The organism is Embleya sp. NPDC001921 (genome assembly GCF_053594475.1).
Map to the genome: position 1 here is coordinate 1 of NZ_JBSFEO010000004.1, position 114,457 is coordinate 114,457.

General features: G+C 70.7%; 106 protein-coding genes, 2 tRNA genes, 1 rRNA gene, 1 other RNA gene and 1 pseudogene (1 of these 111 cut by a window edge). 31 read left to right on the forward strand and 80 right to left on the reverse strand.

Going from position 1 to position 114,457, the window contains the following annotated elements; all coding sequences use genetic code 11:
• Window positions 1-93, forward strand: a 5S ribosomal RNA gene (rrf, locus tag ACWCPW_RS05155); the annotation flags it as partial.
• A gap of 72 nt (window positions 94-165) precedes the next feature.
• Window positions 166-348 (forward strand): hypothetical protein, encoded by a 183-nt coding sequence (locus ACWCPW_RS05160; RefSeq protein WP_395866537.1) that lies wholly within the window; start codon window positions 166-168, stop codon window positions 346-348.
• A 122-nt stretch (window positions 349-470) separates the two neighbouring features.
• Here the strand turns inward: ACWCPW_RS05160 and ACWCPW_RS05165 are convergent, their stop codons facing one another.
• Complete coding sequence (locus tag ACWCPW_RS05165; RefSeq protein WP_449760223.1) at window positions 471-2,276, reverse strand: protein phosphatase 2C domain-containing protein; 1,806 nt, start codon at window positions 2,274-2,276, stop codon at window positions 471-473.
• A gap of 538 nt (window positions 2,277-2,814) precedes the next feature.
• Here ACWCPW_RS05165 and ACWCPW_RS05170 point away from each other — a divergent pair.
• Window positions 2,815-3,975 carry a tyrosine-protein phosphatase gene (locus tag ACWCPW_RS05170; RefSeq protein WP_449760224.1) on the forward strand — a complete coding sequence of 387 codons (1,161 nt, stop codon included), beginning with the start codon at window positions 2,815-2,817 and terminating at the stop codon, window positions 3,973-3,975.
• Window positions 3,976-4,131: 156 nt separating this feature from the next.
• On the opposite strand, the gene ACWCPW_RS05175 is transcribed toward ACWCPW_RS05170, so the two are convergent.
• From ACWCPW_RS05175 to upp, 4 genes are all read right to left on the reverse strand, one after another.
• Window positions 4,132-5,013, reverse strand: coding sequence for a SigB/SigF/SigG family RNA polymerase sigma factor (locus tag ACWCPW_RS05175; RefSeq protein ID WP_161362103.1), 882 nt, complete (start codon window positions 5,011-5,013; stop codon window positions 4,132-4,134).
• A 248-nt stretch (window positions 5,014-5,261) separates the two neighbouring features.
• Window positions 5,262-5,786: a PH domain-containing protein gene (locus ACWCPW_RS05180; protein ID WP_449760225.1), complete on the reverse strand. Its 525-nt coding sequence runs from the start codon at window positions 5,784-5,786 to the stop codon at window positions 5,262-5,264.
• A gap of 17 nt (window positions 5,787-5,803) precedes the next feature.
• Window positions 5,804-5,971, reverse strand: a complete 168-nt coding sequence (locus ACWCPW_RS05185; protein WP_406297491.1) for a hypothetical protein — start codon at window positions 5,969-5,971, stop codon at window positions 5,804-5,806.
• Window positions 5,972-6,287: 316 nt separating this feature from the next.
• On the reverse strand, window positions 6,288-6,929 hold the full coding sequence (gene upp, locus ACWCPW_RS05190; RefSeq protein WP_449760226.1) for a uracil phosphoribosyltransferase: 642 nt from the start codon (window positions 6,927-6,929) through the stop codon (window positions 6,288-6,290).
• 254 nt (window positions 6,930-7,183) lie between these two features.
• On the opposite strand from upp, the gene ACWCPW_RS05195 reads away from it, so the two are divergent.
• The 4 genes from ACWCPW_RS05195 (at window position 7,184) to ACWCPW_RS05210 (ending at window position 8,597) form a co-directional block, all read left to right on the forward strand.
• Window positions 7,184-7,372: a hypothetical protein gene (locus tag ACWCPW_RS05195; protein ID WP_395866549.1), complete on the forward strand. Its 189-nt coding sequence runs from the start codon at window positions 7,184-7,186 to the stop codon at window positions 7,370-7,372.
• Window positions 7,373-7,496: 124 nt separating this feature from the next.
• Complete coding sequence (locus tag ACWCPW_RS05200) at window positions 7,497-7,964, forward strand: tRNA adenosine deaminase-associated protein (protein WP_355534957.1); 468 nt, start codon at window positions 7,497-7,499, stop codon at window positions 7,962-7,964.
• A gap of 5 nt (window positions 7,965-7,969) precedes the next feature.
• Window positions 7,970-8,500 carry a tRNA adenosine(34) deaminase TadA gene (gene tadA / locus ACWCPW_RS05205; protein WP_449760227.1) on the forward strand — a complete coding sequence of 177 codons (531 nt, stop codon included), beginning with the start codon at window positions 7,970-7,972 and terminating at the stop codon, window positions 8,498-8,500.
• Window positions 8,501-8,510: 10 nt separating this feature from the next.
• A tRNA-Ser gene (locus ACWCPW_RS05210) sits at window positions 8,511-8,597 on the forward strand.
• Between the two features lie 99 nt (window positions 8,598-8,696).
• Here ACWCPW_RS05210 and ACWCPW_RS05215 read toward each other — a convergent pair.
• Window positions 8,697-9,104: a MerR family transcriptional regulator gene (locus tag ACWCPW_RS05215; protein WP_449760228.1), complete on the reverse strand. Its 408-nt coding sequence runs from the start codon at window positions 9,102-9,104 to the stop codon at window positions 8,697-8,699.
• A gap of 49 nt (window positions 9,105-9,153) precedes the next feature.
• Here ACWCPW_RS05215 and ACWCPW_RS05220 point away from each other — a divergent pair, with 49 nt between their 5' ends.
• Complete coding sequence (locus ACWCPW_RS05220; protein ID WP_449760229.1) at window positions 9,154-10,038, forward strand: NAD(P)-dependent oxidoreductase; 885 nt, start codon at window positions 9,154-9,156, stop codon at window positions 10,036-10,038.
• A 94-nt stretch (window positions 10,039-10,132) separates the two neighbouring features.
• On the opposite strand, the gene ACWCPW_RS05225 is transcribed toward ACWCPW_RS05220, so the two are convergent.
• Together ACWCPW_RS05225 and ACWCPW_RS05230 are read right to left on the reverse strand one after the other, a co-directional pair.
• On the reverse strand, window positions 10,133-10,648 hold the full coding sequence (locus ACWCPW_RS05225; RefSeq protein ID WP_449760230.1) for a LytR C-terminal domain-containing protein: 516 nt from the start codon (window positions 10,646-10,648) through the stop codon (window positions 10,133-10,135).
• 232 nt (window positions 10,649-10,880) lie between these two features.
• Window positions 10,881-11,177: a type II toxin-antitoxin system VapB family antitoxin gene (locus ACWCPW_RS05230; RefSeq protein ID WP_395866557.1), complete on the reverse strand. Its 297-nt coding sequence runs from the start codon at window positions 11,175-11,177 to the stop codon at window positions 10,881-10,883.
• Window positions 11,178-11,345: 168 nt separating this feature from the next.
• Here ACWCPW_RS05230 and ACWCPW_RS05235 point away from each other — a divergent pair, with 168 nt between their 5' ends.
• Window positions 11,346-12,908 carry a helicase HerA-like domain-containing protein gene (locus ACWCPW_RS05235; RefSeq protein WP_449760231.1) on the forward strand — a complete coding sequence of 521 codons (1,563 nt, stop codon included), beginning with the start codon at window positions 11,346-11,348 and terminating at the stop codon, window positions 12,906-12,908.
• A 109-nt stretch (window positions 12,909-13,017) separates the two neighbouring features.
• Here the strand turns inward: ACWCPW_RS05235 and ACWCPW_RS05240 are convergent, their stop codons facing one another.
• From ACWCPW_RS05240 to ACWCPW_RS05255, 4 genes are all read right to left on the reverse strand, one after another.
• Complete coding sequence (locus ACWCPW_RS05240; protein WP_449760232.1) at window positions 13,018-14,889, reverse strand: AAA family ATPase; 1,872 nt, start codon at window positions 14,887-14,889, stop codon at window positions 13,018-13,020.
• Between the two features lie 77 nt (window positions 14,890-14,966).
• Window positions 14,967-16,415 (reverse strand): DUF2201 family putative metallopeptidase, encoded by a 1,449-nt coding sequence (locus ACWCPW_RS05245; protein WP_449760533.1) that lies wholly within the window; start codon window positions 16,413-16,415, stop codon window positions 14,967-14,969.
• Window positions 16,416-16,420: 5 nt separating this feature from the next.
• Window positions 16,421-18,988 carry a hypothetical protein gene (locus ACWCPW_RS05250; RefSeq protein ID WP_449760233.1) on the reverse strand — a complete coding sequence of 856 codons (2,568 nt, stop codon included), beginning with the start codon at window positions 18,986-18,988 and terminating at the stop codon, window positions 16,421-16,423.
• A 309-nt stretch (window positions 18,989-19,297) separates the two neighbouring features.
• Window positions 19,298-20,092, reverse strand: a complete 795-nt coding sequence (locus ACWCPW_RS05255; RefSeq protein WP_449760234.1) for an alpha/beta fold hydrolase — start codon at window positions 20,090-20,092, stop codon at window positions 19,298-19,300.
• 189 nt (window positions 20,093-20,281) lie between these two features.
• Here ACWCPW_RS05255 and ACWCPW_RS05260 point away from each other — a divergent pair, with 189 nt between their 5' ends.
• Window positions 20,282-21,142, forward strand: a complete 861-nt coding sequence (locus ACWCPW_RS05260; protein ID WP_449760235.1) for a helix-turn-helix transcriptional regulator — start codon at window positions 20,282-20,284, stop codon at window positions 21,140-21,142.
• Between the two features lie 151 nt (window positions 21,143-21,293).
• On the opposite strand, the gene ACWCPW_RS05265 is transcribed toward ACWCPW_RS05260, so the two are convergent.
• Window positions 21,294-22,127 (reverse strand): isocitrate lyase/PEP mutase family protein, encoded by an 834-nt coding sequence (locus ACWCPW_RS05265; protein WP_449760236.1) that lies wholly within the window; start codon window positions 22,125-22,127, stop codon window positions 21,294-21,296.
• 260 nt (window positions 22,128-22,387) lie between these two features.
• Here ACWCPW_RS05265 and ACWCPW_RS05270 point away from each other — a divergent pair, with 260 nt between their 5' ends.
• From ACWCPW_RS05270 to ACWCPW_RS05285, 4 genes are all read left to right on the forward strand, one after another.
• Window positions 22,388-23,767, forward strand: a complete 1,380-nt coding sequence (locus ACWCPW_RS05270; RefSeq protein WP_449760237.1) for an FAD-binding oxidoreductase — start codon at window positions 22,388-22,390, stop codon at window positions 23,765-23,767.
• Between the two features lie 172 nt (window positions 23,768-23,939).
• On the forward strand, window positions 23,940-25,286 hold the full coding sequence (locus tag ACWCPW_RS05275) for a sensor histidine kinase (RefSeq protein ID WP_449760238.1): 1,347 nt from the start codon (window positions 23,940-23,942) through the stop codon (window positions 25,284-25,286).
• A gap of 204 nt (window positions 25,287-25,490) precedes the next feature.
• Complete coding sequence (locus tag ACWCPW_RS05280; RefSeq protein ID WP_449760239.1) at window positions 25,491-26,141, forward strand: response regulator transcription factor; 651 nt, start codon at window positions 25,491-25,493, stop codon at window positions 26,139-26,141.
• A 161-nt stretch (window positions 26,142-26,302) separates the two neighbouring features.
• A complete protein-coding gene (locus ACWCPW_RS05285; RefSeq protein WP_449760240.1) occupies window positions 26,303-28,438 on the forward strand; it encodes a protein kinase domain-containing protein in 2,136 nt (711 codons plus the stop codon).
• 85 nt (window positions 28,439-28,523) lie between these two features.
• On the opposite strand, the gene ACWCPW_RS05290 is transcribed toward ACWCPW_RS05285, so the two are convergent.
• The gene (locus ACWCPW_RS05290) at window positions 28,524-29,300 is read right to left on the reverse strand and encodes an ABC transporter ATP-binding protein (RefSeq protein ID WP_449760241.1); all 777 of its coding nucleotides are present in this window, start codon (window positions 29,298-29,300) and stop codon (window positions 28,524-28,526) included.
• A complete protein-coding gene (locus tag ACWCPW_RS05295; protein ID WP_449760242.1) occupies window positions 29,297-29,617 on the reverse strand; it encodes an iron chelate uptake ABC transporter family permease subunit in 321 nt (106 codons plus the stop codon). The genes ACWCPW_RS05290 and ACWCPW_RS05295 overlap by 4 nt, the downstream gene beginning before the upstream one ends.
• A gap of 30 nt (window positions 29,618-29,647) precedes the next feature.
• Here ACWCPW_RS05295 and ACWCPW_RS05300 point away from each other — a divergent pair, with 30 nt between their 5' ends.
• Window positions 29,648-29,920 carry a helix-turn-helix domain-containing protein gene (locus ACWCPW_RS05300; RefSeq protein ID WP_449760243.1) on the forward strand — a complete coding sequence of 91 codons (273 nt, stop codon included), beginning with the start codon at window positions 29,648-29,650 and terminating at the stop codon, window positions 29,918-29,920.
• A gap of 259 nt (window positions 29,921-30,179) precedes the next feature.
• On the opposite strand, the gene ACWCPW_RS05305 is transcribed toward ACWCPW_RS05300, so the two are convergent.
• The 6 genes from ACWCPW_RS05305 to ffs all read right to left on the reverse strand — a co-directional run bounded on the left by ACWCPW_RS05305 (window position 30,180) and on the right by ffs (window position 35,865).
• Complete coding sequence (locus tag ACWCPW_RS05305; RefSeq protein ID WP_449760244.1) at window positions 30,180-31,229, reverse strand: porin PorA family protein; 1,050 nt, start codon at window positions 31,227-31,229, stop codon at window positions 30,180-30,182.
• A gap of 880 nt (window positions 31,230-32,109) precedes the next feature.
• Window positions 32,110-33,522 (reverse strand): DUF4365 domain-containing protein, encoded by a 1,413-nt coding sequence (locus tag ACWCPW_RS05310; protein WP_449760245.1) that lies wholly within the window; start codon window positions 33,520-33,522, stop codon window positions 32,110-32,112.
• A 225-nt stretch (window positions 33,523-33,747) separates the two neighbouring features.
• A complete protein-coding gene (locus tag ACWCPW_RS05315; RefSeq protein ID WP_449760246.1) occupies window positions 33,748-34,104 on the reverse strand; it encodes a hypothetical protein in 357 nt (118 codons plus the stop codon).
• Window positions 34,101-34,562, reverse strand: a complete 462-nt coding sequence (locus ACWCPW_RS05320; RefSeq protein WP_449760247.1) for a prevent-host-death family protein — start codon at window positions 34,560-34,562, stop codon at window positions 34,101-34,103. Before ACWCPW_RS05320 ends, ACWCPW_RS05315 begins: the two co-directional genes overlap by 4 nt.
• 1,032 nt (window positions 34,563-35,594) lie before the next feature.
• Window positions 35,595-35,682: transfer RNA gene (locus ACWCPW_RS05325), tRNA-Ser, on the reverse strand.
• An 84-nt stretch (window positions 35,683-35,766) separates the two neighbouring features.
• Window positions 35,767-35,865: signal recognition particle sRNA small type (ffs, locus tag ACWCPW_RS05330), an RNA gene on the reverse strand.
• Window positions 35,866-35,954: 89 nt separating this feature from the next.
• Between ffs and ACWCPW_RS05335 the strand changes: the two genes are divergently transcribed.
• The 9 genes from ACWCPW_RS05335 (at window position 35,955) to ACWCPW_RS05375 (ending at window position 45,264) form a co-directional block, all read left to right on the forward strand.
• Complete coding sequence (locus ACWCPW_RS05335) at window positions 35,955-38,129, forward strand: DNA polymerase III subunit gamma and tau (RefSeq protein ID WP_449760248.1); 2,175 nt, start codon at window positions 35,955-35,957, stop codon at window positions 38,127-38,129.
• 144 nt (window positions 38,130-38,273) lie between these two features.
• Window positions 38,274-38,618 (forward strand): YbaB/EbfC family nucleoid-associated protein, encoded by a 345-nt coding sequence (locus ACWCPW_RS05340; RefSeq protein ID WP_395866596.1) that lies wholly within the window; start codon window positions 38,274-38,276, stop codon window positions 38,616-38,618.
• A 230-nt stretch (window positions 38,619-38,848) separates the two neighbouring features.
• The gene (gene recR, locus ACWCPW_RS05345; protein ID WP_449760249.1) at window positions 38,849-39,448 is read left to right on the forward strand and encodes a recombination mediator RecR; all 600 of its coding nucleotides are present in this window, start codon (window positions 38,849-38,851) and stop codon (window positions 39,446-39,448) included.
• Window positions 39,441-40,061 (forward strand): DUF5063 domain-containing protein, encoded by a 621-nt coding sequence (locus ACWCPW_RS05350; protein ID WP_395866598.1) that lies wholly within the window; start codon window positions 39,441-39,443, stop codon window positions 40,059-40,061. The genes recR and ACWCPW_RS05350 overlap by 8 nt, the downstream gene beginning before the upstream one ends.
• A gap of 208 nt (window positions 40,062-40,269) precedes the next feature.
• Window positions 40,270-41,538 carry an aspartate kinase gene (locus ACWCPW_RS05355; RefSeq protein WP_355530902.1) on the forward strand — a complete coding sequence of 423 codons (1,269 nt, stop codon included), beginning with the start codon at window positions 40,270-40,272 and terminating at the stop codon, window positions 41,536-41,538.
• On the forward strand, window positions 41,535-42,602 hold the full coding sequence (locus tag ACWCPW_RS05360) for an aspartate-semialdehyde dehydrogenase (protein WP_449760250.1): 1,068 nt from the start codon (window positions 41,535-41,537) through the stop codon (window positions 42,600-42,602). Before ACWCPW_RS05355 ends, ACWCPW_RS05360 begins: the two co-directional genes overlap by 4 nt.
• A gap of 253 nt (window positions 42,603-42,855) precedes the next feature.
• Window positions 42,856-43,443 (forward strand): SigE family RNA polymerase sigma factor, encoded by a 588-nt coding sequence (locus ACWCPW_RS05365; RefSeq protein ID WP_449760251.1) that lies wholly within the window; start codon window positions 42,856-42,858, stop codon window positions 43,441-43,443.
• Window positions 43,440-44,429: a DUF4232 domain-containing protein gene (locus tag ACWCPW_RS05370; protein ID WP_449760252.1), complete on the forward strand. Its 990-nt coding sequence runs from the start codon at window positions 43,440-43,442 to the stop codon at window positions 44,427-44,429. Before ACWCPW_RS05365 ends, ACWCPW_RS05370 begins: the two co-directional genes overlap by 4 nt.
• Window positions 44,430-44,472: 43 nt before the next feature.
• Window positions 44,473-45,264, forward strand: coding sequence for an SURF1 family protein (locus tag ACWCPW_RS05375; RefSeq protein ID WP_449760253.1), 792 nt, complete (start codon window positions 44,473-44,475; stop codon window positions 45,262-45,264).
• 102 nt (window positions 45,265-45,366) lie between these two features.
• Here ACWCPW_RS05375 and ACWCPW_RS05380 read toward each other — a convergent pair whose 3' ends face one another.
• From ACWCPW_RS05380 to ACWCPW_RS05395, 4 genes are all read right to left on the reverse strand, one after another.
• A complete protein-coding gene (locus tag ACWCPW_RS05380) occupies window positions 45,367-47,274 on the reverse strand; it encodes a prolyl oligopeptidase family serine peptidase (RefSeq protein WP_449760254.1) in 1,908 nt (635 codons plus the stop codon).
• Window positions 47,275-47,286: 12 nt separating this feature from the next.
• A complete protein-coding gene (locus ACWCPW_RS05385; RefSeq protein ID WP_449760255.1) occupies window positions 47,287-47,817 on the reverse strand; it encodes a cell wall hydrolase in 531 nt (176 codons plus the stop codon).
• Window positions 47,801-49,096, reverse strand: a complete 1,296-nt coding sequence (locus tag ACWCPW_RS05390) for an MFS transporter (RefSeq protein WP_449760256.1) — start codon at window positions 49,094-49,096, stop codon at window positions 47,801-47,803. The genes ACWCPW_RS05385 and ACWCPW_RS05390 overlap by 17 nt, the downstream gene beginning before the upstream one ends.
• Before the next feature lie 247 nt (window positions 49,097-49,343).
• Window positions 49,344-51,494: an IS1096 element passenger TnpR family protein gene (locus tag ACWCPW_RS05395; RefSeq protein WP_449760257.1), complete on the reverse strand. Its 2,151-nt coding sequence runs from the start codon at window positions 51,492-51,494 to the stop codon at window positions 49,344-49,346.
• A gap of 1,061 nt (window positions 51,495-52,555) precedes the next feature.
• On the opposite strand from ACWCPW_RS05395, the pseudogene ACWCPW_RS05400 reads away from it, so the two are divergent.
• Window positions 52,556-52,750, forward strand: a pseudogene (locus tag ACWCPW_RS05400) (ABC transporter ATP-binding protein); the annotation flags it as partial.
• 102 nt (window positions 52,751-52,852) lie between these two features.
• On the opposite strand, the gene ACWCPW_RS05405 reads toward ACWCPW_RS05400, so the two are convergent.
• Window positions 52,853-53,473: a TetR/AcrR family transcriptional regulator gene (locus tag ACWCPW_RS05405; protein ID WP_449760258.1), complete on the reverse strand. Its 621-nt coding sequence runs from the start codon at window positions 53,471-53,473 to the stop codon at window positions 52,853-52,855.
• A gap of 87 nt (window positions 53,474-53,560) precedes the next feature.
• Between ACWCPW_RS05405 and ACWCPW_RS05410 the strand changes: the two genes are divergently transcribed.
• The 3 genes from ACWCPW_RS05410 (at window position 53,561) to ACWCPW_RS05420 (ending at window position 57,460) form a co-directional block, all read left to right on the forward strand.
• A complete protein-coding gene (locus tag ACWCPW_RS05410; RefSeq protein WP_449760259.1) occupies window positions 53,561-53,977 on the forward strand; it encodes a DUF4345 domain-containing protein in 417 nt (138 codons plus the stop codon).
• A gap of 156 nt (window positions 53,978-54,133) precedes the next feature.
• The gene (locus ACWCPW_RS05415; protein WP_449760260.1) at window positions 54,134-54,913 is read left to right on the forward strand and encodes an ABC transporter ATP-binding protein; all 780 of its coding nucleotides are present in this window, start codon (window positions 54,134-54,136) and stop codon (window positions 54,911-54,913) included.
• A 6-nt stretch (window positions 54,914-54,919) separates the two neighbouring features.
• Window positions 54,920-57,460, forward strand: a complete 2,541-nt coding sequence (locus tag ACWCPW_RS05420; protein ID WP_449760261.1) for an FtsX-like permease family protein — start codon at window positions 54,920-54,922, stop codon at window positions 57,458-57,460.
• An 837-nt stretch (window positions 57,461-58,297) separates the two neighbouring features.
• On the opposite strand, the gene ACWCPW_RS05425 is transcribed toward ACWCPW_RS05420, so the two are convergent.
• The 9 genes from ACWCPW_RS05425 to ACWCPW_RS05465 form a co-directional block, all read right to left on the reverse strand.
• Window positions 58,298-58,876, reverse strand: coding sequence for a hypothetical protein (locus ACWCPW_RS05425; RefSeq protein WP_449760262.1), 579 nt, complete (start codon window positions 58,874-58,876; stop codon window positions 58,298-58,300).
• 10 nt (window positions 58,877-58,886) lie between these two features.
• On the reverse strand, window positions 58,887-59,297 hold the full coding sequence (locus ACWCPW_RS05430) for a hypothetical protein (protein ID WP_449760263.1): 411 nt from the start codon (window positions 59,295-59,297) through the stop codon (window positions 58,887-58,889).
• A complete protein-coding gene (locus ACWCPW_RS05435) occupies window positions 59,294-59,596 on the reverse strand; it encodes a hypothetical protein (RefSeq protein ID WP_449760264.1) in 303 nt (100 codons plus the stop codon). Before ACWCPW_RS05435 ends, ACWCPW_RS05430 begins: the two co-directional genes overlap by 4 nt.
• A gap of 187 nt (window positions 59,597-59,783) precedes the next feature.
• Window positions 59,784-59,996: a hypothetical protein gene (locus ACWCPW_RS05440; RefSeq protein WP_449760265.1), complete on the reverse strand. Its 213-nt coding sequence runs from the start codon at window positions 59,994-59,996 to the stop codon at window positions 59,784-59,786.
• Window positions 59,993-60,466: a hypothetical protein gene (locus ACWCPW_RS05445; protein WP_449760266.1), complete on the reverse strand. Its 474-nt coding sequence runs from the start codon at window positions 60,464-60,466 to the stop codon at window positions 59,993-59,995. The genes ACWCPW_RS05440 and ACWCPW_RS05445 overlap by 4 nt, the downstream gene beginning before the upstream one ends.
• A gap of 77 nt (window positions 60,467-60,543) precedes the next feature.
• Window positions 60,544-61,737: a helix-turn-helix domain-containing protein gene (locus tag ACWCPW_RS05450; RefSeq protein ID WP_449760267.1), complete on the reverse strand. Its 1,194-nt coding sequence runs from the start codon at window positions 61,735-61,737 to the stop codon at window positions 60,544-60,546.
• Between the two features lie 384 nt (window positions 61,738-62,121).
• Complete coding sequence (locus ACWCPW_RS05455; protein ID WP_449760268.1) at window positions 62,122-62,409, reverse strand: hypothetical protein; 288 nt, start codon at window positions 62,407-62,409, stop codon at window positions 62,122-62,124.
• Between the two features lie 322 nt (window positions 62,410-62,731).
• Entirely contained in the window at window positions 62,732-63,199 is a 468-nt protein-coding gene (locus ACWCPW_RS05460; RefSeq protein ID WP_449760269.1) for an ATP-binding protein, read from the reverse strand.
• Window positions 63,192-63,656 carry a hypothetical protein gene (locus tag ACWCPW_RS05465; protein WP_449760270.1) on the reverse strand — a complete coding sequence of 155 codons (465 nt, stop codon included), beginning with the start codon at window positions 63,654-63,656 and terminating at the stop codon, window positions 63,192-63,194. The genes ACWCPW_RS05460 and ACWCPW_RS05465 overlap by 8 nt, the downstream gene beginning before the upstream one ends.
• Window positions 63,657-63,877: 221 nt before the next feature.
• Between ACWCPW_RS05465 and ACWCPW_RS05470 the strand changes: the two genes are divergently transcribed.
• Both ACWCPW_RS05470 and ACWCPW_RS05475 read left to right on the forward strand, forming a co-directional pair.
• Window positions 63,878-65,284 carry a hypothetical protein gene (locus ACWCPW_RS05470; RefSeq protein WP_449760271.1) on the forward strand — a complete coding sequence of 469 codons (1,407 nt, stop codon included), beginning with the start codon at window positions 63,878-63,880 and terminating at the stop codon, window positions 65,282-65,284.
• A 65-nt stretch (window positions 65,285-65,349) separates the two neighbouring features.
• Window positions 65,350-65,754: a hypothetical protein gene (locus ACWCPW_RS05475; RefSeq protein ID WP_449760272.1), complete on the forward strand. Its 405-nt coding sequence runs from the start codon at window positions 65,350-65,352 to the stop codon at window positions 65,752-65,754.
• A gap of 541 nt (window positions 65,755-66,295) precedes the next feature.
• Here ACWCPW_RS05475 and ACWCPW_RS05480 read toward each other — a convergent pair.
• From ACWCPW_RS05480 to ACWCPW_RS05625, 30 genes are all read right to left on the reverse strand, one after another.
• On the reverse strand, window positions 66,296-66,670 hold the full coding sequence (locus tag ACWCPW_RS05480; RefSeq protein WP_449760273.1) for a hypothetical protein: 375 nt from the start codon (window positions 66,668-66,670) through the stop codon (window positions 66,296-66,298).
• A gap of 6 nt (window positions 66,671-66,676) precedes the next feature.
• Complete coding sequence (locus tag ACWCPW_RS05485) at window positions 66,677-67,603, reverse strand: N-acetylmuramoyl-L-alanine amidase (protein ID WP_449760274.1); 927 nt, start codon at window positions 67,601-67,603, stop codon at window positions 66,677-66,679.
• A gap of 621 nt (window positions 67,604-68,224) precedes the next feature.
• On the reverse strand, window positions 68,225-69,382 hold the full coding sequence (locus tag ACWCPW_RS05490; RefSeq protein ID WP_449760275.1) for a hypothetical protein: 1,158 nt from the start codon (window positions 69,380-69,382) through the stop codon (window positions 68,225-68,227).
• Between the two features lie 6 nt (window positions 69,383-69,388).
• A complete protein-coding gene (locus ACWCPW_RS05495; RefSeq protein ID WP_449760276.1) occupies window positions 69,389-70,630 on the reverse strand; it encodes a hypothetical protein in 1,242 nt (413 codons plus the stop codon).
• 4 nt (window positions 70,631-70,634) lie between these two features.
• Window positions 70,635-73,859, reverse strand: a complete 3,225-nt coding sequence (locus ACWCPW_RS05500; RefSeq protein ID WP_449760277.1) for a hypothetical protein — start codon at window positions 73,857-73,859, stop codon at window positions 70,635-70,637.
• Window positions 73,860-73,916: 57 nt separating this feature from the next.
• Window positions 73,917-74,144, reverse strand: coding sequence for a hypothetical protein (locus tag ACWCPW_RS05505; RefSeq protein ID WP_449760278.1), 228 nt, complete (start codon window positions 74,142-74,144; stop codon window positions 73,917-73,919).
• A gap of 5 nt (window positions 74,145-74,149) precedes the next feature.
• Window positions 74,150-74,692 carry a hypothetical protein gene (locus tag ACWCPW_RS05510; protein ID WP_449760279.1) on the reverse strand — a complete coding sequence of 181 codons (543 nt, stop codon included), beginning with the start codon at window positions 74,690-74,692 and terminating at the stop codon, window positions 74,150-74,152.
• Window positions 74,693-74,797: 105 nt separating this feature from the next.
• The gene (locus tag ACWCPW_RS05515) at window positions 74,798-75,175 is read right to left on the reverse strand and encodes a hypothetical protein (protein ID WP_449760280.1); all 378 of its coding nucleotides are present in this window, start codon (window positions 75,173-75,175) and stop codon (window positions 74,798-74,800) included.
• The gene (locus tag ACWCPW_RS05520; protein WP_449760281.1) at window positions 75,172-75,774 is read right to left on the reverse strand and encodes a hypothetical protein; all 603 of its coding nucleotides are present in this window, start codon (window positions 75,772-75,774) and stop codon (window positions 75,172-75,174) included. The genes ACWCPW_RS05515 and ACWCPW_RS05520 overlap by 4 nt, the downstream gene beginning before the upstream one ends.
• Entirely contained in the window at window positions 75,765-76,565 is an 801-nt protein-coding gene (locus ACWCPW_RS05525; RefSeq protein ID WP_449760282.1) for a hypothetical protein, read from the reverse strand. The genes ACWCPW_RS05520 and ACWCPW_RS05525 overlap by 10 nt, the downstream gene beginning before the upstream one ends.
• A 94-nt stretch (window positions 76,566-76,659) precedes the next feature.
• Window positions 76,660-77,319, reverse strand: a complete 660-nt coding sequence (locus ACWCPW_RS05530; RefSeq protein WP_449760283.1) for a hypothetical protein — start codon at window positions 77,317-77,319, stop codon at window positions 76,660-76,662.
• Between the two features lie 148 nt (window positions 77,320-77,467).
• Window positions 77,468-77,662 carry a hypothetical protein gene (locus ACWCPW_RS05535; RefSeq protein WP_449760284.1) on the reverse strand — a complete coding sequence of 65 codons (195 nt, stop codon included), beginning with the start codon at window positions 77,660-77,662 and terminating at the stop codon, window positions 77,468-77,470.
• An 11-nt stretch (window positions 77,663-77,673) separates the two neighbouring features.
• Entirely contained in the window at window positions 77,674-79,989 is a 2,316-nt protein-coding gene (locus tag ACWCPW_RS05540; RefSeq protein WP_449760285.1) for a hypothetical protein, read from the reverse strand.
• 126 nt (window positions 79,990-80,115) lie between these two features.
• Window positions 80,116-80,667: a hypothetical protein gene (locus ACWCPW_RS05545; protein WP_449760286.1), complete on the reverse strand. Its 552-nt coding sequence runs from the start codon at window positions 80,665-80,667 to the stop codon at window positions 80,116-80,118.
• Between the two features lie 2 nt (window positions 80,668-80,669).
• A complete protein-coding gene (locus ACWCPW_RS05550; RefSeq protein WP_449760287.1) occupies window positions 80,670-82,247 on the reverse strand; it encodes a hypothetical protein in 1,578 nt (525 codons plus the stop codon).
• Window positions 82,248-82,257: 10 nt separating this feature from the next.
• On the reverse strand, window positions 82,258-82,809 hold the full coding sequence (locus ACWCPW_RS05555; protein WP_449760288.1) for a hypothetical protein: 552 nt from the start codon (window positions 82,807-82,809) through the stop codon (window positions 82,258-82,260).
• A 79-nt stretch (window positions 82,810-82,888) separates the two neighbouring features.
• Entirely contained in the window at window positions 82,889-83,464 is a 576-nt protein-coding gene (locus ACWCPW_RS05560) for a hypothetical protein (protein ID WP_449760289.1), read from the reverse strand.
• A gap of 2 nt (window positions 83,465-83,466) precedes the next feature.
• Entirely contained in the window at window positions 83,467-87,654 is a 4,188-nt protein-coding gene (locus ACWCPW_RS05565) for a hypothetical protein (RefSeq protein WP_449760290.1), read from the reverse strand.
• On the reverse strand, window positions 87,654-88,178 hold the full coding sequence (locus ACWCPW_RS05570) for a C2H2-type zinc finger protein (protein WP_449760291.1): 525 nt from the start codon (window positions 88,176-88,178) through the stop codon (window positions 87,654-87,656). The genes ACWCPW_RS05565 and ACWCPW_RS05570 overlap by 1 nt, the downstream gene beginning before the upstream one ends.
• Before the next feature lie 28 nt (window positions 88,179-88,206).
• Window positions 88,207-89,046 (reverse strand): cupin, encoded by an 840-nt coding sequence (locus ACWCPW_RS05575; RefSeq protein ID WP_449760292.1) that lies wholly within the window; start codon window positions 89,044-89,046, stop codon window positions 88,207-88,209.
• Window positions 89,047-89,131: 85 nt separating this feature from the next.
• Window positions 89,132-90,760 carry a major capsid protein gene (locus tag ACWCPW_RS05580; RefSeq protein WP_449760293.1) on the reverse strand — a complete coding sequence of 543 codons (1,629 nt, stop codon included), beginning with the start codon at window positions 90,758-90,760 and terminating at the stop codon, window positions 89,132-89,134.
• A gap of 324 nt (window positions 90,761-91,084) precedes the next feature.
• The gene (locus tag ACWCPW_RS05585; protein ID WP_449760294.1) at window positions 91,085-94,507 is read right to left on the reverse strand and encodes a phage minor head protein; all 3,423 of its coding nucleotides are present in this window, start codon (window positions 94,505-94,507) and stop codon (window positions 91,085-91,087) included.
• A complete protein-coding gene (locus ACWCPW_RS05590; RefSeq protein ID WP_449760295.1) occupies window positions 94,497-94,724 on the reverse strand; it encodes a hypothetical protein in 228 nt (75 codons plus the stop codon). The genes ACWCPW_RS05585 and ACWCPW_RS05590 overlap by 11 nt, the downstream gene beginning before the upstream one ends.
• Complete coding sequence (locus tag ACWCPW_RS05595) at window positions 94,714-94,890, reverse strand: hypothetical protein (RefSeq protein WP_449760296.1); 177 nt, start codon at window positions 94,888-94,890, stop codon at window positions 94,714-94,716. The genes ACWCPW_RS05590 and ACWCPW_RS05595 overlap by 11 nt, the downstream gene beginning before the upstream one ends.
• Before the next feature lie 50 nt (window positions 94,891-94,940).
• Window positions 94,941-96,677 carry a hypothetical protein gene (locus ACWCPW_RS05600; RefSeq protein WP_449760297.1) on the reverse strand — a complete coding sequence of 579 codons (1,737 nt, stop codon included), beginning with the start codon at window positions 96,675-96,677 and terminating at the stop codon, window positions 94,941-94,943.
• Window positions 96,674-97,009 (reverse strand): DUF1360 domain-containing protein, encoded by a 336-nt coding sequence (locus tag ACWCPW_RS05605; RefSeq protein ID WP_449760298.1) that lies wholly within the window; start codon window positions 97,007-97,009, stop codon window positions 96,674-96,676. The genes ACWCPW_RS05600 and ACWCPW_RS05605 overlap by 4 nt, the downstream gene beginning before the upstream one ends.
• A 107-nt stretch (window positions 97,010-97,116) precedes the next feature.
• Window positions 97,117-98,694: a terminase large subunit domain-containing protein gene (locus ACWCPW_RS05610; protein ID WP_449760299.1), complete on the reverse strand. Its 1,578-nt coding sequence runs from the start codon at window positions 98,692-98,694 to the stop codon at window positions 97,117-97,119.
• Complete coding sequence (locus tag ACWCPW_RS05615; RefSeq protein WP_449760300.1) at window positions 98,691-99,314, reverse strand: hypothetical protein; 624 nt, start codon at window positions 99,312-99,314, stop codon at window positions 98,691-98,693. Before ACWCPW_RS05615 ends, ACWCPW_RS05610 begins: the two co-directional genes overlap by 4 nt.
• Window positions 99,311-100,255: a ParB N-terminal domain-containing protein gene (locus ACWCPW_RS05620; protein ID WP_449760301.1), complete on the reverse strand. Its 945-nt coding sequence runs from the start codon at window positions 100,253-100,255 to the stop codon at window positions 99,311-99,313. Before ACWCPW_RS05620 ends, ACWCPW_RS05615 begins: the two co-directional genes overlap by 4 nt.
• Window positions 100,252-101,601 (reverse strand): putative antirestriction adenine methyltransferase, encoded by a 1,350-nt coding sequence (locus ACWCPW_RS05625; protein WP_449760302.1) that lies wholly within the window; start codon window positions 101,599-101,601, stop codon window positions 100,252-100,254. Before ACWCPW_RS05625 ends, ACWCPW_RS05620 begins: the two co-directional genes overlap by 4 nt.
• A gap of 111 nt (window positions 101,602-101,712) precedes the next feature.
• Here ACWCPW_RS05625 and ACWCPW_RS05630 point away from each other — a divergent pair, with 111 nt between their 5' ends.
• Entirely contained in the window at window positions 101,713-102,567 is an 855-nt protein-coding gene (locus tag ACWCPW_RS05630; RefSeq protein ID WP_449760303.1) for a hypothetical protein, read from the forward strand.
• Here the strand turns inward: ACWCPW_RS05630 and ACWCPW_RS05635 are convergent.
• From ACWCPW_RS05635 to ACWCPW_RS05705, 15 genes are all read right to left on the reverse strand, one after another.
• Window positions 102,552-103,343, reverse strand: a complete 792-nt coding sequence (locus ACWCPW_RS05635) for an aldo/keto reductase (protein WP_449760304.1) — start codon at window positions 103,341-103,343, stop codon at window positions 102,552-102,554. The two genes, ACWCPW_RS05630 and ACWCPW_RS05635, sit on opposite strands and share 16 nt — an antisense overlap.
• Window positions 103,344-103,354: 11 nt before the next feature.
• Window positions 103,355-104,560, reverse strand: a complete 1,206-nt coding sequence (locus tag ACWCPW_RS05640) for a JmjC domain-containing protein (RefSeq protein WP_449760305.1) — start codon at window positions 104,558-104,560, stop codon at window positions 103,355-103,357.
• Window positions 104,561-104,646: 86 nt separating this feature from the next.
• On the reverse strand, window positions 104,647-104,820 hold the full coding sequence (locus ACWCPW_RS05645; protein WP_449760306.1) for a hypothetical protein: 174 nt from the start codon (window positions 104,818-104,820) through the stop codon (window positions 104,647-104,649).
• 525 nt (window positions 104,821-105,345) lie between these two features.
• Complete coding sequence (locus ACWCPW_RS05650) at window positions 105,346-106,338, reverse strand: phosphoadenosine phosphosulfate reductase domain-containing protein (protein WP_449760307.1); 993 nt, start codon at window positions 106,336-106,338, stop codon at window positions 105,346-105,348.
• Window positions 106,339-106,427: 89 nt separating this feature from the next.
• Entirely contained in the window at window positions 106,428-107,267 is an 840-nt protein-coding gene (locus ACWCPW_RS05655; RefSeq protein WP_449760308.1) for a magnesium chelatase domain-containing protein, read from the reverse strand.
• 79 nt (window positions 107,268-107,346) lie between these two features.
• The gene (locus ACWCPW_RS05660; protein ID WP_449760309.1) at window positions 107,347-107,841 is read right to left on the reverse strand and encodes a hypothetical protein; all 495 of its coding nucleotides are present in this window, start codon (window positions 107,839-107,841) and stop codon (window positions 107,347-107,349) included.
• Between the two features lie 81 nt (window positions 107,842-107,922).
• Window positions 107,923-108,369 carry a hypothetical protein gene (locus tag ACWCPW_RS05665; RefSeq protein WP_449760310.1) on the reverse strand — a complete coding sequence of 149 codons (447 nt, stop codon included), beginning with the start codon at window positions 108,367-108,369 and terminating at the stop codon, window positions 107,923-107,925.
• A 61-nt stretch (window positions 108,370-108,430) separates the two neighbouring features.
• The gene (locus tag ACWCPW_RS05670) at window positions 108,431-108,676 is read right to left on the reverse strand and encodes a hypothetical protein (protein WP_449760311.1); all 246 of its coding nucleotides are present in this window, start codon (window positions 108,674-108,676) and stop codon (window positions 108,431-108,433) included.
• Window positions 108,677-108,798: 122 nt separating this feature from the next.
• Window positions 108,799-109,626 carry a methyltransferase gene (locus ACWCPW_RS05675; RefSeq protein ID WP_449760312.1) on the reverse strand — a complete coding sequence of 276 codons (828 nt, stop codon included), beginning with the start codon at window positions 109,624-109,626 and terminating at the stop codon, window positions 108,799-108,801.
• A gap of 79 nt (window positions 109,627-109,705) precedes the next feature.
• A complete protein-coding gene (locus tag ACWCPW_RS05680; protein WP_449760313.1) occupies window positions 109,706-110,953 on the reverse strand; it encodes a ParB/RepB/Spo0J family partition protein in 1,248 nt (415 codons plus the stop codon).
• Between the two features lie 169 nt (window positions 110,954-111,122).
• On the reverse strand, window positions 111,123-111,485 hold the full coding sequence (locus ACWCPW_RS05685) for a hypothetical protein (protein ID WP_449760314.1): 363 nt from the start codon (window positions 111,483-111,485) through the stop codon (window positions 111,123-111,125).
• A 148-nt stretch (window positions 111,486-111,633) separates the two neighbouring features.
• Complete coding sequence (locus tag ACWCPW_RS05690; protein ID WP_449760315.1) at window positions 111,634-112,170, reverse strand: hypothetical protein; 537 nt, start codon at window positions 112,168-112,170, stop codon at window positions 111,634-111,636.
• Window positions 112,171-112,279: 109 nt separating this feature from the next.
• Entirely contained in the window at window positions 112,280-113,284 is a 1,005-nt protein-coding gene (locus ACWCPW_RS05695; protein WP_449760316.1) for a DUF3560 domain-containing protein, read from the reverse strand.
• An 81-nt stretch (window positions 113,285-113,365) separates the two neighbouring features.
• The gene (locus tag ACWCPW_RS05700) at window positions 113,366-114,046 is read right to left on the reverse strand and encodes a hypothetical protein (RefSeq protein ID WP_449760317.1); all 681 of its coding nucleotides are present in this window, start codon (window positions 114,044-114,046) and stop codon (window positions 113,366-113,368) included.
• 88 nt (window positions 114,047-114,134) lie between these two features.
• On the reverse strand, window positions 114,135-114,457 hold the 3' portion of the coding sequence (locus ACWCPW_RS05705) for a hypothetical protein (RefSeq protein ID WP_449760318.1). Its footprint extends 31 nt past the window's final position; 323 of the gene's 354 nt are visible here — the last part of the coding sequence; its start codon lies beyond the right edge, outside the window — the gene reads right to left on this strand; its stop codon occupies window positions 114,135-114,137.

Below are 114,457 nucleotides of genomic sequence, written 5' to 3' on the forward strand. Positions count from 1 at the left end.
ACGCCCGGTCTCATTCCGAACCCGGAAGCTAAGCTCTCCAGCGCCGATGGTACTGCACTCGAAGGGGTGTGGGAGAGTAGGACGCCGCCGGAATCTACGTGTGAAAGGCCCATCCCGAACAGGGATGGGCCTTTTGCGTTTTTCGAGTGCGGTATGGTCGTGCGCATGCCTGACAACGAGATGGATCCCGCAGCCAGCACTCAGATGTTCCGGGCTTTCGTCAACGAGGACCGCCCCGCGGCCCCCGGCGAACCGGCCCGACGCAGCACCCCGCCGGTGTTGTTGATCGCCGGTGTCGTGGTCGCGATCATCGTGGTCGCGATTGCCGTACTCATTGCCGTGAGCTGACATACCGACGGGCGGGCCCCAATTGTTCGGGGTCCCGCCCGAGGTACGCGGTATGCCGGCGTATCTACATTCGCCGCATTGATATTCAACGCCCGAAACGGCGCGTCGTTCGCGTCAAGGGGTCACACCGAGGGCCACAGTGCGACGACGCAGCCGTCGTCCTCGCGTAGGCGAAGGCCCTCGTCCACGTCGCGCAGGTAGTCGAAGAGCGATGGCGGAGTACGCCAATCCTCGGCGAGGCGTGGGGCGAGCCCGGCCGTCGGTTGGCCGAGCGCTTCGGCGAAGCCGCCGGTCATCATGACCAGGACGTCGCTCGGGCGCCACGTGGTCCGGCAGATGCGGAGCTGGTCGTCGCCGGCCTGGTCGGGGATGGCGGCCGGGGCGGTCTCCGCGGTCGTGTCCCGGATTCCCAGCGGCGCGCGCCAGCCGCCCTGGGCCAGGCGGAGCACGGTGCTGTCGCCGAGCACGGCCATGTCGACCCGGTCGTCCTCCAGGGGATCCGCGGCGGTGACCAATATCGCCAGGCGCGTCGCGGGTTCGGAGCGGCCGAGTTCGTGCGCCCGGTCGGCGGTGCCGGCGAGTCGGGTGCGCAGGTCCTCCTCGACCTCGGCCTGTACGCCGGCCCAGTCCCAGTTCTCGTGTCGCTCGCGGGCGACCATCCGGGCGACCGTGCGGTAGGCGCTGCGGACCGCGATCTGGGCGGCGAGTTCGGACGCGTGCGCGTTGTCGACCCCGTCGCAGACGATCGCGATGGTCCAGCGTGTGCTCGGGTCCGGGCCGACCGCGAAGCAGTTCTGCCGCGGCAGGCCCTGTTGCTGGTGCAGTTCGCCGCGGACGCCGGCGGCGCGGACGTTCAACCGGCCGAGCCGGCCGCCGTCGACGACCATGCCGCCGCCGTCGGCGAGGGCGGGTGGGGGCAACATGCGCAGCATCCTTCGCGGTACTTCGTCCCCGGCGCTCTCGGCCGCGGGCCCGGGGCGGTAGGGGACGCGGGGGGCATTGGGCACCGGGACGAACGATGTTCCCGGCTCGGCGTCGTCGTCCGAATCCGGTGCGGTCGCGGAGTCGAGCTGTCGACGATCCTCGGCGTCACCGCGGGGCGGCACCTTGTCGAGGGTGGTCGGTCGGTCGGATTCGACCGCCGGAGCCGGCCTGTGCTTGGGGATCGGCGGGTAGGCCGGGCGGCGTTCGGACGACGGGCTCGGTCCCGGGTCGAGCGGATCGACCGGATCCATCGGGTCCGCGGGTGCGATGTCGTCGTCGGCGTCGGGCTGCCACCGGGGCGTCGGGTCCTCGCGGCGTCCCGGGCGAGTGCTTCCGCGGGACGGCGGGAGCACGCCCTGCGGCCCGCGGTGCAGTCGGTCCGGCGGCATCGTGTCGCCGGGGATGCTGTCCGACATCGGCGTGCCCGGTGACGGCGACGAGCCGAGCATGACGTCTTCCCAGTGCGAGGATCCGGTCCGCCGCCGTGTGCGCCCCGACGTCGGGGGCGGCGCCGAGTCGTAGTCGGCGTCGTAGTCCGGGCCCTGGTCGTACCCGGCATCGGCCTCGTACGGATCGCGCCGTCCGAAGCCGGGCCGGCGGTCGTACGGATCCGGCTCGTCCTCCTCGGCCGGCGCGCCGAAGCCGAACCAGTTCGCGACCCGCCGCGCGCGGCCGGATCGGCGTCCGGGCTGATCCGGCGCCGAGTCCGGGTAGCCCATCGGGCCTTCGGGCGCGGCCCCGTTGCGGTCGTACTCCGCGTCGGGGCGACGGTCGTACTCCGGGTCGGTCCGACGGTCGTAGTCCGGATCCGGTCGGCGGTCGTAGTCGGGATCGGGACGTTCGCGACCGACCGGTGCGGGACGTCGTGGACCCTGTGCTCGCGGGATGGGCTCGGCCGGCGAACCATCGCCGGGGGTGTGGCGCTTGCTGGTACCGTCCGGCACGGCTTCCTCCTTCGCCTCGGGCCGGCCGGCGAGCCGGTCCCGTCGTGTCGCCGGTGGGCGTGCGTCCTCCCACCCGTGCGACAGGTATCAACAGGTATAGCGTGCACGGCCCGTGCCCGTGTGCGCACGCGCGCGCATTGGTCCCCACTTTGCCCCAGGGCCGCCCCGACCACCGTGCGGACGGCGGGCTCCTACCCGGAATCCCGGTGCTCGGTACCTATTTGACGGCGTATCAGGGAAACTCCCGAGCACCGTGCCGGCGTTCCCCGTCGTGGCCGCGGATGTCCCGGATGCGGAGGTCGCGCCGACCGCGTCGCCAAGTGGCCGGGAAATGCGGTCGGTTGGTGATCGGGTGCTCGCCGACCGCGACGAGCCGGGCGGCGCCGGCGATGATGCGTTCGTCTCTCCATACGGCACCGTCTGGAGCGGGCGACCCGTCCTCACTACAGTGGTGCCCGGCGCACGGTAGCAACGACCGGTTGTTTTCCAGGTGGTTCCCGCGCGCTCACGAACACTTCCTCTTCGGGAGCACAACCGCATGCGCATACGCACCATCCGCCTCGCGACCATCGCCGTCACGGCGGCGCTCACGCTCGGCGGCTCCGTCGCGGTCACCTCGGCCCAGGCCTCGGCCGGCGCGGGCGACAGCGACGCCAACGTCTCGGCCCGAGGCGGCCTCGGCATCGTCACGAGCGCGTCGGCCACGGCCAACGCGGACGGTACGTACACGGTCACCTGGACCGACCGGTGGCCCGGCCCGATGCACGTGTACGCGTCCACCGACGTGGACCGCTTCACCTCGCTCGTCGGGACCACCAACGGCAACTCGTTGACCGTGTCCGGCCTGGACCCGGCCAAGCGCTGGTACTTCGACATCACCCCGACCGGCCCGTTCGTCGGCATGGTCACCGCGCCGCGCTCGCTCGGCCTGCAGAGCGCGCCGAACGCCCGCGACATCGGCGGCTATCGCACCAGCCGGGGCCTGACCGTCAAGTACGGCCAGGTCTTCCGCACCGACGCGCTCGGCAAGGCGACCGACGCGGACGTGGCCCGCCTGGCGAGCATGGGCCTGGACGTGTCCGCGGACTTCCGTACGGACACCGAGATCGCCGCCAACGGCGTGAACAAGCTGCCCACCGGCACCGTGGTCGAGAACCTGCCGATCGCCGACGGCAACCTGACCAACATCACCAACGCCGCGGTGGGCAGCCGGGATCCGATCAAGCAGCAGGAACTGCTGGGCAACGGCAAGGCCGCGGCCGCGCTGGAGAACATCTACCGGGGCTTCGTCGACGACCCGGCCCAGCGCGCGCAGTTCGCCACCGTGCTCCGCGACATCGCGGACGGCAAGTCGGTGATCTACAACTGCACGGCGGGCAAGGACCGCACCGGCTGGATGACCGCGGTCGTCCTGAAGGCGCTGGGTGTCGACGACGCCACCGTCTACGGCGACTACCTGGCCAGCAACGACTACCTCCGGGCCCGCAACGAGGGCACGAAGGCAGGGCTGAAGGCCGCCGGTCTGATGCAGGACCCGACCCTGATGGACCCGCTCCTGTACGTGCAGAAGTCGTACCTGGACACCGCGTTCGGCCAGGTGCAGAAGAAGTACGGCTCGTTCGACGACTACCTGCGCAAGGGTCTGGACATCGACCCGATCACGGAGCTCAAGCTCCGGGCCCGGCTGCTCGCCTTCTGAGCGAAGCGTCACCGGGCGGGTCCGGGCCCGCCCCCGCCCCTGTCCCCGGGTTCCGGGCCCGGGTTCCGGGCCCGAGCCGGCGCCCGGCAAGGCCGCTGACGATCCGTCAGCGGCCTTGCCGGGCAGCGGTCGAGGCGGCGTCGAGGTCGGGACCGCTCAGGCGGACAGGTCGGCGCGCAGGCGTGCCAGCGCGCGGGCCAGCAGGCGGGAGACGTGCATCTGCGAGATGCCGAGCCGCTCGCCGATCTGCGACTGCGTCATGTTGCCGAAGAAGCGCAGCATGATGATCTGCCGATCGCGCGGACTCATCCGGGCGAGCAGCGGTCGCAGCGCCTCGCGGTACTCGACGCCGTCGAGCGCCTCGTCCTCCTGGCCGAGCCGGGCGATCAGCGCGTTGTCGCGGTCGTCGTCGAGGTCGTGTGCGTCCAGCGACGCGGGGGAGTAGGCGTTGGCCGCCTCCATGCCCTCGAGGATCTCCTCGACCGTCAGATTCAGGTGCTTGGCCAGCTCGACGACCGTCGGGGCGCGGTCGTACTTGTGGTTGAACTGCTCGGTGGCCTCGGCCAGGGCCAGTCGCAGCTCCTGGAGTCGGCGGGGCACCCGCACGCTCCACGAGGTGTCCCGGAAGAAGCGCTTGATCTCGCCGATGATGGTCGGCACGGCGTAGGTGGGGAACTCGACGCCGCGATGCGGGTCGAAGCGGTCTATCGCCTTGATCAGCCCGATGGTGCCCACCTGGAGCACGTCCTCGTACTGGTCCGTGCGACTGCGGAAGCGGTTGGCCGCGAAGCGCACCAGGGGCAGGTTCAGCTCGACCAGGGTGCTGCGCACGTAAGCGTGCTCGGCCGATCCCTCGACGACATCGGTGAGGCGGAGCAGGAGGGTTCGGGACAGCGTGCGCGTGTCCTGGGGAGTGTCGGTGCCGGAACCCCTGACCGCGCGGGCGCGGGGGATGCCGGTACGGGGAAGGCGCGCGGGCGCGGCGCGGTCGGCGGTCGAGCCGGCCGTGCCCTCGTGGGAAGCATCTCGCAGCAGCACTGGAGAGCCCACCTCCTCGTCGGTCCTGGAGCGGAACCTGGCCGCTGCCGGCCATGGTGGAACGGCAGCCGTCGTTCGGTAGCCCCTTACCGGCGAGGGGAACCGCCCCAAACCCCTTGCGACATCCCCGATTTGTCAGGTGATGCGGGTGTATCTAGCGGCATGTCGACAGTACGAAAGCCGCGAATCACCGCAAAGAAAATTCGAGGTTTTACCAGCCGTTTCGCGTTACTCGCCGGTTCTGCCGATTAGTCGACACCAGGACCGAACAGTTGATCGCACACTTTGAGGTAGACCGCGTCGGGTCGGGGGACGAACCCGACCTCCTTGAGAGGTTGATCCTGCCCGGCCGACTCCATCACGAACGTCCCGTGCCCGAGTATTCGACCGCCCGGTGTGCGCCGGTAGCTCATGTCGGTCACCTTGGTCAGCGGCATCATGTTGACCTTCTTGGCGATCAGTCCGGTGGTCAGGATGATTCGCTTGTCGGTCACGATGAAGTAGTCGTTGCGCCAGGTGAGCACGTGGACCGAGCACCACAGCAGGAGCCCGGCCCCGATCGGCCACACGCCGTAGTGCACGGCCAGGTTCTCGGCCGGGAAGTACACCAGCAGCGCGATGAGCAGGATCAGTCCGAGCGCGGTGGTCGCCAGCGGGCGCAGGATGATCGCCCAGTGCCGGCGCACGGCTATCGCGCAGATCTCGGTAGGCAGCAGGTAGCGACGTATCGCGTACGGGTCGATGGTGGAGCCGGTGACCGGCCCCGCCCCCACCTCTCGACGTGCGCGCCTCAGCTCGCCCAGCCGCTGATCGTGTCGCCACACCACTTGGCGGCGGACGACATCGCCTGGAACCACTGCGCGACGAGGTCGGAGGCCTTGTCCGGCGTGGCGATGATCGTGTAGATGACGAAAACGATCAGGAGCAGCGTCAGGATCCTCTTGGTCTGCGCCTGCATGTCCTCGCCTCCCCGATTGAGGTATCGGGGAGAAACAATAGGGGAGAGGGAGCGGCCGCGGGGGGACCGGCCACTCTCTCTCCCCTGTGGGACCCCCGCCGGAGCAAAGGTGGGTCGTACCTTCGCAGCGTCGGCAAACAGTCCCGGGGTGCCTGCGGGGCTCCTGCCCAGCCCCGGGCACACCTCCAGCATGCGCCGAGGCGTGCCGCCGCGCATCCGGCGTTCGGCCTGACGGGGAAGGGCCTCGGTCCCGTGCGGGAACCGCGTGCGGGATCGACCTCGGACGGCGGTACGCCGGGCCGGGTGCCGTCCCCGGCTAGCCCGCGGTGCCGTACAGCCGGTCGCCGGCGTCGCCGAGGCCCGGCACGATGTAGCCGTGCTCGTTGAGGCGTTCGTCGATCGAGGCGGTCACGACGGTGACGTTGGCCTGCGTGTCCTGGAACGCCTCCTGCATCACCTTGACGCCCTCGGGGGCGGCGAGCAGGCAGATCGCGGTCACGTCGTGCGCGCCGCGCTCCAGGAGCAGCTTGGTGGCCGCGATCAGCGTGCCGCCGGTGGCCAGCATCGGGTCCAGTACGTACGCCTGCCGGCCGCTGAGGTCGTCGGGCATCCGGGTGGCGTAGGTCGACGGTTCGAGGGTGTCCTCATTGCGGATCATGCCGAGGAAGCCGACCTCGGCGGTGGGCAGCAGCCGCACCATGCCGTCGAGCATGCCCAGGCCGGCCCGCAGGATCGGCACCACCAGGGGCCGCGGGTAGGAGAGCTTGACGCCGGTGGTCTCGCTGACCGGCGTGCTGATCGCCACCGGCTCGACGCGCACCCCGCGAGTCGCCTCATAGGCGAGCAGCGTGACCAGTTCGTCGGCGAGCCTCCGGAAGGTCGGCGAGTCGGTGCGCCGGTCGCGCAGGGTGGAGAGCTTGTGGGCCACCAGAGGATGGTCGACGACGTGAATCCGCATGCTGTGACATTAGTCGTTTGGCCTGTCCGGCGGCCCTGCGGGGTTGTCGGATTCGCGGTGTGTTCGGCGGCATTCGTCGGTCGTGCGGGCGGTCCGACTCGGGTGCATGCGGGAATGTCGGGCAAATTGTGATCGTTGCACCCATTTGTGAGCGCCCTTCCGGTGTGGTCTGCCGGAGGGATGACTGAGCCGGCGTGTCCCGGGAACTACAGCCACGTCGGTTTCGGCGGCCTTTCGAGTCCTGGGGCGTGGTGATGGAGAGTCGGGAACCTCGAACGACGGCGGCCCAGCGTCGCGAGGAGGAGGCGGCGCGTCGACGCCGGCGCACCCTCTTCCTGCGCGAACTGGCCGAGGCGCGCGAGTTGCGAGCCCGCATCCAGCCGCGACGCGCGCGCAACGAGCGACTACGGCAGATGATGCGGATGCGTACGTTCCGTTACTGAATGCGACGCTCCTCGATCGTCTCGGCGACCTTGTTCGTCAACGTGCGCCAATTCCCGTCGTCGTGGTCCGGTATCTGCCACGATGCGAGGGACAACGCCGAAGCGAACGATCTTGGAGAGTCCCGTGGCGTACTTCGCCGCAGTGCTCGTACGTACAGACGAGCAGTGGGAGGCCCGTGAAGCCGACCTCGACGATGTCGAGGACTCGGCGGGGATGACCGCGCTGGCACGGTCGGCGGCGGTGGACGACGAACCGGTGCTGCTGTTCGTCGAACAGGAGGACACCTGGTTCGCGGTCGTCCGAGTGGACGGTGAGGAGGATCCGCGCATCTACGTCTCCGACGTGGCCGCGGTTTCCCGCAGCGCCTACGCGGACGCGTTGCTGACGGCCGACGTGCTGGACGGCCTGGAGGAGGACGACGAGGCCGTGCTGCCGCCCGGCCCCGCAGGCGACGAGACGGTGCTCGTGGACCTGGGGGTGTCGGCCCAGTTGTTGGCCGACCTCGCGGGCGAGGCGGGTCTGCCGGCGGACGCGATCGCGGTGATAGCGGAACGTCTGGGCTGCGCGGACGAGTTGGAGACGGTCCGCTGAGCACGATGCCCCCGCCGGTGCCCGAGCCCCCGTTCGACCCCGCGCTTCGTCGCTACGAGCCCGCCATGCGGCTGGCCCTGGCCGAGGCGGCCCTGGCGGTCGACACCGGGGATGTGCCGGTGGGGTGCGTGGTGCTCGGCCCGGACGGCGCGGTGCTCGGCCGCGGCCGCAACGAACGCGAGGCGCACGGCGACCCGACCGCCCACGCGGAGATCCTCGCCCTGCGCGAGGCCGCCAAGGCCGTCGGGGAATGGCGGCTGTCCGGCTGCACCCTGGTGGTCACCCTGGAGCCCTGCACGATGTGCGCGGGCGCGATCGTGCTGGCCCGGGTGGACCGGGTGGTCTTCGGCGCGTGGGACCCCAAGGCCGGCGCCGCGGGCTCGCTGTGGGACGTGCTGCGCGACCGGGGCCTGAACCACCGCCCCGAGGTGGTCGGCGGCGTCGCCGCGGCGGACTGCACCGCCGTCCTGCGCGACTTCTTCACCCACACCCGCTCCCCGGAATCCGGTTACGAAGCACAGCCCGGCATCCGGTAAGCTCTCTCTCGGTAGCGTGTCCGAGTGGCCTAAGGAGCACGCCTCGAAAGCGTGTGATGGTGCAAGCTATCCGTGGGTTCAAATCCCACCGCTACCGCTCTCGAGCAGGACATACGAAGGACCCGACCGCGTGCGGTCGGGTCCTTCGTCGTTCGTGGTCCCGGGTTGGGCTCGGTTCGTGCCTTCGGGCCTGGGCTCAGGCGGGGATGGACTCCAGGTCGACGTCGTCGAAGGGTGGGTAGCTCTCGTCGCCCGTGCGCTCGGCCGCGTCGATGTAGGCGGCGAGCGCGTCGCGGGACTGGGCGAGTCGGTCCATCTGATCCTCCAGGCGCCGCAGCCGGGACCGCATCGCGGTCAGCAGTTCCAGACACCCGGGCAGCTCCGGGGCCTCGCCGACCGCGCAGGGCAGCAGGTACGCGATGTCCTCGGAGGACAGGCCGGCGCCGAGCAGGTGTCGGATCTGCTTCACCCGCAGCAGGGCGTTCTCGTCGTACTCGCGGTAGCCGTTCGCGCGGCGGTCCGCCTCCAGCAGGCCCTGGGCCTCGTAGTAGCGCAACTGATGGGCGTTGACGCCCGTGCGACGACTCAGTTCCCCGATCCGCATCAAAACCTCACTTGACCTTCACACCGGTATCAACGTTGACGATGCTGTCATGAACAACGAAACCGCTACCCCCGTGACCGTCATCGGACTCGGCCTGATGGGCCGGGCACTCGCCGGCGCGTTCCTGAAGGCCGGCCATCCCACCACCGTGTGGAACCGTACGACAGCCAGGGCCGACACGTTGGTGGCCGAGGGTGCCCGCCTGGCGCCGACGGTGGGCGACGCGCTCGGGGCGAGCCCCCTGACGATCGTCTGCGTCACCGACTACCAGGCCATGTACGAGCTGCTCGGCGCGAACGAGGCCGCGTTGCGCGGCACGATGTTGATCAACCTCACCTCGGGCGACTCGGCCCAGGCCCGGGAGGCCGCCCGGTGGGCCGAGTCGCGTGGTGCCCGATACCTGGACGGCGCCATCATGGCCATCCCGCCGGGGATCGGGACCGCCGAGGCGATGATTTTGCACAGCGGGCCGCGGGCGGACTTCGAGGCGCACGAGTCGACGCTCGGCGCGCTCGGCACGGTCACCCACCTGGGTGCGGACCACGGGCTGGCGTCCCTGTACGACGTGGCCGGCCTGGCCATGATGTGGAGCGTCCTGAACGCCTGGCTCCAGGGCACCGCGATGCTCAGGACGGCCGGTGTCGACGCCGCGACGTTCGCGCCGTTCGCGCGGCAGATGGCCGCCGGGGTGGCCGAATGGCTGCCCGGGTACGCCGAGCAGATCGACCGCGGCTCCTTCCCGGCCGAGGTGTCGGCCCTGGAGACCGACGCGCGGGCGATGACCCACCTGATCGAGGAGAGCGAGGCGCTGGGCGTCAACGCCGAGCTGCCGAGGTTGTTCAAGGCGATGGCCGACCGCGCGATCGCCGCCGGACACGGCGGGGAGCAGTACCCCGTGCTGATCGAGGAGTTCGGCAAGCCCGGCAACGGCTGACCGACGCCGGCCCGACACGCCGCTGCCGCCCCGTCGGGTGCGGGGCGGCAGCGGGTGAGGCCCTCGGACGGGGCCTTCGGGTGTCCTTCGGTGGTCAGCAGCCCGGCGGGGCGCTCGCGGGCGGCGGGGGCGGCGGGGCCAGGATCGCGGCGGCCTGTTCCGGGGTGGCCAGGTCGGTCCACCCGTCACCGATCACCAGGTCGACCGAGCCGTCGGTGCGCTGGTCCTCCTTGTCGGTGCTCGCCGCCACCTGGGCCGCGACCACCTTCGCCGGGGTGGCGCCGGGGAAGCCGTGGCGGATCTCGGCGGTCGCGGCGATCGGCAGGTTCAGCGGGTCGTTGGTGACCTTGCCGATGGTGAAGCCGCGTACCTTGAGCGCGTCGGAGACGGTCTTGGCCAGGCCGGTGCGCTTGGTGGCGTTGTAGACGTTCACCGTGATCGTCTTGGGCTCGGGCAGCGCCGCGGGCGGGGTGGTCGGCGGGGCCGAGGCCGTCGGGGACGGGCACGCGGCGGCCTTGGTGTCCTTGTCGTCGGACGTGAAGTGGTACACGCCCCAGCCGGCCGTGGCCAGTACGACCAGACCGACCACGATCGCGATGACGACGGGCATGCGTCGCCTGCGCCGCGTCATGCGCGGATACAGCTTGCCAGTGATCCTGTACTGGCCTCCCATGCCGCGGGGAGTGAGCATGCTCATCGATGTGCCCCCGTCCTCCTCCTGCACGGCATGGCCGTGATCCCGGTCGCCATGGAGTCGAGGTTAGCGCCGACCTGGCGCCTTGCGTATCGGGGCAGGGCCGTACGCGCGACGACCACCTGATCGGGCCGCCGAGGTTGCGCGCTCAGCCGAGTTCGAGCACGCGCGCGTGCAGCACCTGGCGCTGTTGTAGGGCGGCCCGGACCGCGCGATGGAGTCCGTCCTCCAGGTACAGGTCGCCCTCCCATTTCACGACGTGCGCGAAGAGGTCGCCGTAGAAGGTCGAGTCCTCGGCGAGCAGCGTGTCGAGGTCGAGTTGCCGCTTCGTCGTGATGAGTTGGTCCAGACGCACGGGCCGCGGGGCGATGTCGGCCCATTGCCGGGCACCCGACCTCCCGTGGTCCGGGTACGGTTTGCCGTCACCGATCCGCTTGAAGATCACAGGCTCAGCCTACCGGGATCGAGGTCCCCGAACCCCCACCCGGCACCGATGAGAGGGAGCGGGGGTGCGGATCGGGCCGGCTCGGATGGTCGATCCGCCGGGGCAATCGGGATATTTCTTGTCCTATCGGTGTATTCGTCTTCCGCATCTCGGCGAGCGGAGGAGCGCATGAGCGGGCAGGACGACACGATCGCGACCATCGCGGCCGGGTACACCTTCACCGGACCCGCGCTGGAACTGGGCGCGGCCGTGGTCGAGGGCGTCGCGCACGCGCGGGTGCCGGTGCGCGTCCCGCTCGCGGTGCTCAATCGACACGGCCTGGTCGCGGGCGCGACCGGCACCGGCAAGACCAAGACGCTGCAACTGATCGCGGAGCAACTGTCCGCACAGGGCGTGCCGGTCTTCCTCGCCGACATCAAGGGCGACCTCTCCGGCATCTCCGCGCCGGGCGCGCCGGGCGAGCGGACCGCCGCGCGCGCGGCCGAGGTCGGCCAGGACTGGCAACCCGCCGGATGCCCGGCGGAGTTCTACGCGCTCGGCGGGATCGGACCGGGAGTGCCGATCCGGGCCACCGTCACCGACTTCGGGCCGACCCTGCTGGCCAAGGTGCTGGACCTGAACGAGACGCAGGAGTCCTCGCTCGGCCTGATCTTCCACTTCGCCGATCAGCGGGGGCTGGAACTGGTCGACCTCAAGGACCTGCGCGCGGTGATCCAGTACCTGACGGACGATCAGGGCAAGGCCGAGCTCAAGGCGATCGGCGGGCTGTCCGCCGCCACCGCCGGGGTGATCCTGCGCGCGCTGATCACGTTGGAGAACAACGGCGGCGGGGCGTTCTTCGGCGAACCGGACTTCGACACGGCCGATCTGCTGCGCACCACCCCCGACGGGCACGGCCTGGTCTCGGTGCTCGAACTCGCCGCGGTGCAGGACAAGCCGCAGTTGTTCTCCACGTTTTTGATGTGGCTGCTCGCCGACCTGTTCCACGATCTGCCGGAGGTCGGCGACCCGGATCGGCCGCGCCTGGTGTTCTTCTTCGACGAGGCGCACCTGCTGTTCACCGGCGCCTCGAAGGCGTTCCTGACCGCGATCACCCAGACCGTACGGCTGATCCGGTCCAAGGGGGTGGGCATCTTCCTCGTCACCCAGACCCCCAAGGACGTGCCCGGCGACGTGTTGTCCCAGTTGGGCAACCGGGTACAACACGCGCTGCGCGCGTTCACCCCCGAGGACGCCAAGGCGCTCAAGGCCACGGTGTCCACGTTCCCGCGCTCGGGCTACGACCTGGACGCGGTGTTGACCCAGGCGGGCACCGGCGAGGCCGTGGTCACCGTGCTCGGCGAGAACGGCGCGCCGACGCCGGTGGCCTGGACCCGGCTGCGGGCCCCGGAGTCGTTGATGGCGCCGATCCCGGCGGAGGCCCTGCGGGCGGCCGTCGACGGATCGCCGCTGTTCGCCAAGTACGGCACGGCGGTCGACCGGGAGTCGGCGTACGAGAAGCTGACGGCAGCTCAGGCGCCGCTGGCCGGACCGGAGTCGGCGGCGGCGCCGGAACGGGCGGCCGAGTCGGAGCCGGAGAGCCGGCGCGGGCGCGCGGAGAAGCCCAAGTCCGGGATGGTCGACCAGGTGATGGGCAACGCGGCGGTGAAGTCCATGCTGCGCTCGGTGGGCACCCAGATCGGCCGGGAGATCACCCGCAGCCTGTTCGGCACCGCCCGCCGCAAGCGCTGACGGGCGGGCCGGGGCTCGGCCGTCCCGTCTCTCCGGGACGGCCTTTCCGGGACGGCCTTTCCGGGACGGCGTTTGCGGGACCATGTGTCCGGGACCGCGTCTTCCGGGTCTACTTCCTCGGCATCTTCGCGAACGCCTCGATCCAGAACCGCTGCTTGTCCACGGACTGGCCGACCAGGTAGCTCGAACGCAGCTTGGGCGGCAGGCCGGCCAGCAACTGCGCCACGGTGTCCAGGTGTTCGCGGAGCTGGCTCAACTCGGCGTTGGCCAGCACCTGGTGCACGATGTCGGTGTCGTCGGTGCCTTCGCCCGACTCCTCGTTGGCCGCCTCCAGCCGGCGCACCCACTCGGCCAGATTGGCCGAGATGTCACCCAGGCCGGTGGCCGGGTTCTCCGCGAAGCGGGCCTCCAGCGCGTTCAGCGGCACCGGCGCGTACTCGCCGTCGCCGAGGTAGACCTTGGCCATCTCCAGCGGCAGATCGCGCTTGTGCAGCTTGATCAACCGCTCCAGGGTGCGCTTGGTGATCCAGTCCCGGCCCTCGTCGTCGATGTCGTTCTTCCACCACTCCAGGACCGTCTCGGCGACCGGGCCGTAGGTGCTGATCAACCACTCGTTGGCCGGGATGTCCTCGGGACGGATGGTCAGCGACGCGGTGAACCGGGTCGCCTGCGCGATGTTGTTGCGCGAGACGAGCATCTTGCGGCCGAGGTGGTACGGCGGGTTCTGCAACGCGATCTGGGCGCGCAGGCCGGGGATCGGGCGGCCCGCGATGGACCATTCCTGGGTGACCTCCATCAGCTTGGCGAAGGTCGACTTGTCCTTGGGCCGGTTGTACTCGTCCCAGACGATCACCTTGGCGCCGGGATCGGTGAACTTGGCCGCGAGCAGGTTCTCCAGCGAGCCGTCCGGGGTGGGCACCGGCGCGCACAGGTCCTCGACGTTGGTCACCGGCAGGGAGAAGTAGAGCGGGTCGTGGCCGAGTTCGGCGCGCACCACCTCGCGCACCACCTCGGTCTTGCCGCACCCGGGCGGGCCCTGGATCAGCACCGACCAGCGGCGGTGGATCGCCTCGCGGACGATCCGGCGCACCGCGTCCGGCGTCTGGTCGGGGTTGCGCACGTTCAGGCCGGCGGCGATCCGGTCCAGCACCTCGTCGGTGCGGTCCGGGCCGGGCGAGCCGTCCTTCTTGGTCTCGGTCAGCGCGAGCCGGTCGCCGTTGACCAACGGCAGCCCCCACACCAGCGGGAAGCCGGCCAGCGCGCAGTCGATCACATGTTCCAGGGTGCGCGGGGACACCAGTTGGCGCAGTGCCGGGGACAGGCTCGTCCAGACCTGGAACACCGGGGTCAGGTCGGTGCCGGCGAAGCGCTCGGCGAGCTTGAACCGCCACGCGGTGTCGGTCGCGGTGATCTTGACCGTGACCATCCGGTCCAGGATGGCCAGGTCGGTGCGCCGGGTCGCGGTCTCGGCCAGCGACTCGTTGTCGGTGAGGAAGACACCCACGCAGCCCAGTTCGCGCAGGTCGTGTTCGCCGAGCGTCCAGTTGCAGGCTATTTGCATGAGTTGCGACTGGATCGTCTCGCCCGCCTGCAACGCGTCGTCGATCAGCAGCACGAACCGCTTCCCGGGCCGCAGTTGACGCATGATCAACTGACGCAGCACCAGTTCGCCGGTGCGCTCGTCCCGGACGGGCGCGTTGATCAGCAGATCGTCGGGGGTCAGGTTGGCGGCGGGTACGAAGACCAGGACCGTGTCGTCGTGCCGTTCGGGGATGTGGCTGAAGAACGTCGCCGTCTTGCCGATTCCGTGCTCGCCGAAGATCTGGCCGGTCTGGCCGAGGTCGATCATCGCGTCGATGAACTCCTCCAGCTTGGACACGCCCTTCCAGCCCTTGGGGCGTTCGGGGTAGGTGGCGGTGGCCTTCCACTTGGGCTCGGCCGCGGGGCGTCCGGCGCGCGTGGTGTCGGCGGTGATCGTCATGGTTCCTTCCGGGTGCTGCGCACGGCGTGCTGCGGAGGGCTCTTCGGCGAGGCGCGTCGGCATCGACGGGCCCCGGATCAGTGGTCGCCGGTGACGACGCGATGACAGTCCATGGGCGGGTGGTGCCGCTCGGGCCAGTCGTCCCCGCCCTCGGTGATCAACCAGATCCATTTGTCCGGGTCGGCGGGGGTGATCGGCGGCGCGTAGCCGTCGGTGAGCATCACCACCGCGTCGACCGATTCCTCGAAGCGGCCCGATCCCTCGATCGCCAGTCGGCCCTCGACGTAGTCGGCCACGTTCTGGAAGTTGGTGCCGCCGCCGCCCAGCACCCGCTCGCCCGGCTTGAACGGCATCACGGTGCCGTCGAAGCTGAGCCAGTGCGTCTCGACGCCTTCGGCCTTGCCGACCAGCTCGGTCAGCCAGCTCACCACCTGGTCGGGCATCGAACCCGAGGTGTCGTAGGCGATCACCACGACCTTGGTGCGCTCCAGGCCGCGCCGGGCGAGCATCGGGTCGTGGCCGAGGGCGGCGAGCAGCGCGCCGCGCTTCTTCGGATAGACCAGGCGCTCGCCCTCGCGCAGCTTGGAGGCCAGGACGTCCACCAGCCACTGCTGCCACCACTCGACCCGGCGGGTGCGCTGGGTCTCGCCGCGCAGGAAGCCCGCGCCCAGGTCGCCCCACAGCTTGGAGGCCCGGTCGGTGGCGCCGTCGGTGCGCGCGAGCAGGTCGAGCAGCTCCTGCCGGGCCAGCCGCTCGCCTCGACGGGCGGCGAGCAGGACGCTGCGCAGCACCTCCGAGGCCACCCGGCCGACCGTCTCGCCGTCCATGCCGTCGTTGTTTCCGGTGCCCTCGCCCAGGATCACGTGCACGCACAGCGGGGGCGGCACCGGCGGGTGCTTCATGCGCTTGAGCTCGGCGTAGACCGTCGCGTCGGTGTCCACGAAGTCGTCGTAGGACAACGCCTCCAGGCCCTGGCCGGTGAGGTCTTCGACGTACGAGCGGTGGACCTTGCGCGGGTCGATGCCGGTGGGGTCCTCGATCGAGGCGCCGGTGTCCGGGTCGGTCCGGCGCAGGATGGGCAGCGTGCTGCGGCCCAGCCGGGTCATCGCGACGTGGTTGATGGTCACCTCGGCCGCGAGCGTGAACACCGGGTCGGCACGCAGCTCGGACTCGGCGAACAGGTGTCGCTGGATCAGGTGCCGGGCCTCGTGGAAGAGCACGAACTTCACGCCGTCCAGGCCCAGATCGCAGAAGAACTGCGGGTTGTACAGGAGCAGGCAGGTGCCGTCGCCGGAGGCCATCACGGCCGCCGTGTCGATCGCGGTGGTCGGGATGTGGTGGTGGCACTTGGTGTACAACCACGAGGCGATGACCGACAGTTCCATGCCGAAGTCGAGCAGCGCCTCTTCCTTGAGCTTGCGGGCCCGCGCGATCACCTCGTCGTCGGCCGGTCGCCAGGCCTCCAGCGCCCGGCGGTCGGTCAGGCTCACGATCGGCGCCTGCGGGGCGCGTTCGCCGTACGCCACGTTCGTCACCTCCCCTCGGTGTCGTTCGATGATCCCAGTGCCGACCGACAGCCGCTCGGCCGGTCCGGGGCGCCGCCGGCGGCCGCCGACGAGGTCGCGGCCAGTTCGATCAGGGTCAGTTCCACGTCGCCTCGGGCCAAGTGTGCGGCGACCACCCACGCCCGGGTGTCGGTGCCCAGGTGTTCGCGCAGGTGCCTGGCCACCACCCGGGCCAGTCGTGGCCAACGGGGCGCCGCGTCGAGCACCTCGACGGCGGGTGTCTCGGCGAGGTGGCGTTCGACGGTCAGCGCGCCGCTGTCGAACAGGCCGATCACGTGCGGCCGGTACGGGTGGGTCCGGCCGGGCGTGCCGGTGGGCACGTCGTGGTGTGGCGAGAGATGGCGACCCGTCGGGTCCCGCTTGGCCACGGCCCGGGCGAACGGCTCGCTCACGTCGGGGCGTCGGCCGAGCGCGCCGCGGATCCACGCGCACAACCGGCCGGCCCGCACGGCTTCGGTCAGGGCCGGCCAGTCCGGGGCCGGATCGATCAGGGCGGCGGTGAGCTCCCCCTTGGGCACCGGACTGCGCTGTTCCCACTCGCGGACCGACTCCAACGCGCGCAGGTTCGTCTCGGCCGACTCGGCGAGCGCGGCGCGCAGCGGGTCCGTGCGTCCGGTGCGCAACGCGGCGGTGGTCTCCGGATCCTCGGGCAGCGTCGCGAGCGCCGGTACGCCCGAGGTCTCGGCCAGGCGCAGCGCGGCGTGCAGGCGCAGCGCCCGGCCGGCGAGCCTGCGGGCGTCTTGGGTGCGGATGCTTGTGCGGTCGAGGGGCGGGTCGTCGCGCAGCGCGAGCGCGCGCAGCAACTCCGGATCGCGGGCCGCGAGCAGGGTGCGCAGCAGGACCGGATCGTCGGTGGACAGCAGGTCCTGACGCAGTGTCGGGTCCAATTGCGGTGCGGCGAGCACGAGTCGGCGCTGTGCGTCGGTCGCGCGGGAGTTGTGGTACACGGCGGCCGTGATCGCCGGGTCGGCGTGGCGGGCGAGTCGGTCCAGGATGGCGCGCGGGGTGTGCGGGTTGCCCGCGAGCACGCGCAGGGTGATCGGGCCGCCGATGCCGGCGAGCCGCTCGGCGAGGAACGCGGGCAGCGTCTCGGTGCCGGCGAGCGGGGCCAGGTGGACGTCGTCGAGGAAGGCGGTGGCGTCGTCGGCGGTGCCGGCCAGGTCGATCAGGACGGTGTAGGCCCAGGCGGCTTGGCGTCCGGGGCGGGGGCGGGGGGCGGGGGTGGGTGCGGCCGCCGTTTCTGTTCCTGCTTCTGCTTCTGCTTCCGTTTTCGTTTTCGTTTCTTTTGTCGCTGTCGCTGTCGCTGTCGCCGTGGCTTCGGCTTCGGCGAACAGGTCGTGGACCGGCGCGTTCAGGGTGGGCAGCGCGGTGTACAGGGCCGGCCACAGCGCCGGTCCGGTGCGGTCCAGGTGCGCGCGCAGCGTCCGGCCGAGCTCGTACGCGAGTTCGGCCTGGGCCGCGACGGCCGACACCGGGCCCTGGTCGAGCGCGGTGAGCAACAGCCGGGCCGGGCGTACCGCGAGCAGTTCGCCGAGGTCGGCGGTGCTCGTCGCGAGCCGGCGCAGCAGCACGCTCTTGGTCCGGCTGTCGTCGCCCTCGGCGACGCACGCGGCCAGCAGTTCGGCTGGCGGCACCGGGATCACCTCGATCGTCTGCGGGTACTTCCCGGTGAACTCCATGAGCAGTTCCGGGGGGCAGCGCGGGTGCTCGGCGAACGCGGCCACGGCGTGCCACGGCAGCGGTTCGGCCCGATGCGCGGCGGCGACCGCGGACCAGTCCGGGACCGGCACGCCGGCCACCACGCTCCGGGCCCGACCGACGGTGGTCGTGCCGCGTGCCCGGCGTACCAGCGTTTCGGGGGAGAGTTCCTTCGCCAGGTACTTCGGGAGGTCCCGGAGCATGTGCGCGCCGCCGAGTTCGCGCCGCAGCGCGGGAGACAGGTCTGCCGGCAGCGGGTGTCGGGTCAGGCGGGACACGGTGCGCAGCCGGGCGGTCTGTCCGGCCTTCAGGAGGGTGATCCTGGCCGCGAGCGCGGCGAGCGGTTCGGGGTTCGGGTGGGCGAGCAGGGCCCACAGGGCGAGGTCGGGGTCGCGCGCCCACAGGGCGGGTTCGAGGTGGGCGTAGTGGGTCGTGGTGGTCAGCTCGGTACGCAGCGAGGGGTCCAGCGGGACCAGTGCGTCGGCGGGGGCGCCGGGGCGGTGCGCCCGTTGGCTCAGGATCGCGCGGCGCAGGCCGGCCCACTCGCTCTCCCGGTACAGGGTCGCGTTGAGCTCGGGATCGTCGCGTTCGAGCAGCCGCAGCAGCAGTTCGGGGTTGCCGGGCGTGCCGGGTCGGCGGCCCTTCCCGTGTCGTCCGACCAGGCCGGCCGCGACGCCGTGGCGCAGTCGGTAGGCGATCAGCGGCGGAGGTGTCGCACGGCCGGCCCGAGGCCCGGTGTCGGGTGATTCGGGCGCCGGGGCGCCGAGTCGGTCGATCAGCTCGGCGCCGACCTCGGGGCCGGTATGCCACAGCAGATCGTGCACCGTGTCGCCCATGTCGCCCCCCTCGCCCGGTCGGTCCGGGTTTCACATTGTGGGTCGCGGCGGGCCGTGGGGTCAGCGGGATTTCCCGCGATCGGCCCGGCGGCGAGGCGTGTGAGAGCGGATCGGGCCGGCGTTCGGCCGCGCGGGTGGCCCCGACCGGGTGGTCGACCGGGGTGGACCACCCGGCTCGGCGGGAGCGGACTCGGATACCTCGCGGAGCGGGCTCGGAGACCTCACCGGGCGGGCTCGGACGCTTCGCGGAGCGGGTTCGGACGCTTCGCGGGGCGGCCTCGGAGACCTCACCGGGCGGGCTCGGACACCTCACGCGGCGGAGACGAAGTCGCGCACGTGCGCGACGAACTCCTCCTGCTTCTCGAACATCACCACGTGCCCCGAGTCGATCTCGACGTAGGCGCTGTGCGCGATCGCGGCGTGCAGCGCGCGGCTGTGCTCGATCGGCACGGTGGCGTCCCGAAGGCAGCCGACGACCAGCGTGCGGGCCTGGATCCGGGGCAGCAGCGGACGGATGTCGGCGGTGAGGTCGTAGTCCACGTGCCGCAGGGTGCCCGGAGTGGGCGGCATGTTCGGCAACATCGCCTCCACGGCGTCGCGACCGATCGTGTTCAGGAAGCCTCGGCTGAAGCCGGTCATCGTCACGGTCCGGGAGAACGCCTCGACGTCGCTGCGACCCAGCCGCTTCCATACGGTGAACAGGTTGCGCAGGTATTCGTCGCTGTCGACGTGCGCCCATCCGGCGACCAGGATCAGTCGGCGGACCAGGTCCGGGCGCAGCGCGGCGACGGCCGCGGCCACGGTCGATCCCATCGAGAAGCCGAGCAGGTCCACCGGACCGAGGCCGGCGTCCTCGATCACCGCGATCACCTGGCCGGCCAGGATCTCGACGGTGAGCGCGCCGCCTTCGTCGGTGGTGGCGTCGGTCCCGGACAGGTCGGGCGTGATCACCACCCGCTCGTCGTCGAGCAGCGGAACGGTCGAACCCCAGTTCACCGGGGCGCCCACGGATCCCGTGCCGTGCACGAGCAGCAGCGCGGGGCCGGAACCGCTGCCGGAGGTGGTGTAGTGGACCTTGGCGTCGGCGACCTGGACGACGGGCATGGTGTGCTCCCTGTGGACCGACCCGAACCACCCGGCCCGCGAATCCGCGGGCTCTGGCACTTCGAGTGACGTTGCGCCGGGGCGTTTCCCCCGACACGGGAACTCTGTCGCCGCCCGCACCGGCCCGGGAGAGCCTCGCCGACCCTGGGATCGAGGGTCCCAGGTTGGGAGGCGGGCGGGTGCGCGACCATGATTCGTATGACGATCGCTCGCGGTGAACTCGCCGACTTCCTGCGCCGCTCCCGGGAGCGGGTCTCTCCCGAGGACGTGGGCCTGCCCGCCGGCCCTCGGCGCCGTACTCCGGGGCTGCGCCGGGAGGAGGTGGCCCGGCTCACGGGCATGTCGGCGGACTACTACATCCGCCTGGAGCAGGCCCGCGGGCCGCAGCCGTCGACCCAGATGCTCGGCGCGCTGGCCCGGGCGTTGCGGCTGAGCGACGACGAGCGCGATCACCTGTACCTGCTGGCCGGCCATCGCCCGCCCGCGGCGCGTCCGGTCGGTGACGAGGTCGCGCCGACGTTGCTGCACCTGCTCGACCAGTTGCGGGCCACGCCGGCCCAGGTGCTCAACGACATCGGCGACGTGCTGGCGCAGAACGCGATGGCGCAGGCGCTGCTGGGCGGGGTGTGCACGGTCTCCGAGCACGGTCGCAACGTGGTCTGGCGCTGGTTCGGCGACACCGCCCAGCGCGCCGCGTACCCGGTCGAGGAACACGACTACTACAGCCGCCTGCACGTCGCCGATCTGCGCGCCGCCGCGGCGCATCGGCCGGACGACCCCGCCGTGGACCACCTGGTGGCGCGGCTGCGCGCGGCCGGCGCGGAGTTCGCCGAATTGTGGGACCGGCACGAGGTCGCGGTGCGTCGGCACAGTCGGATGCGGGTCCTGCACGGTGTGCTGGGGCTGGTGGAGGTGGATTGCCAGGTGCTGATCACCCCGGAGGACAACCGGCGGGTGGTGTTGTACGTCCCGCCGCCGGGCAGCGATCTGGCCGACCGGTTGGCCCTGCTCCGCCGGCCGGCGGGTACCGACACGCTGGCCTTCGTCTAGGCGACGCGGGTCCGCGCGGCGGGCCCGGGGCCCGGAAGGCTCGGGTGGGTGGCCGGCTCGCTGTGGGCGCGCTCGGGCGGCCGGCGGATCCGGGAGGCGCACCGCCGGCGTACGGCCCCGATGAGGCGGTACGCCGGCGGTCGGGGTGTGATCAGCGGGCCAGGAGGGCGTTCAGGTCGCCGTAGGGGATCGTGTCGGTGAGCGAGCTGTACGTGCCGGTCTCGAACAGTTCGCGGGCCGAGCGCCGGACCACGGCGTAGGCGGCCTCCGCGATGGCCGAGCCGAGGCTGACCCGGGCCACGCCGAGCTTGCCGAGTTCGGCGACGGAGGGCGCGCCGGGGCCGACCAGCACGTTCAGCGGGGCGGGCAGGGCCTCGGCGAGGGTGGCCACGGTGCTCGGGTCGGTGACGCCGGGGACGAAGATGCCGTCGGCGCCGGCCGCGAGATAGGCGGTCGCCCGGTCGAGCGTCTCGCGCAGTCGCTCGGCCGGACCGTCGCCGACGCCGCGGAGGTAGGTGTCCAGCCGGGCATTGATGAACAGCGGTACACCCGCCGCGTCCGCGGCGGCCCGCGCGGCGGCGATCCGCTCGGCCTGGTCCACCGGCGTCCGCAGCGGTACGGAACCGGTGTGCAGGGCGTCCTCCAGGTTGATTCCGACGGCGCCGGCGGCCAGCACCCCGCGAACGGTCTCGGCGACGCCTTCCAGGTCCTCGCCGAAGCCGCTCTCGATGTCGGCGGTGACCGGGACGTCGACCGCGGCCACCACGCGCGCGATCAGTTCGAGGGCACGTTCGCGGCCGAGCCGATCGCCGTCGGCCGCGCCCAGGCCCCAGGCGACCCCGGCGCTGGTGGTGGCGACCGCGCTCGCTCCGGCGTCGGCCACGAGCCGGGCGCCGGCCGCGTCCCAGACGTTGGCGAGGGCGAGGGGTGTGGCACTGGTGTGCAGTGCGCGGAAGGTCAGGGCGGTGTCACGCAGACTCGTCATGGCCCCACTCCATCACCCGCCCACCGATCAGGCCGGCGGTTTTGCGCCGGCATCACCGGCGGATCGGCGACGACCCCGGCGCGGTGCGGAATTGCGCCGCCGTGTGCTCGGCGAGAGGCTGGATGGGTAAGCCCTGCGGCGTTCGGTCACCCTGCAGGCCACGGCGACGCCGGGGTACTGGCGCACGATTGCTTACCGAGGGTCGGCCACGGGCAAGGCCGGGCGGGTTTGCGGTCCGCGTCCCGCTCAGGGAGATGCTCATGGACGGCAACACCCTCGAAGACATGCGCGGCGCGCTGCGCGGCCCGGTCATCGATCCACAGGATCCCGACTACGACCCGGCACGCCGGATCTACAACGCGATGATCGATCGGCGCCCGGCCGCCATCGTGCGGTGCACGGACGCGGGCGATGTGATGGCCGCGGTCGACTTCGTCCGCGAGCACGACCTCGACCTCGCGGTCCGCGGCGGCGGGCACAGCGGTGCGGGCCTGTGCGTGGTCGACGACGCGGTGACCCTGGACCTGACGCCGATGCGCTGGGTACGCGTGGACCCGGTGGCGCGGACGGCCCGGGTCGGCGGCGGCAGTCTGCTCGCCGACCTCGACCACGCCGCGCACGCCTTCGGTTTGGGCGTACCCGCCGGAATCATGTCCACGACCGGCGTCGGGGGCCTCACCCTCGGCGGCGGACACGGCCACCTCACCCGCAAGTACGGCCTGACGGTGGACAGTCTGGTGGCCGCGGACGTGGTGCTGGCGGACGGCAGCTTCCTGACCGCGAGCGAGTCCGAGCACCCGGACCTGTTCTGGGCCCTGCGCGGCGGCGGCGGCAACTTCGGCGTCGTCACCTCGTTCCGTTTCCGCCTGCACCCGGTGGACACCGTGGTCGTCGGGGTCACCCTGTGGCCGGTCGAGCGCACAGGCGAAGTGCTGCGCTGGTACCGCGAGTTCCTGCCGCAGGCGGCCGATGACCTGAACGGGTTCTTCGCGGCGCTCACGGTCCCGCCGGGTCCGCCGTTCCCGGAGGAGATCCACGGCCGCAAGATGTGCGGCGTCGTGTGGTGCTGGACCGGGGATCCGGAGGCCGCCGAGGAGGCTCTCGCGCCGGTCCGCGAACCGGGCCCGCCCGCCTTCCACTTCACCGCGCCGATGCCCTACCCCGCGTTGCAGTCCATGTTCGACGAACTGATGCCCACCGGTCTGCAGTGGTACTGGCGCGGCGACTTCTTCGACGCGATCTCGGACGACGCGATCGACGTCCACGCCAAGTACGCGGAGAACCTGCCCACCGCGCTGTCCACGATGCACCTCTACCCGGTCGACGGGGCCGCCCATCGGGTCGACGCCGAGGACACCGCGTGGGGTTACCGGGACGCCCGGTGGTCCGGCGTGATCGCCGGCATCGATCCGGACCCGGCCAACGCCGAGATCGTCCGGCAGTGGTGCGTCGACTACTGGCAGGACCTGCACCCGCACTCGATGGGCGGTGCGTACGTCAACTTCATCGGCGCCGACGAGAGCCGTGACCGGGTGGAGGCGACGTATCGCGACCACTACGAGCGACTGGGCGGGATCAAGCACAGGTACGACCCGCACAACCTGTTCCACGCCAACCAGAACATCAAGCCGGCGGGCTGAGGCAACGAGCCGACCGGCCGAGGTATCGAGCCGGCTCGTCGCGCCACACCGTTCGGTGGCCGGTCCCGCGCCTCGTGCGTCGGCGTGGCCGGTCGGGTGTGGGGGTGTGCCCTACCCCGGGTGTCGGGAATACCGGGTGGGCGCGGTCGTGCGGGGTGGGGAGGATGGGCTCATGACCGAGTCGACCGCATCCTTCGAACCGGCGGCCACTCCGGCGGTGGCCGGCCCGGTGACGCCCGCTCCGACGGCGGCCGGCCGCGGTGCCGGGCGGTTCGGCCGGCAACTGCGCTTTGTGTTCTCCGGGTTGCCGATTGGGTTGGCGGCGTTCGTCGTGGTGCTGGCCGGATTCGCGGTGGGAGTGGCGAGCTTCGCGGTACTGCTCGGCGTACCGATCCTGGTCGCGACGCTCGCGGCGGCACGGTATTTCGCCGGGATGGAGCGCCGGCGGGTGGCGGCGGTCACCGGCCGGGCGCTGCCGCCGCACGCGTACCGGGAGGCGACGGGCGAGGGGTTCAAGGCCGGGCTGCGCGCGCTGCGCGAACCGCAGTCCTGGCGGGACCTGGCACACGCACTGGTGTCGTTCCCGCTGCGCGTGGTGAGTTTCTGCCTCGCGGTGACCTGGACGGTGGGCGGCCTCGGCGAGCTGCTCTATCCGGTGTGGTCGTGGTCGATTCCGCGCGACCCGGACAACACGGGACTGCTGGACCTGATGTTCGGCGTCTCCTCACGAGCGGCCGACATCGCCTTCAACACCGGGATCGGTGTGGTGTTGCTCGCCTCGGCGGTCCCGCTGGTGCGCGCGCTCGTGGCGGTCCAGGCCGGGCTCGCGCGCGGGCTGCTGACCGACGAGACGGCCGCGTTGCAGGTTCGGACCGAACAACTCGCGCTCGGACGCCGCAGCGCGGTCGCGGCCGAGGCGCAGACGCTGCGCCGGCTGGAACGGGACCTGCACGACGGCCCGCAGCAGCGCCTGGTGCGGCTCACCATGGACCTGGAGACGGTGGCGCGTCGGCTGGACGACGATCCGGATCGGGCCAGGCCGTTGGTGGCCGAGATGATCTCGCAGAGCCACGAGGCGTTGTCCGAACTGCGCGCCCTCTCCCGCGGGATCGCGCCGCCGATCCTGGCCGACCGGGGCCTGGCCCCGGCGCTGACCGCGGCGGCGGCGCGTTGTCCGGTCCCGGTCGAGCTGACCACCGACGACCTGCCCCGGGGGCGACGGTTCGCCGCGGCGGTGGAGAACACGGCGTACTTCGTGGTAACCGAGGCCCTGACCAACGTCGCCAAGCACGCCCGGGCCACCCGCTGCGAGGTGACGGTGACGGTGGACGACCGGACCCTGTTCGTACGCGTCCGCGACGACGGGTGCGGCGGGGCGCACCCCGGCAAGGGCCACGGCCTGGCCGGCCTGATCGACCGGCTGGCCGCGGTCGAGGGCCGGCTGGACGTACACAGCCCGACGGGCGGGCCGACCACGCTCTTTGCCGAGGTCCCCCTGAGCGGGGTCGGGGAACACTGACCGGGGACCATCGACACGAGTGGTCGCGACCGGGGGGCGGGCGGTCGGGCCGGTTGATCCTCGGCACGGCCGGGTCCTGTCGAGTGGAGTCCGGGAACGTCGATCGGGGAGCATCGACACGAGTGGTCGCGACCGATGATCGGGTGATCGGGCGGGTCGTCCCGGCACGGCCGGGGTCTTGGCGAGCGGAGCGGGGGAGCATTGATGCGGGTGGTGTTGGCCGAGGACTCGATGTTGCTGCGGGAGGGCCTGGTCCGGCTGCTCGAGGAGATCGGCTGCGAGGTGGTCGCCGCGGTCGGCGACGGTCCCGCGCTGGTCGAGGCGGTCACCGCGCACCGCCCGGACGTCGCCGTGGTCGACGTGCGGATGCCGCCGACCTTCACCGACGAGGGCCTGCGCGCGGCCCTGCGGATCCGCCGCGATGTGCCCGGCACCGCCATCCTGGTCCTGTCCCAATACGTGGAGGAGTCCTACGCCGAGGACCTGCTCGCCGACGGCGGCGGCGTCGGCTATCTGCTCAAGGACCGCGTCTCCCGCCTGGACGACCTCTCCGACGCCCTGACCCGCGTCGCGGCCGGCGGCACCGTCCTCGACTCCGAGGTCGTCTCCGCCCTCTTCACCCGCCGCCACCGCCGCGACCCGCTGGCCGCCCTCACCCCCCGCGAACGCGAAGTCCTCGCCCTCATGGCCGAAGGCCACCGCAACAGCGCCATCGGCCGAGCCCTTTCCCTCACCCCCGGCACCGTCGAGAAGCACATCACCGCGATCTTCGACAAACTCTCCCTCCCCCCATCCCCCACCAACCACCGCCGAGTCCTGGCAGTCCTGACCTGGCTGCGCACGACGAACACGTGAGCCACGCACGCGGGGTACGACGGACCGAGTGAGAGGATCCCGGCGGACCGTGGGGGTGCGGTGCGATGAAATGATCGCCTGACGGGGGTGCTTCGGTTTCCTTTGAGCCCTGGATCCCCTGGCAGACTGCGCGTCGCCGGCGGGCGGGAACGCTGGAGCCTATGGGGGAACGAGGCATGTGGGGTTCGGGCACGGTGTTGGGCGGCCGGTACGCACTCGCCGAGTTGCTGGGTGGCGGGGCCATGGGCGAGGTGTGGCGGGCCGAGGACCGCGTGCTCGAACGGTCGGTCGCGGTGAAGATCCTGCTGCCCGCGCTGTTGGCCGATGCCAGGTTCGCCGAGCGGTTTCGGCGTGAGGCGAAGGTTTTGGCCGCGCTGGACCATCCCGGCATCGTCGACGTGCACGACTATGGGGAGAGCGGGTCGGATCCGCGCGTCGCGTACATCGTCATGGAGCTCGTCGGTGGTCGGCCGCTGGATGTGGTCCTGGCCGACAGCGATGCCGAGGAGATGCCCGTCGATCGGGTGCTCGGCATGGTTGCCCAAGCCTTGGAGGCACTGTACGCGGCGCATCTGCGCGGCATCGTGCACCGGGACGTCAAGCCGTCGAACCTGATGATCGGCGCCGACGACCGGGTGACCGTCACCGACTTCGGCATCGCGCACTCCACGGCCGAGACCAAGCTCACCGCGTCGCACGCGGTGCTCGGCACGGCTCGGTACATAGCCCCCGAGCAGGCTCGGGGGAGTGGCGCGGTGCCGGCGTCGGATCAATACGCGATCGGCGTCGTCTGCTACGAACTCCTCGCCAGGGAAGCGCTGTTCACCGGCGCGGTGTTCGAGGTGGTGCTCAAGCACATCAGGGATCCGGCACCGGAGTTGTCGGATGAGTTCCCCGAGGCGGTCCGCGTCCTGGTCGCGAAGGCGCTGGCCAAGGAGCCGGAGAATCGATACGCCGACGCGGCGGCGATGGCGGTGGCGGCGCGCGCGGCGATGACGGGTGGGTCGGCGGCGGCTGCGGCGAGGGCGGTCGGTGCCGTGGCCGCGAGTGGGGCGGCTGGGAGTGGGGCGGCTGGGAGCGGGGCGGCTGGGAGCGGGGCGGTCGGGAGCGGGGCGGTAGGCGGTGGAAGTGCCGGTGCCGCGAGCAAGGCTCCCGAGGTCGAACCGACTTCGAGTGGCGAGGTGGCCGGTGAGGGCGATGAGGGCGATGAGGGTGATGCGGAAGGCAGTTCGGAGGCGCAGGCCGCGCCGGTGACACAGGTCCCGCCCACGGCCGAGCCCTCGACACCCGCTGCCGTTCCCGTGATCGCTCTCGACGCCATTCCCGGCGTGGTTCCCGATGCGATTCCCGACGCCGTTCCCGACGCCGTTCCCATCGACGAGAAGGCTGCGACACCCCCGACATCGGCCACCGACACCCCCGGCGCGGCAGCGACCCCCGCGAACGCCGGGTCCTGGAAGCGGCACGGCATAACCGCCGCGCTTCTGGTCCTGGGTGTCATAGCCGGCGTCGTCGCCACCGTCCTGTACGTCAAGCCCTTCGCCGGCGGGTCCGACCCGACCCACACCACCCCGAACGCGAAACCGGGCGCATCCGGAATCCAGGTGCCTGCCGGTGCGCAGGGCGATCCGGGCGCAACGTCGGTGCCACCCACGGGAGCCGCCACCGGCACCCCGAGTACGAACGCCACCGGCAGCCAGGCGCCGGGCACCGCCCAGGGCGGGACCGGCGCACCCCAGGGCAGCGGCAGCACGAGCGGCGCCGTACCGCCCGCCGGGCCCGGCACCGGCGGCGCGAACGGCGGCGCGAACGGCTCCGCGTCCGGCGGCGGCAACAGCGGCGGCAACCAACCGAAGCCGCCCGCGTCCACTCCACCCCCGGCCCAGACCGTCCCCCAGGGCTGTGGTGGCGACCGCTGGGGCGCCATCACCAACGTCGCCGACGGCGGACGGATCGGCCTGGTCGCCGACGGCCCGGGCGGCGGCAAGGAGGTGGTCATGGGGGGCCACACGCAATACGGCTGGGTGCACACGGTCTCCACCTGGGACACCTTCAGCACCTGCAGCCTCAGCGGCCCCGCCCTCGGCCAGCCGTACGGCAACGCCGCACGTCCCGAACTCGCCGTCGGCTTCGGCCACTCCACCAACTGGCGCCTCGCCGAGGCCCCCACCGCGGGCGCGGTCTACATCAAGGACTACATGGGCCAGAACTGCCTGACCAACAACGGCGCGGGCAAGGCCCTCTCGGTCGTCGCCTGCACCCCCGGCAACAAATACCAACAGTGGCGAATCCCGTAACGACCCCGGCCCACCGCGCGATACGTCGAGGCGTACGTCAATCCGTAGGTCGATCCGTACGCCGAGCCGTTCGCCGAGCCGTACGTCAACCCGTCGGCACCACCAGAGGCGTCCCCGTCACGGGATCCGGCACGACCAGGCTGGGCAGGCCGAACACGTCCTCCATCAGGGCGGCGTCCACGATGTAGTCGGGGGACCCCTCGGCGCGGACCCGGCCGTCCTTCATCGCCACGATGTGATCCGCGAACCGGCAGGCCTGGTTGATGTCGTGGAGCACCGCGACGATGGTTCGGCCGTCGTCGCGGAGCGCGGCCAGCAGGCGGAGCAACTGGTACTGGTGGGCCGGATCGAGGAAGGTCGTCGGCTCGTCCAGGAGTACGTAGGGCGTCTGTTGCGCGAGCACCATGGCGACCCGGACCCGTTGGCGCTGTCCACCGGAGAGCCGGGCGACCTGCCGGTCCGCGAGGTCGCCCACGCCGGCGGCGGCCATCGCCTCGTCGACCGCACGTGTGTCGACCGCGGTGCGCACCGAGAGCAGCGAGCGCTGCGGGAAGCGTCTGCGGTCCACGAGTTGACGCACCATGATGTTTTCCGGCGCGGCCAGATCCTGCGGCAGAAAAGCGATTTCCCGCGCGATGTCCTTGGGGCGGTAGTCGTGGACGTCGCGTCCGTCGAGCAGGACCGTCCCGGCGGACGGCCGCAACAGGCGGACGAACGCCCGCAGTAGCGTCGACTTCCCCGAGGCGTTGGCGCCGATGATCGCGGTGAAGGCACCGTCGGGTATGTCGAGGCTGAGGCCTGCGGAGACCGTGCGGTCGCCGTACGTGAGGGTGATGTCCTGCGCGGTGAGGCGTGCGGTCACGGTCGCTCGACTTCCTTGAGGAGCAACAGCAGGAGATACGCGCCGCCGATGGCCGTGGTCACCACGCCGACCGGCAGCGTCACCGGCGCGAGCAGGCTCTGGGCGACCAGGTCGGCGCTCAGGAGCAGTACGGAGCCGGTGAGCGCGGCGGGGACGAAGTGGATGCCCGGGGATCGGGTGGCCGCACGGCCCAGGTGCGGAGCGGCGAGCGCGACGAACGCGATCGGTCCGGTGACCGCGGTGACCGTGGCCGTACAGCCGGCTCCGGCCACGACGGCCGGCAGGCGGTGTTGCCGCAGGCGTACGCCCGACGTCACAAGGGCTTCGCCCGGGCCGTCGCCCGCGCGATGTCCCACGACCCCGCGGACCCGACGCGCCTCGACGAGTGGGCGGCACGCCTGCACATCAGCCCCAAGACCCTCCAGCGGGACTTCGTACGCGAGTTCGGCATGTCCTTCACCCGACGCGGCACGCTGCTCCGCCTCGGCGTCGAACCGGTCTCCGTGGTGGCCCGCCGAGTCGGCTACTCCAGCGTCTCCGCCTTCGTCCTCGCCTTCGCCAAGGAATACGGCAGCCCACCCGGCCGATACGCCCGCACCCGGTTGGCCACACTCGCCTGACCGACCCCGTCATGTTCCGGGCGAACGCGGCCGTACCGTGATGCGAGCCACGCGCGGCCGCGCGATTGTGGCGGGGCACCTCGCCGGAGGGGGAGCCCGCCCCGCCGTCGAGCGAGACCGCGACCCGATCGGCGAGGCTCCGGCGGTCGCCGATCGTGTGTCGCCGGTCGTGTGTCGGCGGTCGTGTGTCGGCGGTCGGCGGTCGGCCTGCCGGACGACACACGATCGGCCTGGTGCCGGCCCACCGCCCGGGCGCGTGTCAGGCGCCCGGATCGGGTGCGGGGGTGCGGCGGGGGCGACGACGTCGGATGAGCAGAGCCGCGGCCACCAGTAGCGCTCCGACCACGCCCACCACGATGGGCAGGATGGTACCGACGAGCATGATGGCGTCGTGGCCGTCATCGGCGTCGTCCGCGGCGTCCTTCACGGACTCGGGGGTTTGCTGGTAGAAGACGTCGGAGACCGGCAGCAGCGGGAGGAAGGCGCCGTTGCTCGGGGCGATGACCCCGGCCACGCGCTGCTGGGACCGCCGCGTATCGATCACAATGCCGGTCTCGGGTTCGATCCAGAACGTGTCGGCGCTCGCCAGCGTGTAGGAGAGCGGCACCGGGTCGCTCAACGTTGGCAGCACTGCGGCGAGTTGCTCCTTGGCCGGGGCCGAGAGAGTACCGAGTTGGGCGACCAGCGCCAGGGTCGTCCGCGGGACGGCCGGCGGCAGACCGGCGAGCACCTGGGAGTCGGTGATCCGGGTGGGCGGCAGGTTCGCTTCGTACACGTATGTACTCAGGCTCGACCTGTTCTCCGTACGTGCGTACGTCAGCGGCGTCGTGGTCCCGGTCTCCGGCCGCCAGCCGGTGTACGTCTTCTTCTTCGCGCCGAGCGGCCAACTGACCGTCAGGCCCTGGGCGTCGACCACCGTCCAGCCCGACGGATGGCTGCCGGACGGCTCGAGTGTCTTGCGGTTGACGGCGTACTTCCAGTCCGTCTTTTCGACCGGGTTGCCCGCGGCGGTCGTCGTCCGGCTGTCGCTGACCAGGGCCGTGTCGCCCGAGGTCTCCTCGACCTTCACGGTCCGTTCGACGGCGAGGGGGACGTTCCGCTTGACGGCCGTCGCAAGGTTGCCCTTCGCCACCTCCTGGGCGTCGAGCAGGGTCCTGAAGGCACCGGTATAGGAGCGCTTGGCATCGGTGTCGTCGGGCAGCCGGACCACATAGTTCGGCGTGATGACGTACGCGAGCACGAACGCGCAGGCGATCAGGACCAGACCCACCACGACGCCTACGCTGCGGAGCACCACGTTCGTCCGCATGATCCGCTCTCCCACTGAACTAGACCCGAGATCACGCCCCATCTGAGCCAAGTGTTCCCGAGACACCCCGCCGCCGCGCCCGCCGACGACCATCCGTGTGACGACACCCCGGACAGCGTTCGAACAACCGGGCCCCGCCGGCACGTCCCACGCCGCCGCACTCCGGGTTTACCGTCGGCGCCCACAGGCCACCATCGAGTCTCGGCCGACACCTGGACACGGATCGGGTCTCGGGCCCGCCCGGACCGCCCCGGACAGACCAGGGGGTCCGCGCAATCCGGGGCCGTGACGGGTCGCCCGACTCCGGAAGGCCGGCCGGAGGACGCATATCGAACGAGTCGCGCGGCGCCGGGCGGAACGACGAAGGCCCCGACCGCAGTGCGATCGGGGCCTCACATGTGCCCTTACCGGCAGGTGCGGAGGATACGAGATTCGAACTCGTGAGGGGGTGAACCCAACACGCTTTCCAATCTCCCGAGCCCCGTCCGCCGGCGTTCACGCCCGTCCTGACCTGCGGTGGAGCGAATTCTTGGACGACGACCGAACCCGGCCGAACGAGGGTGAACGAGACCAGGATTGAGACCAGCTCCGGTGCCGTCCAGTACGGGAGACCGGCACCGAAGGCGTCCGGCCGTCCGCGCAGGACTTTCTCCATTTCCCGGTTCTGGGCCGAACCCGCGAGGACCTCGCGCTTGGTGCCCAGCCGTTCTGCCGAGTCGAGCGCTTCGGCAAGACCGACAAGTTGGCCGGCCGGTGCGCGGGGTCCCACTGGTCGGTGCCCAGTCAGTGCAGGAGCGTCGTCCGGATTCGGGATCCACAGGAGTGGCATGCTTGTCGGCTCCTGGTGAGCCGGGAAGGGTGCGTCACGGCGTAGGGCCCATCACCTGAGCGAGGAGATACCCGTTGTGGGGCCTGGGGACGGATGTGTTCTCCGTGGAGCCGGCCGTCGACCCGCGGCGAGGGCTTCCGGCCCGGGCTCGGGAATGCGCCAGTCGATTCGGACCTGTCGGTCGAGGGGCAGCGAGGGGCCGCCGACGTAGATGCGGTGGATCAGGTAGAGCACCGCCAGCCGGAACGCCTCCGGTTCGAGGCCTCCCACGGTGGCGCGGCTCAGCTTCATCACCTGCCGGACGATATGTGGATCGGCTTCGAGGGGACCGAGTTCCGCCACGATCTCCGGGTCGATCCGGCCGTTCTCGCGCATGGCCGATATGGAGCGGCGAAGGAGGTCCGGCTCGGCTTCGATCCGGGCGAGGACACGGTCGATGATGTACTCGTGGAGTACGTCCGCCGCGATCTTCCCGTGCTCGACGGGCTCCTCGCCCGTGCACTCCGGGCACCCGTCGCATTCGTCCAAGTCGTAGAGATCCTTTTCGTCCGCCTGCCGGGTGGACATGAAACAGGAGGCCACCCACATGATCTCCGGCTGACTCAGCTCCAGATCCTCGGCAGTCGACAGCTCGGGGTCGTGCCAGAGACGATCCACGGTCTCGTCGTCCGTCCCGAGGTTTGGAGGCGGCATCTCGGAGCGCATCAGGGATACCAGACTGACGAGATACGGCTCCCAGCCGAGCGCGCTGTGCAGCAGGGTGGCGACATCGGCGCCGGGGTGCCTCCAGAAGATGAGGTCCTCGTCGTCACCGTTGACGAAGTGCAGGACGTGGTCCGTCGAGTCGAATTCGACCCCGGACATCTCTCCCAGGTGAGTGAGAACGGCCTGCCTGCCCCGGTAGCGCCCGACGTAGCGACGGGCTTGAGCGACAAACGACTCCATCGTCGAGTCGGTCAGCACCGCGTTGGGGCTGACCCCGATGACCTTCGGGTGGTTGAACGGGCCGGACCGCCGGAGCTGCTGTGTTGCGTTCGCCCAGAAAAGTTGCTTGCCGTCCGGGTCGTACACCACGCAGTAGACGGGGATGTTCCCGTCCGCCCAGGTACTGCCGTGGTGGCCGATGGGTACCGCGTAGCCGTTGGCCCGGCGCCACTTCTCCCCACCCTTGACCTGCACCCTGATCACGTCGCTCGTCACGTGCTCGTCCTCGACGAAGGTGACGTAGAGGTCCTCGCCGAAGTCGTTCTGCCCGGAGATCTCCTGGACGACGTGATCGTGCTCCTCAAGGAGCGCGCGCACCGCGTTCACGGCGGCCTGGCCCACGCGCCGGCCCTTTGGGATCTTCGGCATGCTGTCTCCCCGGATGTTCCCCCGTCCGCCTCGTCCGGGCTCGGGACGGTTGTTGCCCTCGTGATTCTGCCCCGTGCCTCTGACACGGCGCCCGCAGCCGGGAACGACCAAGGCCCGGTCCGCTCGATGCGGTCCGGACCTTGGATCAAGTGCGGAGGATACGAGATTCGAACTCGTGAGGGGGTGAACCCAACACGCTTTCCAAGTCGCCGCCCGAGGGTTCGGGGCGACTGGTCAGCGTCCTGACCTGCCGCGAATCTCCGGCTCTCTCGGCGCCCGGACTCCGGTGAACGAAGGTGAATGAGACCAGAACTGAGACCGGCCGACGCACAGGTGTCAGGTGTCAGTGTCCTTCGGATGCCGGGTGGAGGCGTACACGAGGTGGACGGTACGTCCGACCTCATCCACGAGATAGCGCACACGGCCACCGGCGGTCACTTCGAATTCCCACTGGGGTAGCTCCCGGCCGCCCAGGACCCGGGCGGCGAGACGACCGCGCAGGCGGTGCTGTCGGTCCGGGTCGCGGGTGGACAGTGGGTCGGTGCGGAGGGACTCGAAGCAGCGACGGGCATTGGCCGCAGCCTCGGCGCAGAGATCACCCCAGCCCTTGGCGGCCTCGGTGGTGGCGAAGCGCAGTCTCCACTCGTCACCGAGGGGTGGCGGCGGGACATCGTCACCGCGTTTCGGACTCAAGGCGCGAGTACCTCACCGTGATCCTTATCCTGCAACGGCTCGGCGAGCAGGGCGGCCAACTCAGGATCGGCCAGGATCCTGGCGGTCGCGCGCCACTCGACGATGACGCGATGCAGGGTCGAGTGCACATCCAGTTCCGCGACGTCGCGCGTGGCGTCCACGAGGTCCACGACGAACTCGCGGACCTCATCCGCGGACAGGTGTCGAATCCACGGGAAAACCGTCGGCAGGGCGAGGAGTACTGCTCGGGCACCCTCATCGCTACCGATCAGCGCGGCAAACAGTCGGGAGGTGACATCCGCGGTTTCTTCCCGTTGGCGATCATGACGCTCAGTGGTCAGATAGAGATCCTCGCCGTCACGACGTGTGACGTGGACACGTTGGGCCTGTTCGACGGTCTCGGCGACTCGCTTCGAGTTCTTCGACAGGTCGGAGAACGCCACGGTAAGAGTGGACATAGATCCATGCTACTTCGGAATATATTCCGAAGTCAAAGCCTCGGATTGGATGGGGTGACCGACTGGGGGTGTATCTGCGTTGGTGTCTGTCATGGCCGCCCCTCTCCCCACTGCCGAGAAGGGGCGCCGGCGGCGAAGGCGCAGAGTTATCCCCGTCGCAGGCCAGGCGTTGGCTGGGCCCCTGATCCTTGCGGGCGTTCTCACGGCGAGTGCCGACCTCGGAGGGCCGTCTGCTCAATGTCACGACGAGGGCCCGGCCCCGGACCGCAGCACGGGTCGGCGTTTGTTCGGCGAAGGGTGCGAGCCGACCGGGCAGGCGGTGGGGGTGCGAGTGCGCCAAGGGATGCTGCGCGGCAAACACTATGCGTGTGCCATCCACTACGTTGGGCTCGTGCGAGAAGTTCATTGTGCTCATTGTGAGTTGATCATCGGCGCTGGGTGCGTCGGCCACGACCTCGGGACCGCGCGTCGGGGGGAGGGTGCTCCGATGGTTCGGGTGTCGTGGACGCAGCTTTCCAAACGCACGATCCTGATCTCTCCGTCACGAGTGGCGCATTACCCGGGCGCCTGCGCACACATGACCGAGTCGGACGTGCTGGTGGACGGCTCTCGATGGGGGTGGATTGTTGATCCGCCCAAAGGCACATGGACGCGGATCGGTGAGCACAACCCGGTTGCCGCCAACGGCGGCCGCCTCGGGATCTCGGCGCTCAGGCGGTGCCTGGACTGTTCGGAGTCTGTCGGCCTCGTGCAGTGAGCGACGCGAACGGCCAGATCGGTTGGCGAGGCTTCCATGGTGGTGGACGGGACGACGAGCGCTACGTGCTCGCCAACGCCGCGGACCATACCCGGATCCGTAGGAACGCCGGAAGCGCCTCGTAGGCGACATCCCACTGGAGTCGATCGCCTACATCACCGACGCCGGCCCGTACCTCCGACGAGATGTCGGCCCGGACATCCCAGAACTGAGACCACATGAAATCAGCCCCGACCTGGCGAGAGGTCGGGGCTGAATATCTTGCCTGTTAGGGCTGGCGGAGGATACGAGATTCGAACTCGTGAGGGTGTGAACCCAACACGCTTTCCAAGCGTGCGCCCTAGGCCACTAGGCGAATCCTCCGTGCGGAAGCTTACAGGAGGTCGGCGGGTGCTCGCGCACCCCTATTCGAAGGGGGCGGAGGGGTGGGGCCAGGAGGGTGGGGGAAACTGTGAACCCCCCGTGCACCCGGCAGAGCCTCCCTATCCTTGCTGCCTTCCGGCCCTGGGGAGGTTCAGGAGGATGCCGCCGCACGGGGGGTCCGGCGCCTACAGTACCCGACCGCGGTCGGTGATCGGGCACCGGTGGGTGATGAGGGTCCGCGTCTGTCGTTCGGCCCGGCTATCGTCGGGGGCGTGTCGCTCGCCCTCTACCGTCGCTACCGCCCCGAGACCTACGCAGAGGTCATCGGGCAGGAGCACGTGACGGAACCCCTCATGCAGGCCCTGCGGAACAACCGCGTCAATCACGCCTACCTGTTCAGTGGGCCGCGGGGGTGTGGCAAGACCACCAGCGCGCGCATTCTCGCCCGATGTCTCAACTGTGAGCAGGGGCCCACGCCCACGCCCTGCGGTGAGTGCCAGTCGTGTCGGGACCTCGGTCTCGGCGGGCCCGGCAGCATCGACGTGATCGAGATCGACGCCGCGTCGCACGGTGGTGTGGACGACGCGCGCGATCTGCGGGAGAAGGCGCACTTCTCGCCGGTGAGTTCGCGCTACAAGATCTACATCATCGACGAGGCCCACATGGTCACGTCGGCGGGCTTCAACGCGTTGCTCAAGGTGGTCGAGGAGCCGCCGGAGCACCTGAAGTTCATCTTCGCGACGACCGAGCCGGAGAAGGTGATCGGGACCATCCGGTCCCGCACGCACCACTACCCGTTCCGGCTGGTGCCGCCCGGCGTGCTGCGCGACCACCTCGCGTCGGTGTGCGAGACCGAGGGCATCAAGGTCGAACCGGCCGTGCTGCCGCTGGTCGTACGGGCCGGAGCCGGGTCGGTACGGGACTCCATGTCGGTGATGGACCAGTTGCTCGCGGGCGCCACCGACGACGGTGTCACCTATGCGATGGCCACCTCGCTGCTCGGGTTCACCGACCGGTCGCTGCTGGACGACGTGGTCGAGGCGTTCGTCGCGCAGGACGGCGCGGCCGCCTTCGAATTGGTCGACCGGGTGATCGAGGGGGGCTACGACCCGCGTCGGTTCGTGGCCGACCTGTTGGAGCGGTTGCGCGACTTGGTGATCCTGGCCGCCGTGCCGGACGCGGCCGACAAGGGTCTGATCGACGTGCCGGCCGATCAGTTGGAGCGCATGGTCCGGCACGCCGCCGAGTTCGGCCGGGCCGGGCTCACCCGCGCCGCGGACATCGTCAACACCGGCCTCACCGAGATGCGCGGTGCCACCGCGCCCCGGCTCCAGTTGGAGCTGATCTGCGCGCGGGTACTGCTGCCCGCCGTCGACGCCGGTGAGCAGGGTCTGCAGACTCGGCTGGAACGGCTGGAGCGCCGGGTGTCCGTCGGCGGCCTCCCCGCCGGGCCCGCCGCCCCGGACCAGGCCCATCAGGCCCGCGCCGACGCGCCGGCCCCCGCGGCTACCCGGCCGCATCAGGCCGCCCCGACCCAGGCCCCGGTGCCGACCCAGGCTCCCGTACCGCCTCCCACGGCACCGCAGCCACAGCAACACCAGCAGCCCCAACAGCCCCAGACCCAGTCGCCCCCCGCGCCCGCCTCCGGTGCCTGGCCCCAGGCCCGCACCGCCGGCTCCGGCCCGCCCCCCTCCGCCGCACCGCAACATCAAGCCCAGCAGGCCCAACCAGGCCGGCAGGCTCAACAGCAGCACACCCAGGCACCACCCCCGCCCGCCGCCGCCCCCGCTCAAGGCACCGGCGACCTCACCCGCGTGCACGAGATGTGGCCGCAGGTCCTGGACGCCGTCCGCGGCCGCAACCGGGTGGCCTGGATGATGCTCCAGACCGTGACCGTGGCCGGATTCGACGGCACCACGCTGACCCTCGCGTTCGAGCAGGCCGGCGCCCGCGAGGGCTTCCGCAGCAGCGGTCGGGACGAGATCGTGCGCCAGGCCGTCCTGGACGCGTTCGGCTTCGACTGGCGGATCGATTGCGTCGTCGCCGGCGAGGGCGCCGCAGCGCCCGCCCGCCGCCCCGCCCCGCCGGCCCCGGTCCCGACCGCGACGCCCCAGGCGGGCAGCCGACCCGGCACGCCCCCCGCACCCGCCGCCGCCCCGCCCCCCGGCGCGTGGCCCGGCGCTCCGACGACCCCCGCCGCCGCGCCCCCGCCGGCTCCCGCGCAACCCCGCCCCGCCGCCGGCGCCCCGCCGCAGGCAGCGCCGCCCGCCCGTCCGCAACCGCAGCAGGCACCGCCTCCGCCGCCGCCCGAGCCGGACTACGACATCCCCGAGGACATCGGCCGCTACGACGACGAGGACCTCGCGGACGACGGCGGCCTGTCCACCCACGAACTGCTCGCCCGCGAGCTGGGCGCCACGATCATCGACGAGTCGCCCACCACCTGATCCACCCACCACCGGACCCGCCGATGCGTGCCGCCGCCGCGCATCGGCCCCGCCCGGAGCCGTAGGCTCGACGGCAGGACGGCCGTCGAGCAGGGCCGGCCCGAGGCGGTGCGAAGCCGCGTCCGAGTGACGAAGGGTGTCCAGGTGTTTCCCGGTGGTGGCCAGCCCGACATGCAGCAGTTGCTGCAGCAGGCGCAGAAGATGCAGCAGGACCTCATGGCGGCGCAGGACGAACTCGCCCGCACCCAGGTGACCGGGAGCGCCGGCGGCGGCCTGGTGACCGCGACCGTCTCCGGTGCCGGCGAACTGCTGGCTCTGGAGATCTCGCCGTCCGCGGTGGATCCTGAGGACACGGAGACCCTCGGCGACCTCATCGTCGCCGCGGTGCGCGACGCCAACCGCGCGGCCCTGGAGATGCAGTCCCGGTTGATGGGCCCGCTGGCCCAAGGCATGGGCGGTGGCGGCCCACTGGGGTTGCCCGGCATGTGAGCCGGGTCCACACGACCGAAAGCCGAGCCCACCGAGAAGCCACCGACAAGGCCGAAGCCCAAGCCCAAGCCGAAGCCCAAAGCCCAAGCCGAAGCCGAAGCCCAAAGCCAAAGCCCAACCGCCAAAGCCGAAGCCCCACCCCCAACCCCACCGACCAACCGATCCACAACCCCACCGACCAACCCCACCAACAAGCCCACGAAGAACCAGAGCGAGCAGGGAGACGGTAGGTGTACGAAGGCGTCGTACAGGACCTCATCGACGAGCTGGGCCGACTGCCCGGTGTAGGGCCGAAGAGCGCGCAACGCATCGCCTTCCACCTCCTGGCGGCCGACCCGGCCGACGTCCGGCGCCTCGTGCACGCGCTCACCGAGGTCAAGGACAAGGTGCGCTTCTGCGCCACATGCGGCAACGTGGCGGAATCGGAGCAGTGCCGCATCTGCCTCGATCCGCGACGCGACGTCGCGGTGATCTGCGTGGTCGAGGAGTCCAAGGATGTCGTGGCGATCGAGAAGACCCGCGAGTTCCGAGGCCGCTACCACGTGCTCGGTGGCGCGATCAGCCCGATCGAGGGCGTGGGACCCGACGATCTGCGGATCCGTGAACTGATGACCCGGCTCGCGGACGGTGCGGTGACCGAGTTGATCCTGGCCACCGACCCGAACCTGGAAGGAGAGGCGACCGCGACGTATCTGGCTCGCCTGTGCAAGCCGATGGGTCTGCGAGTGACCCGGTTGGCCAGCGGGCTGCCGGTGGGGGGCGACCTGGAGTACGCCGACGAGGTCACGCTCGGGCGTGCCTTCGAGGGGAGACGACTGCTCGATGTCTGACGACCTGAACGAATTCACCGGAGAGATCGCCGACCAGATCGACAGCTTCGTCCTGGCCGTCACCGAGGTGGCCAAGGGCGAGGAGCCGGAGCAGGCGGTGTCGATGCTGCTCCTGGAGGTCTCGCAGTTGATGCTCGCGGGCGGCCGGCTCGGCGCGATCGCCGACATCGTGCCCGACGACCGCTTCGAGCCCGACTCGGGCCCCGATCCGGATGTCGACGCGCTGCGTTCGGCGCTGTCCCGGCTGCTGGAGCCGATCGACGTCTACTACGAGGTCTTCGACCCGTACGTGCCCAAGTCCAAGCCGGTCGCCGCGCGCCTGTCGGACGACGTCGCCGACGTGGTCGCCGACCTCGCGCACGGGCTGGCCCACCATCGGGCCGGACGCAGCCGCGAGGCGCTGTGGTGGTGGCAGTTCTCGTACCTGTCCAACTGGGGCGCGACCGCCAGCGCCGTGCTGCGCGCGCTGCAGTCGGTGGTGTCGCACGCCCGCCTGGACGATCCGATCATGGAGAGTCTGGACCCGGCCGGCCAGGCACTGGCCGACGAGTTGGTCGACGAGCTCGCCGAGCAGCTCGACGAGGCCGTGGTCCTGGGCGGTCCGCACACCTGAGTCGTCGCCCGAACCCACCGGGATTCGGGAATCACCGGAATTCGGGCGAAAGGCGAGCGGGGTGCGGGCGGCCCCGGCGCCGACATGGGCGTTCGGTTCCGACTGCCCGCTTAGTGATATGTACGTCTCACAATGTGAATAAAGCTTTGACCACTGTACGGCCTAGTTAGACTGTGCCGACCGCACAGATATCAAGCGAGGAGCGCACGTGGGCCTTGTCGTGCAGAAGTACGGCGGCTCCTCCGTCGCCGATGCCGAAGGCATCAAGCGCGTGGCCAAGCGAATCGTCGACACCAAGAAGCAGGGCCACGAAGTGGTCGTGGTGGTGTCCGCGATGGGCGACACGACGGACGAGCTGATCGATCTGGCGCAGCAGGTGAGCCCCATCCCTTCCGGGCGCGAGCTCGACATGCTGCTCACCGCGGGTGAGCGGATGTCGATGGCGCTGTTGGCGATGGCGATCAAAAACCTGGGCGTCGACGCACGGTCGTTCACCGGCAGCCAAGCCGGTGTGATCACCGACGCGGTCCACAACAAAGCGCGCATCATCGATGTGACGCCGGGTCGGATCCGCTCCGCGCTCGACGAGGGCGCGATCGCGATCGTGGCCGGTTTCCAGGGTGTGTCCCAGGACACGAAGGACATCACCACGCTCGGCCGCGGCGGCTCGGACACCACCGCCGTCGCGCTGGCCGCCGCGCTCAGCGCCGAGGTCTGCGAGATCTACACGGACGTGGACGGCATCTTCACCGCCGACCCCCGTGTGGTGAAGAAGGCCCGGAAGATCTCCCGGATCAGCTACCAGGAGATGCTGGAGCTGGCCGCGAGCGGATCCAAGGTGCTGCACCTGCGGTGCGTGGAGTACGCCCGCCGCTACGACATGCCCGTGCACGTGCGGTCGTCCTTCTCGGGACTCGTCGGCACTTGGGTGACGGATGAACCCGAAGGGGACGACATGGAGCACGCGATCATCTCCGGGGTCGCCCACGACACCAGCGAAGCGAAGATCACGGTGGTCGGGGTCCCGGACAAGCCGGGCGAGGCGGCCAAGATCTTCCGCCTGGTGGCGGACAACGAGATCAACATCGACATGATCGTGCAGAACGTCTCCGCGGCCTCCACGGGCCGTACCGACATCTCCTTCACGCTGCCGATGTCCGACGGGCAGAGCGCGATGACCGCGCTGACCAAGGCCCAGGCCGAGATCGGCTTCGAGTCGCTGCGCTACGACGACCAGATCGGCAAGATCTCGCTGGTCGGCGCCGGCATGCGCTCGCACCCCGGCGTGACCGCCAAGTTCTTCGAATCCCTCACCGGCGCGGGGGTGAACATCGAGCTGATCTCGACCTCCGAGATCCGGATCTCGGTGGTCTGCCGCGCCGACGGCGTTCCGGCCGCCGTACAGGCCGTGCACACCGCGTTCGGCCTGGACGACCAGTCCGGCGAAGCCGTCGTCTACGGAGGTACCGGCCGATGACCCGCAAGGACAAGCCCACCCTGGCCGTGGTCGGCGCCACCGGCGCGGTCGGCACGGTGATGCTCGAACTGCTCTCCACCCGTCAGGACGTGTGGGGCGAGATCCGGCTGATCGCCTCGGCGCGCTCCGCGGGCAAGAAGCTCGTCGTGCGCGGCGAGGAGGTCGAGGTCATCGCGCTGAGCGAGGAGTGCTTCGACGGCGTGGACGTCGCGATGTTCGACGTGCCCGACGAGGTCTCCGCGCACTGGGCGCCGATCGCCGCGAGCAAGGGCGCGGTCGCGGTGGACAACTCCGGCGCGTTCCGGATGGACCCCGAGGTCCCGCTCGTGGTGCCCGAGGTCAACGCCGCCGCGGCGCGGGTGCGTCCGCGCGGCATCATCGCCAACCCCAACTGCACGACGCTGACCATGGTCGTCGCGCTGGGCGCGCTGCACGCCGAACTCGGGCTCAAGGAACTCGTCGTCGCGTCGTACCAGGCCGCCTCCGGCGCCGGTCAGCCCGGCGTCGACGCGCTGCGCGAGCAGATCGGCAAGGTCGCGGGCAGCCAGACGCTGGGCACCCAGCCCGGCGACGTGCGCCGCGCGGTGGGCGACTTCGGGCCGTTCCCGGCCCCGCTGGCGCTCAACGTGGTGCCGTGGGCCGGCTCGCTCAAGGACGACGGCTGGTCGTCCGAGGAGCTCAAGGTCCGCAACGAGTCCCGCAAGATCCTCGGACTGCCGGACCTGAAGGTGCACACGACCTGCGTGCGCGTCCCGGTGATCACCACGCACTCGCTCGCGGTGCACGCCGTGTTCGAGAACGAGGTCTCGGTCGCCCGCGCGCACGAGATCCTCGACGGCGCCCCCGGCGTCGTGCTGTGCGACGACCCGGAGAACGGCGAGTTCCCGACGCCGGCCGACGTGGTCGGCACCGACCCGACCTGGGTCGGCCGGGTGCGACGCTCGATCGACGACCCGTTCGCGCTCGACATGTTCATGTGCGGGGACAACCTGCGCAAGGGCGCGGCGCTGAACACGGCCCAGATCGCCGAGGTCGTCGCCGCCGAGCTGACCGAGCGCGACTAGGCCCCGCCCGGCCCGCCCGGCCGCCCCGGACAGGGTCCGGACCCGGGCCGCGAACCGTCGCGGCAGCCGGTGTTCCCCAGGTGGGGACACCGGCTGCCGCGCGTGCGCGGCCGTTTCCCGGCCCCGAGTGGCTGACTGCACGTCACCCCGCCCACTACGGTGGGCGGACGTGTGTCTGAGCCGACGACCGTCCCCGGATCGCAGGCGTATACAACCTTCCCGGGGGGTCGGGTGTCCAACAGTCGTGGCAGAAATGGTCGTGAGGGTGGAACCGGCGCTGCGCCCGGTTCGAATGCCCGTGGTCGGCGCGCTGGATCTGGGCGTTTCGGGAGTTTCCGTGTCCTCTGACGCGGGCGTCTCCATCGACGTCCTCACCGAGACCTACCGTGCGCACTATGGTTCGTTGTTGCGCTTGGCTTCCCTGTTGCTCGACGACACCGATTCGTGTGAGGACGTGGTGCAGGAGTCGTTCGTACGGGTGCACACCGCCCGGCACCGATTGCGCGAGGCCGACAAGACCCTCGCCTACCTGCGGCAGACCGTGGTCAACCTGTCCCGGTCGACACTGCGGCGTCGGATCATGGGCATGCGACTACTGTCGAAACCCGAGCCGGAATCGACGAGTACCGAGGACGGTTCGCGCCACGTGGCGGAACGTGACGTGCTGGTACGGGCGTTGCGTGAATTGCAACGGCGGCAGCGGGAAGTGATCGTGCTGCGCTATTACGCTGATCTGACAGAGGCTCAGGTGGCCGATCTGCTCGGACTGTCGGTCGGCTCGGTGAAGGCGTACGCCTCACGCGGACTGGAAGCCCTCCGGGCCCGGATGGAGACGCCGTGACGAACACCCCGGGGACTCTCGGTCCCGACCCCGACGACCTCGAGGCAGAGGTGCGCCGGCGGCTGCACGCGGCGGTCGCCGACGTGCTGCCCGCGTCGGACGCGCTGGATCGGCTGCGCGTCGCCGTGCCGGCTCGGCGCCGGCAGCGGCGGGTGGCCACACTCGGAGCCGCCGGGCTGGCGGCCGCGCTGCTGATCGGCACACCGGTGCTGCGCACCGTGGTGGACGGCGGCGACGGCTCGAAGTCGAACGTCGGCGGCATCCGGTCCTCGTCCTCCGCGGTCAACGCCACCGAGCCGTTGCCGGGGCCGAGCGAGGGGATGAGCGCCGGTATCCCGGGCGGGGCCGGCCAGTCGCACCCGGCGACCCGGGGCGGTACGCCCACCAGTGGGTCCGGCGCCTCGATCGCGCCCACCAGCGGGCAGAGCGCGGGCGTGGGCCAGACCGCGCCGCCCGCCACCAGCGCGCCGCCGAGCGAGAGCGCGCCACCGGCCAAGCCGACGCCGGCGTGCGCGACCACCGACCTGTCCGGGGAGGACGCCCGACTGGGACCGATCGGCGCCGACGGCCTGGCGTACGGCGTGCTCCAGGTGCGCAGCAACGCGGCCAAGGACTGCCAGGTGACCGGGCCCGGCGTGGTCTCGGTGGTCTCGCCGCCGGGGAACCCGATCGTGCAGGTGACCGTGCTCCAGCACAAGGCCGGCGACGACGCGGCCGCGCTGCCGGTGCTGCCGGAGAGTTCGGGCACGGTCATCGTGCTCCGGCCGGGCCAGGAGTACGAGTTCCAGTTCGCGTGGAAGCCGCAGGCGCCGGGCGCGGACGGCACCTGCGCCGCCGACTCGCCCAAGGCGCCGGTGCCCGCGCTCGGGTACGCGCTGATCGCCAACGACTTCAACGTGGCCAAGGTGACCCTGACGCCCACGTGCGGCGGCACGGTGTACCGCACCGACATCTATCGGACGGGGGCGTACCCGCGAGTGGGGTGACACCCGCGCTCGGGCGCCGTCGGCCGACGGTTACCGTTGGGGGGTGTACCGGTTCCTGCTCCAGCCGCGCTGGCTGGTCTTCCACATGATCGTGCTCGTCGCGGTCCCGGTGTGCGCGGCGCTGGGGTTGTGGCAGTTCCATCGCTACGGCGAGCACAAGGGGGGCGGGAGCGCCGGGGAGAAGGTGTCCTCGGCCCCCGCGGTGCCGATCGGTGAACTCGTGCCGCTCGGCAGCCGGGTGGAGGGATCCGATCGCGGCCGCTCGGTCACCGTCACCGGCAGCTATGACACGGCGCGGCAACTGGTGGTGCCCGGGCGCCGACTCGACGGACGCACGGGGTCGTACGTGGTCACCCCGCTGCTGGTCGACGGCGCCCCGGCGGTCGTGGTCAACCGGGGCTGGGTCGAGGGCACGAGCGTGCCCGCGCCGCCCGCCGGGCCGGTCACCGTCACCGGTCGGCTGGAGTGGTCGGAGGCCGAGCACACCTCGAACGTGGACCGGGCCACCGACCTGCGGGCCGGTCAGCTCTCGATGATCAGCACACCCGAACTCGTCAACGTGCTGCCCTATCCGCTCACCGACGGTTTCGTCGCGCTGACCGCGCAGACCCCGGCCGCCGACTCGGCCGCGCTCGCGCCGATGCCGCCGAGCAAGGGGGCCGCGAGCGGCGGCATTTCCGGGCGCGCGTGGCAGAACCTGGGCTACACCGCGCAGTGGTTCGTCTTCGCGGGCGCCGCGGTGTTCGTGTGGTGGCGGGTGGTCCGCCGGGAGGCGGACGACCGGGCCGAGGAGCGGGAAGCGGAGTTGTTGGCGGAGTTGGGCGTCAAGACCTGAGCCCTGCGGGGCGGGGCCCGGGGGCCCGGCGCTCGGGGAGCCGGGCGTCGAGGATCCGACGCCCGGCTCCGCGGTCCGGCGTAGCGCCGGCCCCGTCCCGCGCTACGCCGGGTTCGGGATCGGCAGGCCGATCACGCTGTCCACGAACGCGAACTCCTTGCGCATCTGCCGGATGCGCTCCTCGACGACCAGCGAGCCGTGGCCCGCGTCGTAGCGGTAGACCTCGTGCGGCTTGCCGAGCTGCGCCAGGCGCTCGACGTAGTTCTCGATCTGCTTGATCGGGCAGCGCGGGTCGTTCTCGCCGGCGCTGATGTACACGGGCGCCCGCACCTGTTCGACGTAGGTCAGCGGCGAGGAGGCGGCCCAGCGCTCGGGTACCTCATCGGGCGTACCGCCCAGCAGCGTGCGGTCCATCGCCTTGAGCACGTCCATCTCGTCGTGGTACGCCGTGACGTAGTCCGCGACCGGGACCGCGGCCAGCCCCAGCGCCCACGCCTCGGGCTGCACGCCCAGGCCGAGCAGGGTCAGGTAGCCGCCCCACGAGCCGCCGGAGAGCACGAGCCGCGCGGGGTCGGCCAGGCCCGACTCGACCGCCCACGCACGGACCGCGCCGATGTCCTCGAGCTCGATCAGGCCGATCCGCACCCGCAGCGCGTCGGTCCAGTCCTTGCCGTAGCCGGTCGAGCCCCGGTAGTTGACCCGGACCACCGCGAAGCCGTGGTCGACCCAGGCCGCGACGTCCGCCGCGAAGTGGTCGCCGTCGTGCGCGGTGGGTCCGCCGTGGATGTTGAACACGGTCGGGAACGGACCCTCGCCGGCGGGCTTGGACACCAGCGCGTGCACCTTGCCGCCCGGCCCTTCGACCCACGCGTCGGAGACCGGGACCGAGCCGGGCGGCCGCTCGCCGGGCGGGGTGAGCAGCACGTCGTCGCCGGCGGTCGAGCGCAGTTCGGCCGGGGTCGCGCCGTTGGACCAGTGGTACTCGACACTGCCGTCGGGCCGCGCACCGGCGGCGCCGATGGTGCCGGGCGGGGTGTCGATCCGGGTGAGCTCCTTGCTCGCCAGGTCGTAGCGGTAGAGCTCGGAACGCCCGTGCTGCTCGTGGTCGATCAGCAGCGCCCGGCCGTCCGGGTACCAGTCGGCGGACAGGTCGCCGGGCAGGCCGAGGTCGAGTTCGGTCTCGACGCCGGTCAGCGGCTCCCACAGCAGCGGCTCGTCCCGGCCGCGGCGCTGGTGGATGACCAGCACGCGCTGGTCGCCGGCGACCGGGGAGAAGCCCATCGCGGACAGGTCGGAGTCCGGTTGGCCGCCCTCGGGGCCGTCGTGCAGGTCGGCCACCGGCGTGCCGTCCAGGCGCAGGACGCGCAGCGAGGAGTGCATCGCGTCGCCGTGCTCGTTGTGCGCGATCGCCAGGTAGGTGCCGTCCTCGGACAGCGCGGACAACCACGCCGACTCGGTGTGCCGGTACACGGTCACCGGCTCGGAGCCCGGGCGCGCGACGTGGATCGTGGAGCCCTCGTCGTCGGTCATCCGGCCGACCACCACGGTGCCGTCGTTCGCCAGGCCGAGGCCGCCGGGGTAGGACGGTTCGAGGCCGGGAACCGCGACCTCGTCCGCGCCGCCGTCGAACGGCTGGCGCATCCACACGCCCAGCTCGTCACCGTCGGTGTCCGCGAACCACCAGATCCAGCGCCCGTCCGGGCTGATCCGGGAGGACGCGGTGCCGTTGGGCCGATCGGTCACCTGGCGCTGCGCGCCGCTGACCCGGTCCCACGCGTACACCTCGAAGGTGCCGGAGGCGTTGGAGACGAAGACGGACTTGGCCGGCGCGTGGTCGGCCCAGCGCGGCAGGCCGATCCGGGCCGCCCGATAGCGGCGTTCCCAGGCCGGGACGGCGGGTGGGGGTGAGCCGGCCGGTGGTTGGAGTCCGGTGGTCGCGGCGGTGTCCAGGGCGGCGTTCCGGGTCGGAATCGGGGCGGCGTTCGGGGTGCTGTTCTCGGGAGCGGGCATGTGGCAATTCAACTACGGGAGGGACCGGTTCTGTTCCGTCATCGGGAGGCACCGCTTGACTCCGAACAGACGTGCGTATCGGGGGCGGGCGGCGAACCGCGCGTACGACCAGATCGCGGGTCGGCCGACCTCCTGGCACAGGTGCAGCACCCGATCCGGGCCCAGATGTACCCCGATGTGCGCCGCGTAGCCCGGATCCCGGTCCGGGCGCGGGCCGGCGTCGAACAGGAGCAGGTCCAGCGGCTCGGGTTCGCCCACCACCCGGACGGTCGCGGTGTCGTCGGCCCACAGGTCGGACGAGTGCAACGGCGGCACGCGCAGGCCGTGGTGGGCGAGGAAGGCGTAGGCGTAGAGCTGACAGTTGGCCCCGGCGGCCAGGTCGCCGGGCGCGACGGCCTGCGGGTGTCGGGCGTAGACGTACGGGACGGCCCGAAAGCGTGCGGGCAGGACGGACAGTGACGGGTCGTCCGGGGCGGCGGCCGTCGCCGGCGGGTCGTCGACCGGGTGGGTTCGTGGTGTCGGCTCGTCAGGAGTGTCGGGCATGCCTGGGATTCAATCCGAGGCAGACCACGAGTTCCACCAGCGTCATCGCGAACAGCACGCCGAACACCACCGTGTACTCGCCGGTCGCGTCGTGGATCGTGCCGAACACGATCTGCAACGCGGCGGCGATCGGGTAGCCGATCAGGAACGTCATCGCGGACAGCCGGCCGGCCGCCGCCGGGCTCGGCGCGAAGCGCACGAGCATCACCAGCATCAACGGGAACGCGCCGCCGAGGGTGAGGCCGAGCAGCGCGATGGTCGGCCACGGCGCCAGATCCGGCGCGAACGCGAGCAGGCCCATGCCGGCCACCGCACCCGTGACGGTGACCGCGAACAGCGGCCTGGGGTCGCTGAAGCGGTCCGCGAGCAGCGGGATCACCAGTCCGGAGACGATGCCGGTGAGGCCGAACACGGACAGCAGCAGGCCCGCGCGCTCGGCACTCCAGCCCTGCTCCTCGTAGGCGGCGGGCACCCAGCCGACCACGCCGTAGTAGGCGGTGGTCTGCATGACCAGGAACACGGCGAGGATCCAGGCGACGGGCCGACGCCACGGCGAGGCGTCCGCGGCCGGTCGGGTGGCGGCTCCATCGCCCGGTACGACCGCCGGCGGCTTCGCGTCGGCCCGCGGGCCCGCCGCGGGCGCCTTCGGCACCGGCGCGGTCCGCCGGATCACCGGATACCACGCGAGGAGGCCGAGCACCGCCGGGATCGCGACCACGCCGAGGGAGAGCTGCCAGGACCCGAACGCCTCCGACAGCGGTACGGCCAGCGCGCTCGCACCCGCCGCGCCGACCCCTATCGCCGCGCTGTACAGCCCGGTGACCGCCCCCGCGCGCTCGGCGAAGTGCGTCTTGACCACACCCGGCAGCGCCGCGCCCAGCACCGCGATACCGGCACCGGCCACCAGCGTGCCCAGGAAGAGCAACACGACCGAGGCCGCACCCAGCCGGATCAGCACCCCCGCCAGCAGCACGACCACCGACGCGGCCACGGTGCGCTCGTACCCGTACCGGGCCGCCCCCCGATGCGCGAGCGGCGCGAACACGCCCATCGACACCACCGGAATCGCGGTCAACACCCCGGCGGCGGCCCCGGACAGCCCGAGATCGTCCCGGATCGAGGTGAGCAACGGCGGCACATCGGTGATCGCCCCGCGCAGATTGATCGCCACCAGGAACAGCGCGACCAGCGTCAGCACCGCCCCGGGCGCCCGGTCCGTCCCGCCCGACGCCCCCTCGACGACAACAACACGGCGCGACCTCGCGCGGACTGACGGCATGGCTGCACTACCTCGTTCGGGGAGACGGCGACGGTCGGGTCGACGACGGCCGGCGGGGCGAGCCGAAGCCGATCGACCGATCCACCATAGACACCCGTCCCGGGACGCCCCGCCGCAGCCACAACCGCGTGGCGGTATCGCGGGCCTCCGTCCCGGCCGAGGTGCGGGGGCGGCACCTCGCACTGCTCTCCGGGTCCGGACGGCGTCCAGGGCGTGGACGCCGGGGGCGGCGGTGGAGATTTCGGTCTCAGCGCCTACGGGTTGATCCGACCTTGGTCGCGGACCTGCGCAGTCGCTTGGCCAGCGCTTTGTCCTGGGCCCTCAGGTGTTGTCCCGTCGCCTCCAGCACGGCGCGGGTGGCCGGGTGGTCGCAGCGCCACAGCCGATCGGCGGTCTCGTCCAGTAGTGGCAAAACCATGTCCCCGGTCCGGTCCAGGAATTCGACGAGAGCCTCGTCGGCGCGGCCGAGCGGACCCCATAGGTGATCGACGAGCCACCAGAGTCGGAGTTCGGGGACGCGACTTTCGGGGACCTCGCCGCGTTCGGCCAGTGTGATCGCCGCGAGTTGGGCGCAGCCGGGGACCCCGGAGGCGGCGGCCTCGCGCAGGGCCCCGAGCGCTCCGGGGCCGTCGATCTCCGCCAGTACCACTGCCGCGCTCATCCGGCGCAGGGCCGCGTCGGCGGTCAAACCGGCGCAGGAGTCGATGAGTTGGGTCGCGGCCGGACCCTGTCCCCGGTGGTCGATCCAGCCGGCGATCTCGACGCGGGCCGCGTCTTCGTCGTAGTCGAGGAGGGCGTCCAGCAGGGTCGAGGCGTCGGCGTCGGCCAGTTCACCGATCAGTGGAGCGGAGACTCCCTGGGCGAGCAGGTATTCGCGCAGACCGTGGCGTCCCAGCGGGGTCAGCCTGAGCCGGGGCCCGGGCAGAGGGGCGTCATCGCCACCTTCGGTGACTTCCCTGGCGTTGAGGATGTCCAGGAGGACGCGGTCGCGCTCCGGGCCTCCCGGACATCTCTCCAGCTCCGCCGCCCCGAACTCGGCAAGGATCCCGGCAGCGTGCTCGAGGATCTGCACGAGGAACAGTTCGAACAGTCGCGCCTCCTGCTTGGGGAGGTCGTCAGGGAGGGCGCCGACGAGCAGCGCCGTGTCCAGCCATTCACCGTCGGGGACCTCGTACAGGACCCGCAGCACGGCTGCCGCCAGGTCGTCGCCGTCCTCGCTCCGCATGTCGAGCTCCGCCAACAACACCAGCGGCAGGCCGAGGCTTTCGAGGTCGCTCAGGGCGTCGAGTTCGTCTCCGAGCGACTCGCACCAGAGCTCCAGGACGCCTTCGTCTCCCGCCGCGGCGGGCAGGCCCGCACCGGGTCGTGCGGTGCTCGCGCGGATCTCCAGCAGGTCCGCGTACAGGGCGATGCGCCAGGGGTTGTCCAGGCAGGGCAGGTCACCGGAACTGCGCAGACGTGCCAACCGTCGGTCACGGTCCGCCGGCGAAAGCGCGCTCAGCTCGTCGTCCAGGGTCCACAGATCGAGCTCTTGGACGGCCAGCCGGCCGAGCGCGGGCTTGAGTACGTCCCGGGACGTGACGGCGCGTCCGTCCCGGCACCAGTGGGCCAGGCGCAGTGCCGAGGTGATCAACGGCACCCGCCGTGCGGCGGCGACCAGGTCCGCGTGCGGTGCCAGGGAGACAGGCCGCACCGGGGCGAACTCCACGTCGAGATCCTCGTCCTCGTGGAGTTCTCCGCAGGAGCAGCGCCGGCCGTCGCGGGCCCCCGCCGACGCGGATGCCAAGGTGGCCGTGGGTGGTCGCGGCTCGATCACGGCCAGTTGTCGGTCCAAGGCGTCGGGGTCGAAGGCGGCGGGGTCGAATTCCGCCGAGCGAAGGCTCTCGACCAGGTCGGTCCACGGTTCGGGGACCGGCGCGGTGCCGTCCACGACGGCGGCGAGCACGGCCTCCAACCCCCAGACGCCGCCCGTGTCCTCGGCTTGGGGCATGGCGCGGCGTCCACCGGTGCAGCGGACGCGCCGGTCGCTCGTGGACGCGGGAAGGGACTTCTCCAGGGTGATCAGGTGTCGCCAGTCGTCGCCGAAGTCGTAGGTGTACTCCAGCCGCCCACCTTCGTAGGGCAACAGCTCGCCCACGGACACGGACTCCTCGTCGACGTCATGGTCGAAATCGCCCCCCGGCGAGACGCCGAAGTCGACGAACCGGCGGCCGGAGGCAGGAGCGGCGAAGGCGTGCAGGTGCGAATTTTCCCAGCCGAAGCACACCTGGACGATCTCGTGCAGGCAGCCGAGGGAGGTGTCGGCGGGCAGCGTGATCCGGCGCCAGATCGGCGGACTGACGTCCCGCAGCGCGATCTTCAACTGATACCTGGGCACGGCCTCGGGCTCGGCGGTCACAGCGAACATTCCCTACAGGCGGAGACGGATTCCGGCGCCCATGCGAGGACTGCGGCCGGGCACGCACCCCAACTGCGTTCGCGGTGGGCTCGGGCGCCATCATCCCGCACCACGTCGAGCGCACGCAGCCGCTTTCGACATATCCACCTTTTGCGACACGGCAACCCGCCATCCAGCCGGCGTCACCGAGCGGCTGCTGTTCCCCCGTCCCGGAAACGCGCCAGGGGCCGTATCGAATTTCTCCGACACGGCCCCTGACGGTGGTCGGGGTGGCGGGATTCGAACCGACGGCCTCTTCGTCCCGAATCATGCGCAGGGTGGTTGGTGGGGTCATCTGTGCAGGTCAGAGGCAGTGCCAGGTTCATTGACGGTCACTGTCGGCGGGCCTGGTTGCTGTCCTTTGCTGCTGTACGGCAGGGCCGCGCCGGCACTGCTACAAGGTCAGGTTCTTGCGGCGTGCGCGCATGTAGGTCCGGGCCGTGCTGCTTCCTGCCCCACCGCCCCGTGGGCCGGCGCCCGCTTGTCCGTGATCCACGAGCTGACCCTGGCTTGTAGGTCCCCCTGCCGACGAGAACCCGGTTCGCAAGCGTTGGGCACACCTCGGGCGCACCAGCGCACCGAGGCCGGCTGGTATGCGGTGCGTCGCGCGGGTCGGATCGAAGCCACCTCAGGTGGGCCGACTCAGGTCAAGGCCACCTCAAGGTGAACGCCACTGTGTGCGTCCGACCACAGGGCGTGCGGGGTTCGCGCGCGGTGGCTGCTTCCGGGGGAGCAGGTCGCCACCTCCCCGGGGAGCAGACGACCGCGTCTCACGGAGGTCTTCGACCTGCTCCGGGGGTACTCCCGGAGCATCTCCCGGCCGGACGCCCGGCGGGCCGGAAATCGCGAGAGTCGAACCCGTCGACGAGGCCGAGATCGCAGCCGGATCTGCGCCTCGCCGACACGGTCCGGATCGTTCGGCCCGTCCCCACCCACGCGTTCGATCCCTTGCTTCGGAGGTAATCGTGACCACGACTCCCGCGCCGAGTACCCGCCGCTTCTCGCGCCCCGTGCGCCGGGCCGTGACCGACCGTCAACTCACCCGGCTGCGCCGGGACCGGATCGGCTTCGTCTTCCAGGCGTTCAACCTGCTGCCCACGATGACGGCGCTGGCGAACATCCTGCTCCCCGCCTCACTCGCGGGCCGCAAGCCCGACCTCGACCGGCTCGACCGCGGATGGCGAACAGGTGGCTTGCCCACTCGCCGGGCCATACGGCGAACAGCCGGGACATGTCTGGTCGACGGACATGTGGTGCCGGTCTCTTTCGGCGGGTCGCCGGCCTGGCTGGGCCCGCCGGTCTCGCTGGTCGGGGCTGGTTCAGGCGGGTAGGGCGGGCGGCCAGTCCGGGGCGGGGTCCTCGGAGAGCAGGGGGCGCAGGGCGCCGACCGCCGCGCCGATGCAGGTGTCCCGGAGTTCGGTGCGGGTGCAGGTCTCGCGCGTGAGCCAGTCCACGCACAGCACCTGGACGAACACGAGCCAGGCCTTCAGTGCTGCGGAGACGGGGGCGTGCGTGCGTTCGTCGGCGAGCGGGAGCGCACCGAGCAGGCGTGAGCGCAGGGCGTCGAGTTCGTCCGTCATGATCGTCTGGATGACGGGGTCGCCCACCAGCACCCGGTTCGCGGCCAGGACGGCGTGGCGGTTGGTGATGAAGTAGTCGAGGTGGGCGTCCAAGGCCTGGGCGAGCTGCTCGACGAATGTGGCGCTGGGGTCGAACGTGGTCGCCTCCAGCAGCCGGTCGGTCGCCTGCTGGTAGATCGCCGCGAAGAGGGCGTGCTTGCTCGGGAAGTGCTGGTAGAGCAGGGCGCGGGACACACCCGCTTGCCGGGCGACGTCCTCCATCAGCACGTCGTCGTAGGGGGCGGCGGAGAAGAGCCGGGCGCCGACGGCGAGCAGCTGGGCACGGCGGTCGGCGGGGAGCAAACGTCGGCGTGGCGGCACGCACCCAGATTACTACTTGACATGCGTCTATCAAAGACGGCTACCCTGAAGCTAAGTAGACACACGTCAACTAATTGAAGTGGAGTCATGGCCAAGGCACTTCGGGTGTTCGCATGGGTGATGGGCCTCGCCTGCACGGCGATCGGGCTGTTCCACGTGGTCGGCGGCAATGCCGCGATTCCGGGCGAGGCCGACGCAGGCCCCACTCTGGACAGCCTGGGCCGGTTCTTCGGCGCGATCTTCGCCGGGTACGGGCCGGCCTGGTTGTGGGCGGCCCGGCAGAACCCCGTCCCGGCGAAGGTGGTGCGGTGGCTTGCGGCGGTGTTCCTGCTGGGCGGCGTGGGGCGGCTGCTGTCCCTGGCGGTGCACGGGTGGCCGCACTGGTTCCAGGTGGCGCTGACCGTGATCGAGCTGGTCTTCCCGCCGGCCTGGTTCTGGCTGGCGGATGCCGACGAGCGGGCGTCCCGGGAGCGGCGGCTCGCGGGTGCGCCGGCCACCCGGTAACTGCTCGCGCTGATCGCCGCCACGGCCCTGTCCTCTTCGAACCGTCCGGCAGACGCACCTGCCCCGCGGCCCGCGCCAAGGCTGCGGCCCCGTGCGCGAGACCGTCTCCACGCACCGACCCCCCCACACTCGTCCCCTCGATCGTCAAGGACTGTCATGAACACGAGCACCATGCCCAGTGACCGCCACGCGGCCCGGACCGTGCGGGTCTCCCGTATGCACGGCGAGGGCGACACCGTTGTGCGTGCCCTGGACGACGTCACGATCGGATTCGAACGGGGGCGGTTCACCGCCGTCATGGGTCCCTCCGGATCGGGCAAGTCCACGCTGTTGCACTGCCTCGCCGGACTCGACGACGTCTCGGCCGGCGAGGTCTACCTCGGCGACACCGAACTCGGCTCGCTGACCGACCGTCAACTCACCCGGCTGCGCCGGGACCGGATCGGCTTCGTCTTCCAGGCGTTCAACCTGCTGCCCACGATGACGGCGCTGGAGAACATCCTGCTCCCCGCCTCCCTCGCGGGCCGCAAGCCCGACCTCGGCTGGCTCGACCGCGTCGTGACCTCGGTGGGGTTGGACACCCGCCTGCACCACCGGCCCGGGGAACTGTCCGGCGGCCAGCAGCAACGCGTCGCGGTGGCCCGGGCGTTGGTGGGCCGGCCCGAGATCGTGATGGCCGACGAACCGACCGGCAACCTCGACTCGCGCTCGGGCTCCGAGGTACTGGCGCTGCTGCGGAACGCGGTGGACGAGTTGGGACAGACGGTCCTGATGGTCACCCACGACCCGGTCGCGGCCGGCTTCGCGGACTCGGTGGTGTTCCTGGCCGACGGCCGCATCGCCGACGTCATGGACAGCCCCACGTCCGATCGAGTCCTGGACCGGATGAAGGCATTCGACCACGTGGCCGCCGGTGTCGGCGCCCGAGGGGTGTGACACACGATGCTGATCCGTCTCTCGCTCGCCAACCTGTGGGCCCGCAAGCGCCGGCTCGTGGGACTCGTCCTGGCGGTGCTCCTGGGCACCGCCTTCCTCTCCGGATCGCTCGTGCTCGCCGACACCATGAGTTCCTCCATCGGCGGCCTGATCCGCGACAGCGGCGCGGGCACCGACGTAGTGGTGCGCAACGCCACCGCGGTGACCGACGACCCCGGAGCTCAGCGTGGCGGGATCGACGCCTCGCTCGTGGACCGGGTCCGGGCCGTGCCCGGCGTCGCCGCCGCCGAGCCGGTCGTCCAGGGCTACGGCCAGGTCGTCGGCAAGGACGGCAAAGCGCTGACCGGCAACGGCCCGCGCATGGCGGGCAACTGGGTTCCCGACCCGGCACTCACGCCGTATCGCCTGGCCGAGGGCCGGGTGCCCGCGACCCCCGACGAGGTCGTGGTCGACCGGGCCACCGCCAAGCAGGGGCACCTGCGGCCCGGCGACCGAGTCACGGTCCTGACCCCCGGACCGGTGCCGGTGACCATCGTCGGGGTGGCCACATTCGGCGACCAGGACTCCTTCGGCGGAGGCTCCTACACCGCGTTCGACCTGTCGGGCGCGCGGCAGCACGTGCTGCGCGATCCGGGCAAGGTATCCACCATCGCGGTGCGGGCGGTGTCGGGCACCGATCAACAGGAACTGGCCGCCCGCGTCCAGCAGGCGCTGCCCGCCGGCACGCAGGCACTGCCCGGCAGCGAGGCCACCGGTGAGGCGGTCGACGCCGTCGAGGACGGCTTCCTGAAGATCTTCCGCACGTTCCTGACCGTCTTCGCCGTGATCGCGCTCGTCGTCGCGGCCTTCTCGATCAACCACACGTTCTCGGTGGTCGCCGCGCAGCGCACCCGTGAGGTCGCGTTGATGCGGGCACTGGGCGCCGGGCGCGGACAGGTACTGCGCCAAGCGCTGATCGAGGCGCTCCTGATCGGGGTGACCGCGTCCGTCGTCGGTCTGGCGGCGGGGCTGGGTCTGGCGGCGGGGCTCAAGGAGCTGTTCACCGCGCTCGGGGTCGAACTGCCCGCACGGGGCCTGACGTTCAAGGCGTCCACCGCCTACACGGTGCTGCCGGTGGGCATCCTGGTGACAGCGTTCGCGGCGCTGGTGCCGGCCGTGCGCGGCTCGCGGGTCGCCCCCGTCACCGCGCTGCGCGGTGCGGGCGCCGAGAGCGCCGAACTGCCTCGGCGTCGGCTGATCGCGGGGGCTGTGCTGCTCGCCGCAGGCATCGCGGTCGGCATCCCCGGCGGCGGCCTGACGGGCCTGGCGATCGCGGCGCCGGCGGTACTCGTGGGCGTGGTCCTGATCGCCCCGGCCGGCATCCGCGCGATCGGTGGTCCGCTCACCGCGCCGCTGGCGCGACTGCGGGGCGCACCGGGCGCCCTGGCTCGGGGCAACCTCCTGCGCAGCCCGCGTCGGACGGCGGGGTCCGCGATCGCGATGGTGCTCGGGATCGCGATCGTCACGATCTTCGCGGTGTTCGCCGCGTCCCTCAAGCAGGGATCGGGTGAGCAGACCCGTGAGGTGATCGCGGGCGAGATCGTGATCGGCGGATCGGCGCCGGGCGGCTGGGCCGGTGGCGGTCACAGCCCCGAGCTCAGCCGCAAGGTGGCCGAGGTGTCCGGGGTCGAGGTGGCCGGTGGCATCCGCGGCGCGAACGCGCTCGTCGACGGCCACAGCCGACAGGTCCTCGCGGTGGAATCCGCGCGCTTGGACCGCCTGTTCGACCTCGACGTCACCGCCGGTCGGGTGAGCGGGCTGAGCCCGAACGACATCGCGGTCTCCGCCGACACGGCGAAGGACCAGGGCTGGCGGATCGGTTCGACGGCCGAGGTCACCTTCCCCGACGGCGCGCGGCAGACGTTCACGGTGGCGGGGCTGTACGACCGCACCGCCGTGGTCGGCGACTACCTGATCGACCGTCAGGCGTGGGAACCGCACACGGACACGGCCCTGGACTCGGCGACCGTGCTGCGGCTCGCCCCGGGCGCCTCCATCGACGAGGTCAAGGCGGCGGTCGAAGGCCTGGCCAAGGAGTACGGGGCCCCGCCGGTGCGCGACCGCGAAGGGTTCGTCAAGGCGCAGGGCGCGATGTTGGAGACGCTCGTCGCCGTGGTCTACGTACTGCTCGCGCTCGCGTTGGTGATCGCGCTCGGTGGAATTGCCAACACGCTCTCGCTCGCGGCCTACGAACGCACCCGTGAGCTGGGCCTGTTGCGGGCGATCGGTGCGGTTCGGGCCCAGGTGCGATCGGCGCTGCGCTGGGAGTCCACCCTCGTGGCCACGATCGGCGCCGTGACCGGGCTCGTGATCGGCCTGTTCCTGGGCTGGACGACGATCCGGGCGATCGGTTCGGGCAACACCGGAGCGGCCCTGCCGTTCGAGATCCCGACCCTGCAACTGGCCCTGTTGATCACGGTGGGCGCCCTGGGCGGCCTGCTTGCCGGCGCCCGCCCGGCCGCCAAGGCCGCCAAGATTCCGGTCCTGCGGGCGATATCCACCCAGTAACCGACCTACCGCACGTGCGAGTGCCGGGCCCACGGGCCCGGCACTCGTACGCCCGAGCCCACCCCGCCGACCCACACCGCGGGGCTCCGCGCGTCAGGCGGCCCGCTCCGACTCGCCGGCGAAGCCGGCCCACGGCGCGTCGAGCAGCGCTCACCGGAACGCGGGTCGCATCCTCGCTCGCGGCACGTCCGTACGATCTGCGACACGCGCCTGCGTCCACGTGGCTCAACGCCGGAGCGCCCCGAACGCAGGTCGCGGAGTGGGCGGCCGGTCGGTGACCTTGCTGCCGCGGTTCTACGTCAAGTGCATCGTCGGCCAGGACGCGCACGCCGGAGAGCTCATCCAACGCGCGCTCGGGAGGACTACGCCGGCCCCGACCTCGAAGAACCGGGCTCGGGAGCGGCCGTAACTTAGCGCGTATTTTGCCGGCGTCGGTTGCCGCCGAGGGCGGGCCACTCGACCCGGCGGTCGATGGAGGTAGCGGGCCACCGGAGTGGTTGCTGTACTTTCGTGCCGGCAATACGCCAGAGGCCCCATCGGAATCATCCGATGGAGCCTCTGACCTGCTGGTCGGGGTGGCGGGATTTGAACCCACGGCCTCTTCGTCCCGAAAAGTGGGGCGGTGAAAATGCCGCCATTCCGCGAGGCCCTGACCAGCACCTTATCGCGGGGAAAGCCCAGGTCACCGCGATGCTCTGGCGGTGTTGCGCAGCGAGGCGACTTCTCACGCGCCACCGGGATACGTCTGGTTGCCTTCTCGATCCCTCAAGATCACACCCAGCTCACACCCGGATTCACGAGAAGTAGCCGAGAAGTACGCGCAGGTCAGGCGGCCGGCTAACGCGCCGCGTGTCCGGGGCCGGCTTCCTCGGAGGGTGGTAGGACGCGCTCCACCAACGCCCGGACAGGTCCCTTGAACACCGGCGGCGACAGCACGATCATGCACACCCGCGCCGCACTGACACCCACGACATCGGCGATCCTGACGAGCTCGACCCCGAGGGCGTGTGCCTCCACGATCGCCCGATGCGTAGCCGGATGGGCGGCCCCGTGGATGCGCAGCGCATCGCCCACGGCTTCAAGCGCCTGCCTGCCGGAACCACCGACCCGGTCCCGACCTCGCCCGAGCCCCACGACCACCCTGACCGCCCCCGCCGTCATCCCCGCAGCGGCAGCGATCTCGCGCACGGCGACGCGCTCGCGGTGAGCGTCGACCACTGCGGCGTGCAGCACGGCGACGGCGTCGCGGAGCGCGCCCCGGTAGATACGGCAGGCGTCGACCGTCCTCGCCGACTCCACCTCACCCGCGATCCGCTCACGATCGGCAGCAGCGGCGACGACCCGGTCCAGGGCGACGCCCTGCCGAGCAGGGTCGCCGGCGGCCTGACACCCGGAACCTCCCGGAACTGCGGTCACGTCGACCCCCTCAGGACACGAGCCGATTCGGCTCGACAACCTCGGCGTTGATGCTCGTCGACCCCACGACCCGCCAACCGGCGTCGATCAGCTCCTGCCGGGCCTGCATATACCAGTCGTGCACCTCAGCCGCGGTGCCGACCAGCCACTTCGCCCCGACGTCGTTCGTGTCGAAACCGGCCGGCAATACCTTGAACCAGACCGGTCCCGAGCCGCTCAGCGGGAACTCACGGAGCACCGTGACGCTCGCCCCATCGGGGTTGTCGAGGGTGTCGTACAGGCCCCCACGGTCAGGGTGCTCGTACACCTCGATCAGGTACGTGTCGTGAGGCTCACGCGGCAGGTACCACCCGTCGCCCGCCTCCTTGATCGCCTCGTCCAGACGCCGAAGCTTCTCGGGGTTGACTCTCCTGTCCTTCACGACTCATCACCCCGCCGGGGCATGTCCGCGAATCTCAGCGGCTCTTCGGGGTCGTGCACGATCCGCAACGCGTGCTCCACCCCATGCCGCACACGCAACCGCGCCGCGAATCCCGGGTCGAGCATGTGCGTGTACTCCTGCTCGGTGCAGCCCGAGCAGCCGGGCAGCACCCGGCCGATGGTGCCGTGCACCTCGATGTGATGGGTCACCAGGTCGTACAGGGCGATCGACCGGCCCCGTCGCCCTCGGCTCACCAGATCCGCACACGTCTCGCACCCCGGGGACATCACTTCGACCATCTCGACCTCCTGTGCACGCGCTCTCGTGCTGTCGTAGGTGCCCCACGCCCGGCCCGCGCGGTGGGCGCGCTTCTCCGGCCGGGCGTGGGGCGATGAGGGGCCGGTCCCGCAGCCGCGCCCGTGGGGGCTGCGGGACCGGGTGCCGCCCGCCTCGTGCGACCGGGAGCGGGCGGCGGCAGGGGACAGGTCAGGGGCGCTCGTCGGTGAGGACGAGCGGCAGCGAGGAGAAATGCAGGCAGTGGGTCCGGACCATGTACGCGCGCCCGTCGGCGATCAGCGCAGCCAGCTCGGCGCGCGTGACGTCGAGCGGCGCGCGACCGGACGCGGTGATCCGGATCGGCCGGTCCGGATCACCGGACGGGCCCACGGTGGGGCGGGGTCGCTCGTCGGGGGCCGTCACGCCGGCCTCCCGCACTGGCGCAGCGCGTCGAGGAGTTCGACCGGGTCGGTGAAGATCGGCAGGCCGGCCGTGTCCAGCGTCGGCGGCACCAGCCACACGACCGGGTCTGCGGCTTTCGGTTCCTGCGCCGGGAGCCACACCAGCGACCCGACCCGCAGACACGTCACGGGCTCGTCCTCCGCATCCGAGATGCGCAGCAACTCGCGCCAGGAGGACTCGACACCGGGCGGCACCAGGGCCCACGCGTGGGCGTTGTCCGCGACCACCGGGCCCAGAAGGTTTCCGTCCCTGACCAACAGCTCGATGGCCGGCTCGGTCTGCTGCCGTGGGGCGGCGATCGTGTCGAACAACACCCCGGAATGCACCACGCGCGCCGGTGCGCCGGGGGGCGACTTGGCCTTGAAGACCACACATGAGAGCCAGCGCGACCACGGCTCCGGCTCGACCGTCACGTCCTGGAAGTCATCCACGGGAGCAGCGTGACGAAAGGCAAGGGCCCCGACTTTCAAACCTTTTGAAAGTCGAGGCCCCTTTTATGATCTTGGTCCTACATGCCCATCCAATGCGCATACGACGTCAGTGTGTCGCGCGTGCTCCGCGAGGCTGTGACCAGCGTCGACACCGTCTCGTGCACCACCGGGTGATGCCGTGTCTGTTGAGGCGCGGCCCGGCGCGCCTTCAGCAGCGACGTGAACGCCCCGTCGGTGTCACCGATCCAGCTCTGCGCGCGAGCGACCTCCGCGAAGTGGTGCGCAGTACGGGACTTCGGCCAATCCTCCGGCAGGTGGATCCCCGACGCGACGCTGACCGCCTTGTCGTAGCGATCAAGCTCCGCGTTCGCCGACACCTCGTGCATCGACACGTTGATCGGCCCGAACGACAACCAATGGACCTGCGGAACATCACCGGTCCGCTCCGCCGCCCGCCGGGCCGCAGCGAGTTCCGCCTTCGCCGTGTTCTGGTCCTGCGCCCGCGCCGCCAGGACCGCGCCGCCGAGATGGATCTGACCCGCCACCGCGATCGTCTCCACCGCTTCGGGGTCCGCCTGCTCCAGTATCCGATGCCCCGACACGAGCAGCCGCGAGCCCCGCTCGTACCGGCCCGACCGCAAGTAGGCCAGCGCCCGCAGGTACTGGCGGATCGCGACCAGCACGGGATCGGACGCACGCTGAGCGGCCCACTCCATGCGGTCCAGGGCGACCCCGCACAGATCGTGATACCCGAGCTTGGTCGTCACGTCGTAGGCCGTCCGGTAGGCGCTGGCGAGTACGGCGTAGCCCCGCTCCCGCCCGCTGGTCGGCGCGTCGTGGACCGTCGCGGTCAGCTCCGCGATCAGGGCCGGCAACTCCGCCCCCACAGTGCGGAGATCACCCGCCCGCACGAGCCTGCACAGCTTCTCGGAGTGCGCCTCCAGGGCGGCGAGGTCACGCGGAACGGTGTCCTCGTCGGCGCCGATGTCGTACAGATCAAGCGCTTCCCGAATCGGGTTGATCAGGGCGTCGAGTCGGTCCTGCCGCAGCTCGTGCAGATACGGCTGTGATGTCAGGGTGGCCACGTCCACGCTGAGCGCGCGAGCACACGCCGCGATCATGGACGGCGACGCAGGCGCCTTGCCGGTCTCGACCTTCGTGAGCAACGAGTAGCCGACCTTCGCCTTATCGGCGAGGCCGTGCTGCGAGAGGTGGCGGAGCTTGCGATACGCGGCGATACGCGTACCGGCTCCCATGTGCGAATCGTGCATGCCGGACGTCCCTCCGAGCAGACCGCCGAGGCCAACGCGAGAAACACGCCCCCGCACCGCAGTGCGCCGTGTCGAGTGTCCGTGCCACGCCGTACCCTGACGGTGATCCAGGTACCGCCAGCGTACGCCGGCGGGCACTCCGCCCCGCCCGGTCCGCCGAAGCGGGGCGGAGTCGTCTCCACCGCCAGGCGCACACGCCGCCCACCACGCCCCTGCGCGCGGCTACCGATCAAGACCGGCCCGGTGCCACGCTGGGCCCATGGACGAGCACAACACTCGAGACCCCCACACGCCGGACGTCACCGTGACCATCATCGAAGTTCGCTGAGTCCGCCTGCCCCGGCCGCACGACGAATCGCGCGACCGGGGCCGACGAGCGGATCACTAAGCCGCGGAACGCTGGCGACGGCGCGGTGCGACGGACATATCGGCGAACTGCAACTGCCGGCCGTTCCACACGATCCGTAGCTCGTGCTCGACGTGATGCCGCATCCGCACCCGGGCGGCGAAAGCCGGTTTGATCATCGGCTGCGGCTTGTCCCACTTGAGGCACACCGGGCACCCGGCGACCCGAAGGCCGGTGGTCTTGTGGACCCGGATGTGGTGGGTCACCAGGTTGTACAGCGCCGCCGACGAGCCCTCACGCCCCCGCCGCGCGAACTCTGCGCACACCTTGCACGACCATGTCCTCACCACTCACCTCCCGAACCACGCCCCCAGGCGTCCACGTGTGCACGCGCTTCCACGCGAGCTGCTTGACGCACGGCGCGCACACGCCGACCCCGGCGCTCGCGGGATCGTTGGCCACAGACCACAGCCAGGCCACGGCGAGGTCCACGTCACGGCACCGGTTGCACTGGCCGATCACCCACCGACGATGCACCGGTCGTCGTCGGTCGGTGCGCCGCCTATTCGCCAGCGCCGCAGGGGAGGACTGTTGCCTTGAACCCGGCGCGCCCCAGGCCATAAACGCGCTGACCGTAACGAGGTTCATTCACCAACCACCCCCCACGTGGATATCGGCTCGTACGCGCTTGCCGACGGCCAGCAGGTCCGTTCCCCAGCAGCCGCCGGTCAGCTCGTGCACCACGAGTAATCCACGGCCGTTCTTGGCGTCCCGGCCGGCCGCACGCCGCAGAGGCACCGTGTCGGACCGGTCCAGCACGGCGATCCGCACCCTGCGGTCTTGAGGCTTCCGGCAGACGGTCACCCGGATCGGCCCCTCGTCGACGTGTTGCAGGGCGTTCGTCACCAACTCCGTGGCGACGACCCGCGCGTCATCGTCCACACGCCCCAGTCCCCAGGCGCGCAGGATCGAGCTGACGAAGTCACGCCCGGCCCGCGCGGATTGCGGTTCCCTCCGCAGCAGTTCCGTGTACCCATGCCCCTCGAACGCACACTGGTCGGCGAGAGCCGCCGCCGCACGGCTCGTCAGCGGCAGCACCCCGAGCCCGCTACGCACCCCGAACACCGAACCCGCCAACCCGTTCCGCGCCCAAGGCGACGAACGCCTTGACCTGGTCCGGATCGCATACCTGACCCGCCCCCCGAAGGGGCGCCACCCACCAGGGCCCTTCCTCGACCGGCTCGCACCGGTCGGGCGCGGGCATCAGGAGCACGGACGTCGTCGTGTGCACCCAGGTCCCGGGCGCGCGCCAACTCCAGTGCACCGACGTCGGGAGGAGCGCCGTGTACGTCGGCTCGTCCCCGATTCCGCGCGGGTTGTAGTAGATCGGGCCGCCCAGCGCCTCGGTCAGCGCTGAGGGGCACTCCGCCGGGCTCCGCCGCTCGACCGCCGCGTGTACGAAGTCGGAAGGGATGTCCACGGCCGCGAAGTGCAGGCCCGGACGCAGCCAGGCCGCCCCGGCCTCGCACCATTCCGCCTCGGCCTGCGGAAGCGACGTCGCCGCTTGCAGCAACCAAAGCCCCGACGTAGCCAGAGTCTCGGCCGGCGTCAGCCCTCCCACCGGCAGCGAACTCGAAAGACTCGCACGATTGTTCACAAATACCCCCAAGCGGTATTTCTTCGGGATTGCGCTGTGTCGAGTCATGCAACGCGCCATACGGTGGCTGGAACAGTACGTACGGCAACGGATTTGTATAACGCGTTTAACGCCCTGCTTGGGAGGGGTTACGCATCGTGATTCACCCGCGCCCGAAGAACGAAACGCTGCGCCACGCCATCGCCGAGGCCGGTATTTCCTACGACCAGCTCGCCACCGAGATCCGCCACACGGCAGCCGAGGTGGGCACACCGCTGCGGACGAACCGCTCCGCCGTCGCGCACTGGGTTTCCGGCGGCACCCCCACACCGGACACTGCCGGTCATATCGCCGAGGCCCTATCCCGTCGTCTTGGGCGCCATTTCTCGCCACACGACTTCGGCTGGACCGGCCCCGGGCATGAACCAGATCGGGCCGACGCTGCGCTTGGGACGAGCGTCGGACCCGATCCAATCGACATCGTACGGCGACTCGGGGAGGCCGACATCCACCGCCGAACACTCATCACAGCAGCCGCGTACAGCCTGGCCGCCGCAGCCCTGCCCCTCGGCACGGCGCAAGCCGCGGAGGCACGCCAGCGCGCGGCCACCACCACCGCCGGTGGACACGTCGGCGCGGCCGACATCGCCACCGTCCGCTCGATCCTTGCCGCGTTCGTCGCGATCGACGAGCGCACCGGCGGCCAGCACGGCCGCTCGGCGGTCGTGCAATACCTCCGCTCCGACGTCGCCGACCTCACCCGTGGCCGCTTCGCCATCCCGGCCGACCGCGACCAGGCGCTCGATACCGCCGCCGCAGTCACCTACCTCGCGGGCTGGAAAGCGTACGACGCCGGTGAACACGGCTTGGCCCAGCGCTACTACCTCCAGGCCCTCGCTCTCGCGCGCGAATCCGGCAACGCCGGACACGAAGCCTGGATTCTTCGAACCCAGGCGAACTCCGGCATGGACATCTCCCGGCCGGAGCACACGCTCGACCTGGCCGACGCCGCGCTCTCCCTCACCGAGGGACGCGTCGGACCGGGCTACCTGGCCCTGTTCTCGGTCACCCGCGCGCGGGCCCTCGGCATGGCGGGACGGGGACCCGAGGCCGCTGCCGAGATCCGCCGCGCCCAAGACCTCGCGGTCCGCGGTGAGGACGAAGGCGAAGAACTCCCGTTCTGGGCCTCCGTGTGGACCTCGCGGGGAACCGCCACCGTGGCCAGCAACGCGGCCAAGACCCTCGTCGCCCTCCGCGATCACGCGGGCGCCGAACGGCACTACGCGGCGGCGACCAGGTCCTTCGACCGGGTCTCCGGCAAAGCACGCGTCACCGCGTTGTCGCTGTCCGACCTGGGCAGGGAGCAGGCCGCGCAAGGCCACCTCGAACAAGCCTGCTCGACGTGGGGGCACGCCCTGGACTACCTCGTGGGCGTCCACTCCGACCGGGCCGTGAAGCAGGTCGTCGGCATTCGGCGACAGCTCAAGACCTTCGAGCGTCGGGGCGTCGGGGATGCCGTCCAGCTCGACCACCGCGCCCGTGATTGGCAACTCGCCCACGCCTGACCGGCGTCGCGCGAGCTGACCAGGGGAGGCGCGGAGCGGACCCCACGATGAGATAATTCGAACTAATGAACGACATCGGCGACGTCATCCCGGACTGGGAGCCACCCAGTCGGTTCGACCTCGCGAGCCAACGGGCCCGCCACCGCGCGGGCCCGGCCACCCCGCCGGCCCCGGCCGACCTGGACCCGCGCATGGCCGAGGCGCTCTACGAACTCTGCCCGCCCGGATACCGCGACCACGAGGTCCTGCGCCGTCACCCGAGCCTGCTGCTCCGGCTCGCGCGGCATCACCTCCTGGCCGAACTCGCCGAGCTCCGGCAGGGCTACTCCGACCTGCGCCGCGAGCTGCGAGACCAGGTGCCCGTACACGTCATCCCGCAGGCCCTCGCGACCTACAGGGCCGAGGCCGCGGAACTCCACCGCGCGTTCGAGCGCATCAACGCCATCGAGAGAACGCTGCCGCCCGACTGATCACACCAGCGGCAGGCGCGACTCTTTTTCGCCTTCGCTGCACGGATGTCGGACCGGACGCTACGGTGTTTTTGTCAGCCCCGAGACACCGGGGATGGCTCGTGGCCCTGTCTCACGAGCGATTCGGCCCTGCGTTCGCGGGGATGGACCGCCACCGCACCACATGGTCAGCGTCGTCTCCCTGCGCAGGCGGGGGTGCCCCGCTCACCGACAAGGCACGCCGATTCGGCAAAGCCCAGTCCCCACGCGAGTGGGGGTGAGCCCGACAACGGCGTCCTGCCGGCCCACAGCGACACGACGAAGGCGCCTCGCTCGAACATCGAGCGAGGCGCCTTCATGTGGCCAACCAGGCCGCACGCGGGGGGATCCGCACGGCCGGGCCTTCTTCCGGCGCCGCCGAGGCGGCCCGTGCCGCTGCTCGATGGGAAGAGCAGCACCACGGCACCGCCAGTGTCCACCACACCCGCCGCGCGCGTGCGCAAACCGGGAAGAAAGAGGGCGTCCCACCCAGGGGCAAGAAGGGTCGGATGGGACGCCCGGCCTAACTCTCCTCCGACGCCCCGCCACCCGCGCCGTCGGCCTCGTCACCGCACTCCGGACACAGCCGGGCGAGCTGCCTGTTGGTCGAGTCGATCGCGTCCCTGAGCGACGCGCCGTCGTTCGGATGCAACTCGTGCTCCATCCTCGACAACCGCGCCTCCATCGCACCCACGCGCTCCATCAACCCCGGCCGCCCCGGAACCCCCGGCCGGCCCGGCTCCCCGGTCCAGTCGTCGACCACGTGATCCATGCGCCTGGCCGTCCGGGCGACCGCCCGCGCGATCCGCCACAACGCCCCGAACACCCCGGCAACGACGGCGAACACGCCACACCACACGAGTACGACGTCCAGTGCCGAGAAACCCGTCGATCCCATCGCAAGTCACCCGCCCTCGACCACGTCGAAGCCGTGCCGCTCGCCCAGCCTGCGAAGGCTCCCTGCGCCCGGGATACCGTCCGCCGGCTGACCGGGCTGCCGCCCCCGGTAGCCGAGCCGCTCCTGCCATCCGCTGTACGCGGCCCGGGTCGCCGACCCGAAGTGCCCGTCCAGGTAGGTCTTCGCGAGCAGGCCCTCGTCGACCAAGGCGACTTCCACCGTGCGCACGCCCTCGTACGACACCGGCGTACCGGCCCGGCCCGGATCGGTACGGGCCGCGGTGACGAGCCTCGACACATCGACCACCGGCCGCTTCGGTTCCGGCGGCGAACCCGGCGCGACGTCGCCCAGGCGCTCGGCGATCCGCGCGCGCATCGAGTCCATCCCGAAGCCCCGGGGGTCGACCTTGCCGGGCTGCCACTCCAGATGCCCGAGCACGCTGCCCGCCGTCCACCGGTGCGCCCGGCACAGCGCGGCGGCGGCCTTCTCGATCGCCTCCAACTGGGCCTCCGGCCATGGGTCCCGGCCGTCGCCGAGGTTCTCGCATTCGAACCCCCAGTACGACCGATTCCCGTCGACGGTCGCCTCGTCGTCAACCGGCAGGCGCGTCTCGGCGATCACCGCCCGCAGGACGTCGGGGTCGCCGAGGCCGGCGTGGTTCGCGCGCCCGTACGCGATCAGGTACACCACGCCGGACTTCGCGATCACGCCATGGCACAACGGCCCCGGCAAGCCCTCGTATCCGTCGTGGCACATGTCCACCGTGCTCGCCGTACCAGACGTCACCGTGTGGTGAATCATCACGCCGTGCAGCGGCCCCCACGGGCCCTTCGAGTTCCGATTCCACGTACGCCAGGCGCCGACCTCGACCACGCTCAGGCCCTCCGCGCGCAGCACCGACAGCAGCCGATCAGCGGTCAACGGTTCGGACATACGCCCACCTCCAGAGAGAACGGCGACACCGTGTCGGGACACCTGTCCACCGGTGTCGCGACACTGTCGGGTTCGTGTCCCGCCCCGTGTCGGGACACGAACGACAAGGGGTCTGACCTGCGCCGACACTGTTTCGACAGGTCGGGTCCGACAGCCCGACACCGTCCCGGCGCGACAGCCCGACACCTCGTGTCGGGGCACGCCGATACCGAATGTCGGGACACGCCGACACGGACCTTTCGGACACGCCGACACGGGTCAGTCGTCATCGGCCGGCGGCTTCCGCTTCGCCCTCGGCGTCCGCTTCCTCGGCTTCGGCGGGGCATCCACGACGGCCACCGGGTCCGCGACGAGCGGCCCCGGCTTCGGCACGGCTGGCTTCGGGACGGCCGAGGGCGGAGGCCGCGGGACCAGACGCGGCACACCGCCGCTCAGGTCGACCGTGTAGTACACCCCGCCGAGGATCGCGACGCCGACAGGACCGATCGGCGGCCCACCGGTCTGCTGCGACGCGGCCCGCCCCAGCACACGCTGCGAGGCCGCAGCCGCCCGCATCGGGTGCTGCGCGGCCCTCTGTCCAGGTACTCCGGGCATGGTGGAACCTCCATCGATCGAGTGGGCTCACGGCTCGGGCTCGGGCGGGGGCGGGTCGTCCCCCAGCGGGACGAGGCTCATCGCGACCTGCTCGCCGGAGTCGCCCCACTCGACCTCCAGATCCGACAACCGGTAGCCCACCGTCCGGTCACCACACATGCCGGTCGCCGTCACGTCGATCCGGACTCCGGCCACGAGCTGATCGATCGTCACGGGCGCCGACGGCAACAACCTCGAACCGTTCGGCACGCTCAGCGCGATAGGCGTGGGGAACCGGCCGACGATCGACGCCTGGGCGAGCTGAAGCAGGTCGTAGCCGTCCATGTTCTCCGCAGACGACAGCACGAGCCGGTCGAGCCGCCCGTACGCGGTGCCCGTGTTCCCCGACAGCCCGAAGGCCGCGTCGGCGATGTCTTCCTTGACCTGGTTCGTGGCCCACACGATCGCGGCGGCGGACGTCCCGTCCTTGATGATCTCGACGTCGCCGGCGATGTCGTCCAGCGTCAGCCGCGCCTGCGGACGGTCCGACGCCGTCTGCGCCCGACCCAGGATCAGTCGCCGCCCCACCGTTGTGTACTCCAGGCCGCGGGGCACGAGTTCGTCATCCATGATCTGCAAGACCGGGACCAGCCAGATCGCGACGTCCGTGCTGCCGTCCTTCTCGAATTTGATGGGGTTCGGGCTGTCGTTCCTGACGATGAACGGGAGGATGTTGCACCAGTCGGGCGGCGTCGAGAAACCCGGATCGTTGATGTTCAAATTGATGATCGTCTCGGCGATCTGCTGCACCGGCCCGGACTGTGTCGGGCCGACGTTGTCGACGAACCTGAGCACGTAGGTGTTCATGGTCACGCCCAGCCACGCCGCCACGTCGACGGCCTCCACGCGTAGTTGGCCGCGGAGCCGGTTCTCGATCGTGCGCAGGATCGGGCCCTGCCACACGAGCGCGCCGTCCCGGTAGATCGACAACTCGTGGATCCACGGCGAGACGTCGCTCAGCAGCCCGCAGCACTCGGGCGCCTCGTCCTTCGCGATCGTGATGGCCGCCTCGGAGATGTCGTTGATCGTCCGGTTCCACCGCACGCTCGTGAGGGCGTCGACCCCCGGCGAGGTGTACGGCCGGCTCCCGCCGCGCCAGTGGATCACCGCCGTGTACTCCTGCGGACACCCCAGCTCCTCAGCCACGGTCCATCACCCCACGTCCGATCGCGGTACCAGCAACACACGAGCCCGAGCAGTCGCCGTCGTCGTCGCCTGGGTCGTGAGGATCTCGATGCACAACGCCGTCGGGCACTTGAAGACCGGCCAGACAAACGCCGCTCCCTGCGCGCCGTACACGATCGGCCGGGTCGTCACCGACCCCAACGGCTCCTGAATGCACTCCAACTCGGCCCGCTTCACGCGGCCGTCGATCGTCAGGACCGACCCCGCCGGCAGAAACGGAATCTGGATGTCGGTGCAGACCGAGCACGGGTCGACGGGGTCGTTACAGTCGGTCCCGGTGAGGCTCGCCCGGAACCTGACGACCAGGCGGCGGATGTCGAGGGTGCCGGTCTCCAGCTCCAGGACCGGGACCAGGTCGAGCGCGGCCGGGATGCTCGTCGTCGGCAGGGAGATCACCGTCCGCAGGAACGTGTCGGGCCCGGTCGGGTAGCACGGGTCGACCGGGACCGGCACCTCGGGCGGCAACGCGGGTGTCTGGCACAGCGGATCGTCCGGGCAAGGCTCCGCGTCCGCGCACTCGTCGTACACCGCGTCCGGATCCGTCACCACCGGCGTCCCGTTGATCAGGTCGACCCACGTCTGTGACGCCTCCAGCGGCTCGCGGTAGATGAAAGGGGTCGCCGCCACGAGCGTGTACGTGATCCGCGCGAGGATCCCGCCCTCCGGCAGGTACTCCAGCGATTCGACGCTCGGCCCCTCCATTAGGGCCACGTCGTACAGGTACCGGAGTTCCTCGCAGCCGTCACACGTCGGGCAGCACGCGTACGTGCTCAACGCGTCGCCGTGGCACCCCGAGTCGCAGCACCCACCGGCCAACGTCGCCGCGAGCCACTCCAAGCCGTACGACAACGCACACTCGTCACGCACGACCATCAGGACCGTGTAGATGATCGTCCGGTGCGAGCGGCGCCCCACGCCCAACACCGACCCGTCACCGATCAGCGGAATCGGATCCCGAGTGAACGTGCTGGTCTGGAACCCCGACACGTCCAACCCCATAAACCCCAAGACATCGGCGCTCGCGGGAACCGCGGGGTCGTACCACGGCGCATCGTCCGTCACCGGGTCCGTGTACTCCTCGTCGAGCGCACACGGCAGCTCAGGGCACGCGTCACACTCGATCGGCAGGCAATACAACTGGCTGTATACCGTCGCCCGAGAGCTGTTGATCAGCTCGGTGCACGCCAGCTCCGCGTACTCGAAGATCACCGGTTCACACTCCCGAGGCCCGTGCGACCCGGCCCGCCAGGTGCTGAGCGAGAACCATGGCGTCCTGGACCTGCGTGTTGATGTTCCACACGTTCGTCACGTTCGTCACCGCAGGAGGCGCGTCCGCCTTCGGCTTCGGCAAAGCCCCCTGTTTGGCCAACAGCCCGAGCAGGCCGGAGTCCTTCGCCAACTGCGCGGCACGCTGCGGCCTCGTCAGCGGGATAACCACCTCGGGCCCGGCCTCGCCGATCAACGCAGCCACGGGCCCGTTGACGATCCCGCCATTGGCAAACGGCAGCAACTCCCTTACCTGGGAGGGCAATCCTGACTTGATCTTGCTGACGATGCGCGATCCGATGTCGCCGAGCGACGACACGATCCGGCCGGGCAATGCGGAGAACAAATTGACGATCCCGTCGATCAACGAACTCACCGCCGACCGCGCCGACCCGGCCGCGCTGGAGAACGCGCCACCGATCCGGCTGCCCAGGCTCGACAGGGCATCACCGATCCGCCCCGGCAAACCAGAGAAGAAGCCCACGACGGACGACCCGAACGACTGTGCGGCCGACATGCCGCTGCTGCCCGCCGCCGAGAACAGCGACCCGATCTGCCCCGGCAGCCCGGAGATCACGGCGCCGATCCGGCCGGGCAAACCGGCGAAGAACGTCACTACGTTCAGCAGGAACGAGACCGTCGCCGCGAACGCCGAGTCGTACGCGGACTGGAAGGTGCTCAGCAAGGACGAGCCCAAGGTCGCGAGCGCGGTCACGATCCGGCCTGGCAGTTCGGTGAAGATGAAGATCAGCGCGGCGAACGCGACCAGCAGGGCGATGCCGACGGCCGCTACGGCGTTGACGAAGAGATCGAGCAGCAGGCCCGGGAAGGCGACGAGCGCCGCGAGGATCTGCTCTGGCAGCGCGACGAAAAACGCGACCACGGCCAGAATCCCGGCCGCCACGGCGGCCGTCGCGGACTCCCACGCCTGGACGACGAACGTCAGCAGGAGCGACGCGAACGCGGCCAACGCACCCTCGACCAGCGTCGGCAACTGGATCACGAAGGCGACGGCCGCGAGGAACCCGTCGCGGATCGCGGCGGCCGTCGTATCGACGATCTCGCGCACGATCGCGAACCGCTCGTACAGCAGGAACAACGCGGCGACCAGGCCGACGACGAGGACGATGGTCGCGCCGATCGGCGACGCCGCGAACGCGGCATTGATCGCTACCCACCCCGCCTCGATGACCGGGATGAACGCGGCAGCGGCCTGGAACGCCTTGACCAGCCCGAAGGTTGCCGCTGCGGCGACCAGGACCGGCGCGGCGTAGCTGACGATCGGGCCGATCAGCTGTGCCAGCAGAGTGACGAGCGGCGCCAGGGGGACGATCAGGTCGGCGAAGGATCGGGCGAGCGCGGCTCCGGCCTCGGCGAGGGGCGGCAGCGCGGGCAACAGCGAGACGACCGCGGTGCTCACCTGCGCGAGCGCGACAGTCAGGTTCGGCAGGGCGGCCTGTGCCGCAGCACCGAGCCCGTTGATCACCGCGACGATCAGCGGGCCCAGGGCGGCCACCGGCGACAACGCGGGCGCGAGCGCACCGAGCTGTGTCACCAGCGCGCCGAGGATCGGCCCGAGCTGCGCGGCCACCTGGGCGAGCGCGCCGAAGATGTTCCCGATCGCCTCCTGACCGCGCGCGCTGTTGACGAAATCCGCGAACGACCTGGTGATCGCGCCCAGGTTGTCGAGGAGCCCGCCCCCCGATGCCGTGCTCGCGCGGAACACGCCGCCGATGATGTCCCCGACGTTCTGCGCGATCGTCCCGAGCTGCCGGAACACGGTGAGTGCCCCACTCACCCACCCGACCGCCGTACCGCCCTGCGCCGCCGTGGTCAGGAACGCCCCGAGCCGCTGCCCGACGGAGGAGATCGCGTCGGCGAGCTGCGTCCCGAACCTGTCGGAGATGACGGCCGCGAGCTGCAAGAAGCCCGCGGTGAGCGTGCCCGTCGTCTTTGCCAGGCCGCCGACGGCCTTGTCCGCCCCGCCCAGGATCGACGTGACGTTGCTGACGCCCTGCGAACTCCGCAGGTACTCCAGGACGCCGTTCGCGGCGCGCCCCCACCCGGCCGCGATGCTGGTCAAGCCGCTTTGCAAGGGCCCGCTGAGGGCCTGCGCAACTGCGGTGATCTGGCCAGTGAACCCGCGAAAAAAAGCGTCCTGGACGGCCGTTCGCAGCTCGGTGAACGCGGGCTTCAGTGCCCGCACTTCCCGCGCGGCGGCCTGCGCCGCCGGCGAAAGACTCTCCAGCGACTTGGCGAAATCCTCGGCCGACCCGGTCAAGGCGGCCGAGAACGCATCACTGACGCCGAGGAGCGCCAGGCGCAGCGCGCCGAGCGCGGCCTGCGCGCCCAGGACGACCGCCGGCAGAGCGGCGATGATCCCGGCCGCCGGTGCCAACGCGGCGACCAACGCGATGATCCCCTGCGCCGCCCCCGCAGCGGCGATCCCGATCGCGCCCAGCTTGAGCAGCCCGGCCAGGGCGCCGCCGACCCGGCCGGCGATACCCCCCAGCCCGGACAGCGCCCGCTGGAACCGGTTGACGTCCGGGTTGACCTGGATCGTGACGTCGGGCGCGTTGTGGTCCCGAATCTGCTGGTCGAACCCCGTGAAATCGGGGACGACCCGGATCGAGATCTCGACGCCCGCGACCGCCGCGCGGATCCGATCGACGAACCCGGTGAGATCCGGGACGATCGGGACGTTGATGCCGTCGAGCGACTGGAGTCCGCGGAGGAGCGCCGCGTCGAACCGGGCCAGATCCGGAACGACGCGGATCGAGATCTCCGCCCCCGCGAGGACCGCCTGGACGCGCTGGTCGAACCCCGTCAGGTCGGGCAGGACCTGAACTCGGACGTCCTGCCCGGCCAGGACCGATCGGACCTGCTGCTCGAACCCGGTCAGGTCGGGGACGATCGGGACGGCGATGCGCTGCCCGGCGAGGACGGACCGGACCCGCTGCTCGAACCCGTCGAGGTCGGGGACGACGCCGACGGCTACCGCAGCGTTGAGGCCACGCTCGATGTTCCGCCGGATCTGCGCGCCGACGTCCCGCGTGCTGCGGTCCAGCGCCCGCTGGATCCGCTGGCCGAGATCACGCGCTTCGGCCGCGACACCCGAATCGTCCAGGACGATCCGGATGCGGCCGAAGCCGTAGTCCTCCTCGGTGGCCAAGGGGCAACCTCACGGAAAGTGATGGTTGCCCGGCCCAGAACCAGCGGCGATCTCAGACTAGCTTGTGCGCCGCCCGGCGAACTGAGCGTCCTGCGCGGCGACCTGCTGCATCAGCGCCTGCGACTGCGCCCGGGTGACGCCCATCCCCGGCGACCGCACCCGCCGCCCGTTACGGTCCCGAGGCTGCATGCCCTTCGGCGGCGCGTACAGCCGCATCCGGTTCCGTGCGCGCTCCGCGTCGTCCTCCGCCGTCTGGTCCATCGACGCCTCGGCGGCGTTCAGCATCGTCCTCAGCGTCCACGTGTGCGGGTTGACGCCTTGGAGGGCGAGGGAGCCTTCCCAACTGTTCCAGGCGTCGGCGATGCTGGCGCAGAGCCGCCAGACGACCCATTTGGGCGGTTACCCCCGTAGAGGTCGATGGCCCACTCCAGCAACTCGACCCAGATCCGGTCCGGCAACCGCAGTGACGCATCGCGTACCTTCGCGGCGGACTTCCTCTTCTTTGCGTCCGCCGTCGCGGCGTCGACGGTGGTGTGCGTCGCGACCGCTTTCCCGCCTACGACGACCTGCCACCGCAGGACCTTCGCGGCCGACTCCGGCAGCATCAACTTCGCGAGGAACACCTTCAGCGCGAGCGCGGCCTGGCGGAGCTGCTCGCCCTCGACCCCGCTCATGTCGCCCAGGTCGACGCCGTTCTCCTGCTGCGACGCACGCAGTTCCTCGTAGTGCGTCAGGAACTCCTCACCGTAGATCTCGGGCTGGAACAGCAGCTCGATGTCGGTGCCGATCTCGGCGACGTGCGGCTCGGTGTTCAACTGGAATTGTCGGCGCATGGCTCCGCCTCGGGTGTCGCACCAGCGCCCGGCCCAAAACCAGCGGCGTACCGGGGAAGCGTAAGCCACCGGCACGCCGAGTTCCCGGCCCCTGCCCCGGCCGGGTCAACGCCCCTCGCGCAGCGCCCGCGCGAAGAAGTTGTTCGGCCGCGTCCCGGGGTGGCGGACGATCGCGCTGTAGACGACCTCCCCATCGACCACGAACCGCAGCGCCTTTGCGCGGCGGGGCCGGATGATGTGCGGCCTCGTCCCGTCCAGGACGAAGTTCGTGGCGGGGTGATCACAGATGATCACGCCCTCCAGTCCCCTCGGTCCCTCCAGCACCTTCCACGAGATGAACTCGCCCATGTGACCGGGGGCTTCGCGCTCGGCGATCCGCGCGGTCCGCGCGGTCCGCTCGGCCAGGCGCCGCGCGACGACCCCGTTGCGCAGCCGCAGGGCTCGCGCGATTCGACCCGGCTCGATCCGTACCTCGACACTCACGACATCACCACCGCCTCATCCTCCGGGCAGCCGCAGCCCGGCAGAGACACGACCACCCGCTGCTCCAGGCCCACACACCCGCCCTCCGGTCCAACCGTGCGCTGCGAACCCATGACGAACCGCCGGCCCCGCCGGCGGGTGGGATCGGTGCCCGGAAAGCAGCACAGCAGCGCGTTGTACACCGTCACCAGGTCCACGTGCAGTCTCCGCGCGGCCACCGCCAGGTCCTCGCAGGTAGGAGGACACCCGGACTCGTCGAACGAGGGCGTGCACCGCAGGAGCGTGATGACCAGTTCGACCGCGGTGACCGGGGGCGGCACACACCCGCGCGCCCCTTGCACGGTGCGCGTGTCCGAAGGGAAGTCGTCGTGCGAGGAGGCATAGACCCTCGCGACCGACACCGACAACTGGCCGACATCCTTCTCGCCCGTGCACGGGTCATCGCACGAGTCCCACGCGACCTCGCCCGGCACCACGCAGGACCGGCACGGACACCCCGGCTGATCCTCGACCTCCTCGGCCGCCGTGGTCAGCGCTGCACACACGCAGCCGAGAACGCCCTCCGCCAACTCGTGAATCGCCAACGAAGTCAGGGCCATGTCGTCGTCCTCGGGCGCTTGAAGTCCGGCGAATACACCCGGGACGGCGATGCCAAACGGTGAGGGTTCACCGTGGCGAGCCACAGGTCGACCAGCGGCAGACCGGTGCGGCCCTCCGAGTAGATCAGCGTCGAGTCCGGCATCTCCATCTCGACACCCTGCCGAACCACCCGCGTGAGCTGCCTGTTGGCCTTGCAGCCGCAACTCCCGTCGCCGCACCCGCGCATGAAATGGCACGTCAGGTCGGAGACGGCGGCAATGGCGGCCGGATCCAGGGGGAGGCCCCACCGGTAGGTGACGGTGAACGTGCCGTCCTCACCGGGAGGGGCGGCCATGTCCTGGCAGTCCGGCCAGCATTCGCCGTCGGTGCGCACGAGCAGCCCGGCCGAGTCGACCCGGTACGCCTCGGGCACCAGGACCGTGCCGTCGACGTCCACGCTCACGATGTCGTACACCGGCCCCTCCAGCCGCACTTCGCACAACTCCCCGCACGAGCAGTCGCTTTGGCAGCCGCACACCGACGCGTTCCGCCACTCGCCGTCCCTGCCCAGGTACGGCACCCATGGACTCCCGCCCCACCCCACCGTGAGCGGACCCGACTCAAGGCACGTCTTGCGGCACGGCCGGACCTGGATCGGACACGACGGACCCCACCGGCGCCCGGACAGCCCCCACAGGATGACCGACGCGATCGCCGTCCACCGGGCGATCTCCGCCTCGTCCATCCCCTCGGGGGGCCGGCAGCAAAGCTTGGTCGGCCACGGGTCACACGGACCGATCTGGAGCGGCATCGACCTCTCCTCTGCTCGTATGTGCACAACCGGTGAGGCCGAACAGGGGCCGCCCACCCCGAGTGGACGGCCCCTCCTCGCACCCCGTTCGCGATCAGGGGGCGCAAACGCCGGTGAGGGGAACCGGGGCGTAGTCACACACGGGTACCGGCGGGGCGATCGTGGTCTTGAAGACCCGGCGGTGGCACTTCGCGCCGAGCGGCGTGAGCATCGGTCCCGGCACCTGGGCCGCGTTGGTGGCGACGACGTTGTACGGGCCGACGCCCCAACCCCCACCGGCCCTGGTTGCGCCGGTCAGCGTCAACTCGGTTGCCTCGCTGCCGATTTCCATGTCGCCGATCAGCCCGTTCGTGATCCACGGCATGAGGTAGTACATCCACTCGCCCGCCGCGTCCTCCGGGCACGCCCCGTCCTGGATGAGCTCCGCCCACATCTCCAGAGCGAACCCGGTGTTGCACTGGACTGCGCAGTCGTCCCACCCGATCGGCTCGCCCGCGAAGTCGAACACCACCGGGTTCCCGGTGGTGATCTCCACGAACTCGGGCGCCAACGACATGAAGCCGACTTCGACGTCGTAGCCGTTGAGAGTCGGGCACCCCCGCTTGAACCCGCACTGCCTCCCGTTCGCGGCCTTGTAGTCGACGTCGGTCCCTTCCTCGACGTTCGGGTTCATCGCCAGCGTCGCGAAACAGTCGAAGACGTAGCCGTTGTCGGGGCCGCAGATCGGGCGACCACAGGAATCCAGACGGGTCACACGGATTACGTCCGCATTGGCAATCAGGGGACAGGACACGCGGGCCTCCAACAAAAGGTTGGTGGCCCGGCCCAGAACCAGCGGCTACGACGGCAGTTTATCCGGGGGCCGCCCCGGCAGGGCGGCCCCGCGATCACACACGGGCCGGTCAGGACCCGCGCACGTCGGACAGCAGGCGCACGGGCACTCGGCCCGTGGGCGCGCGCTCGTCGGCGCGGTACAGCCGGTACTCCTCTTCGGTCAGCTCCGTCCACCCCTCCGGCGGCGGCAACAACCCGCCCGACCGCATGATCGAGTTGCCGTTGGGCGAGAGGTAGAAACGCCTGACTCGGGCCGTGGCCATCGCGGGTCTCCTTACGGGGTGTTCGTGGTCGTGATGATCGTGGCGTCCGAGATCCAACTGTTGATGACCACCGATCCCTGCGTGACGTTGATCGCAGGGAAGAACAGGATGTCGCCCGCCGTGTTGGCCGGGATGTTCCACAGCGCCTCGTTAGCCGTCCCGTTCCCGCGCACGTGGGCAGGCGCGCCGAGCGGCGCCAACTGCCCGAACAGCGGCCGGACCTCCGCCGGGTTGCCGTCCTGGATCACGACCAACCCGATCTCGAAGATCGCGTCATCGGTGTACTCGATGTCCCACGTGCCGGAGTTCGAGGCGATGTATCCCCACGGCCGGCACTGGTTGCCGATGAAAAAGGGCGGGATGTTGAACTGCTGGATCGCGCCCGGGTCGATGATCGTCCACCCGCCGGTCGGGCCGATCGGATCCAGGACGCCGCCGACGAAATGCTCGACGTAGATGTGATCCTCTGCCGAGTAATGGTCCGGCGGGGTCCACAACTTCCCCGTGGCCGGGTCGCAATGCAGCGTCGACTCCGCCGCCACATCACACGGCCACGGCCACGCAAGCTCACCGCCCTCGGTGACCGCGATCAGCGGGTCCGCGACCGTACCCGCGCCATCGAGACCACACCCGGTGACCAGCGGCGCCGGCAGCACCTTCAGGCCGCCGTCGGTGCCGAACGTCACCGTGTTCCCGGCATCGGTCGAGATCCTGGCTGCGATCAGGCCCGACGCCGGAGTGAACGAGGCGCCGTTCCCGGCCGAGAAACACGTCCTGACGTTGGCGCATTCGAGGAACAGACCCTCGGGGCCGGTCCCGATCAGGTTCGCCCCGCCTGCGGGCGGCGTCGGGTCGAGGATGACCGACGACGACACCACGTACGGACTGCCGACCGTGCCCGCGCCCGCAATGGTGGTGTCGATCGTCGTCGTGTCCCCGGCCTGGAGGACCGTGGGCGACCCGCCCCCGGGCGGCGAGTAGAGCCCGCCGTCCGTCCCGAACACCGTCGTGTTGCCGGCGTCCGTCGACAACCGCGCGCCGATCACGCCCGTGGCGGGGTTGTACGACGCCCCCGGCCCGGCCGAGAAGCAGGTCCGCACCCCGGCGCACTGGACGTACAGGCCCTCGGGGCCGGTCCCGATCAGGTTGGTTCCGCCTGCGGGCGGCGTCGGGTCGAGGATCACCGACGACGACACGATGTAGGGGCTGCCGACCGTGCCCGCGCCGGCCACGGTGGTATCGATCGTCGTCGTGTCGCCGGCCTGGACGATCGTTCCGCCACCGCCGCCGCTCGTCGGCGCGTAGATGCCGCCGTCCCCGCCGAACACGGCGCTGTTGCCCGGGTCCGTCGACAGCCGCGCGCCGATCACGCCCGTGGCCGCGTTGTACGACGCGCCGTTGCCCGCCGAGAAGCAGGTCCGGACCTGCGCGCACTCCAGGAACAGGCCGGTCGGGCTGGGCGTGATCAGGTTGGCTCCGCCACCCGGCGGCGTGGGGTTGAGCTTGACGGCGCTCGTCAGGACGTACGGATTCGCGGCCGTCCCGGTGCCCGTCAGCGTCTCGTCGATGCTCGGCGTGTCCACCACCGTGAGCTGACCCGACGCCGGCACCAACAGCCCATCATCCGGGCCCAACGCGAGGGTGTTGCCGGCGGCCGTCGAGATCTGCGCGTCGATCACCCCGGTCGTCGGGTTGTAGTCGACCCCGTGTCCGGGGACGATGCAGCCCCGAACCTGCGCGCACTCGAGATACAAGCCGTCCGCATTGGACTTGATCAGGTTCACGCCGCCGCCCGGCGGCGTCGGGTCCAAAATGACGTCCGACTTGAGGACGTACGGGCTCGCGGTCGTCCCCGCGCCGGTCAGCGTCAGGTCGGTGCTTGGCGTGTCCGCCACCGTGAGCTGACCCGACGACGGAGTCAACAGGCCCCCGTCGGGCCCGAACACGGTGGTGTTGCCAGCGGTCGACGACAGCCGGGCCGTGATGACCCCTGTCGCCGGGTTGTAGGCGGCGCCGTTGCCCGCCGAGAAGCAGGTCCGGACCTGCGCGCACTCGACGTACAGGCCCTCGGGGCCCGAGCCGATGAGGTTGGTGCCGCCTGCGGGCGGCGTCGCGTCGAGCTTGACGTCGCCCTTGATCCGGTACGGGTTGCCCGCGGTACCGGCGCCCGCCACCGTCATGTCGACCGTGTTGGTGTCCTCGACCTGGACGATCGTCGGGTCGGCGTTGATGACGTACGGAGTCGCCTCGGACCCATTCCCCGAGACGGTGATCCCGGTGCCCGCGGTGATCACGCAGGAGCAGCGGGTGCGGCAGCAGTTGGCCATGGCAGCCTCCATCCATTGGAGGCCCGGCCCAGAACCAGCGGCGCAACCAGCAGTCTAACGGCGGCCCTCCGCCGCGCCCGTGGCACCGAACAGCCGGTCAGGGCGGGCGGCAGCCGCACGGGATCGTTACGGCGTTGCCCCTGCCGGGGTGGCGATCACGTGGACCGTGGCACCGTTCAGCGGCGTCGACGCCGCGAGGATGGTCAACCCGATCAGGGCGACCACGGTCGCCAGGCTCTGGCGAACATTCACGGTGCACGACGTCGCCGACAAGGCCGTGATGCGGAAGTCCACCGGGCTCGGGCTCCCCGCGCCCTGGTACGCCACATCCACCACCGGCGCGGCGGCGAACAGCCCGGCCGGGAAGGCGAACACCACGTCCCCGGACGCGTTCGTGACCCCCGTCCCGGCGAAGATCGGCCGCGTCCCGCTGCTCTTGGCGACCCACCTCGTGCCGTCCGACTGCACCTGTAGGGCCTGCCCTCGCGCGACCGAGACGGTGGCGACGTTCACCCCGCCCTGCTGGAACGGGGTGGCGCCGACCGACGACCAAACCGCGGTGGCCGTGCCCGTGTTCACCAGCAGGTGCGTGCGGCCGTTGACGGTCGTCGGGTCGGGAAGGGACTCGGTCGCGGTCGCGGCCTCGGCGATGTAGCCGTCGGTGTCATGAAGGGACATGATCAGATCCAGTCGCTGAATGCCTTTGACCGCAGGCGGTTGGTATTGGCTCCGGAGGACGTCGTGGTGCCCTGGAGTTCCAGCGTCGAGGCGATGTGCGCGAACGCGCCGGTGTTGAGCGTCGCCTCTCCTCCGATCCGGCAGCGGGACATCGAGCCGCCCGCCTGGAGGTTGACCGTGGACTGCTGCTCGATCGTGCAGTTGTCCATGGGCTGCGCCCCGGCCGGGTCGACGACGTTCAGCGTCGCGGCCCCGGACAGGGACAGGCGGGTGAAGGTCTGTGCCGGCGTCGCGGCCGACGTCGAGTTCAGGTTCACCGCGACCGTCCCGAAGCCCTCGGATTGGGTGATCGAGTCGATGTTCGTGGAGCCGGTGCCGTTCTGCGTTACGGCGAACTGTTGGCCGGTGATCCCGGTCAGGGTCGCGCCCCGCGTCGCGCCAGCGGTCCCGAACAGGGTCAGGTTGCCTTGGCACCCGTTCATCTGTAGGGCTGCGGCGCCGCTCTGCGTGATCTGGCCGGCCGCCAGGAATACGCCCTGCTGCATGAGCACCGAGCCGGTCCCGGTCGCGTTCACGACGATGCCGGAGGACCGGCGGAAGGTGAACGTCGACGCGGTCACGACCGAGGACGAGCCGGCCACCGTGTTGACCCGGGATTCCCGCATGTCGCCCTGCGCGAGGGCGACCCCGCCGGAGCCCTGGAGATCGAGAGCGGGGAACGCCCCGAACGCCGGCATGACCGTGGTGTCCGTGACCGTGATACCGCCCGTGCCGCCTAGCTCGGCCTCGCTGGTGTGCGTGCCCCGGCCGACGAACTCGGACCCGAGCAGGGTCACCGTGTTCTGCCCGGTGATGTTCATCCGGAAGCGGTCGCTGATCACGCATCCGGTCAGCGTCTTGGTCCCGGTCGCGGCGGCGGACACGGCGAGCGTGGTCGTGGCGTCGAGGATCCGGGAGTCGGTCAGGGTGACGGCACCCGTGCCCGCGTTGCTGACCGTGGCTCCGATCACCCTGGAGCGCGTGACCACCATGTTGGGGCCGGTCGTCACCGTGGCGCCCACGACTTCGGCGTCCGTCCAGGCCCCGCCGGTCTTGCCTGTGAAATCGAGCGTGGACCCGACGATCCGACAGTTCGTGATCGCGCCGACCTGGGCGTTGGCTGCCGTCAGGACGGCGTCCTCGGCGTAGCAGTCCCTCCACGCCGCGTTCCCCCATGGGAACTGGGCGGTGACCGTGTTCCCGCCGCTGTCGACGTCCTTCGCCACGTTGCCGCGGTTGTCCCGCAGCTCGGTCAGCGTGCCGGTGCCGAGGTCGACGTCGTAGATGCCCGTCCACGCGTCGTTGTCGTAGCTGGTGAACACCCGGGCGGCCTGGCCGAGGGCCGTTGGGCCGACCGGGTTCAGCTCGATCTCGGTCACGGTGGCGGACGGACCGATCGCCGGGCCGTCCGTGATCACGACGACGCAGTTCTCCCGCAGGCCGCCCGCCGTGCGCAGCGCGAGCGCCGCCGCGCGGGTCATGCGCGGGGTGTACGGGCACTCGGGGACGGCAGCCGGTACGTACCCGCCGCTGGTGCTCATGGGTGACTCCTCACGATCCCGGACACGGGACGACGTCGACGGTCGGGACGAGGTTCCCGGCCTGGTTGAACCACTCCAAGGCGCCGGTTCCGCGGCGACAGGGGAACACGGGCCCGAACACGAACGCCTCGACCTGCCGGAGCAGCGGCGACCCCGCGCCGAACACCCCCGTGTTCTGCTTGTGGAAGCCGCTGAACCGGACCCGGGCGACCCCGTCCAGGGCCGTGAAGTCCAGTTGCCGGGGAGGGGCGTTGTTCCCGGCGGGTGCGGTGAGGTCCCAGGGCGTCGAGGTGATCGGGGCCAGCCCGACGTCGAGGAACGTCACGGTGACCAGCCCGAACCCGTCCTGATCGGTCAGGATGCCGCCGCCGCCGTTGTGCCAGCGCAGCCGCACCAGGTCGTCCACTGGGGCTGCGAACAGGTAGTCGATCGCGGTGGTCGGGTTGGCCACGAGCACGGCCTCACCGACCGGGGGGACGAACCCGGAGAGGTCCGACCCCTGCGTCCCGTCGATCGTGCTGGCCAGGTTGACAATGGACAGCCCGGCGGGGTTGGCGGACACCACCGCCGAGGAGAAGGGGACTTCGCCGATGCCGCAGCGCGGCGGTGATGCGGTCGGACAGCAGTCGCAGGGGATCACGTCAAACGCCCTGTCCCGGAGTGACGGACGCGGCCGGGTACTCGTTCAGCGCGGTGTCATACCAGTGGATCAAGCCGTCCGGTGTCCGGCACGAGAAGACCCGTACGCCCGCTGCGGTGCCCTCGGCGTCGATCGGGCAGCATCCGCAGGGCACGAGGGACACGAGGTCGAAGACGACGGAGTCCAGGCGCGTGACGCCCCCCGCGTTGGCCGAGTTGCCGGCCCACACCTCGAAGGCGTGCGGGCCTGCCGGTGGGACCGGGACGAAGCTCTCGTAGGTCGTGGCGACACCCAGCGGGAAAGGCGCCGTGGCCGCCGGCGCACCGTCGATGTGCAGTTCCGGCGGGATGTTGGCGGCGGTGTCGTGGATATCGCCCCGCCAGAGCACACGTAGGTGCGTCTGCGTTACCCCGGGCGGCACGGTGAACGGTGTCGGGGGACGGAACCTCTGGAATCCGGTCGCGGCCCCGACCTGACCCAGGTTCACGGCCGTCGGATACGCGAACCAGGACCCTCCGGAGTTGTTGGACGCTTGCCAGCCCGCTCCCGGGAAGTTCTGGATCCAGGGGACGGACACCCTTATCGCACCGTCCAATTGGCGACGACACTCGCCCCGGCCTGCGGGGTGACCGACGTCGGGCCGGTCAGCGTGTTGTCGTCCTCGGCCGACCACGTCAGGGTGAGCCCGGCCGGGAGGCCGGTGAGGGCCGTGCCGTTCTGGTCGACCAGGTCCCACAGTCCGCTCAGGCCCGTGACGGTGAGGCTCGTGAGCGTTCCGACGACATCGGCGCCCGGCGTCCACGGGGTGGCGTTCGTCAACTGCCTGGCCTGCGCGGTGAGGGTCCGGGCGGTGTTGTCGCTCGGGCACGGGACGATGTTCGCCGCGAGGACGGCCGCGCCGCTCACGGAGTCGATCAGGCTGATCGTGCCGTTCGTCGCCCGGATCGCGGTGTAGAAGCCGCTGCCGGTGTTGGTGCACCCCTGCCCGATCACGGCCGGGCAGCAGTTGGAACACAGGCTGACCGCCCCGACGGGTGCGAACGCGCCGCCGGTCAGCGTCGTGTTCGTGGTCGCCGTGACCGCGCCGGTGGCCGAGTTGAACGTCAGCCGCTGGATGAACTGCGTGCCGTTGCTGTCGCACAGGACGGTCGACAGGAAATCGAAGTCCGACGCGATGGCCGTCGTACAGACCCCGACCGCGCCCACCGGGGCGAACGGCGTCGACCCGTCCAGCGTGGTGTTCACGATCCCGACGAGTGCGCCGGTTGTCGCGTCGTAGTTGTAGCGGCGCAGGAAGCGGGTCGGGGTGGAGTCGCACAGGACGAGGAGTTCCTCGTCCCGGGCGTCGCGGACCTCCGATGCCACAGCGTCCGGGCAGTCCACGATGGAGATCGCCGCCGGGTTCAGCACCGTCCCGGTAGCCAGGTCGACCAGGGTCGTCGCGCCGGTCACGCAGTCGCGGAGGACGGCGGCCGGGGCCGAGTTCGAGGCGTTGCCGGAGTTGAAGGAAATGAACGACTGGCCGGAGAGACCGCCTCCGGTCGGGGCGTAGTCCCACGAGATGTTTTGGATGGGGCCCGGGAAGTTCAGGAAGATCGTTCCGTCACCGGCCGGTCCGCCGTCCACGCCCGTGTTGGCCAGGACCGCAGTCCCGTTCCCGGACACCGCCGCGAACGCCGGGGAGACGTTCCGCAGCCGCTCACCCTGGACGCTGCCGAAGAAGTCCATGCGGACGGTGACGTTCGACCTCGGCGCCCCGAGGTCGATGGCGGTGTGCTGGCTCGCCGGGCTGGTCGCCGTGTTCCGGACTCCGGCGCCCAGCAGCGCGGCCCCGGTGTCGGGGGTGACCGTCTCGGTGACGGTGATCCCGGCGCCGGCGAAGTTGGGGTTCGTCCAGACCCGGGAGCCGCCTCCCAGGACGCTGGTCGCGCCGGTCCAGTCGTCTTGCAGGGTCTGCACGGCGACGGGCGGGGTGTAGCAGACGGTGCCGATCGAGGACGCCGTGGTGCAGCCGCCGGGGCAGTCGACGGCCTCGCCGGTGACCACGTACGGGGCACCGGTGAAATCGGTGTCCACCGTGCCGGTCAGCGCGCCGGTGCCGTCGAACGTGAGGCGCCGCAGGAAGGGCGTCACCGGGTCGGTGCCGTCGTCGCAGAGGGTCAGAACCTCGGTGTCTCCGGCCTCGGCCGCCACCGCCTGGCCGATGTCCGCCGCCGACACGCACGGGCAGTCACCGCCTGAGTCGCCTGTCACGGCGCACTGACCGACCTCCCCGGTGGGAACGTACGGGGCGCCGTCCATGGTGGTGTCGACGGTGGCCAGGGTGGCGCCGGTCTCGCAGTCGGTCAGGACCGTCCGCAGGAACTGGGTTTCGCAGCCCTCGACGTCGTAGGCGAACGCCGCCGTGAAGTTGCGGGCCTGCCAGGTCTTGCCGTCCGGAGGCGGGCACGTGCCGGTCTGGAACGTCTCGACGTCGAGCCAGACGGCGACGTTGGTCGCGGCGAGATCGGCGGCCGGGACGTCGGCCTCGATCGTCAGTACGTCGGTCTGGCCCACGGGTGTGCCGAACAGCGGTGTGCCGGACCCGAGTACGGCGCCGTCGCTGACCCGGTACAGCCGGAAGCGTCCGGCGCCGGAGCAGCTGGCGGCGGGGCCGAGGTTCTGCGCCTCGACCGACAGCGACACGTGCGCGGTGCCGTTCGTGCAGGCCGGGGCCGGTGCCTGGAGGGTGGCCGACACGAACCGGTGCACCTGTGTGATCCCGGGACCGGACGAGACGTCCGGGCCGAGGTTGATCACGCCTCCGGTCCAGAGCGCGCCGCCTCCGCCGGGCCGTTGGATGAAGTCGGCGCCGGGGATGTCCGCGATGAACTGCTGGCCGCTGTCGGTGACGGTCGGGGTGCCGGTGGGCGGGGTGTCGTTGGGGACGTCGCACAGCAGGAGGGTGGTTGCGTTGGAGCACCCGGCGTCGCAGGTCACGACGGGCCCGACGGGCACGTACGGAGCGCCGCCGAGCGTGGTGTTGACAACGCTGGTGACGACGCCCTGGGCGTTCTGGATGAGCGTGCGGACGAACGGCCCGTTGTCGTCGCAGAGAACGAACTCCCCAACGGTCGGGGCGTCGCCGCCGCAGTCGCCTGGCTGCCAGGTGTCGGGGGTGACCGGGCCGCCGTCGGTGTCCACGAACGAATCGGCGATGATGCCGCCGGATTGGTCGGAGACCACGACCCGGGACATGGTGCGCCGCTCCCCGTTCAGGGTGCCGCACACGAGGTAGGTGTAGACCAGGTTCCCGACCGACGAGGAGCCCTCGCCGGACGTCCCCGAGCAGCAGGTGGGGGCGGGGACCTGCGCCCAGAACTGCGCGTTCGTCAGCTCCTCGCCGTCGGCGACGTTGTACCAGCCGACGATGTCGCCGCCGGCGCAGCGCGGCGCCCAGAACTCGCAAACGGTGCTGTTCTCGGTCGTCGGGACGACGCACGTGTCGTCGTCGTTGACGAAGTTCTCGATGGTGTTCGGTGCGTCCTGGTAGACGCGCATGTCCGTGAACAGGCCGCCGAACGCGTTGTCGTCCGTTGTGCTGGTCTGGTTCTCGGGCCCGGTGAACGCCAGCGTGTACGTGCCGGCCGCGAGCGGCACGGTCTGCGTGAACGTGGTCCACGCAGCCGCCGGCGTCCCGCCCTCGGTGGTGACCTTCGGGGCGTTCACCGAGGTGTTGATGACATCGCCGATGCCCGCGTCGCCCACATCGCCGGCCGACAGCTTGATCGGGATGTTCTCGGTCGTGGCCCGGCCGCCGACGACGACCTTGATCACGAAGTTGCCCGCAGCGGGGACGACGAACGTTTGCCAGATCGTGTCGGGGTTGCTGCCGTAGTTCGGGTTGCCTGCGTTGGCGCCGGTAGTCGGTGTGGGGCCGGACCCGAACGAGTTGATCTCCTGGACCACGGTCCCGCGCGGCGTCGGCGTGGTCCCCTCAAGGACGTTCTGCCCGGACCCGGGCGGCCCCCACGTCTCGAAGCTGGCCGACTTGTCGTTCGTCTCCCAGCCGCGGTTGGCGATGTTCGTACAGTTCACGTCGGCCACGGCGACGGGCGAGACGCCGTCCTGACGCTTCAGGAACGCGAACTGATTCTGTGGCGGGGTGGAGAGGTACGCGGGGTTGATGATCAAGTCCCGGCCGCTGTTGTACTTCAACTGCAACAGGGTCGGCGGGTTCTGGTCGATGCGCAGACACTCGACGTGAATTGCGAAGTCGGCGGTACCGCCGGCGCACACGTCGACCACGCCGGGCGTCACCGTGACGGTCTGCCCCGGGAACTGGCTCTGTAGAGCCGTCTGGAGGTCGGCGGCGAACGCCGTCCCGTCCGGGTCGGTGACCTCCCACAGGATGTTGAGCGGGGTCTCCACCAGGTCCTTGACGAGGGCCTGGACGGGGAAACCCTGCGCCAGCGTCAGGACGGTGTCGTACATCCGGCCCGGCTGGTCGACGGGCGCGGTGGACTGGAAACAGAACTGCACCGGGGCGCCGCACCCGACATCCCCCGGACAGGGCTGCAAGATGCCCTGCGCCACGTACGGGGCGCCGGTCGCGGGGGCGACGAACGTCGGCGGCCCGGCCGGGTTTCCGTCCGCGTCGTACTCGTACACGGCCAGTGCGGTACCGGCGATCGACCCGTCGGGCAGAACGTCGCACAGGAGGGTCTGCTCGACGTCCGCTCCGCCGTCGCCAGCGCCGGATCCGCACGGCAGAGGCTCGACCGGCATCAGTTCACCTCGTCCGCTTCGGCGTGAGCCCGACGCAGGTGTGTGCTCAGGCCCCGATCACTGGTGAACTCCCGCTCACACACCGTGCACGGAAAGACACCCTCGGGCGCTTCGGGGCTCGGGTCGCTTGGGTCGCTGTCGTCGGGCTCGGGCAGCGTGCTCTCCGCCTCGGCCTGGCGGTCGGCGGCGTTCGCGGCGGCGACGTCGGCCGCGACGATCGCGCCGGTCATCGCGCCCTGCACTTCCGCGAAGCCGGCCGCGGTGGCCACGCCCAGCAGCTCGGCGGGCTCAGCGCCCGGGGGCGGTGTGCCCGTGGCCGCGTCCTCCTGGGGGGAGACGTACGGGTGCCCGTCGACGGTGGAGCCGATCAGCAACGCCTCGGGCATCGCCGCGAACTGCTCGGCGGGGACGGCGAACTCGTACGGCGTCACCGTGCGCACCTTGGGTACCTGGACAACCGCCCACTGGGCGAAGGCGATGCGGTTCAGCGGCTGCGGCCGGACTCGGATCATGTTCGGGTTCACGGGTACCCCCTCCAGGGGTTCGAGGGGCTCATGTAGGACACACCTGGACGTTGACCGCGCACACGGTGCACGTGGTGCCCACCACGTACGTGCGCTCGACAAGGACCCTGCGGTCGTTGGTCCTGATGTTCACTGACGGACCGGGCCTGTCCGGGATCACGTCGACCGGGCCGCGACGGATGACCAGCGGCCCCGTGATGTACAGCCACGCCGTACCGGGATCCGCGGGGATCCCGCCGGGTCCGGTGTTCAAGGTGCTGTATCCGGCGCCGATGACGGCGCAGTTCCCGGCCAGGGTCACCAGCGCGCCCGAGGCGGGATCCTCGCGGACGACGTTGCAGCACCCCAACAGGGCTGCGGCACCTGCCGGGACGTGCAAGGTCCCCTTGCCGCCGTACGACTCGGCGAGGCACCCCTCCAGGACCGCGACACCTGCGGCGATGCTCAGCGGCCCCTCGGCCGGAGTCAGGTCGACCGCGTCGACCGTGAGCTTGGTTGACCAGAACCCGGCCTCCACCGCGTTCTGTTGGCCCAGCTCCAGCGACGCGACGGCGTGGGTCCGGGCCTCCTCGTACGACCACCCCGGGGAGGAGCACTCGGCGCCGGCGTACACCACGATCGGCACGGCGTGCTCCGTGACGGGCCGGGCGAACGTTTTCGGTGTGGCCGTACCCGGGGGGTCCGTCTCGCACGGGTCGGGCCAGTGATGGGCCGGGTGGCATCCCAACGCCAGCCACTCGACGCCGTTGAGTTCGTGGATCCGGTCCTCGGTGACGTCGATGACGGTCGTGCACGAGGCGCCGAGGATGCCGTGGGGGAGCGGCGTGCCCGGGATCGCCTCGACGTAGCTGCGCAGCCCTGCCGGCATCGCGCGCCTCCAGTCGAGCAGTGAAGGGTGCGCGGCCGGGCCCGTGACTCAATGGGCCCGGCGCGCGCGATGGGGTAGCCGCGGGTCAGGCGATCGGGCAGGCCAGAACGGTCTGGCCGCCGGTCGCACCGGTCGGGCAGATCGGGACGGTCACGCGCCGGGTGTCCACGGAGCGGTCCACCAGGGCGACGCACTCCTCCGAGAACAGCGCGGTGAAGTCGTTCGTCTTGAACTTTTCCGAGTCGTGCACGACGCCGAGGTTGACCTCTTCCCCTCGCCCGACCTGCAACGAGCCCGCCGGGTAGATCAAAAACTGGAGCGTCGCCGGCCAGTCGAGCGCGGCGGCCGGGCCGCCGATGTCCGCCGGCACGGCTGGCGGCAGGGCACGCGCCCACTGCGGGCGGACACCCAACGGCGTGAACAGGTTCTGAAGGTCGACCGTGGTCACCTCGTCGACACCGACGCCGTTCCGCCGCGCGAGGTCGGTCAGGAACAAGTTGTGCGCCCACCAAGGGAAGACGACTTCGAGCGAGGTCGACTCACACAGGGAGTGGCGCTCGATGATGTCGGCGGCCTGGAGCGCGACCCCGGCGAACACCGCGCTCAGCGCACCCATCGAAGCCGGCAGCAACACGGGCGTGGCACCCGCGAGGGCCTGTGCGAACAGGACCTGCTTGATCCGGATCTCGTGGGCGATCATGGTGTTTTCGAGGTACCAGTTGACGAGTTCCGGGAAGTGACGCTGCGTCAGAATCCCGGATTCCAGGCAGACGCCGACCGCGTCGCAACGCACCTCGACCGGGTCCGGGCACGGAACCTTGAAGCAGGGCTTGGTTGCGCCCGAGATGTCGTCGGCCTCGGTGTGGACCCACGTCATCGCCGCGACGTCCAGGCTCGGGGTCTTGTAGTACCTCAGGCCGCCACGGGCGAGCTGGATCTCCGGCGCGTCCCACAGCATGTCCGGGCAAGCCACGCCGAGCATGTCGTAGACGGTCCGCGACGGGGAACACCAGCCCCCCGACGCGGTGATGGTCCGCTGCGGCAGGCGCGACTGCATGGCCGCGGTGATCGCCACCGTCGTGCCCTCCGGCGCCGACGACGAGTCGGTGACCACCAGCTCCTGCGGGTACGGGTGCCGGTACGAAATGACCTGCCCCACCCCGCCGCCAGCCGTCTTCAAGGCGTTTGCGCGGCTGATGATCCCGGCGGTGATGCTGGGGAAATCCAGCTCCTGACCCGGCGTGTAGCCGGGGACGTCGACGGCCGCGGTGATGACGGTCGTCGGCGCGGCCGGCTCGGGCAGCACACGCGGCTGCCTGCGCCGCACGTTCGCCAGGTTCAGCGCCGGGCGCTGCGCCATCGCGGCGGCTGCGGCTACGGCCCCCGCCTCGGGCGAGGGCTCCGGCTCGGTCTCGACGGCCGCCGTGGTCGGCTCGACCGGCTCGGCCACCGGCTCCGGGGAACCACCGCGTACCTGCGCGGCGAGGGAGTCGATCTCCGTGGCAGCCTGCTGCGCCGCCTCCAGGCGCGCGGCCTGCTCGTCGCGGATGGACGCGACACCGGTCGCGAGCGCCCGCAACTGGTCGAGGTCCGTCGGAGAGACAACGCTCGCGGTCGAGCGGGCGTCGAACGCGACCACGGCGGCTTCGAGGAGAGCACTCAGCTCATCGTCGTTGAGGGCACGAATGTCCTCGGGCATTTCGAACGGGTCCATGGGACGGATCTCCAATGTCGTTCTTGGAGACCCGGCCCAGAACCAGCGGTCGTCTGCGCGAATCTTAGCCCGCCGCCCTGGTGGGCGGTCGGGCGGCGGTGCCTCTACTTCTCCGGCACCGGCCTGGGCGCCGCCACCTGCGCGGGAGTCGGCGGGATTGCCCCGGCCTTGGCCTTCTCTCGGACCGTGCTGCCGGCGTAGCGCTTACTCACCGTGGTTGCGGTCGGCTTCGACACCGAGGTGAACACGACCCTTTCCGTGCCCCCGGTCGGCGTCACGACTACTTCCCACTCCTGCTTGTTCGCTTTGCCGCAGTTGCACATGTCATTTGCCTCCTGTCGTGATGGCGCCGGCCATGCTGGCGGCGATCTCCCGGCGCGCCGGGGCGACCGCAGCGGACAACCGCTCGATCTCCTCTCGCGCAGCGGCGTTGCGGTCGGTCTTCCGGCGCTCCATGGCGTCGGTGAACTCGTCGAGGAACGCGGGGCTGGTGAGGAGCGAGGAAACCGCCTCGACGAACGTGTCGGACGTGTCCCGACGTTGTCCCGACAGGGTGTCGGATCCGTGTCGGCCCAGGTCAGTGCGCTGTTCCCCGATGTGTCCCGACACGCGTCGGGACATGCCCGACACGGTGTCGCGACCGTGTCCCGACAGGGTGTCGGGGGCCTGGACACCTGCTGCGGACGCGGCCAGCGCGAGCTGGGCGCGTTCGGCGACAGCGGCGGCCAGGAGCGGCGAGGAGTGTCCCGGAACCGGGACGGAAAGCACCGCGCGCAGCTCCCACTTACCGCCGCGTCCCTGCCGCATGTGATAGCTCGGTTGGCACGCGCTGAACACCTTGCGGTCCCAGTCGGACAGCCACGGGGACGCCGCGCCGGAGAACCACATCCCCCCGGCGGACATCCCGACGGTAACGATCCCGGCCACGGTGCGACTGTCGTCGAATTGGCATGCGGCGCTCTCGCATTCCGCTCCGTCCCTGTGGTGAGGCACGTTCATCGTGAACGCCCCGACCTTGACGGTCGAGCCGTCGTCCAGGCTGAACCGGGCCCGGAGGAAGTGCGACAGGTCGATGCTGCCCAGCGACTCGATCGTCAGGTTCCGGCCGGGCATCCCGGCGTGCGGCTCCCCGGCTTGTGCGACCCACCCGTACACGCGGCCCGCCGCGTAGTGCACGCCCCCCGAGCCCGGGGGCAGTTCAGCGGCGGTCGGCTGGCGGAACCACGAGGCCGGCATCGGCGGCATGTCCCGCATCGCCGTCCAAGCCGACGCCAGGAGTTCGTCACCGTCCGGCACGGTTTCCAGGCCATCCAGGGTGGCCGCGTGCGTCCCCTCGGGCATGTTCGTCACACCCACGTACAGGCCGCTCGCCAACCGCACCAGGTGCCCCGCCTTCGAGGCACGCGTCAGGTGCGCCTTGGCGGTTTCCATCTTCATTCCGAGGGCCTGCGCGACCTCCCGCGCGCCGACCGGGGCCGGACACACCGACACATAGGCGATGACCCGCTGCTGCGCCTCGCTCGGCTCGGCCGCCGTGATCGCCGATCCCGCGCCGGACGCCTCGGCCTCGTCCGGGAGCGGGTCGAGGACGATCCGCGCCCGGTCGTACGCCGGCATCGCCACCAACGTCGCGCCGCGCACCCGCGCCTTCGTGATCCGGAGCAGGAAATCGCCGGTCGTCTCGCTGTGTACGACGAGCCCACCGTCGGGGTCGTCGGGGTCACCGGCAGCCGCGGTGAACGTCCCCGCGAACGCGGTCCGTACCGCGTCGGCGGAGACCACTCCACCCGGGCCGGTGATGAGCTGCACCGTGTGCTGCTCCCGGGAGAGGACGGACCCGGACGCGGTCCAGTCGGCCGCGGTGCGGGCGGTGATCATCCACGCGCCGTCCGGCAGGCGCAGCAGGCTCGCGGACGCCAGCGACGCCGCGAGCGCGTACTCCTCGTCGTCGCCGCCGTCCACGTAGGTGCGGTCCACGAACTCAAGGGCCACGTCGTCCAGGTCGACGGACACCCCGAGCGGCGCGCTTTCCTCCAGGAGCATCACGGCGTCCTGTCCGGCCGGGCGGCTCGTGTAGATCACGCCCGTCCCCGCGAGGCGGTCGCCGTCGCGGGACATCGACTCGATCGCGCCCGCGAGTTCCGCGCCCTCGTGCCCCATCAGCATCTCGTCGGCGTACTGGAGCGGCCACGGGCCGGTATCCCAGTGCAGCGAGCCGGCGGCGAAAATCCTGCCGTCGCCCGTCTCTTGGTTCTCGAACGCGAGCGCCGTGTCGTCGGGTGTGGACCAGGCGCGGGCCGGTAGGCCGTCCGCCGTCGTATCGGTGTCCGGTTGCATGGGCTCCTCCTGGGGGCCGATGGGGATGTCGGTGTACTCGCCGGCGAACGCGACCCGGATGCGGTCGAACTCGATCGGGCCGAGCCGGCTCTCCAACTCGTGCAGGAACGCGGGGTCGTCGCTGTACGCCGCACACACGTGCGCGACCCACGGCGTGTGCTGGTAGGCGAGGGGCGGTCCGTCGGTCTCGTCTACGGCCTCGAACGCGACTGCCCCCGCGTTGTAGAGCATCGGCGCGTCGTCGGGTCGGTCGCGGTCGTCGCCGACCGACCACACCCACGACGGGGTGTCGCTGTCCGGGTTCCAGTGCGCCGAGCCGAACGCCCGGCCCACGACCGTCCCTCCGCCGAGGTCCGCCGCCGCGCGCTCGCGGACGTTGTCGATCAGCGCGGCGCGCTGCTCCGGGCTCCAGTCCGCGCCTTCGCCGAGGAACACCAGCGTCAGGTGCAGCTCGTCCTCCGGCTCCCCGCCCGGGATGGCCAAGTGCGCCGCGTCGCCGGGAGTGGGGATGAGGGCGATCATGGCGCCCTGACGGTGGCTGCCGTCGGCGGCGGCTGTTCTCGTCGACACGCCTGTTTCCCTTGGATCGTTAACCGGTGCCGCCGGGGCATCTTGAGAATCGAAGGCAGCAGCGCGGCTTTGGGGTGCCAACGCGAGGACGCATCGGCAGTTGATCACCAGCTCGGGCGGCGCTGTCGGGTCGCACGGGCCGCTCATCGAGACGCCGGCGACGGTGAACGGCTCATCGATGGGCCGCACCATGCCGTTGACGTTGGCGTGCGCGTCCCGCACCAACGTGTCGAACCTAGTCAGCCACTGCTTCACCAACGGCCGTTCCGGCTCGGTCAGGTCCCGCCCGGCCGCCAACGTCGCGGTGTTCCAGGCCCGCCCGGACTCGGTCCTCGCGATCCGCTCCTCCCGCACCGCGCCGAGCTGCGCCCCCTCGCGGGCGAACGCGTCGCGCAGCCGGGCCCGGAGCTGCTCGATGTCCTCGCCAGCGTCCAGGCCGGCCGCGAGCTCGGCGACGGCCACGGCCGACAGGCGGTCGCCCACCGCCCGCAACAGGTGCTCCGTCGTGGTGACGTACGAGCCCAGCGACGCCGGTAGTTGCCGGTCGTCGTCGTACCGGCCTGGCAGGTCATCCCATCCGTCGGGCAGCGGGGCATCGACGGATTCGGCCGCGGTGACCGCAGCCGTCTCCACCACTCCCAACAGGCGCCGCACGAGGCGCGGCACGCGGGCCCGCCACATCGAGGCGATCCGGGCGACGGAGAACCGGGCGGCGACGATCTCGGTGGCGTCGTCCAGCGCGGCGGCGAACTCGTCGGCCACCTCGGCCAGGACCTCGGCGACCGTGGCCGCGACGTCCTCTTCGGCCGCGTCGAGCGCCGCCCCCAGGTCACCGTTCACCGGGCACCTCCATCGTCGGGTGCGGTGTCGCGTCGCAGCCCGAGCAGTGCGCCCACCCGCCCGCATCGACGTCCCTGTCGTGGGGGTGGATCCGGACGACCACGACGGTCAGGGTCTGTCGGCCGCAGGCCGGGCACAGCCGGTCGTGGTACGCCTCGGCGTACACGGCCAACCCCTGGGCCGCAGGCCCCTGCTCCTGCTCCTGGTCAGTTGCCACAGCACTTCTCCTCTTCCTGGAGAGCGGGGTCCTCGCAGATCTCGCACCACTGCCAGGCCGCGACCCGCGCGACGCCGCCCGGGGCGATGACGAGCACTTCGCCGAGCAGGAGGGTGTTCGCCTTGCACGTCGGGCACCACTGGGCGGTGACGGCGCCGGCACTCACGGAGATACCGGCCGCGACGTCCGGGGCCGTCGACGGCCGGTTCCCGGGCGTCACGCGGCCACCGCCAGGACGGTGCAGGAGCTGATCGCGGCCGGGACGACGTCGTAGCTGTGGTTCACGCCGGCGGCGACCAGCTCGCGGCAGTAGCTGTCCAGGCTCGCGGTTAGGCAGGTCGGGTCCAGGTCGTACCGTCGCGCGATCTCCGGCACGCGGGTCCACGCCCCTTGGAACAGGGACCACTGCTCGATCTGCGCGGCGTCGACGGTCAGGAGCGTGTGCACGGCGGCGGCGTCGACTTCCCGCGCCCGGGTGCGCTCCGATCGAGGACACGCGGGGGTGCGGCGCAGCTTCTCGCCGGCTGCGGCCAGCGCCGCCCAGATCAGGCCGTCGGCGGCGGCCAACAGACCCTCACTCGGCCCGACCGGCACGAACACGGACGCGGACGCCGGCAGCGTGTCCGGTTCACCCGGGGACTCGTCGGCGGGCAACGTGGGGCTGCTCACGGGCGGAGTGTCGGCCGGGGCCTGCGCCTCGCGGCGGTCACGGGCTGCGGTCTCCTCGGCCGTGGGGGCGTCGTCCTCGTCGAACCCGGTTTCCCGGCGCAACGCCCGCCCGCCGATCGCGCCCAGCTCGAACAACCTGAGGGCGGTCTCGGACCGGTTGGTGCGGACGCGCAGCGGGCTCGTGTCGGCCGCCACCAGATAGCGCCCGGCGTTCTCGACGCCCTCGGACTCCAGGATCGGGCGCATCCACTGAGTGGTCAGGGCGTGGGTGACGACCCGCAGCTTGGGCTCGATTCCCAAACGCACGGCCTCGGCGGTCAGCGCCCAGACCCCCCAATGATTGACCTGGCCCAGACCCAGCAGGATTTCGGCAGGGATCTCCAACCCTGTGGCGAACCGGCGGATCGCCTCCTCGCGCAGCTTGCTCGCGAGGTCATCGAAGTCCGAGTCGAACTTCAGGAGTTGGAAGGCGCCGATCGTGTCGGCCGGTACTTCCAGGATGATCGGGACCGTCGCGGCGGCGCTCTCGGGCTCTTTGATGGCGGTCGAGGCGATGTCCATCAGGACGTCGATCAGGTCGTCCTCGGCCGCCCCCGCGACCGCGCTGGTCGGGAACCTGGTGCCCTTGGGCACGAACAGGATGCCCCGGCCCGTGAGCCGGCTCCGCGCGATCGCCTTGACGGCCGCGGTGAGCAACTGAAGTTCTTCGAGCAGGTCGAGGCTGGAGCGGATCGGGGAATCCGCCTCCAAGTACCTTTCGGGGTGGGGCTCCCATACGCGGATCGCGATCGGCGCTTTCTCGTCGATCGGCGCGTCGGGGTCGGGCGCGGGGATGTCGACGGGCTCGCCCCGGATCTCCGCGACCAGCTTCCCCTGCTGCTGCTTGACCTCCCTCACGGACAGGACGTTCCACGCCTCGGCGGCTGGCCGGGAGTCGTCGGGGGGCTCGATGACGATCCAGCCCTCACCGGGACACACCAGGTGCGGGCCGAACGAGCGGAGCAGTTGTGATTGTCCGTCGGGGCCGCCCGCGATGCTCGCGACCAGTTCGGCGGATCGGTGCGTGTCGGGTGCGCGCTCGATCGTGCCGTCATCGGCCTGGAAACCGGCGTACAGCGCCGCGCCGCCGAGCGCGTTGCCCGTCCACGTACTGACGAAGCGGACTTCGGGCACGCTGCGGTAGAAATCCCACGCAGCCAACTGCCAGGACTGATCGACCGGCTTCGCTTTGATCCTGCGGGATGTGTACCGCGAGGCAGCCGCGGTGATTTGGCGGGTGGTCACGAGCTGTCCCGCGAGTCGTCCCAGCGGTTGCACAGGACGCCGCCGCCGGCAACCGCGAGCCACTCGATGCCGTGGACCACGACCGGGGTTCCGCTCCATGTGTCTGTCGCGAGCAGCCACGCGACCAGGACCGCGCCCGCGACCCACCAACCCATGCAGTACACGCAGGAGATCAGGTCGACCACCAGGTTGCGGAACGTCGAGCCGGGCCGCCGGTTCCGCCAGTCGAAGATCCGGTCTCGTACGGGATTGAGGATGGAGTCATGGACGGCGATCGTCGTGCCCCGATAGGTGGCGAGAGCCAGCACGACGAGTGCTGCGATAGGGATCATGTCGGCCCCTTGGGTGGCGTGGCGTCCGGTGGTCGGCGGGCATCGTAGGCCAAACGCGCAAACCCGTGCGTAACCGATCAATACAAACGGTCTCGGGACGTGTCACCTCATCTGCCGATGCGCCGGCCGTACGCCGTCGCCGCGCTGCTCGGCGCCGCCCCCATCACCTGTGGGGCCTGCGCGAGCGGCGAGTGCACGATGGCGCCCTTGTTCGCCTCCGGGATCAGCCCGTACACGAGGATGGTCGAGGCATCGATCCGGCCGGGGCTGTCCGGGTCCGTCGGCATCCAGTGCGACCACTCGTGCTCCAGGTCCACGAACACACCGCGCAGGCGCACCCGGTCCTGAACCATCTGCTGGGCCACAGGCTCGGCCCGCAACAGCTTTCCCTGCTTCGCCCGAACGGGGGCGATCGCTGGCATCAGCACAGTCGCCGGGATACGGCCCTCGCGCTGCAACGTCTCCCACGACGTCCGGATCGCCAACTCGCACATGTCCCGGCCGAAGTTCCACTCCACGTAGATGATCGCCGCGTCGGTCTCGTGCGCGAGGAGACAGGCCGCGGTGGACCAGTCGGCCGACGACATCGGGCCGGACACGTCATGGGTGATCCACACCCGCTGGTCGTCGCCGAGGTAGCCGCCGACGATGCCCGCGACGTCCCGGCCGCCACCGGACGGGTCGATCGCCACCGCGATCTTCTGCGGCGTCACGCCCTGGTCCTGGTCCCGGATGAGGCGCAGCAGCTCCTCGGACACCAACGCGCCCTCCGCCGGCTGCGGGTCGCCCTGCGCGAGCGAGTGCCAGTCCCGGACGATCGACGTGCGTTTCATGTCCGCCCACCACGCCCGCAGCGCCGCCGTGTTCCGCGTCGGGATCTTCGGGTGCGGCAGCGGCTCGCCCTGCTCACGCCCCAGGGGGTCGTGCCCGAACTTCGCGTCGGCGAGTGCCGGCAGGTGCACGACCTTCCACCGCCCGCCCTCCTCCAAGCGCCCTTCCTCGGCCAGGCGCCGGCCCGCGAAGTCGTCCGGGTGCCAACGCGTCTGGATCGCGACCACCGCGTTGCGGTCGGGCTGGAGACGCTTGAGCGCGGTGGACGAGTACCAGTCGTACAGCGCCCGCCGGGATGCCTCGGACTCCGCGTCCGCGCGGTCTTTGTGCGGGTCGTCCACGATCAGCAGGTTGCAGGGGTGCCCGGTCAGGCCCTTGCCGACCGAGACCGAGCGGACGCCGCCGCCGCGCGTGAGGGACCAGTCCTGCATCGCGCCGGACCCGGGCTGCATGGACAGGTCGTACTCGTCGCCGTACTCCTCCACGTAGTTGCGGATCGTCTTGCCCCGGCGCAGCGCCAGGTCGTCGCCGTACGACGTGACCACCACGCGGTCCATCGGGTACAGGCACAGCCACCAGAACGGGAACCACTCCGCGACCGTCGTGCTCTTGCCGACCTGCGGCGGCGTGTAGATCAGCAGCCGGTCGTAGTCTCCCCGCTGCACCCCCGCCAGGGCCTCGCCGATGACCTTGAGGTGCGGGCGCATCCGGTACGTGCGGTCCAGGCCGCGCGCGAGCGTCACCGGGTCACGGAGCAGATCCCGGCTCATCGCCTGCTGGGCAGCCGCCAGCCGCTGGTACACCGCCTCGTCGTCGAGGTGGCCCAGCTCTTCGACGGCCCGGCCCGCGTTCACTCGCCCTCGTCCTCCGGGGTAGCCGCGGGGACCTCGTCCTCGTCGTCGTCGCCGTCGACCGCGCGCAGCCGGCGCGTCACCGACGCGGTGAGTTCCGCGAGCCGTACGCGCCGCTGCTCCTCCGGCATCTGCGCGAACTCCGCGAGCTGCGCCGCGAGCGGGTTCCCGCCCTGGCCGGTGATGGCGATCGTCGCCGTCGGGTCGCCGAACAGCGTCCGCCGGTGCCGCATGGCCACGTCCATGAGCCGGATGAAGTCGCCCGGCGACAGCTCGGCCGCGTTCAGCGTCCCGAGCCGCTGCGCGAGCTTCCCGATGGCCGCGCCCAGGATCTTCGCGTCGGTCTCGGCGGCCCGCCGGCGCTCCTCCAGCCACGTCGCCTCGTACAGCCGGTCCAGGTGCCGATCCCAAGCCTCCGCGCGATCCCGCCACCGGCTCTCGGCCGCGACGTTCCTCACGTGCCCCGGCGCGAGTGTCAGGGTCTCGGCAGCTTTCACCAGGGTGCGGGCCCGGCCGAGGTCCCGGTACGTCATGAATTGGCCGTGTCGGCGGGCTGACTCTCCGGGCTGTCGTTCCCAGGGGTCGAGCGCGGGGTCGAGGCGTAGGGGGTCGTTCCTGGTCATGGCTGCTCGTCGGGGGTGACGTGGTTCGGGCCGGACAGGTACTCGCCGCAGAGGCGTTCCAGGAGGCGCCAGCCCTCACCGGGAGAGATCTCGCCCCGGCCTTCTGCGGCGGCGATGGCCTTGTTGATCGTGACGGCGGCCGGTGCGGGGAGTGTGCGTGAGCCGATGACGGTCTCGAAGCCGACGCGTCCGGTGTGCAGTGCTTCTCCGTCGGGGGTCTGGTAGCCGGCCTGGAGGTCGGTGAGGTGGTTCTCGACGATGGACAGGATCGCGTGCAGTGCGGTGGCGACGTTCCCGACCTTGTGGGCGGCGTGTGTCGACGCGAGCGTGTCGAGGGTCTGCTCGTAGTCGGCCCGTGCGGCGAGCCACGAGGCGTTCTGGCCGAGGCGGGCCTGTTCGAATGCCTGGCGGGCGGCGTCGAGTTCCACAGGCAGGAACACGAGCGAGACCGTGGCGAAGTCGAGGTTCGCCTCGCTCAAGCCTTCCGGGGAGACCTCGGCAAGGAGTTTGAGCTGCTCGTCGTCCAGGCCGGAGTAGGCGCGCCAGTCGACGTCCTCGATCTCGTCGTAGAGCTGCTTGAGCGTGGCCGGGTCGTCGCGGCCGGCGATGCTGTTGTGCGAGATCTGCCGGGCGATGAGCTGGTCTTTCTCCTGCGGGTCATCGATGAGCATCACGTCGATCTCGAAGACCCCGGCTTCGACGGCCGCGTCACACCGGTGGTTCCCGGACAGGACGAGTTCGCGTTCCTCGTCGTACTCGCCGGCGCCGTATACCAGGGGCACGCTCGTGAGGCATCCGTCGGCGCGGACGTTCTCGACCAAGCGGTCGTACTCCTCCTTGGTCATGTAGCGGGCGTTGACCGGCAGGCGGGTGAGGAGCCGCGGGTCGCGGCGCACCAGCCGGGGCTGGAGGGGCGTGCTCGTGCTGCGGCTCGTGGTCATCGCGCGTCCGATCCGTGCTTCTTCTTCCACAGGGCGAGGGCTTCTTGCAGGTCGTACACGCCCAGCGGGCCGCCGTACTGGAGCTGATAACGGTGGATACCGTCGCCCGCGTCGCCGGGCTCGGAGCGCTTCTGCAACTTCACGCCCGGGATCCCGCGCCCGTACTTCGAGCTGTTCGGCCGGTCCGTGAACGCGGTCGTGGCCCAGCCCTCGATCCGCTTGGACAGGGCCCGCTGGATGAGGAGCTGTGCTTCCCGCGTGGAGGCGGCCATCACGATCAGCTTGGCGAGGCGCCGGTACCGGGTCCACGACACCGGGAAATCCGACATGAGGTAGGCCGTGTTCGGGTCGAACTTCGGCGGCAGGAACGCGAACGCCCCGATCAACTTCCGGTCGACCGCTACCCCGCACGCGAGGAGCGGCGACCCGGGCTTGATCGTCTTCGACATGAACTGCGACCGCACGGCCGCGAACTGCCCGCCGCTGAGGACGTGCAGGGTCATCCGCTCGCCCAGGTCCTCGTCCTTGCCGATCTTCGGCATCCGGATCGTCTCGATCGGTTGCCGGGGGCGGACGATCCGGCGGGGGCCGGCGGCGGCGTACACGTAGATCGGCAGGCCGCGGTTGGCCGTCTGCACGACTCCCGCGAGCCGGTGCCGTAGTTCGGGGCGTTCGATGTGCAGGCCGAGGACCCAGTGGGGCCGGTCCTGGACCTGCTCGATGATCTTCTCTTTGCCGGACTCGTCCAGCTCGCCGAACTCGGGCTCGGGCCAGGCGAACGCGGAGTCGATCGAGGCGAATTGGCTGGTGTAGTCGCCGGCGTAGAACGGCGGGAACATCACGACCGGGGCCCCCTCGGGCACGACCTGGTCGAGGTACTCGCGGACGTCGCCGGCGAAGAACGACCCGAGGTGAGTCTCGAGTCCGCGGAGCTTCGTCGCGGTCTTCTCGTGCATGCGCGGCCACTGGTCCTGTGTGGCTTCGAGCATCCGCCGGTAGTACGGCCCGTCCTTCCCGACGTACTGGAGGAATCGGGTGCCCAACATCAAGGTCGCGAGGAGGTCCGTGCGGTCTTCGAGGTAAGGGTGGAGCCAGCCGAGGGCGTCCTCGTAGTCCTCACGGAGGGTGAAGGGGAGGGGATCGCCGGCGAGGTACCAGCCGAGGGCGCACGAGTACGCGGTGATGTCGTTGCCGTGGACCCGGCGCTCGCCACCGAACCGCGAGGCCAGCACGCGCTCGATGGTGAAGTTCCCCGAGCAGCCGATGTAGATGTCGTCGCCGGGCCAGGTGCCGGCGTGCTCGTAGATGATCGATCGGAGGGGAGCGGGGATCGAGCCGTGGAACATGGGCCCCTCCTAGACGGGTCCTGCTGGGCGGGCGGCGATGGTAGCCGACCTGGGCCTTTCCCGACCTTCGCCGTGTTTTGGACATGCCGAGGCCCCCGCTAGGTTCGGGGCATGCCATCTCGGATTGTCGTCGACCTGCGCGTGGAGCCGGTCGAGCAAGCGTTGGACCTCGTCGAGCACGGTCTGCGGGTGCGGCTGGATCGGGAGTCGGTGGTCCGTAAGCGCCGGTCGGTGGGGGCGCGTACGGATCGGGGGACGTGGGTGCGGATCGAGCGCCGCAGCCTTGACCGAATCGGCGGGCAGGGCTGGAACGGCGTCGAGAGCGCGGCCGTCCTGTCGGGAATCGCGAAACCTGAGTGGTTCGCGGGCATGTCGTGGCGCGAGACCGACGGCGATGCGATGTGGCGCGTCGACGAAACCGAGTTGGTCACTGCGGCGCCCGTGAAACCCGGCGGCAGACTGACCGTCGATCCGAAGCTGCCGGACACGTGGTGGGCGACGCTGAACACCTCTCTGGATGCCTTGGCCGCCCAGGAGACCACGCGGGTGGCGACTCCGGACACGGTGACCATCACCCGGGACGGCGTGACGAACGCGATCCGCGAGACGTTCGGCGACCGCGTCGACACGACCCTGGACGAGTGGGTTCCGGCGCACGCGGATCTGAACTGGGCGAACGTGACCGGCCCCCCGGACTGCTGGATCCTCGATTGGGAGGACTGGGGACTCGCGCCGCGCGGGTTCGACGCGGCCACCCTGTGGGGCAACTCCCTTGCCCTCCCCGATCTGGCCGATCGCGTACGCCGGGAGCGGCACGCGGACATGGCGACTCGGTCGGGGCGGCTGATGGCGCTGTTCTTCTGCTCGAAGGTCGTGGGCCGTTACGCCGATCCTGCGGATCCGCTGCTGGAGCCGGCCCGGCGGGAGAGCACCAGGTTGATCGAGGATCTTCAGACGGCCCGTTGACGGGCGGCGCGTTCGTCCAGGAGAGCCCGGTACCGGTCGATCTTGTCCGTGTCCACGTCTACGTCCAGGTCGAGGGCTTCGGTCAGCTCTTGGAGATGGCTGGGGTCGTCGGAGCCCACGGCCACCGCGTGAACCGACGGCAGGTGGTAAGCGACCCGCAGGGCGGCTTGCACGCGGGATGCCTTCTCGGGGTGGGTGAGGAAGACGCGGGCGTCGACGCTGCTCCACACGGGGTCGGTGATGCTGCCCCCAAAGGGGCTCATACCTCGGACGGTCTCGGGGGTCAGGTTCCAGTGGTCGGCGAGGGTGTCGGTGGCGTTCAAGACGTCGACGCCAGCGAGGAGCCCCGCGCGGACCATGAGCACGCGCGGTGTCGGCATGTCGGGTGCCGCCATCGTGGGCAGGGTGCGCGGATCCCACGAGGCGATGCCCCAGGTGCGGCACAGGCCGGCCGTGCAGGCTTCGTCCAGGGCGGCGCAGGCCGCGGTGAAGGTGCGGCGCGCCTGCGGGGGATCGACGCTGGCGAGGGAGCGTTCGGGGTTGTGCAGGAACACCGTGTCCGGCGTCCCGATGTCCCGACAGGTCTGCTCGATGGCACGGCGCAGCCGGGTGGGGTCGAGGGAGTGTTCAGCGCGTCCGGTCGTCGGGAAGAAGCCGACCTTGGTGGAGATCGCGAATCGAGGCAGCAAGTCTCCTGCCGTCTGGGCGAGTCGGGCGTGGGAGGCGAAGTCCGCGTAGTTGAACGCGGTGTCGATCGCGTGGATACCGAGATCCAACGCGGTTTGGATCAGGCGGCGTTGGTGACGAGATCGGTGTAGCCCGAGGACAACTCGGGTGTGAGGATCGCGCACAGTCCCTCCCGGGTGAGGACCTCCGCCAAACCCCGTGTGAGGCCGTCCACGGGGGTGTCGCCGTTCAGATGCACGGGGTGGCCGCTCAGGAGCAGGCGCGCCGCCGGCAGTGCCTCGGCGGTGAGAGCGAGCCTTTTCCCGGCAGCGGTGATCTCGATCGTGTCGTCGACCTGCTCGACGCGGGGCGGGAAGTCGCTGACGCACACCACGCCGGTCATAGGTCCGAAGATGTTCAGGAACGGCACGTGCCGGGAGCCCACGGCCTCCTGGTCCCGCTGGGCCAGGAAGTCTTGGGGGCCGCGCGCGTCGACCAGACGCGCGGCGGCGTCGAGGAGGTTCCGCTGTTGCAGGGCCCGGTCGGCGGGCGGGCCCCAGCGGTCCAGGTCGTGGCGGAAGATCTCGTCCTCACGGGACCAGTCCGCCAACCAGTTCAGCCAGCTCACACCGGTGCGCTTGGCGAACCCGAAAGTCATGTGCATGCTCTGCCCGTCACCGTGGCCGGAGCGGGTGGCGCGATGCCAATAGCCGCGGGGGATGTGCATCACGTCCCCGGCGTGCATCGTTCCCGACCACACGCCCTCTTGGGAGGGTTCGGGGTTGCGTTCGGCGTCGCGGAACATCGGCGCCACCCGGGACGCGCCGCGCACCTCCCACTCCTTCGCCCCGGCCAACTGCACCACCAGGACCTCGTGGTCGTCCCAGTGCAGGTCGAACCCGGAGGCGTCGTTGGTGGTTACGTACACGTTGACCTGGACGCGTTCGCGCGCCCACCACTGCATCGCCCGACAGGCGACTTCCAGCGTGGGATCGAAGACGTTCGCCCCGTCCAAGACCAGCGTCGCCCCGCCAGCGAGGAGGTCGCCGAGGCGGCGCATGTTGACCATGCTGATGCTCTGACCGCGCCGGTTCACGTCCTGCGAGAAGTACGCCTTCGGGTGCAGTTCCTCGCCCTCGCGGAAGCAGCGGAACTGTGGGTTGGTCAGGCTGCGCCGCATCACCAGGTCCAGCAGCCTGTTCGGCGTCAACAGCCGCTCCAGCAGCGACGCGTCGTCGATGCTGCCACGGACGAACGCACCGCCGAGCTGTGCCGGACCGCTCCATCCCAGGGCCTTTTCCACGGCGGTGACCAGCCGGTGTTCCACGACTCCTCCTCGGGCAGGACGCGTCAAAGGCGAGGAAGGCCGCGCGGTGCATCACCGCGCGGCCCGAGACTGCGGCAAGGGCCCCGCTATTCGGGGTGGTTGAGGCCGTCGCCGTCCGGCTGTGTGTCGCCGGTTGCGTCCGGCGGAGGATCGGATCGGTCGCTGTCGTTCCGGTCGTGCACGCTCGCCAAGACCTCGACCGTGACGAGCAGGTCGTCCGGGCCGGTGCCATTGGCGGCCACGAAACGGGGATCACTCATGCGGGTCACTCCCTCCGAAGGTGGGTGGGCAGTTCCAGACCGCTGTGACTGACTGTCAGAACCCGAGTACCGTCGGCGAGTTCGGACCCGGTCCATCTTGCGCCTCGGCTACCCGGCCCACAAGACCGCGATCAGCCAACCTTTGCCTACGGTCTGATGGAGCGCCGGCCACGACTTGAACGTGGTCCTTCTCCCTGGAGCGGGAGACGTGCGGCTGTTACACCTCCGGCGCAAGACGGCTGGCTGTCACCTTCAAGCAACCAGCCGACGCCCGGAGCCTACCTCACGCTGTGTGCCCGTCCGTCGCACTGTGTGGTCGAGGCGCGGGCTCCTGAACGGGCTCCCCGTCCGGTCGGAGAGCGCGGATCCGTGGGCGTGAACAGCCTTGGCTGGGGCTGAGACCGCCTCGTCGGTGTCCGGTGTGGGGGTGGTGGGTGTCGCCCGAGCTGCCCTTAGGAGGGCTTGGACACGAATATGCCCCCTGGGTCCGGACCAGGGGGCATGCGCGACCGTCGCGGCCGGGGGTCACCCTTGCCAACAGGTGACCGGAGTGGACTGGAGCGGCGTCCTCGCAGCCTCGGCGATGATCTCCGCCATCGTGAGGTCGTTGCGGAAGCGGTGACCGATCTTCGCTTCGACCCGCGCGTAGCGGGCGGCCAACTCGGGCTGGAGCTGCGCGGCCCGGACCAGCGCTGGCCGGGAGGCCAGGACGCAGAACACGCAGCTCAGGCGCGGCATCCCGGCCGCGTACGCCGGGTGTGAGCGGGCGCCGGACGCCCAGACGGCCGACCACACATCGGCGGTCGACCACGAGTGAATCGGGAGCCAGGTCGCGACGTCCCGCAGGGTGTTCGAGGCCCCGTTGCCGACCTTCGCGTTCTTCGGGACCGGCATCTTGTTCCGCTTGGCCTCGTCGCTGATCGCGCGCCGCCGCAGACAGTCCGGGCATGGGCAGGTCCGGGCACCGTCGTGGGCGAACGGGACGAGGCGCCGGCGGGCCGGGGACTCGTCCGCCCTCAAGCCCATCACGTTCAGGATCCGCACCCGGCCGCGGTGGCCGGCGGCCCGCAACTCGCGGACGAGGCGCGTCATCAGCGTCCGGACCGGGCCTCTTTTATAGTCGCTCGTGCACCATCTGTTCGATGCGTCCGGAAACATCCCGCGTTCTTCGATGCGGTCGATCAGGCCCGACCCGTTCCGGGACACCACCTCGAACCGCCAGCCGAAGAACGCCGCGTGCTCGGCGGCCAGCATTTTGGTTCCGGGCCATTCGGCGTCGCCGAGGTCGGCGTGCACGCACACGACCCGATCCATCACGCCGGCCGCGCGGGCCTGGCGGGCCAGCTCGTACATCATCGCCAACGAGTCCTTGCCACCCGAGATGTTCGCGATGATCCAGTCCCACTCCGTGAGGTCGGGTCCCACAGGCTCGAAGCCGGGCAAGGCGAGTTCGAGCTGTCCACCTGCCGGGCCGGCGCCGTCCGTGTCGGACTGGACGCGGTCGGTGATGTCGATCATGGTGGGGTGGTCCTCCCGATTGGGTGCGGGTGGGCGGTGGAGGGGAAGCGCCGGGCGGGTCTGTGTGGGGCCCGCCCGGCGCGGTCCGGTCACAGGCCGGAGAGCGTCCCGGTGCGGAGACGGTTCAGGACCGACAGGGCTTCGTCGAGGTCACGGACGCCGATCGCGTGGATCCCCGTGGTGTTGAACCCGGTCGCGTCCCACGGGACGAGGATCGCTTGGGCGCCGGCTGCGGGCAGTGAGCGCAGCAGGTTGGTGAACTCGCGCGGGTTGCGCCAGCCGCCGGGCAGGCGCACCTTGCCGTCCAGGCCCAGCTCGCCGAACAGCGCGGTCCAGGTGAGACACCCGGGGTCCAGCAGGCCGCCGGCTGCCATCGCGGTGCAGGCGATCGCGAGGTCGAGATCGGAGGCCACGTGCTGGTCGACGCGGGGCAGGTTCGCGGTCACGGTGACGGTCAGCCGCGAATCCGGCCAGACCCGCCCCGAGTTGACGACGGCCGCGCGGACGCGGTCGCGGACCTCGTTCGAGGCGCGGTCCGGGAACCCGTCGAGGGTGAACGCGGCCGGCCCGGGGGTGCTGGTGGCCTCCACCAGGTAGGAGGTCGCGCGTTCGCCCGCGAGGGCGCGGGCAGTACCAGGGACGTCGGTGATCGGGCCGTAGGCCGCCAGGTTCCCGGTCGGGATGAGGTGGAAGGCGTGGCCGCGGTGCGTGCGGTGGTCGGCGAGGACCTGGTCCACCGCGTCGCGAGCGCTGACCGCGAACTTGAGTGCGGCGTCGCCCAACGCGTCGGTCACCTCCATCCCGATCTCCTCGAGGAACGCCCATCGGGCGGTGCCGGTGGGCACGGGCGCGACGTCCCAGAGGTCGTAGCCGATCTCGTCGTCGCGGCCGATGATGATCCACTCGCGCGGGGTCACGGACTCGGTCATTGGCGTCTCCTGTGTTGTGGTTCGGGTGGAGGAGAGACGCCGGGCGGCCTCGTGTGTGGTGCCGCCCGGCGCTGCTTGGTCACGGGTGCGGGTGGGCGCCGGTCACCGGCCGGAAGAACGTGACGAGGGCGTCGAGGTGGGCGCGTTGCTCGCGGGTCAGGACCTCGTGGACGTCGTCGCCCAGCTCCAACATGTGGTGGAGCACTGCGGTCAGCGTCGTGTGCAGGGCGCGCGGGTCGGCGACGCTCAAGGGGCCGTCGAGCACCTTCGCCGGCTCGGGTACCTGGACCGTCATGAGCGAGCGGGTGCGGACGACGTGGATACCGTGCGCGATCGTGCAGGGCGTCGAGCGCTTCTCGTCGACGTATCGGATCGCGATCCAGCACACGCTCGTCCAGTCGAGCCGGGCGCGGATCTCGGCGGTCGTCGGGGAGTCCTCGCCGAAGGTGTGCTCCGGCTTGTCGCCGTTCTTCCAGACGTCGAGGACCTCGCGCCAGACGCCGTCGATCAGGACGGTGTCGTCGTTGTAGAGGTCGACCGCTCGGACTTGTGTGGTGGTCCAGGTGGTGCGCATGGGCTGCTCCTGCGGTGGTGGGGGGAAGGTCGGGCGGGCCCCGGGGCGGACGGTGAGCCGGCCGCCCCGGGGCGCCGGCTGCTACTCGTCGAGGTCGAACAGGGACATCTGCGGCCGGGGAGCCGGCGTCGCGGCGCCCAGCTCGGGGACGGGCTCGCCGGTCTGCTCCGCGTACCACGTGGCCGCGAAGCTCCTGTGGCACCAGTTGTCCGGGGGCTTAAGTCGGTCGAGCCGGTCGAAACAGAGGAGGACGATCGGGCGGCCCGGGTCGTTGGCGCGCGCGATGGCGGCCAGTTCGGCCGCGATGGCGTCGATGCCTCGCTCGTTGAGGAGGCGCCGGTAGCCCCACTCGTACGCGTCTCGCGCGTTGACCTTCAGCAGGTCCCGGGTGGGGGTGATGAGCGTCGCGTGGCCGCCGAGCTGGTAGGAGAGGGGGAAGCGTGGGTGACCGACCGTGGTCCGGACCGGGGTGCCCATGTGTGGGGCGAACTCCTGGTACGTGCAGGTCGCGAGTCTTGGAATGCCCATCCTGGGGTCCTCTCGGGTTGGGTGACCCGGCCGGGCCGTGTGGCCCGGCCGGGGGTGGAAGTTAGCCGAGGCAAATGCACTGGTCCCGGGTGAAGGGCTCGGTGCCGTAGACCCGGTTGGCGCGTCGGAGGATTGCGCTGAACGCCTGGCAGTGATCGACGTTTTCCAGTTCGCGGCCCTGGGCTGCCTGGGCTGCGAGCTGGGCCCGCATCCACGGGACGAGGAGGGCCATTTCCTCGGCGGAGATCTCGAACGGCTCGTTTGAGGTGGTGTTGGGGGTGGTGTTGGGGGTGTCCTGGGTGCTCACGGTGGGGGCCTTTCTGGGTGGGGGAGATTGTCTTAGTGGGTAGGCACTATGACTAACGCGTAGAGGTCCGTGAGGTACCGGGGTGACCCCGGGTATTTCGAGGAAAGTTGCAGGTCAGAGCCCTATACGGCGGCGAACAGGTCGAGCTGACGCGGCTGCCGCCTCAGCCAGTCGTGCGTACGGAGCGGGCCGCCGGCGTACCCGGGCAGGAACACGAGACACGTCCGGGTCGACTGCCCGCACATCGCGAACGAGTCCTCCGGCAACTCCTCGATCTCCCCGCCCACTTCCTCGACCATCGCGCGGAACTCGACGCTGGCCCGGTCGCTCCACCACGTCAGTCCCTGGGACATGACCGAGACCAGGATCCCGTCGTCGTGCATGAAGCCGATCGCGTGCCTGATGTGGTCGAGGCCCCTGGAGAACGGGGGGTTCATGACGACCCGGTCGAATCCCTCCGGGTAGTCCAGCGGATCCAAGTCCAGGAAGTCACCGGCGATCACGCGCCGCGAGTCGCCCTGCTCGCGCAACACCTCGACCCGTCGCGCGTCGAGTTCGACACTGTCGACCACGCCGCCGCGCCGCGCGATCTCCATCGTCATCGCTCCCGTCCCGGCCGACGGTTCCAGCACCGTCGACCCGGCGTAGATGCCGGCCAGGTCGCAGATCTGCATGACCAGGCTCGGCGGGGTGGGGTACCAACCCTGCTCGAACCTCGTCGGGTACTCGCCGGTCGCGATGCAGTGCCGCATGAACTCCTCGATCCGGTAGGGGAAGACGTGGCCTCGGACCGCCTTGCGGCCGTCCCACCGGCCGCCCATCTCCTTGAGGAGCACGTTCACCTGCTCGTACACGATCCGGTCGAGTTCGAACGGGATCCGGATGAGGTCGTGTCGGATCTCGGTGCGGGGGTCGGTGAGGACGTTCAGGACATCGCTGGGGAACCGCATGGGGGGGCCTTTCGGGAGGGGTGGGGGTGGTGGGTGGGCGCGCCGGAGGTGGCCGGCGCGCCCGGTGAGGGGGTGGGGTTCAGGCCGAGGTCGCGTCCTCGTTGAGGACCAGGGCGCCGCTCGCGCGGACCGACGCGATGGCCTGCGCGTCGCGCAGGTTCTTGATCGCCTTCACCGCCACGTCCCTCAGGTGCTCGATCCGAAGGCCGTACGCGGGGACTCCGCCGGCAGCGCCGGCCAGGAGCAGCGCCAGTTCCTCCGGGTCCGCGGTGGCCAGCTCGGCGAGGATCGCGCCGGCGCCGCCGAGCCGGTCGAATTTGCCGGTGAGGCGTTGGCGGTCGGCGACGATCCGTTCGCGCTGCTCCGACGGGAGGTCGGTCGCGCCGGGGAACAAGCCCTCGTCGGTGGTCTTGCGCGCGTTCTCTGTCTCCTCGGAGAGCATGAACATCGCGCCCTGCGTGGACAGTCGCTTCTCCTCGGCCCGGACGGCCTGGACGAACGCCTCGGCTTCCCGGGGGCTCTTGAACTCGCCGCGCACCCACTTGGTGAGGAACCTGCGTTGGTTGTCGCAGTGGAGCTTGGAGACGTACCAGGACAGGCCCACCGGGAGGTGTCCCTTGCCGAGTGCTTCCTGTGCCTGGTCGCAGAGGTCGAGGAGGTCGATGCGCCAGCCCACGTAGGCGGGGCTCTTGCCGACCATTTCGGCGACTTCCTCGACGCTGTAGTCGGCGTCGGCCAGCCGCTTGAACGCCTTGCCTTCCTCCATGGGCGTCATGTCCGTGCGCCCGCAGTTCTCGGCGACCGCCTGGGCCAGGGTCTCGCGGGGGTCCATGTCGCCGATGAGGACGAGGGCCTTGAGTTCCGTGAGGCCGGCGATCTTGGCCGCGCGCCACCGGCGTTCGCCCATGACGAGCATGTATCGCGCGGCCCGGTCACCGAACGGGACGTACCGGCGGACGGTGACCGGCTGGAGCTGACCGAGCTTGCGCATGGAGCCGGCGAGTTCTTCGAGCTTCGCCGGGTCGAACACCTCGCGCGGCTGGTTCGGATCGCGGTCGATCGAGTCCAGCGGGATCGACTTCTGGACCGTGCGCACCTGGTCGGCGGTCGTCTTGGCCTTCTCGGCCGCGACCTCGCGGCGCTTGCTGACCTTCGTCGGCTCGATGGCCGCGGTGCCCGCGGTGGCCGCCGTCTTGCGCGGGCGGGTGGTCTTGGGGGCGGTCGCCTTCTTGGCCGGCTTGTCCGCCGTGGCGGTCGCCTTGCGCGGGCGGGTGGTCTTGGGGGCGGCCGTCTTCTTGGCGGGTTCGACGGTGGGTTCGGCGCTCATCGCGGGCCTCTCTGGGGAGGGAAGGTTTTGGGTGTAGTGGGTAGACACTATGACTAACGCCGGGTACCCCCTGGGGTACCGGGTGGATCGAGGGGAATCGCGGAAAGTTCGCAGGTCGGAGCGCTGCCGGTACCGGCGGGCGCCCGCTCTCACGGGCGCCCGCCGGGGGTCACGAGCCGATCGCCGCGACCGCGACCGCTCCCAGTGCGCGCGGCTCGAACCGGCCCGACATCGCCTGGATGAGGTTCCGCATCTCCCCTTCCGCCAGGAGCCGGCTCTCGCCGTCGAGGTACGCGCCGTTCAGCGCGCCCACGAGGGTGGTCGCGAGGTCTTCGAGGTTGGTCACCTGCTCGCCGTGTCCCGGCAACAGGCCGTCGAGCGCGTCGCCGCAGCACAGGCAGCCGAAGGTCTGGAGGGTGAACGCGTCGCCCGTGACCTGGTCGACGTACACGAAGACGTACGCCTCGCGGTCGCAACGGTCGTCGGAGAGGTCGAGGTGGCCGACCGTGACGTAGCCGGGGAATCCGATCATGGCGCGCTCCTTGGGTGAAGGTGGTGTTTGTTGCTCTTTGAACTACTTTCAGTCTAGTGGGTAGGCACTATGTGACCCAGTTGATCGTTCACTCCATAGAGTGAATATCGCCGTTGAATTTGACGCCTGCCGCCCGCGTTTCAGCAGGTCAGAGCCCTGTGGTCGAGTCCGACCGCCGGGCCATGGCCTCGGCGCTCAGTCGACCGGTGACCTCGCCGTACCGCACCCGCACGTCCGCCGGGCGCCCGTCGCTCATCCGCGCCGCCGGCCGCACGTCCAGCCGGCCGCGCACGGCCAGGGTCGTCGGGTTGGCCCGCAGGACCTCGAACCAACGCCCGTCGATCCGCGCGAAGTCGCCCCGCGTGAAGTCGGCCCGCGCCCACAGCCTCAGGCCGGCGGCCAGGGCCTCGGCCAGGTCCGCGCGCAGCCGGCTCAACTTCGCCTCCGACTCTCCCCGCTGCCGGAGCAGCCGCGCCTTCACCCAGGGGTCGGTGATGTCCTTCCGCCAGCCTCCCGCGAGTTCGCCCCGCAGCCAGGCCGCGGTGAGGTCGAGCTGCGCCTGCTCCTGCTCGATCAACCGCAGCGTGACGCCCGGCTCGGCCGGCCTGAGTGCCGCTGTGGTGCCCGCGTTTGCCCGTCGGGGGGTGACGGGTGCGGGGTCGATGGGGGCGTTCTTGACGGTCATGGTGGGGCCTTTCGCCTGCGGGTGGGTGGTGTGTCGCGGTGGGGAAGAGCCGATCCCCTAGTGGGTAGCCACTAGGGGATCGGCGTGGGTCGGCGGTCTCGCCTCGGTCCTACTCGGTGACAGCGGCCCTCGCGGCTTCCAGCTTCCGCCGCATCTCCTCGCCGCTCATCCGCGCGGCCACCTCGTCGTACGGAGCCGTCCTGGTCATGCCCGGATACAGGCTGGTCTCGCGGCTGACGACCGGCTGAATGTCCGGCCCGCCGGGGACGGTCAGCGTCTTTCGGTTGCTGCGCAGGACCTCGTACCAGCGGCCCCGGATCCGGGCGAAGTCGCCCTTCTTGAAGTCCGGTTGTCCCCACACCTTGAATCCGTCGGCCTCGGCCCGTGCGATGAGCGCGCGCCAGTAGCCCAGTTCCTCGTTCAGCTCCTCCTCGCGGCGCTTCAGCTCGGCGACGGTGTCCGGGGTCAAGGTGCGGGTGAAGCCGCCGGCCGACTCGCCGGCCTGCCACTTCTTCACCCGCCGCAGGTCGGCCTCCAGCTTGTCCATCCGCCGGAGGGTGCGCGCCGGGTTGTTGCGGTGCTTCTCGTACGCCGCAGACGCGCTTGCGCGGTCGGCGTAGTACGTCGCCGTCTTGTGCAGCTCGACGGCCGCGCCGTGCAAGTTGTGGATCCGGTCGAGGTCCCTGCGGTGGCGCCCCTCGGAGTGGTGCCCGATCTTGATCGGCTCGCCTTGGAGGACGCTGCCGATGTGCCGGGCCCGGTTCCATGCCGCGTCCGACTTGGCCTCGGTGCCGGCCGCTCGATCGGCGAACACCTCCGCGCGGACCTCCGCGCGCTCGACGCGATCGGCCTCGGCCTCGGCGAAGGTCCTGCGGGTGTCCTCGTCGATCTCGACGGTGACCTCGTGCCCGGCCGCGCGGAGCGCCTGGGCCGCGCCGTTGATCTTCCACATCTGCGCTGCCTTGTCGCGCGAGTGCCTGATGCCGAGCTGCCCGAGGGAGCGGAAGGACCAGAAGCCGTGGTGGCGAACGATGTCGAAGACGCCGTCCCCCTTCCTGGAGCCGTCGAGGAGCGTGCCGTCCGCTCGGGTGTGGGTGATCGTGACGGTGGCCATGTGCGGCCTTTCTGTATGTGGTGGGTGAGGTGTTGGGGTGAGGGGCCCTCCCTCTCGGGGAGGGAGGGCCGCTGGGGTAGGTCAGCCGGCGAGGATGGCGCGCCCGGCCTCGTTGAGGGTGACGGCCCGGCCGTCGCAGTAGCTCTTGCTGGCGTCCAGGGTTGCCCAGCCCTTGTCGATGGCCTGCTGGACCATGTCCACGCGCGGCCGGGCGAAGCCGGGCCGGGTGTCCACGATCCGCTTGCCGCTCAAGGTCTCGCGGATGACGACCTGTGCGAGCGCGATGACCTGGAGGGTGCGCGACTGGGCCGGCGTGAGCTTTGCCGGGACCTTGGCCGGCTCGGGCGCCTTCGCGGGCTCCTGAACGGCCGCCTCGATGGCGGGCTCGACGGTCTCTTCGTCGATGTCGACGTGGTCGGTGCCGGTGAGGAAGCGCCGCAGCCCGTTCTGCTCGTGGAACCGGGCCGCGTTGGTGATGAGGGAGGTCGACATCCCGAAGCCGTATTCGATAAGGGCTTCCGTGGCCTTGCGCCGCTCGACGGCGAGGGCCTCGCGGACGCCGAGGCGCTCGATGCGAAGGAGGAGGTTGTGCCAGGGCTGCGCGTCGGCCGCGGTGACGAGGACCCTGTCCATGAGGGAGTCCAGGTGGACGCCCTGCGCGTGTGCGAGCGCTTCGGTGAGCCGCTCGCGGGCCGTGGCGTTCTCCGCGAAGACGAGGTTCGCGCGAGTGGTGAGGCGCTTGACGGCCGTGGTGGTGTCCATGTTCGGCTCCCTTGGTGTGGGTGGTGTTTGTTGTGCTTTGAACTACTTTCAGTCTAGTGGGTAGGCACTATATGACCCAGCGAAACGTTCACTCCTTAGAGTGAATATCGGCCTGGAATTTGACGTCCTCGCCCGCATCTCCGCAGGTCAGGGGCTTGCTGCGGGTCACGACCACGCGCCGGGCGTGGACCCAGGCGCGGATCAGCGCCTTCCCGGCATCGGCGGCGGCCTCTTCGGTCGCCATCCCCTTGTCCAGGGCGCTCACGTAGCGGCCGGCAATGAAGCGCCTCGTGTTCTCCCCCATGAACACCTCCGTCAGGTCCGTCAGCCGGTGGTGCGGGTACTTCTGGTTGATGGCCATCGCCGTGAGCGCCGCGATCCTGCCGACCGCGTTGCCGAGGTCGCGGGTCT

Coding starts and splice junctions, on each gene's coding strand:
- ACWCPW_RS05380 (WP_449760254.1), bottom strand. CDS start 47,274: ATGCCCGCTCCCGAGAACAGCACCCCGAACGCCGCCCCGATTCCGACC.
- ACWCPW_RS05575 (WP_449760292.1), bottom strand. CDS start 89,046: ATGCCGGCAGGGCTGCGCAGCTACGTCGAGGCGATCCCGGGCACGCCG.
- ACWCPW_RS05265 (WP_449760236.1), bottom strand. CDS start 22,127: ATGACGAGTCTGCGTGACACCGCCCTGACCTTCCGCGCACTGCACACC.
- ACWCPW_RS05420 (WP_449760261.1), top strand. CDS start 54,920: ATGCTGATCCGTCTCTCGCTCGCCAACCTGTGGGCCCGCAAGCGCCGG.
- ACWCPW_RS05435 (WP_449760264.1), bottom strand. CDS start 59,596: ATGGTCGAAGTGATGTCCCCGGGGTGCGAGACGTGTGCGGATCTGGTG.
- ACWCPW_RS05215 (WP_449760228.1), bottom strand. CDS start 9,104: ATGCGGATCGGGGAACTGAGTCGTCGCACGGGCGTCAACGCCCATCAG.
- ACWCPW_RS05385 (WP_449760255.1), bottom strand. CDS start 47,817: ATGCCCGACACTCCTGACGAGCCGACACCACGAACCCACCCGGTCGAC.
- ACWCPW_RS05510 (WP_449760279.1), bottom strand. CDS start 74,692: ATGCGCCGACAATTCCAGTTGAACACCGAGCCGCACGTCGCCGAGATC.
- tadA (WP_449760227.1), top strand. CDS start 7,970: ATGCCCCCGCCGGTGCCCGAGCCCCCGTTCGACCCCGCGCTTCGTCGC.
- ACWCPW_RS05625 (WP_449760302.1), bottom strand. CDS start 101,601: ATGTTCCACGGCTCGATCCCCGCTCCCCTCCGATCGATCATCTACGAG.
- ACWCPW_RS05675 (WP_449760312.1), bottom strand. CDS start 109,626: ATGCGGTTCCCCAGCGATGTCCTGAACGTCCTCACCGACCCCCGCACC.
- ACWCPW_RS05260 (WP_449760235.1), top strand. CDS start 20,282: ATGATTCGTATGACGATCGCTCGCGGTGAACTCGCCGACTTCCTGCGC.
- ACWCPW_RS05270 (WP_449760237.1), top strand. CDS start 22,388: ATGGACGGCAACACCCTCGAAGACATGCGCGGCGCGCTGCGCGGCCCG.
- ACWCPW_RS05540 (WP_449760285.1), bottom strand. CDS start 79,989: ATGGCCAACTGCTGCCGCACCCGCTGCTCCTGCGTGATCACCGCGGGC.
- ACWCPW_RS05650 (WP_449760307.1), bottom strand. CDS start 106,338: ATGATCGACATCACCGACCGCGTCCAGTCCGACACGGACGGCGCCGGC.
- ACWCPW_RS05520 (WP_449760281.1), bottom strand. CDS start 75,774: ATGGCCCTGACTTCGTTGGCGATTCACGAGTTGGCGGAGGGCGTTCTC.
- ACWCPW_RS05695 (WP_449760316.1), bottom strand. CDS start 113,284: ATGGCCACCGTCACGATCACCCACACCCGAGCGGACGGCACGCTCCTC.
- ACWCPW_RS05410 (WP_449760259.1), top strand. CDS start 53,561: ATGGCCAAGGCACTTCGGGTGTTCGCATGGGTGATGGGCCTCGCCTGC.
- ACWCPW_RS05690 (WP_449760315.1), bottom strand. CDS start 112,170: ATGACCGTCAAGAACGCCCCCATCGACCCCGCACCCGTCACCCCCCGA.
- ACWCPW_RS05685 (WP_449760314.1), bottom strand. CDS start 111,485: ATGATCGGATTCCCCGGCTACGTCACGGTCGGCCACCTCGACCTCTCC.
- ACWCPW_RS05320 (WP_449760247.1), bottom strand. CDS start 34,562: ATGTCCACTCTTACCGTGGCGTTCTCCGACCTGTCGAAGAACTCGAAG.
- ACWCPW_RS05605 (WP_449760298.1), bottom strand. CDS start 97,009: ATGATCCCTATCGCAGCACTCGTCGTGCTGGCTCTCGCCACCTATCGG.
- ACWCPW_RS05680 (WP_449760313.1), bottom strand. CDS start 110,953: ATGAGCGCCGAACCCACCGTCGAACCCGCCAAGAAGACGGCCGCCCCC.
- ACWCPW_RS05620 (WP_449760301.1), bottom strand. CDS start 100,255: ATGACCACGAGCCGCAGCACGAGCACGCCCCTCCAGCCCCGGCTGGTG.
- ACWCPW_RS05235 (WP_449760231.1), top strand. CDS start 11,346: ATGAGCGGGCAGGACGACACGATCGCGACCATCGCGGCCGGGTACACC.
- ACWCPW_RS05170 (WP_449760224.1), top strand. CDS start 2,815: ATGCGCATACGCACCATCCGCCTCGCGACCATCGCCGTCACGGCGGCG.
- ACWCPW_RS05545 (WP_449760286.1), bottom strand. CDS start 80,667: ATGTCCCTTCATGACACCGACGGCTACATCGCCGAGGCCGCGACCGCG.
- ACWCPW_RS05630 (WP_449760303.1), top strand. CDS start 101,713: ATGCCATCTCGGATTGTCGTCGACCTGCGCGTGGAGCCGGTCGAGCAA.
- ACWCPW_RS05250 (WP_449760233.1), bottom strand. CDS start 18,988: ATGGGCGACACGGTGCACGATCTGCTGTGGCATACCGGCCCCGAGGTC.
- ACWCPW_RS05580 (WP_449760293.1), bottom strand. CDS start 90,760: ATGGACCCGTTCGAAATGCCCGAGGACATTCGTGCCCTCAACGACGAT.
- ACWCPW_RS05390 (WP_449760256.1), bottom strand. CDS start 49,096: ATGCCGTCAGTCCGCGCGAGGTCGCGCCGTGTTGTTGTCGTCGAGGGG.
- ACWCPW_RS05565 (WP_449760290.1), bottom strand. CDS start 87,654: ATGCCGGTCGAGCCTCTGCCGTGCGGATCCGGCGCTGGCGACGGCGGA.
- ACWCPW_RS05660 (WP_449760309.1), bottom strand. CDS start 107,841: ATGCGCACCACCTGGACCACCACACAAGTCCGAGCGGTCGACCTCTAC.
- ACWCPW_RS05615 (WP_449760300.1), bottom strand. CDS start 99,314: ATGACCAGGAACGACCCCCTACGCCTCGACCCCGCGCTCGACCCCTGG.
- ACWCPW_RS05280 (WP_449760239.1), top strand. CDS start 25,491: ATGCGGGTGGTGTTGGCCGAGGACTCGATGTTGCTGCGGGAGGGCCTG.
- ACWCPW_RS05415 (WP_449760260.1), top strand. CDS start 54,134: ATGAACACGAGCACCATGCCCAGTGACCGCCACGCGGCCCGGACCGTG.
- ACWCPW_RS05525 (WP_449760282.1), bottom strand. CDS start 76,565: ATGCCGCTCCAGATCGGTCCGTGTGACCCGTGGCCGACCAAGCTTTGC.
- ACWCPW_RS05365 (WP_449760251.1), top strand. CDS start 42,856: ATGGTCGTGAGGGTGGAACCGGCGCTGCGCCCGGTTCGAATGCCCGTG.
- ACWCPW_RS05450 (WP_449760267.1), bottom strand. CDS start 61,737: ATGCACGATTCGCACATGGGAGCCGGTACGCGTATCGCCGCGTATCGC.
- ACWCPW_RS05645 (WP_449760306.1), bottom strand. CDS start 104,820: ATGAGTGATCCCCGTTTCGTGGCCGCCAATGGCACCGGCCCGGACGAC.
- ACWCPW_RS05185 (WP_406297491.1), bottom strand. CDS start 5,971: ATGCAGGCGCAGACCAAGAGGATCCTGACGCTGCTCCTGATCGTTTTC.
- ACWCPW_RS05195 (WP_395866549.1), top strand. CDS start 7,184: ATGGAGAGTCGGGAACCTCGAACGACGGCGGCCCAGCGTCGCGAGGAG.
- upp (WP_449760226.1), bottom strand. CDS start 6,929: ATGCGGATTCACGTCGTCGACCATCCTCTGGTGGCCCACAAGCTCTCC.
- ACWCPW_RS05220 (WP_449760229.1), top strand. CDS start 9,154: ATGAACAACGAAACCGCTACCCCCGTGACCGTCATCGGACTCGGCCTG.
- ACWCPW_RS05535 (WP_449760284.1), bottom strand. CDS start 77,662: ATGGCCACGGCCCGAGTCAGGCGTTTCTACCTCTCGCCCAACGGCAAC.
- ACWCPW_RS05475 (WP_449760272.1), top strand. CDS start 65,350: ATGAACGACATCGGCGACGTCATCCCGGACTGGGAGCCACCCAGTCGG.
- ACWCPW_RS05665 (WP_449760310.1), bottom strand. CDS start 108,369: ATGGGCATTCCAAGACTCGCGACCTGCACGTACCAGGAGTTCGCCCCA.
- ACWCPW_RS05225 (WP_449760230.1), bottom strand. CDS start 10,648: ATGCCCGTCGTCATCGCGATCGTGGTCGGTCTGGTCGTACTGGCCACG.
- ACWCPW_RS05255 (WP_449760234.1), bottom strand. CDS start 20,092: ATGCCCGTCGTCCAGGTCGCCGACGCCAAGGTCCACTACACCACCTCC.
- ACWCPW_RS05305 (WP_449760244.1), bottom strand. CDS start 31,229: ATGCGGACGAACGTGGTGCTCCGCAGCGTAGGCGTCGTGGTGGGTCTG.
- ACWCPW_RS05160 (WP_395866537.1), top strand. CDS start 166: ATGCCTGACAACGAGATGGATCCCGCAGCCAGCACTCAGATGTTCCGG.
- ACWCPW_RS05700 (WP_449760317.1), bottom strand. CDS start 114,046: ATGGACACCACCACGGCCGTCAAGCGCCTCACCACTCGCGCGAACCTC.
- ACWCPW_RS05300 (WP_449760243.1), top strand. CDS start 29,648: ATGTCCCACGACCCCGCGGACCCGACGCGCCTCGACGAGTGGGCGGCA.
- ACWCPW_RS05285 (WP_449760240.1), top strand. CDS start 26,303: ATGGGGGAACGAGGCATGTGGGGTTCGGGCACGGTGTTGGGCGGCCGG.
- ACWCPW_RS05480 (WP_449760273.1), bottom strand. CDS start 66,670: ATGGGATCGACGGGTTTCTCGGCACTGGACGTCGTACTCGTGTGGTGT.
- ACWCPW_RS05360 (WP_449760250.1), top strand. CDS start 41,535: ATGACCCGCAAGGACAAGCCCACCCTGGCCGTGGTCGGCGCCACCGGC.
- ACWCPW_RS05275 (WP_449760238.1), top strand. CDS start 23,940: ATGACCGAGTCGACCGCATCCTTCGAACCGGCGGCCACTCCGGCGGTG.
- ACWCPW_RS05350 (WP_395866598.1), top strand. CDS start 39,441: ATGTCTGACGACCTGAACGAATTCACCGGAGAGATCGCCGACCAGATC.
- ACWCPW_RS05505 (WP_449760278.1), bottom strand. CDS start 74,144: ATGCTGAACGCCGCCGAGGCGTCGATGGACCAGACGGCGGAGGACGAC.
- ACWCPW_RS05485 (WP_449760274.1), bottom strand. CDS start 67,603: ATGTCCGAACCGTTGACCGCTGATCGGCTGCTGTCGGTGCTGCGCGCG.
- ACWCPW_RS05550 (WP_449760287.1), bottom strand. CDS start 82,247: ATGAGCACCAGCGGCGGGTACGTACCGGCTGCCGTCCCCGAGTGCCCG.
- ACWCPW_RS05240 (WP_449760232.1), bottom strand. CDS start 14,889: ATGACGATCACCGCCGACACCACGCGCGCCGGACGCCCCGCGGCCGAG.
- ACWCPW_RS05655 (WP_449760308.1), bottom strand. CDS start 107,267: ATGACCGAGTCCGTGACCCCGCGCGAGTGGATCATCATCGGCCGCGAC.